Origin of the sequence: Rossellomorea vietnamensis NBRC 101237 (genome assembly GCF_001591825.1) — a bacterium.
GTDB classification, from domain to species: Bacteria; Bacillota; Bacilli; order Bacillales; family Bacillaceae_B; genus Rossellomorea; species Rossellomorea vietnamensis.
This window is the reverse complement of sequence record NZ_BCVQ01000008.1, coordinates 1-115,343: the sequence shown is the minus strand read 5'-3', so window position 1 is coordinate 115,343 and position 115,343 is coordinate 1. Positions and strand designations below refer to the sequence as shown.

The window sequence follows — 115,343 nt, the reverse complement described above, 5'->3', positions numbered from 1 at the left end:
ATTCATAGCTGCCTGTGAATTTTGTAATCCCATCATATTTAAGAAGTTCCTTCGCCATCATCGACATATCATGGGCTGAACTGTAATGATCTTTGGATGGTAAACCTGTCGGATTTTTGAAGTGAGTTTCCTTTAACCCGAGCTCTTTCACCTTTTTGTTCATTTTCTCAACGAATGCTTCTTCACTTCCTGCAATATGTTCCGCCATCGCGACTGAGGCGTCATTGGCGGACCCAATGGCAATCCCCTTCAGCATTTCTTCTACAGACATGCTTTCACCCGGCTCCAGGAAAATCTGTGATCCGCCCATCGAGGCAGCATATTCACTTGCCCGCACTTTGTCATCCCACTTGATTTGACCTTTTTCGAGGGCTTCCATGATCAGAGTCATGGTCATGATCTTGGTCATGGACGCAGGTGCCAGCTTTTCATGGCTGTTCTTCTCATAAAGCACCGCTCCAGTATCACGCTCGATCAATATAGCTGATTTCGCCACGTCGGCGAGCTCGGATTTCTTCTCCTGGGCAAACCCTGAGGAAGGAAATAGAAAAGCTGTTAAAACAAATGTCACCACTATATACGCAAAACGTTTCATCCAACTGTCCTCCAATCAAAATCTCGTTATTATTTCAATACTCATAGATCCATTTTTTCCATCCTCATCATTTTTATACAAACATTGGTAAAAAGTCATTCAAAACTTATTGCGCCGTTTTCTTCGTTCATTGAAATGAAATCAAGAATCTGTTTTCACACAAAAAAAGCCCCTGCCGAAGAGAAATAATCCCTTCGGCAAAGGCTTCGTTCAAATGGATGATCAACCCGTGATTTCAGTATGAATCAACGTGGGTGCATTCACATGTTCAGTTGTCACTTTAATGCTCTCATATAGCTTCTCTTTCACATTGTCGATGTTTTCTTCATTGCTGTAAATGGTGGCAAGGGAATCTCCCGCTTTGACCTCATCACCAATTTTCTTGCGAAGTTCAAGACCGACGGCTAAGTCGATCACAGAATCTTTCGTTGCACGGCCTGCTCCAAGCCACATGGCAGCCGTTCCGACTGCATCGGCCACGATTTCAGACACATAGCCATCCTGTTTCGCTTCAAGCTCGATTTTGTACTTTGCTTGAGGAAGTTTGGCTGGGTCATCCACCACAGATGGATCTCCACCTTGTGATTCAAGGAATACCTTGAAATTCTCAAGAGCTGAACCGTCTTCAATCGCTCTTTGTAATAATGCTCTTGCTTCTTCTAACGTTGAAGCTTTCTCCGCCAGGAATACCATGTGGCTTCCAAGAGTCAGACAAAGTTCCGTTAAGTCCTCAGGTCCTTCCCCTTTTAACGTATCGATCGCTTCCTTCACTTCCAAGGCATTCCCGATGGCATAACCAAGGGGCTGACTCATGTCGGAAATGACAGCCATCGTCTTTCGTCCGACGTTATTCCCGATGTTCACCATGGCTTTGGCAAGATCCTTAGAATCGTCCAACGTCTTCATGAAGGCACCGGCACCGGTTTTCACATCAAGGACGATGGCATCAGCACCCGCTGCAATCTTTTTACTCATGATCGAGCTTGCAATCAGTGGGATACTATTGACCGTAGCCGTCACATCACGCAGGGAATACAGCTTTTTATCGGCAGGCGTCAAGTTACCGCTTTGACCGATGACGGCAAGTTTATTCTTGTTCACAAGACGGATGAACTCCTCGTTTTCAATTTCCACATGGAATCCTTCTACGGATTCAAGCTTATCGATGGTTCCCCCGGTATGACCAAGACCCCTTCCACTCATCTTCGCTACAGGGACACCGACTGATGCCACAAGCGGTCCTAGAACAAGTGTCGTTGTATCACCGACCCCACCTGTTGAGTGCTTATCCACTTTAATTCCTTCGATGGCGGACAAATCAATCTGATCGCCTGATTCCACCATTGCCATCGTCAGGTCTGCCCGTTCTCTATCGCTCATATCCTTAAAGAAAATGGCCATCGTCAGGGCGCTTACCTGATAATCCGGGATGGTTCCGTCTGTATATCCCTCTACGATGAATTTAATTTCTTCTGTAGATAATTCTTTTCCTTCACGTTTTTTCTCTATTAAGTCAACCATTCTCATTGCCTTCACCCACTCTTCTAGTATTAATCAGCGTTTATAATGATTTCACGATCTCTTTTACATATGAAAGGAAATTGGCACGGACCATCTCCGTCGTTTCCATGACTTCATCATGGGAAAGGGGCTGATCCAGAATTCCTGCAGCCATATTTGAAATACATGAAATCCCCAGTACCTTGATTCCTGCATGACGGGCCACGATGACTTCAGGTACCGTTGACATTCCGACTGCATCTCCACCCAGGGTACGGGCAAGTCGAACTTCAGCAGGCGTTTCATAAGTAGGTCCGGTATTTCCGACATAGACCCCTTCCTGCACTTCAATGGATAATTTCCCGGCGATTTCTTTCGCTTTTTGACGCAGTTCTTTACAGTATGCTTCTGACATATCCGGGAATCTCGGCCCTAAGCGGGAATCATTCGTTCCGATGAGTGGATTGCTTCCCATATTATTGATATGATCGGAAATCAGCATTAAATCCCCCGCCTGGAAGCTTTCGTTCACGCCGCCGGCAGCATTTGTCACAATCAGCACTTCCACGCCCAACTCTTTCATGACGCGTACAGGGAAAGTCACTTTATCGAATCCATACCCTTCATAGTAGTGGAAACGCCCTTGCATAGCGACGACTTCCTGTCCGGCCAATTGACCGAATACCAGCTGTCCCGCATGACCTGCTACTGTTGAAACAGGGAAATCAGGAATCTCCTTATACGGGATCTTCACTGAGTTTTGGATTTCATCTGCCAGTACACCAAGCCCCGATCCAAGGATTAATCCGACCTTAGGCTGTCCTGTATATTGATTTTTCAAATGACTTGCTGCATTTTGGATGTTTTCGTAATTCATCTTATTACTCCTTTTCAACGTAAAGAGGAGGAAATGAGCCTTTCGTTCGGCTTCACCCCACCCCCACTCATATTTTTTATTTTAATTTCGTCAAGAAGCTTTGGCCGAACTTCGGCATGTTCACATTGAAGTTATCTGCTACTGTTGCCCCGATATCTGCGAATGTTTCAGAGATAGGAAGTTCTTTCCCTCCATCAAAACGCTTTGAATATACAAGAAGTGGGACATACTCCCTCGTATGATCTGTTCCTGGAGCAGTAGGGTCGTTCCCGTGATCAGCTGTAATGATCAGAAGATCATCTTCGGTCATTTTCTCGAATACTTCAGGGAGGCGCGCATCAAATTCTTCCAGCGCCTTTCCATATCCTTCTGGATCGCGTCGATGTCCATATAACGCGTCGAAGTCAACCAGATTCAGGAAGCTTAAGCCTGTGAAGTCTTTGTCGAATGATTCAACGAGTCCGTCCATTCCGTGCATGTTATGCTTCGTGCGAATGGATTCGGTCACCCCTTCACCATTATAAATATCTGATATTTTCCCAATGGCGATCACATCAAAGCCGGAGTCCTTCAATTCATTCATGACTGTACGGTCAAAAGGCTTTAATGCATAGTCATGGCGATTGGATGTGCGCTTAAACGCTCCCGGCTCCCCTACGAACGGACGGGCGATGACACGTCCGACGAGGTATTCCTCTTCTTTCGTGATTTCACGGGCAATTTCACAGATTTTGTACTGTTCTTCAATCGGGATGATGTCTTCATGAGCTGCGATTTGAAGAACGGGGTCTGCAGAGGTATACACAATGAGTGCCCCTGTTTCCATATGCTCTTTTCCTAATTCTTCAATGATTTCAGTGCCACTGGCAGGCTTGTTTCCAATGATCGTCCTGCCTGTTTCCGCTTCCAGTCTCTGGATGAGTTTCTCTGGAAATCCATCCGGATACGTCTTGAACGGCTTATCGATATTCAAGCCCATGATTTCCCAATGCCCCGTCATCGTGTCTTTCCCGACTGACGCTTCCTGCATTTTTGTGAAGTATGCAAGAGGTTTGCCGGCCTTCTCGATACCCTTCACTTCTTTAATATTGGAAAGGCCAAGCTTCCCGATATTCGGCATATTCAGTCCATCCATGTGTTCAGCAATGTGACCGAGCGTATCAGATCCCTTATCGTTGAACAGTTCTGCATCAGGCGCTTCGCCGATACCGACCGAATCCATTACGATCAAGTGAACCCGTTTGTATGTATAGTTGCTCATTATCGTAAACCTCCTATATAGTAATCCATTTTTTAAAAAAGCGGTTACATTTTCGACCTTCAAACGTATCATACCCTTATCTGCTTTGAAGCAATCGACAGGATTTAACGTCAGAAGTCTGACATCTATATTCTACTTTTCCCTCTCAAAAAAAACAAGGGAGATCCCTTAAAGAATCGTAATTTCTTTAAGGAATCCCCCTTCATTCTTTTAAGCTCTGGGATGGAATTGCGAATAGACATCCTTTAAGCGGGTTTTCGTCACATGTGTATAGATTTGGGTCGTGGAAATGTCTGCATGACCCAGCATTTCCTGAACCGCCCTGAGATCCGCTCCATTCTCCAACAAATGAGTGGCAAATGAGTGGCGAAGCGTATGAGGCGTCAAATCCTTCTCAATATTGGCTTTCTTCGCAAGGGCCTTTAAATTCTTCCAGAAGCCCTGCCTTGTCAGCCCTTTCCCATGGTGATTAAGAAATAAATGATCATCACGATGCTTCTTGCTCCGTAATTTCAACCGTGCATCCCCTAAATATTTCTCGAGGACATCCATGGCCGTCTGCCCGATCGGGATGATCCGCTCTTTGTTCCCTTTTCCGATGCACCGGACAAATCCCATGGTCAAATGGACGTCTTCCAATTGAAGCTGAATGAGCTCGCTTACCCGTATCCCCGTCGCATAAAGGAGTTCAAGCATCGCCTTGTCCCTCATCCCTAAGGGTGTCGATTCTTCAGGGGCTTCAAGTAAAGCCTCCACTTCAGCGATGCTCAAGATCCTTGGGAGTGTCCTTTCAGTCTTTGGTGTTTCGATGTGCACAGTCGGGTCTTGGTCCGTCGCCTTTTCCCTTAAGAGGAATTGATGAAAGGAACGAATCGACGCCACATGACGGGCAACGGTCTTTGAAGATTTCCCCTGGTTTTTTAAATGCCCGAGAAATTGAAGGATATTGACCCTTGAAACGGCGTTTAATTCCGCCACTTCTTCAACCTTCGATAAGTATAAGGCATAATTCTTTAAATCACGTTGATACGACTCGATCGTATTCTTTGCAAGCCCTTTTTCTACTATTAAAAAGTGCATGAAATCTTGAATATGGTCTTCCACACTGCATTACTCCCCGTTCATATAAAAAAATAATAATCGGTCATACCAATGGCTCTCTTCCTCTGTCACGGAAGAATAAACCTTCACCGCTGCTCCCTCTGGCTCATCATATTTGTGGTAACCTTCGTATTCTTCGCTTATCCACATGATACCATAGTAAAATAAAATCGTTGAACCCGTAAATAAAATAAATACCTTAATGGTCTGCCATACCAATTGAACCCCTTTTATCATCCTGTCGTCCTCCATATTCGCTTGCTTATTAATACAAGCTATGACGATTTTGAACCGTTTTATACCTTATGGAGTGAGATACTGTGAAAAATTCCGGGAGAGTATGAAAAAAGCCTTAAAGAGTATGTATGGGATGTTTCCGATTCTAGAAACAACACAGGGGTCTTTAAGGCTTTTCGGCATCATCTTATTCTTCTGGATCTTCTTCTTTATCCTGACATCTGGAACAAATGCCATGAAAGGTGAGGCGGTGGTCTTTTATTTTAAATTTCCAGTCTCGTTCGACAATCGTTTCCACGTCTTCTAAAAGATCATCTTGAATTTCATCGACAGCTCCACATTCAATACATACTAAATGGTGATGGAAGTGGGCTGCCCCTTCTTGCCTGAGGTCATAACGCGATACACCATCGCCAAAATTGATTTTATCTACAATTTTCAGTTCAGACAGCAATTCCAATGTACGATATACGGTCGCCAGTCCAATTTCCGGAGATTTTTCCTTAACGAGGAGGTATACATCTTCGGCGCTGAGGTGATCTTCTTCATGTTCCAATAACACACGGACCGTAGCTTCGCGCTGTGGCGTAAGCTTGTAGCTGGCAGAATGAAGCTGTTTTTTTATTCGTTCAATGCGGCTTTCCATAGTCCTCTCCTCCCTCGTCAATGTCTTTACTATTATATCAAAAAGGGAGGAATAAGCAAAATAAAATAATTATAATCAAACAAATAAAATGATTCTTATATAAGAATCATTTTATTTTATTTTCCCTATGACCGCTTCCATTAAAGTAGGTGAAAGATAGGCTTCAATACTTGCGGCAACGGTGACGATTCCGATGGCCACCACCATGAAGATGACGTATCTGGACAGGAACGGGATCATCTGGAACTGCATGGACGACGACTGCCTCATAAAGATCTTCCGGATCAACGTCAGGGAGAAGTTCGCGCTGATCGCACCTATGAAAATAAATGCCGGAATGATGATGATATTTTGTGGCAGGACGCTCACAAAAGACAATAAAAATCCGCTCCAGCCCATTTGATTGACTAGAAACCCGACAGAAAAGCCAACGACGACACCCTTCATGAATAATAGAACGAAGATGAGGGGCAGCCCGATGATCGAGATCCCGAGTAGCCACATCAACCCGAGATACTTCACATTATGGAGGAAACTCTGACGGAAGAGTTCTTCCGCTGATGTCATGCTTCCATCCTCCATCTCACTGAAAAATTTACTTAAATAGAAATAAAGGTCTTCCTTTTGGGCAAAGGATAATGAATTCACGACAATCGCACCAAAAATGATCCCCATTAAAAACAATGTAATGATAAATAAATAGATTGAGGAATGTGCTTGTACATGTTGAACGAGTGGATTTGAATTTGATATTTTTTTCCGCATCACAGTGCTCCTCCTAGATATCGATTACTAATCTATATGTAAGGCGGAAGAGGTTTATTCTACTCTATTGAACTTCCATTCGGATAAACGTATAATCATAGAAACCTGAGTGGGAGGAATATCATATGACCAAGGCAAGCTTAATCGAATTTCCCGATCGTATTGAAACTCCACGCCTTTATATTCGGCCATGCATGCCTGGTGACGGGTCAGACGTGTTTCGTGCCATTACAGATTCACGGAGTGAGTTAAAACCATGGCTCCCCTTCGCCCGGAAAGAACAGACCCTTGAAGAGGTGGAGGCAGGCGTACGGGAATCCTTTGCAGATTTTATTAAGAAGACTGATATCCGACTACATATCTATCTGAAAGAAACGGATGAATTCATCGGATCCACGGGACTTCACCGCATTGATTGGGATGTACCCAAAGTGGAAATCGGGTATTGGCTCAACTCACGGCACACAAAAAAAGGCTATATGGTGGAAGCCGTGAAGGCGTTGACCCATTTCGCCCTACACGACCTTTCCTGTCAGCGTGTGGAAATCCGCTGTGATGAGAGGAACACTTCATCACGGAGAGTGCCTGAGAAGCTGGGCTTTCTGCTTGAAGGGACCTTTCGGCATGACCATCTTGATGAAAACGGGACGGATTCACGTGATACATGTGTTTATTCTTTCGTTCCTGAGGACCTCCCCGATTAACCATTTCCACCTCAAAAAAGCTGGACCCCCTCTCAACGGGAGTCCAGCTTTCTTCACATCACCTTTTATTACCCCAACTTCTGCAGTTGGAGATATTGAACCGCATAAGCCGTTTTCGCATCATATATCCGCTGTTCTTTAATAAGTTGCAGTGCCTCTTCTACTGTCACTTCAATCAACTCGACAAATTCGTCTTCATCCGTTTCTTTCGACTCCTGGATGGGATGGATATCATGAGCGATATACAAGTGAACCAGCTCATCCGCAAATCCAGGTGAAGTGTAAAACGAGATCAGATGCTCCAGATTCTCACACCCGTATCCTGTTTCTTCTTCCAATTCACGCAGAGCCGTTTTATCCGGCTCTTCACCGGGCTCAAGCTTTCCGGCAGGTATTTCGATGATGGATTTCTCCAACGCTTTACGGTACTGCTCCACCATCACTAATTTCCCTTCCGGTGTCAATGCGATGACCGCTACAGCTCCAGGGTGCTTAATCAGTTCCCGCTTGGATGTCTTGCCGTTTGGAAGCTCGACTTCATCCACTTGAAGATCAATGATTTTCCCTTGGTAGATCGTTTCTGTTGTGATCGTCTTTTCTTCGAATTTTTTCATCGTTCAACTCTCCTTGTTCTGTCATCGACCTTGTCCTCATACATTTTACCATATCCTATTCGAGGATCGAGGTGAAAACCCTTGAAGGTGATTGCTGAAAAGGACCGGATCATCCTGGTAGGGAAAGCATGGGAAATCAAGGCTAAGTTGAAGGAATATAATCAAACCTACGTTACTGTCAAGGAATGGATCGAAGCCAATCGTTGAAGGCAGCCGTTTTCTTTGTTTATTCGTCCCCACTTTCGTTAATATAATAGAGAGTGCTAATGTTGAAAGGACGGATACAATGGATAAAAGACAAATAGGTCATTCCGATCTACATGTATCAAAAATGGGGCTCGGTTGTATGTCCCTTGGAACCGAAGAAAGTTCTGCGAAGGAAATTGTGCAGCATGCTTTAGAAAATGGTATCAATTATCTTGATACTGCTGATTTATATGACTTTGGTCAAAATGAAGAAATCGTAGGCAACGCCATTCGTGAGGTCCGGGACGATATCATCCTGGCCACAAAAGGTGGAAATCGTTGGAATGATGTTGAGGATGGCTGGCGCTGGGACCCTTCCAAATCCTATATCAAGTCTGCCGTGAAGGACAGCCTATCGCGCTTGAAAGTGGATTATATCGATCTTTACCAGCTTCACGGAGGGACGATCGAAGACGATTTTGAAGAAACGATCGAAGCGTTTGAAGAGTTGAAGAAGGAAGGGCTGATCCGCTATTACGGCATCTCTTCCATCCGGCCGAATGTCATCAAGCAATTTCTCACTTCTTCTTCCATTGATAGTGTCATGATGCAGTACAGCTTACTGGATCGCCGACCGGAAGAATGGATGGACCTGCTGGATGAAAATAAGGTGAGCATCGTGGCCCGGGGACCTTTGGCAAAAGGGCTTCTTTCCGAAAAGATGCTGTCTAAAGCTTCTGCGAAAATGAAGGAAGATGGCTATTTGGACTACTCTTATCAAGAACTTGAAGAAACACTGAAGTCCATCCATGGGAAAATGGGGGACAACCGTTCAATGAACGAACTTGCCCTTCAATATATTCTCGCTCATAAGTCGGTGGGTGCTGTCATCCCGGGCGCCAGCTCCGTTCAACAGCTTCAGGAGAATATCGACGCAGTGAATGCGGGACCTCTATCTTCCGAAGAGCTTGACATGCTAAAACAATTAACCAAATTATCACGATACGAGCAACATAGAGACTAAAAAAATAAGCGGGTCAGGGTTTATTGGTTCCCTGCCCGCTTATTTTTTTCGAGGGCACCACTCTTACTTCCCTCATCAATCCTTGTAGTTCTTCCAATTCATATTGCTTTCATTCAACAGCTCTTCGAAACTTTTATTCTTTTCACGCTGTTTTTTCTCTTCTATTTTCCGGAGGCGCTCTTCTTCCTTCTTCACAGACTCTACTTTTTCAAGCTCTGCCTTCTTCTGCTTCAGTTGTTCGAAGATGTCCCCGTTGATGGAATTTTTCAACGTCAATTCGGCTTCCTGTTTCTTTTTCTTGGACATGTTCTGATTCCCCCTATCTGTCATAGTTATAAATCTTTTTTTCTCTTTAGTCAAAAGGCAGGCTCAAAAAAAGCCGGTCAAAAGAGGTACTCTCCCCTTCTAACCGGCTCTCTCCATCAATACGCTTCCAGTACTACGTCATCCCCTACGATCAACGTTGCATCCGTGGATGATTGGATATCCTCCACAGAGAAGCCGTTCGCTACTTCGCGAAGCAGTAAGCCTTCCTCCGTTACATCCATTACGGCGCGGTCCGTTATGATGCGGTCAACGACGCCTTTTCCCGTCAGGGGCAGGGTGCATTCTTTCAGGATCTTGCTTTCCCCGGCCTTATTGACATGTTCCATGATAACGATGATGCGCTGGGCTCCGTGAACCAGGTCCATCGCTCCACCCATCCCTTTGATCATTTTCCCGGGGATCATCCAGTTGGCAAGGTCCCCGTTTTCGGCTACTTCCATTCCACCAAGGATGGCGATATTGATATGCCCTCCGCGGATCATTCCGAATGACTCCGAGCTATTAAAGTAAGAGGAGCCCGGAATCGCCGTAACGGTCTCTTTTCCCGCGTTGATGAGGTCGGCATCGACTTCATTTTCACCCGGATATGGTCCGATTCCGAGTAATCCATTTTCAGATTGAAGGACAACCTGTTTGTTTTCTGTAATGTAGTTGGCTACCAGCGTAGGCATCCCGATCCCTAAGTTGACATAGAAACCATCTTCTATTTCCTTTTCCGCTCTTCTTGCGATTCTTTCACGCATTTTGGCTCGATCCATCCCGTTCCACTCTCCCTTCTATGCTTGTCTCACTGTTCTTCTTTCAATCCGTTTTTCCTGCTCGGCCTGTATCAGGCGCTGCACGTAGATGCTCGGTGTATGCACTTCATTCGGATTGATGTCCCCGATTTCAACCAGCTCTTCCACCTCGGCAATCGTCACTTTCCCCGCCGCTGCAATCATCGGATTAAAGTTCTGCGCCGTCTTATTGTAGATCAGATTCCCCATCTTATCGGCCTTCCACGCCCGTACAAGTGAGAAGTCTGCCGTATACGCTTCTTCCAACAAGTATTCTTTCCCATTGAATGTGCGGGTTTCTTTTCCTTCCGCTACCGGTGTCCCGACTCCTGCAGGCGTGTAGAATGCAGGGATCCCTGCACCACCTGCACGGATTTTCTCCGCAAGCGTACCTTGGGGAACGAGTTCCACCTCAAGCTCTCCCGATAAGACCTGTCTTTCAAATTCTTTGTTTTCCCCGACATAGGAACCTATCATCTTATCAATCTGCTTATTTTTCAGTAATAAACCCAGGCCCCAATCGTCTACTCCACAGTTATTTGAAATGACGGTCAGGTTTTTCACTCCTTTTTCCACAAGGGCAAGGATGAGTTTTTCAGGGATCCCGCACAGGCCGAATCCTCCAACCATCAATGTTGCTCCATCGTGAATATCTGCCACCGCTTCGTCATATGAAGTGTATACTTCTTTCATTGTATTCCCTCCTCCAATCTGGATTTTCCCCATTCCTTATTTATGAAGTTCAACAACTGTCGCTACTCCCTGTCCTCCACCGATGCATAGGGTAGCGAGTCCATTTTGGACGCCTCTTTTCTTCATCTCATGAATCAGCGTCACCAGGATCCGTGTTCCGCTGGCTCCAATCGGGTGACCCAGGGCAATGGCTCCCCCGTTTACATTGAGGGCATCCTTTTTGAATCGAAGCTCTTTATCCACCGCCAATGATTGAGCGGCAAATGCTTCATTGGCTTCAATCAATTCCATATCCTCAATGGTCATCTTCGTTTTTTCCAATACTTTTTTAACGGCGGCAACCGGTCCGATTCCCATGACGCTAGGATCTACACCTGCATTGGCATTCCCTTTGATCGTCACGAGAGGGGTGATGCCGAGTTCGTCTGCTTTCTTCCTGGACATGACGACAACAGCAGCGGCCCCATCATTGATGCCCGATGCATTACCGGCTGTCACAGAGCCATCTTTTTTGAAGGCAGCCCGAAGACCCGATAATTTCTCGGCCGTTGATCCCTTGCGTGGGAACTCATCCTGCTTGAACACAACCGGATCCCCTTTTCGCTGCGGGATGGAAACCGGGACGATTTCATCATCAAATCGTCCGGATTCAATGGCTGCAGCAGCTTTTTGCTGACTCCATGCTGCGAATTCGTCCTGTTCTTCGCGTGTCAGAGAGTAACGGTCGCATAGATTCTCTGCCGTCACACCCATATGATAATCATTAAAGGCACACCATAAGCCGTCTGATATCATGCTGTCTACGACTTTCTGGTCCCCCATTTTGTATCCTTCTCTTGCTCCCTGCAGTAAATAAGGGGCCTGACTCATATTTTCCATTCCACCTGCAACGATGATATCTGCATCCCCTGCAAGGATTGCCTGCGTTGCGAGATGAACCGTTTTTAATCCTGATCCACATACTTTATTTATCGTCATGGCCGGTACCTGCTCAGGCAGTCCCGCTTTGATGGATGCTTGACGGGCCGGGTTCTGTCCCAATCCTGCCTGCAACACATTCCCCATGATCACTTCATCCACATCACTACCGCTTAAGCCAGCCTTTTCAAGGGCATCTTTAATCACAATCGCTCCAAGTTCCGGAGCGGAAATACCTTTTAATGATCCGTTAAAGCTCCCGATGGCCGTACGTACTGCACTCACAATGACAACTTCATTCGACATCGTTCTTCCTCCCTTTCTCTTCTGACTGATATGCTTGCCTATTCATAACCTATAAAACAGTTCCACTTTAACTCATTCTATGTAAGCGGTTAAATTCCTCTAAATTCGCCAAAAAATTTTTATATTGATTTATATGTCGAAATTTTCTTAAAATGAAGAGGGAGGAGTGAAATGATGAATTTACCTAAAAAAGCTACGATTATCGAAGTAGGTCCGAGAGACGGCTTACAAAATGAGAAGAATTTTGTCCCGACGGACGTTAAAAAAGAATTTATCCTGCGTTTGAAGCAATCGGGAATCAAAGAAATGGAGCTGACTTCGTTTGTGTCTCCGAAATGGGTTCCACAGATGCAGGATGCGAGTGAGATTGTCGACTCGTGCATGACACTGGACTCCCGTGATATGGTACTTGCCCCTAATAAAAAGGGGATGGCACGCGTTTATGAAACGGACTGCCGGTCTATCGCAGTATTCGTTGGCGTGAGCAATTCGTTCAATCAAAAAAACATCAATAAGACAACCGATGAAGCTCTTACAGACCTGACACCGCTTATTTCAGAGTTAAAAGAAAAGGGCTACTTCGTGAGAGCCTGCATTTCTACCGCTTTTTACTGTCCATACGAAGGTAAAATCCTACCGGAGGATACTCTTGCTCTATGTAAGAAATTTGTTTCACTGGGTGTAGATGAACTGAGCGTCGCCGATACGATCGGCCGTGCCAATCCGTCTGAAGCGTATCATCTTTTTACATTATTGAAAGAGGAATTACCTCAAACCTTACTGACAGCACATTTCCATGACACCCGCAAGATGGCGCTCGCTAATATCCTTGCGTCCCTTCAAGCGGGAATCGACCGCTTCGACACAAGTGCCGGCGGTCTCGGAGGCTGCCCTTTTGCTCCCGGTGCGACCGGGAATGTGGCAACCGAGGATGTTGTGTATATGCTCGAAGAAATGGGAATCTTCACCGGGATTGACCTGGAGAAGCTTGCACATGCCATCGAAGTCGTTAAACCTCATGTCAGCCGTCCGATTGAAAGCGGTTACTACCGCCTTCATGAATTGAATCAGTGATGCATAGGCCCTTTCTCCTTCGAGCATTCTAATAGTGATACCCTCTAAGGAGATGATTCACATGAGCCAAAAACGCGATAAAGGATTCAGTCAAAAAGGGAAACCGAATTCAGATACGGTTTCAAACACCATGGCGAAAGAAGAACTGGATAAAGCCATTCATCCAACTAAAGGACAAAACGCTAAATCATAAGTCCTCAACTACACATGGACTAAAAAAAGAGTGTCTCTTCCCGAGGCACTTTTTTTCATTCTCAAAATTCCGCTTATTTCCTTTATTTGCTACAATAAGAATAAACGATATTCCTATGAGGTGATGACATATGCGAAAAAAATGGGCCATCCTCGGCGGCACCCTGTCCTCTATCGGGCTGCTTGGGGTTTATATTACGAATCGATTTATGTATTTACCGAAAAAGGGGGACGATTTCATCAGGGCGCGTGAAACCGAATCGACCCGGCTGATTGAAGAAGAGTATGACTCCCTTCCTAAAGAAGAGGTCCTGATTCCTTCTCGGTACGGTTATGATATTAAAGCGGTATTCGTGAAGCCTCACCCTCATAATAAATTCATGATCTTTTCCCATGGAGTGACGGAAAACAAGTGGAATTCCATCAAGTACATGAATCTTTTCATCAAACAGGGGTTCAATGCCGTCATTTATGACCACAGGCGTCATGGGGAATCAGGGGGGAAGACAACGAGCTATGGATATTTTGAGAAATATGACCTGAAGGCGGTCGTGGACGAGCTGATCCGCCGGGAAGGGGACGATGTATTCTTTGGAATCCACGGAGAATCCATGGGGGCTGCGACTTTGCTTCTTTATGCCGGCAGCGTGGAAGATCGGGCTGATTTTTATATTGCCGATTGTCCCTTCTCCGACTTTGGTGAACAGCTTGCTTACCGGATGAGTGCAGAAGTGAAGATGCCTGCAAAATTCCTCCTCCCCCTCGTGGACGGTACCCTGAAACTGCGACAAGGCTATACACTAAAGGATTTATCACCAATTTCGGTTGTCCAAAACATTCAAAAACCCGTATTATTCATTCACAGCAAGAACGATGATTTCATCCTTCCTCAAATGACAAAGGATCTATTTGAGAAGAAGCAGGGTCCAAAGGAGCTTTTCCTTGATTTCAGCGGTACCCATGCCCAGTCGTATAATGATAACCCGGAAGAATACGAGGGATTGATCCAACGGTTCCTGGAGCAATTTGTTTTAAAGGGAAAGGATGTCGTCTCATGATTCCAACTGATTTCAGGTTAAAAATGCAAACGATGTATGGGGATGCGGGGGATGATTGGATTACGGATACGGAAGATCTCATGGAGTCATTAAAAGACCGATTCCAGTTAACCTACGGTGAGCCTTTTTCTCTAAGCTATAACTTCGTGATTCCGGTCCAGATCCTGCAAGAGCGAGCCGTTTTAAAGATCGGGTATCCGAACAATGATTTCTCCAATGAGTTTCATGCCCTTCAGGATTTTCAAGGAAAGGGAATGGTGAAAATGCTCGACTACAGTCAGGAGGAAGGCTGGATCCTGTTAGACCGTCTCATGCCGGGATCTTCCCTTCTCTCGATTGAAGATGAAACAGAGGTCCTTTCTGTCTTCTCCCATACCGCCAAACGACTTTGGCATAAACCTGTCAGCACCCACCCCTACCCTACGGTTGAATCCTGGTCAAAGGGAATCGGAAGGCTACGGGAACGATTTAACGGGGGAACCGGCCCCATCCCTCAGGAGCTCGTCGCTAAAGCTGAAGCCCTTTATCCGGAATTGCTGAGTTCTTCCACAGATCTCTATCTTCTTCACGGTGATCTTCATCACGGAAACATTCTCTACTCCGATTCTTCCGGCTGGACTGCCATCGATCCCAAAGGGCTGATTGGCGAGAGGGAATATGACTGCATTCAGTTCATGTTGAATGAGTGGGAGAAATGGGATGCGCCGTTAGAGCTGCTCCGATATAGGACAGAGACAATCGCTTCCCTCCTTTCCCTCTCTTATGAGCGGTTGCTTCAGTATGGATTTTGTCATTCCATTCTGTCTGCGTCCTGGTCTGTAGAAGGTGGACTTGATGGATGGAAAACCGGGGTTTCTTTGGCGGGGATGTTTGAAGAGCTCTTGGCGGAGTGATGGATAATTTTCACTAATCACCCAATAAACAGGAATTATATGTTAATATTCATTGTGATTTTGTGCGTATTATTGGTTTTAAGAACACAAAAGCTCCGGCATGCACCGGAGCTTTTGTATTCTATTCCTCAGGGTACATCAAAAAGTTCATTCTCCCATTGATGATCTGAGCGGGGCTTTTTAATTGGAATGTATTGCTTTGGGAAGAAAAATCGATTTTCAGCTCTTCATCCAGAAAGACCATCTTTGATTTTTCTACGAGAATTGAATGACTGTTCGTGTCGATCTTGATATCTTCACCTTCAACCGGGTGATGGACAAACCACAGGGTAGGAATGCCGCTCACCACACAGCCACAGCCTTCTGTATCGTATTTGAGTTTCAGGTGACCTTGTTTGTTTTCTATTTTATCCTGGATCTTTTGGGTTGCTTCGTTCGTTAGTTGGATTTTCATTCGATGACCTCCTCTGTCCTTTATCCTACCACATTTCATTTGTTCCTTTTAGAATATTGCTTTTTTACTCTTTTCATCTTACTATCGATAGTGGGGATTCTTTTGTATTTTCTAGAAAGGGTGGGTTTTCATGACAAAAGCTCAAATTAAAGTGAATGATAACGGTTCGTTTCGCGTAAGCGGCGATGTGGAACTGATTGATGCTGACGGAAATGTATTTCCAACGAAACAAGTGTTTACTCTGTGCCGCTGCGGTCTATCAACCAACATGCCGTTTTGCGACGCTTCTCACAAAGGGAAATTTGAATCATGTGTACGCGCAGAAAAGGTATTGGACGAAGAGTAAATGGAATGAAAAAGAGAGACTTCACCCGAAGTCTCTCTTTTTCATTTGGAGATCAGTCAAAAAAACGAATGTCCACCACGCTTGCCAGTGGAATATAGTGTACGTCTTCAAACTTGTCTACGACGTGCAGCTTCCCTTCCAATGGGTCGACATGATGAACGGTTCCGATCGATAATTGATGACGGTGCTTCACATAGTGGGTAATCGATACCATTTTATCAAACTCCATCGCCTCTGCGACAACTTCATTCATCCTGTCAAGCTCCTGCTCATCAAGTTCGATCCTCTTTTCGTGTGTATCTTCCTTTGCCCAATCCCTCAGGAGCTTCACGTGCTCGGGGAGCATCATGGAGGTCCACTTGATTCTACCTCGATCCCGAATCAACTCTCTCACCTCCTGTCATTCGTTATGATTTATGTCCGCCGAGCAGACGGGCACGATGCCTTGCCGTCCCGGCTTCTGTGTAGGAGACGGCGCGAAGCAGGGCCCCGGAACCATATTTATTCCGGATGTGATCCACTACATACCCGAGCTCCCGTTTTTCCCAGCGGTCAGGTTCGAACAGAGAAACCTGCAGCGCTCCATCCTCTACAATATTCGAAAGGGCGATATTGATTTTCCGTACGGTTTTCCCATTATAGTTCTCTTCGAATAGTTCCAGGCACACCCGGTACAGATCCATGGTGATATTGGTCGGTTCCTCTATCGTCCGTGACCTGTGGAATCCCCCTCCGAACTCCTCGTGGCTGTAGCCGATTCCGAAGCTCACGGTCCGCCCGGCCTTGCGATGGGTCCGGGCACGCCTGGCGACCTCTTCGCACATTTCTAAAATGACGCGTTTGATTTCCTTTCTCTCCTTATAATCCCGCAGCAGGATCTGACCCTTGCCGAAGCTGACCTGCCCATCCATGATCGGTGCCCCTATTTCGGACAGGTCCACCCCCCATGCATGGTAATAAAGCTGGTTCCCCATCACACCGAACTTCGCCTCCAGCTTCTCTAGGTCATACTTCGCCAATTGCCCGATAGAGAAGATGCCCATGCGATTGAGGGTCTTCTCCAGGCGTCCTCCAATCCCCCACATTTCACGGAGCGGAGAGAGCGGCCACAGCTTTTCCGGGACGTCTTCATAGGTCCACTCGGCAATTCCCTCTTTCTTTGCTTCAAGATCCAGGCACAGCTTGGACAAGAGCATATTGGGGCCGATTCCGATGGCACACGGAAGCTGGAATTCCCTTTCCATATCGTCTTTGATTTTGCCGGCGATGGTGGCCGCGTCCCCCCAGAGGCCCGTCGCCCCATCAATCTTAATGAAGCTTTCGTCCACACTGTACGTGTGGATGGCATCCTTCGGAACATAACGATGAAACAGGCGGGTCAGCTCCGTGGAGATCCGGACATACGTCGCCATCTTCGGCTCTACAAGCTGGATTCTCGGGTCGTTTGGAATTTCAAACATCCTCGAACCCGTTTTGATTCCAAAGTCCCTCTTCATCCTGGGTGAGGCCGCCAGTACGATGCTTCCCTGCCGACTTTTATCCCCCACTACAGCCAAGTGACATTCAAGGGGATCCAACCCCTCCATGACAGCCGAACAGCTAGCATAAAAGCTCTTCATATCGATGCACAAAATCTTGTGGTGTGGCAGCACACTGTAATCGACAGTCATATCCTCATCCTCCATCTTACCTAAAATAGAACAAACGTTCTTATATAGTATAGTTATGATTCTAACCGAATATACGTTCCCTTTCAACTTAAATTACTGGAAACGGAGAGAATAATAAGAAAAGCGGAAGGGGCTTGCCCTGGGGCGACAAGCATAAGACGAGTAACCCAGAAAGGCGTTCTTTGCCTTTTTGGGTTACTTGACTTATGACCTCGAGCCCCAAGCCCCTGGAGCTGGACAAATAGAAAAGCGGAAGGGGCTTGCCCTGGGGCGACAAGCATAAGATGATTGACACAAAGTCTGGCATACACAAGGATCAGAACAAAAAAATAAGTCCAAAATCATTTTTGTGATTTTGGACTTACCTTCTCATTCATCAACCTTTTCCAGCTTGGAATCCTGGGTATTTCGTCATGCCCCCATCGGCGATGAGCGTTGTACCCGTAACGTAGCTTGCCTGATCGGAGGCAAGAAAAACGGCGCAGGAAGCAACCTGTTCAGGTTCTCCGATGTAGCCGAGGGGAATGAGCTTCTCCACTCCTTTTTTCTTTTCCGGATCGGAAAATTTCTCGGCATTGATGGGTGTATCAATGGCCCCTGGAGCAATATTGTTCACCCGTATCCCATCTGGTGCAAACTCCAGCGCCAGGCTTTCCATCAGCAGTTTCACCCCACCTTTACTCGCTGCATAATGAGCGAAGTGAGGCCACGGGATGATTTCATGGACAGACGATACATTGATGATCGATCCCTTGATGCCATGCTCGAGCATGTATTTCGCCGCTTCACGGCAACCGAGGAATGTACCTGTCAAGTTCGTGTTGATGACCCTTTGCCAATCTTCAATCGGCAGATTTTCAGACGGAACTTCATTTTCGATTCCCGCATTGTTCACGTAGATATCCAGACGGCCATACGTGTCATGAGCAAATCGGACAAACCCCTGGACATCCTCTTCTTTTGACACATCGCCTTGAATGATGGAGGCTGTCCCACCTGCTTCTTCGATTTCCTTTACAAGTCCTTCAGGGTTTTCTTCTTCTTTGAAATAATTAATGACCACCTTACTGCCTTCAGAGGCAAAGCGTTTAGCAATCGCCTTTCCTATACCAGTAGCGGCACCCGTTATGATGACGACCTTATCCGTTAAATCTGTATACATGTCCTATTCCTCCTTAATCTTTCGTAAAGCCCAATAGAACCCCGCCGATGATGATCAGGACACACCCTGCAATGACGAGGAGGATCTGCTTTTTCGATTTCTTTTCCCCTAAGAAGAACAAACCACCGAGAGTGGAAATGACGATTCCCGTTTGGGACAGGGAGAAGCTTGTTGCCACACCGATGCGGGGCAGGGCAAGGAGCAATCCGAGATTCCCGGATGCCCACATAAGTCCGGTTAAAATATTTCGAACCGTATATTTGTTAAATGGCTTATGCCTGAATGTGATGACAACGGCTCCGATGAACATACCGATTGCCTGAGGTAAAATCGCTTGCCATCCGTCAATATCAAACCACCTTAATATGACGACATAGGCTATGTATCCACAACTGGAAAGGAGCAGCGTTAACAGACCTTTTTTCAATTGAGAGCCTTCATCCCCTTCGGACTTCTGTGTGAATGAGGTGAGGACGACACCGATGATCAGAGCCAGAACCGCCCCGCTTCCAAGGAGGATCGTTTCAGTCGTCTTCCATTCTTTAAATACCAGAACACCAAAGAGCGTCGTTCCGATCAGCTGCATTCCCGTTGAAATCGGGACGGTTTTCGAAACGCCGATGAATTTTACACTGGCCAGCTGGTTCACTTGTCCGACAGCCCAGAAGACGCCGGAAATAAACCCGATGCCCCACACAAATAACGTTAACTCAGGGGACTTGATGAAGAAGACGCCAATCGCAAACAACAGTGAACCAACCGTGATCCCAACTGTTTGACTGTAGGCATTCCCTCCAAGTTTTACACTTACAAACACAAGACTTCCCCACGCGACCGCGGGGATCAGGGCCAAAAGAATCCCTATCATACACCCACATCCTTTTTCCGACAATAATCATAGTTTTCCTCTGAAACAAAAATTCTACCCGTTTAACGCAAAATATTTCCCACTCTCTCATGCATACCCTTCTTCCCTAAGGTGTAACCTCAAAAAAAAGAAAGCGTCGAGGTGTAATCGACGCTTTCTTCTTTGTTATTTGGTAGAAGTATGTATCGGGACAATGACCCTTTCATTCTCGACATTCACCATGACATGGACATCACGGTCGAGGGAAAGGTCTTTGAATCGTAACGAATAGAGACCGGTGGGATTTTTTTCAATGGATTGGATGACCACCTGTGAGAACCGTGGATCACTCATGACTAATTTCACAACAGTCTCTTCGGTCTTACTCTCTTTATCTGTCAGAAACACCATTTGATCCGCCGAAGCCCTCCTGGGATAGGATTCCTGCATCTCCCCGTTAAAGGTCACATTCACTTTTTTGCCCATCTCTATATCTTCTTTATGAAGCTTTTTATCTTGATCTGTCAACATGACAGTTTGTTGATCGAAAGAAAACCAAACGTCATTGATCAGCACCTGATTGTTTTCCAATTGGGTGACAAAGCCTATGAAATCTGTGCTGGCCTGAGAATTGACAGATGCTGATGGCCCGCATCCGGTGAACAGTATACAGGAAAAAAGGATCATAACAGTCAAACATTTCTTCATAGACTCCCCCCTTATTATATTAGACGATTGATGGCACGGTTTGGTTTCACTATTTTTTGAAAAAAAGGTTATTTCCTACTTTTTCGACAAAAGATGGGAATAATTGATAGAACTTGCTCCCTATATTCATCCATCGGGGCAGGTTGATTTCTCTTTTATTGGTAAAGAGTGAATCCACTACTTTCCCAGCGACAAATGCAGGATCAAGCATGAACTTCTCCACATTCTTCACATACGTGCCGGTTTCATCGGCAATGGAGAAAAAGTTGGTGGCGATTGGTCCGGGGTTCACCGCCGTCACCTTCACGCCGTATCTTTTCGCTTCCATCCTGACACTGTTCGTATATCCGAGGACAGCATGCTTGGAAGCGGAATAGGCACTTGATTTCGGAGTGGCAAACTTCCCTGCCTGAGAAGCGATATTGATGATGTGGCCAAACCCCTGTTCACGCATGTAAGGAAGGACTTCCCCTGTACATGCCATCAGACCAAGAACATTCACATCCATCATCCCTTTTACATCTTGGAGGGAGGTTTCGTGTGCTTCCTGGAAGATTCCATATCCTGCGTTATTGATCAGGGCATGGATGGATCCAAAGTCCTTCCGGATGGCAGTGAAAACAAGGGGGATCTGATCATAATCCGTGACGTTTAAAGGATATACTTCCACCTTGCAGTTGAATGTTGTTGTCAGCTTTTCCTTCAATGCCTGGAGCAGGTGGCCACGGCGTGCGATCAATGCAAGATTCCCGCCATTTTCCGCAACCTTCATGGCCATTTGCTCCCCGATTCCTCCCGAGGCACCGGTAATGATAATCGTTTTTCCTTTGATTCTACTGTTCATGTCAGTCACATCTTCCTAAGCAAAATAATAATAGATTCCTTCATGCTTTTCTTTCCGTATAAATTGATTGGATTCCAAGTAATCCAATTGCCCGATGGTCTCGGACAATGTCAAACCGAGCTCCTTTCGGTACACGGAGGGAAATAACCTCCTGCATATCTCAAATACGGTCACGCGGTTTCCTTTGATCATGTCGAATACATCTCTTGCTCTTTCTTCCTGTTTCCCTAATCTCCTCGGAATCAACCCATGAACATCCCTGACGTCGTCACCATGTCCTGTGTAGGCGAGGGAAATCGGAAAATCGAAAAGTTTTTTCAGAGAAGCATTATACTGCAGCAGTGGCTTTGTACGCTCCAACTCCCCTTCAAATGGCGGTTCGATGAGGGGGTTGGGAGAAATAGTGGCGAGTATATGGTCGCCCGCTATCAGAACGCCATCACGTTCCCTGTAAAAGGATAAGTGACTCTGGGCATGACCAAGGGTTTCAATGACCGACCACCCTCCCATTCCAGGAATGCTACCCCCTTCTGCTATCGCCACGTCCAGCTTTCGATCCCCCATGAATTTCAATGGACTCTTGAACTTGGGGATAGCCGGGAGATATTCTTCAGGGAGCCCTGATTCCATGGCAAGCTCCGTGAAGAAACGGTCATACTCTTCATGAAAGTGCTCATCACGCTTGAGCCAGAATCGATTATACTTGTGACCATATACCATGACGTCGGATGAGAACCGATCGAGCAGACCTGCATGATCAGGATGATGATGCGTCAAAACGATTTGTTCGATATCCCGAGGTGTGTACCCTAAAAGGGACAATTGCTCAGTCAGCTGCATCCAGGCCGTATCTGTAAGAGGGCCAGCATCCACCAATGTCAAGGCATCCCCCTTGACTAAATAAACATTCACATCTCCCACGGCAAAAGGAGTGGAGAGTGTGATTTTTGCGATATCATTCACTAAAGTTGTCATATTTTCACCACATTCTTCATAATAAAAAGGTACAGCCAATACGGTACCTTCCCGTTCTGTCACTCATTTCCAGAAAATGAATGATCCTTCATTACCTAGTGTACATTTTTTTCATCATGATGTCATTTTTAAAAAGTGTGAATATACTAAAAATAAACCCTTGACAGATAAGCTGTATTTCTACGATAATCACCTATAATATCGATTTAATCCATTCATCACCCATTACATAATGATATAGAATAAAGCGATGAGAAAGATTAGTAATGAATAGATGACACAAGAGATCGGGGCCCACCGGCTGAAAGGCACCGTCGTCCTCTCTATTTATGAACCTGCCTTTTGAGCGTCTTAAAGCAGAACGTCGTCCAGCGTTAATGGAAATGGAGTGTGTTCATCTTCTTCTTAGAAAATGGACAAAACAAGGTGGTACCACGGAAGCGAGACCCTTTCGTCCTTTATGGATGAATGGGTCTGTTTTTTTTTTTTCAAAACAGAAGGGGGAATGAGCGAATGAAGACATTATTTATCGGAGCAGGATCGATGGCTCATGCTTTAATGAGCGGTGCATTGAAAGCGGGAGTATTGAATCGTGAAGAAGTATATGTAACCAATCGTGCCAATCAGGAGCGTTTAAATGAAATCACGCAAGAATTCTGTATCCGGAAGGTGAACCGGGCGTCACGCTATGATGTCATCATCCTCGCCATGAAACCAAAGGACTTCCATGAAGCAGCAGATTCTGTCAGACCCTACCTTTCCGGGAATACGCTGATCATCTCCGTACTGGCAGGCATCACCATGGAGCATATAAGCAGCAGGCTGGACTTTAAGGGAGCCATCGCGAGAGCCATGCCGAATACCAGTGCAGCCATGGGGAAGTCGGCAACGGCGGTGGCTTTCAATCAATATCTCTCACCCTCCCAGAAGGAATGGACGAAAACACTATTTCAGTCTGTCGGCATAGCTGCGGAGGTAGAAGAAGAGAAATTGGACCTGATCACGGCTCTTTCAGGGAGCGGCCCGGCTTATATCTATTACGTAGCCGAAATACTGAAACACGCTGCAGTAGAGTTGGGACTGGAAGATGAACTCGCTGAAAGCCTTGTCACCCAGACGATTGCCGGGGCAAGCGCCATGCTTTCAGAATCCGGATTGGAAGCCCGGGAATTAAGAAGGAATGTGACCAGTGCAGGTGGAACGACCGAAGCGGGAATCGCTGCGCTTGAAGACCACCAAGTCAGGGATGCCTTTTTCCAGTGCATTTCTTCCGCAAATAACCGCTCTCAAACACTCGGACATGAATTAAAGGAGAATTCTTTGAAAAAATAAGCCTACAGCCGATCATGATTCGCGGGAGATCCCGTTTCAGTGATACAATCAAAGCAAAAAAAGAAGGTCGACACAGATGAATCTGCTCCTCATTTTACTTTCTGCAGTCCTGGTAATCTGGTTCGTTCTCGCCATGGAGGTGTGGAAGGGGTTGGGTACACTTTGTCCCCTGGAAGGATTGCCGGGCAAGGCAATCGGCCCGCTTCTCTCCATCATCGTGCCTGCCAGGAATGAAGAAGAAACGATTACAGACAGCATTCTATCTCAACTCAAGCAGGACTATAAACGAATTGAATGGATTCTCGTCAATGACCGTTCAACGGACCGTACACCGGATAAACTTGAAGAATTGGCGGAAATGGACAGCCGGATCCGCGTCCTCCATATCGATACACTTGAAAAAGGATGGCTCGGAAAGAATCAGGCATTATATAAAGGATACCTCATCTCGGAAGGGGAACTCATCCTGTTCACGGATGCAGATGTCCTGTATAAAGACCCTTCCACCCTGTCAAGGGCTGTCGCGGTCTTTCAATCTCAGAAGCTCGATCATCTCACCCTCGCCCCCAACATTAAATCAAAGACATACTGGTTAAAAAGCTTTGTTGTGTTCTTTTTATTCGGTTTCTCTTTTTATAAACGGCCATGGAAAGCGAATGACCCTTCCTCGGGGACGGGCCTCGGAATCGGCGCATTCAATCTGATCACACGTTCTGCTTATGAGGAACTCGGTACCCATGAAAAGATCAAGCACATGCCGGATGACGATCTGCAGCTTGGGATCCATATCAAAAAAGGCGGGAAGACCCAGGCGTTCCTCACTGCCCTTCACTCGCTGGAGGTGGAGTGGTATCACTCCTTGAAAGGAGCCTTTCAGGGCCTTGAGAAGAACACATTTGCCGGGCTCCATTACTCCATCCTTCTTGTCCTATTTGCCATGACGGGTGTGTTCTGCTCCACGGTCCTTCCTTTCTTCACGATCTTTGCCGGGGACGTCCTGATCCGGACCGTAAGCATGTTGATCATTTTGTTGATTTCCATCACCTATTTCAAAGTCATAAAGGAGATGACGAATGAGTCTGCCCTTCTCATCCTCTCCCTGCCCGTCACAGCCTTGTTATTCATCTATTCCATCGCCCGGGCGACGTTCCTGACGTTTAGAAGAGGCGGGGTCGAATGGCGCGGGACGGTTTATCCATTGAAGGAGCTGAGGAAGAAAAGAAAATAGAGCACATTCCTTTTCCGTCAAAAGTGATGTTGGTATACTCATGATGAATTACTGTTTAGAAACCCGAAATAAATTCCTCATGGAAAGGTGATTGGAAATGAACGCAAAGCTATTCGAACCATATAAACTTAAAAATGTTGAATTGAAGAATCGAATCGTCATGGCACCCATGTGCATGTACTCTTCCCACCATGAAGATGGAAAAGTCGAAAACTGGCATCGCACCCACTATACGAGCCGTGCTGTAGGCGGAGTCGGACTCATCATCCTGGAAGCGACAGCGGTTACACCACAGGGAAGGATCTCCCCACAGGATTTGGGGATCTGGAATGACGAACAGATTGAAGGCTTAAAAGAGTTGGTGGATCTGATGAAAGAGCAGGGGGCAAAGACCGGTATCCAGCTTGCCCATGCCGGAAGAAAAGCGGTACTCGAAGGAGATATCCTTGCTCCATCAGCCCTTCCATTTAACGATGAAATGAAAACGCCTGTTGAAATGACAGCAGATGATGTGAAAGAAACCGTCACCGCATTCATCAAAGGGGCCGAAAGAGCGAAGAAAGCGGGCTTTGATGTGATTGAAATTCACGGAGCCCACGGATATCTCATCAACGAGTTCCTCTCTCCCCTGTCCAATAAACGAACAGATGAATACGGGGGATCGGCAGAAAACCGCTACCGTTTCCTCCGTGAAATCATTGACGGTATTCAACAAGTATGGGACGGACCACTGCTTGTGAGGGTTTCTGCCAAAGACTATAACGACGAAGGCCTGGACGTCGAGGACTACGTCGTATTTGCACAATGGATGAAAGAGCAAGGCGTCGATTTGATCGATGTCAGCTCAGGCGCACTTGTACCGGCACGGATCCCGGTATTCCCCGGCTATCAGGTGAAGCTTGCCGAGACCATCAAGAACGGAGCCGACATTGACACGGGTGCGGTTGGACTGATTACAACAGGCATCCAGGCGGAAGAAATCCTGCAAAATGAACGGGCGGACCTCGTCCTCCTTGCACGGGAATTGCTTCGGGACCCTTACTGGCCGAGAACGGCGGCCAAAGAGCTCGGTGTTGAAATCGAAGCACCTAAACAGTATGAGCGCGGCTGGAAATAAAAAATACGCAAACAAGAGGGTGGACCAGAAGTCCACCCTCTTGTTTTATTTATTCATACACCTTCTGTACTTCATATCTGAACCCTAGATAACGGTAATTCTGCTTTTGGTACATCTGTCTTGGCGTATCTTCCCCGTCCGCAACCAGGATGATAAACTTGTCAGGGAACCGTTCCATGACATACCGTTGCAGCCTGCTTCCGATCCCCTTCTTTTGAAACGATTCGTGTACCATCAAACCGTCTATTTCCGCTGAATCTTCTTCGATGATCACATCCACGGATCCGGCCGGTGTCCCTTTATAGAAAGCCAGAAGCTGCATGATACGGGGATTTTCAAAATTCCGCTTATGCATATCCACCTTTTGGTCGGCAAAATCCGGACCATAGTCCATGTCCTGCTCATACTGAAAAGAAAGATAATCCTGGAGTTCTTCCTTGCCTACTTCCTTGACTTCTATATCAGGATTCATTTCCACCGATGGGAATTGATCTGGTGCAATGGAATAAAGTTCATTGAATCCGACGTCATATCCCTCTTGTTTAAAATGGTCCCTCAGTTCTTCCGAAGGTGTGTGATCTTGAGGAAGAAGGAACTTTACATGCTTCTGGCCGTTTGCCTGATGGAATTTCCGTAAAAAACGGGCGGCTTCCATAAATTCTTCAAGTGTCGGCTGTTTCTTAAATGCAAGAAAGTTACTATCATACCGCGTCAGCATTTCCGGATAATGAATATGTAGATAAAGAGCGTTTTCGGCTATAACGTGACCAGGATTATATATATGTTCAAATGTAAATGAATTCATCTCGATTCCCCTTTTTCTGTTTAAAGCATTTCCTACTCCCAAACACGCTGTACAGAAGCGCGGTCCCCCTCCAGCCTGACAAGGTAGACGTCCGGATTGGATAGAGCGAACAGTTCATTGTATCCATAGCTTTCATCAAATAACTTGAGGAGCAGCGTCGTTAAATTACCATGACTCACACAGACAATGTGTTCCTCTTCTTTTCCCATCACTTCATCGACGAAGGACCCTGCCCGTTCCATCGCCATTTGATTGGATTCCCCGCCAGGTAATGACAGAGAGAAATCTTCAAAGCTCATCTTTAACTTTTCCATCCAATCAGGAAGATCCTGATCGCTCAACACCCTTTCTCCCAGTCTGTTGTCCTCCTGTACCCGGAGGCCTGAACGATCAGCAAAAGGCGCGATGGTGTCCAGTGCCCTTTTGAAGGGGCTTGAATAAATCGCTTGAATGGATCGGTTTTCTAAAAAGGACGCTAACTGACGTGCCTGACGTTCCCCCTCCATCGTTAACGATGCATGAAAGGGCTGTCCTTCCGCTTTTGCATGACGGACGATATAGATCTCCTTCATTTATACCCCTCCTATTTCTTTAAAGGTATGACGTACTCCATGAAATCCCTTGCCATATAGCTTTCCGGGAAGACGTCCCTTGCTTCCTTCTCCAATTCTTCCCATGATTCCTTGGCATACCGGGAAGAAATGTGGGTTAGGAAAAGGCGTCGGGCCCCGGCTAAAAGAGCGGTCTCTCCAGCCTGTTTTGTCGTGGAATGATAATACTCCCGGGCCATCTCTTCTTGATCCCGGTTAAAGGTCGCTTCATGAACAAGGACATCTGCATCCTTAGAAAGTTCCATCGCATTGGAACAAAATCTTGTATCTCCAAGAATTGTAACCACCCGTCCAGGAATCGAAGGTCCGAGAAAATCCTTTCCATCAACCTCCGTTCCGTCTTCCAGCCGAACCGTTTCACCACATTTTAATTTCTTATAAAGGGGCCCTGGTTGAACGCCCCTTTCACGTAATTGATCCACTTGAAGGACACCGGGCTTATCTTTTTCAATTACACGATAGCCGAAAGTAGGAAGAGCATGGTCGAGTCCCATTGCTTCTACACTGAACCCTTCATCTTGAAAGATGACCCCTTCCTCGATTTCCACCACTTCAAGGGGATATTGAAGGTGGGTCCTGCTGACTGAGAGGGAAACCTCGATAAACTCCTTGATCCCCTTAGGGCCGTATACCGTCAGTTTTGTTTCCCCTCCCTGGAAGGAACGGCTCCCGAGTAACCCCGGCAGCCCGTATATGTGATCACCATGCAGGTGGGTAATGAAGATCTTTTCGATTCTTCTTGGTTTCAAGCTTGTATGTAAAATTTGATGCTGGGTGGCTTCCCCACAATCAAAAAGCCAAACCGCACCGCGTTCCTCCAGTAATTTCAAAGCGATACTGGTTACATTGCGGAGCTTGGCCGGTACCCCTGCACCCGTACCCAGAAATAATAATTCCACTGTCATCACTCCTCAGATGAGCTATTCTGTCTCCATTTTAGCATAATCGCCCCTATTTTACCCTTTCCCTCAAAATGAGTTATAAGAATGAAAATTAAAGCCAACATAATGACGAAGATGTTTGCAAAAAAGATAAAACGTTTTCATGCATATACGCAGAAAAAGTCCTCAGCATATCATTTGCTAAATGAATGAGAAGTCTTTAAAATTAAGTAATTGTATAGGATATTAAATAAGAAGAAACGCATAAATAAGGGTTACAACAAGATAAAGTGAGGTCATGACATTGAATAATTCAACTACACCAACATCTCTGATTACGATTTTCGGAGCGACAGGTGATCTAGCGAAAAGAAAACTATATCCATCTCTTTATCATCTGTTCCGCAAAGGAAAAATCTCAAAGCGATTTGCCGTTGTAGGTGTGGCACGACGCGAATGGTCAAATGAAGAATTCCAGGAGCATGTAAAAACATCGGTACATAAAGCGTTAGGCAGTGATGAGAACATCGATGAGTTTGTGTCACATTTCTATTATCAGCCGAATGATGTATCCAACAGTGATTCATATAAAGCATTGAAGAACTTATCCGATGAGCTCGATGAAACATATGAATTAGAAGGCAATCGCGTTTTCTACTTAGCGATGGCTCCTGAATTCTTCGGGACGATTACGGAACAGTTGAAAAATCAAGGCTTAACCGATACAAAAGGCTTCCAGCGACTTGTGATCGAGAAACCATTCGGTCACGACCTGCCTTCAGCCGAAAAGTTGAACAGCCAGATCCGTGAATCATTCTCCGAGGATCAGATTTATCGTATCGATCACTATCTTGGTAAAGAAATGGTGCAGAACATCGAAGTCATCCGATTCTCAAACGCCATGTTCGAGCCACTCTGGAACAACCGTTATATTTCCAATATCCAGGTCACTTCATCCGAAGAGCTTGGTGTGGAAGACCGCGGCCGTTATTACGAAAAAAGCGGAGCCCTTCGCGATATGGTACAAAACCACCTGCTTCAAATGGTGGCATTACTTGCCATGGAGCCTCCGATCAAATTGACGACGGATGAAATCCGCAGTGAAAAGGTACGCGTGTTGCGTTCCCTTCGTCCGTTTGAACAGGATGAAGTCAAGGACTACTTCGTAAGGGGTCAATATGGTCCTGGAAAAGCAGGAAATGAAGCTCTTCCTGGTTACCGTGAAGCAGAAAACGTCGATGAACAGTCCAATACGGAAACCTATGTTGCCGGTAAATTGATGATTGATAACTTCCGTTGGGCAGGTGTCCCGTTCTACATCCGTACCGGAAAAAGAATGGAGACCAAATCAACGAAGATCGTCATCCAGTTCAAAGACATCCCAATGAACCTATATTACAACCCGGACAAGCCACTGGCACCAAACTTGCTTGTCATTCACATCCAGCCGGAAGAGGGAATCACCCTTCATCTGAACGTGAAAAAATCCGGACAGAATATCGAAACGACTCCAGTGAAACTGAACTTTGCCAACAATAGCGTAGATGGAATGAACACACCGGAAGCATATGAAAAGCTCTTATTCGATTGTCTTCGTGGGGATGCCACGAATTTCACACACTGGGATGAAGTGAAACTATCCTGGGCATTTGTCGACAAAATCTCTGAAGTATGGGAACATACTCGTGACGGAGAATTCCCGAACTACGAAGCAGGTTCGATGGGTCCGAAAGCAGCTGACAACCTGCTCGCAAAAGACGGCTTCTCCTGGTGGCCAATTGCCAACCTTGATGTAGACCAATGCTAAGAAAGGTGTGGAACCTATGAAAATTTATGACGTAACTGCCCCGATCTTTAACGGGATGCCCGTGTACAAGAACAAACCTGAAAAACAACCGAGTATTGAAACCAATACGAACGGACATGTGACGGAGTCAAGACTCTCAATGGATGTCCATACAGGAACTCATGTCGACGCTCCCCTTCACATGATCAACGACGGCGAGACGATTGAAACGATCGATATCGAGAAGCTCGTCCGCCCTGTCAAAGTATTTGATGTAACGGAAGTCGATGAAAAAATCAGCCTGAAGGATATTGAAGGATTAGAGATTGAAGAGAATGACTTCATCCTCTTCAAAACGAAGAATTCATGGGATACTGAATTCAACTTTGACTTCATCTATGTAGCAGAAGATGCTGCCGCATACCTGGCTGATAAAAAGATTGCAGGCGTCGGGATCGATGCACTTGGAATCGAGCGGGCCCAGGAAGGTCACCCCACTCACCGCAGCCTGATGGGAAGCGGCGTCATCATCATGGAAGGCCTTCAGTTGAAAGACATCAAAGCCGGCCAATACTTCATGGTGGCGGCCCCACTAAAAATTCAAAATACCGATGCATCACCGGCACGTGTCTTGCTGTTTGATGAAATGATCGGGTAAAAGGTAGATATAGAACTCTCCGGCTAACTGCCGGGGAGATTTTTTTTATTGTAAACAAAAAAACAGGTGCCTCATTAGAGACACCCGGCACTCCTTTAATACAACTTTTTCAGGGCTTCCTTATCAAACGGCAGCAGGTCATCCGCCTTGCCTTCTTCCACTTTCCTCACCCATTCAGGATCCTGAAGGAGTGAGCGTCCGATTGCGACCAGGTCGAAATCTCCGCGGTCCAGTCTCTCGATCAGACCATCCAGGCTAGTCGTACCTGCACCCGAGAAGCTGGTGAACTCACCGTCCAGACCAACGGATCCCACAGATATAACCGGTTTACCTGTGAGCTTCTTTGTCCAACCGGCTAGATTCAAGTCCGATCCTTCAAATTCCGGCTCCCAAAAGCGGCGTGTGGAGCAATGGAAAATATCTACTCCTGCATTCACTAGAGGCTCTAGAAAACGCTCCAGTTCATCTGGCGTATTTGCAAGCTTTGCTCCGAAATCATTCATTTTCCATTGTGAGAAACGGAAAATGATCGGGAAATGGGGTCCCACTTCGCGACGGCAGGCCTCAATCACCTCGACGGCAAACCGGGTTCTGCCGACCAGATCCCCTCCATAACGGTCAGTACGACGGTTTGTCTTCTCCCAGAAAAACTGATCGATTAAATAGCCGTGTGCCCCGTGCAGTTCTATGCCATCGAAGCCGATGCGTTTCGCATCTGCAGCAGCTTGGGCATAGGCATCCACCATCTGGACTACTTCCTCTTCCGACATAGGTTCCGTGATTTCTTCACCTGAAAGACTCAGTCCCGAAGGTCCGACAGGAAACGCTTCTTCATTTGGAAGCTCCCCCTTTTTACGGGTCATCCCCACATGCCAAAGCTGTGGAACGATCTTTCCTCCTGCTTGATGGACTTCCTTCACCACGTTTGCCCATCCATTCAGGGATTCTTCGCCATGGAACAGAGGGATGCTCGCTCCAGAAACAGAAGAAGGATGATTGATTCCGGTTCCCTCCGTGACAATCAGTCCAACACCATTTTCAGCTCTTCGGCGATAATAAGCGGCCACCTCTTCACCGGGAACTCCATTTGGTGAAAAGCCCCGTGTCATCGGTGCCATCACTGTACGGTTGGATAACTGCAGCTTCTCACTATCGAATGATTTAAATAATGATTCTGTCGATGTATTGGTTTGACTCATTGAAATGCCTCCTCTTTTCTTGATGCAGTTTCATTATTTCAAACCCGAAGTGAAAATCAAAGAAATCTGTTTGGCGAATATTCATCCCGTATGTCATTCTCTCAAAAGGGATTAAGTATTATATTGTAAATCCACTCGCCATCATGATATTAAAAGCCCCTTTCTTCATCAGAAAGGGGCTTGAATCATTCAATTATTTCATCCACTCCGTATGGAAAATACCTTCTTTGTCCACACGTTCGTAGGTATGAGCACCAAAGTAGTCCCGCTGAGCCTGGATCAAATTCGCAGGAAGCGTTTCTGTACGGTAGCTGTCATAATAAGATAGGGCTGCCGAGAAGCCGGGAACCGGTACGCCATTCTGGACGGCTACACTGATGACTTCACGGAGTGCGTATTGGTAGCTTTCGACGATCTCTTTGAAGTAAGGATCGAGTAAGAGGTTAGTGAGATTGGATTCACGGTCATATGCTTCTTTAATCTTCTGCAGGAACTGTGCACGGATGATACAGCCTCCGCGGAAGATCATGGCGATATCTCCGTATTGAAGATCCCATTTATACTCATCAGACGCAGAACGCATCTGGGCGAAGCCTTGCGCATACGAACAGATCTTACTCATGTAAAGAGCTTTCCGAATCGATTCCACCAATGCTTTCTTATCACCATCGAATGGTTTCGTGTCTGGACCTTTCAGCATCTTGCTCGCCTTTACGCGTTCATCCTTAATAGCTGAAATGAAACGGGCGAAGACAGACTCCGTGATGATCGGTAAAGATACACCGAGATCCAATGCACTTTGACTTGTCCATTTCCCCGTACCCTTTTGACCTGCTTTATCGAGGATGACATCCACCATCGGCTTGCCCGTTTCTTCATCTTTCTTCGTAAAGATATCGGCTGTGATTTCGATGAGATAGCTGTCAAGCTCACCTTCATTCCAATCCGCAAACACTTCATGAAGTTCTTCTGCACTTAAGCCAAGGACATTTTTCATGAGGAAGTAGGATTCCGCGATCAGCTGCATATCTCCGTATTCGATACCGTTGTGCACCATTTTCACATAGTGGCCAGCACCGTCGGGACCGATATACGTCGTACAAGGGTCTCCGTCAACCTTCGCTGCGATATCTTTCAGGATAGGAGCCACGAGATCATATGCTTCCTTCTGTCCTCCAGGCATGATGGAAGGACCTGTCAGGGCACCTTCCTCCCCACCGGACACACCCGTTCCGATAAAATGAATGCCAAGTTCGCTTAGTTCCTGATTGCGTCGACGGGTATCCTCGAAGAACGTATTTCCCCCATCAATCAGGATATCACCTTTTTCAAGATAGGGCTTTAATTGTTCGATGGTGGCATCTGTCGGGTTTCCCGCTTTGACCATCAAAAGAATCTTGCGTGGTTTTTCCAACGAGTTGACAAATTCCTCGATTGAATATGTAGGATTGACATTCTTGCCCTTCGATTCGTTCATCATTTCTTCCGTTTTCTCACTGGAACGATTGTACACAGAAACAGAGTATCCCCTGCTTTCAATATTCCATGCCAAGTTTTTACCCATAACGGCTAATCCGATAACACCAATTTCCTGAGCCATAACATCAACGTCCTTTCATCTATAGAATCATGATTTCATTACTTCTTCAATTTCATCAAATGAATGACCGGAGTCTATTTCAATCTAACAAGAATGGGTCACTGATGCAAATAATCCGATTGAGAAGTACGTCACTGTTATAAGGTGTCCCCATTCACAACTGTCATTCCCTTAAAAAGTCTTTGTTGAAGCTTGTGTCCTGTTTCTGGTCATATGACTTTTTCTTATTCTTGGCTTTAATCCCTTGAGAGATGGAATCTTTCCCAAACTTGTCATGAAGCTTGGATAATACGTTGTAGAGTGGCTCCTTTTCGGCGACTTTCTTATAAGAAAATAAGTCCAGCTGTTCCGTGGCTTCGCTTTTCTCCACGACATCCTGTGCCGTGACCCCCAGGAGCCTTACAGGATCCCCATCCCAATGCTTCAGGAATAAGTCTTTCGCATGGTGGAATAGGTCTTCTTTTTTATAGATGGGATTTGCAACTTTTTTGCTTCTGGTGATGGTTTTCCTGAACTTATCCCGGATCATCAGCTGGATCGTCGTTCCCAGTACATCTTTTTGTTGAAGTCGCGACGATACCTTTGCACACAGCTTTTCTACAACTAATAAAAGCTCATGTTGATTCGTGGTATCCTTTGGCAAGGTTGTGGAATTGCCTACGCTCTTATAATCATAAATCGACTCCGGGTCCACATTCCTTCTGTCGATTCCATTGGCTCGCTCTTTAAGACGGAGACCATTGATCCCGAGCAATGACTTCAACTGGATATCGTTGGCATGGGCAAGGTCGCTGCATGTAAGGATACCGATTGAATTCAGCTTCTCGGCAGTCTTCTGACCAATCCCATGCATTTCAATGACGGGGAGCGGCCACAGCTTATTCGGGATATCCCTTTTACGCAGCACGGTGATTCCCATAGGTTTCTTCATATCTGATGCCGTTTTCGCCAGGAATTTATTGGGCGCAACACCTATACTGCATGGAAGGTCTAACTGACCCTTGATCTGGGCCTGAATGTCCGAGGCAATTTGTAATGGAGTTCCTTTCTCGAAGGAATCCGTAATATCGAGATACCCTTCATCAATCGACACGGGTTCCACTAATTCTGTATATTGTCTGAGGATATCGAATATTCCTTTGGAGGCGGCACGGTAACGGTCGAAGTTGGGTGTCATGATAACCAGATCCGGACAGAGTTTTTTGGCCTCCCAAAGAGGCATCGTCGTTTTCACACCAAAGCCCCTGGCTTCGTAGCTGCATGTCACGATGATGCCCCGTCTTTCCTGGGGATTCCCGGCTATAGCCAGGGGTTTCCCCCGCAGAGTAGGATCAAAGGCCATCTCCACAGAGGCATAAAAACTGTTCATATCAACATGAAGGATCACTCGTCCGTTTTTGGGATAGTGTGAGTTCATTTCAATCGCGGCTTTCTTTGTCTAGTTTTGATGTGTTTTTTGCTCGTTTACGTAATCCTTTATTTCTTTTATACCTTCTAAGCTTTCCACTAAAACATCGGGATCAATTTGGGTCAGAAGGGAATCTTCAAGATTGATGATGCCTGAAAAATAGGTTGTTTTCGAATAAGCAAGTAAACCGACGTTTGTAATCGATTCATCCGGCACTTCGATGATTTCCTTTGCTTCCATCACGACCAGACCGACTTGCATCGTTTTCGTCTGGACGACGAGGAGAAACATTCCTCTTTCAGCAATCGCAGGGGTATGATACAGGATATTTCCTAAATCAAGGACCGGAATCAGCTCTCCCCTGACCTTTACAAGTCCCAGGACAAATGGGGGTAAGTGAGGGATCGCCCTGATCTCCTCCACCTTTTCAATGGATACTACGTTCTCAATCGGCAGAGCATATTCTTCTTTTCCGGCATGAAATACAACTACTTTCGGCAATGTATAACGTCCCCTCTCGCATATCTGATATGTATACTACTAATGTACCATATTTTACAATTGGGCGCAGATTTGAAGGAAGAAAAAAGTCCACGTGCAAAAGATAACCCTTTGCACGTGGACATTCCGCTTTTCTATTGTCCAGCTACGGGGCTTAGAGGCTCGGGTCATAAGTTAAACCGACCAAAAAGGCAAAGAACGCCTTTCCGGTCGGTTCACCTTATGCTTGTCGCCTCTGGCAAAGCCCCTCCGCTTTTCTATTCCCCAGCCACTTCTTTGATGATGGCTATGACCATTTCAGAGAGTTTGTTTAGTTCTTCTACAGGCATTCTTTCGCTTTTGGTATGGATTTCTTCGTATCCTACTGCAAGGTTTACAGTCGGTACTCCGAATCCGGCGATGACGTTGGCGTCGCTTCCGCCTCCGCTTGTGAGCAGCTCGCTCGGGCGTCCGATTTTCTTCGCCGCACGTTTTGCCACTTCCACTACTTCATCACCGTCTTTGAACTTGAAGCCTGGGTACATGACTTGAACTTCGACTTCCGCTCTCACGCCCATTTCTTCGGCAACGGAAGTGAAGGCAGCTTTCATTTTTTCTACCTGTGCTTCCATTTTTTCAGGAACCAGGGAACGGGCTTCAGCAAGGATATCGGCTTGTTCGCATACGATATTCGTTGCTTTTCCACCTTCAAAGCGGCCGATGTTCGCAGTCGTTTCTTCATCGATACGGCCAAGTGGCATTTTAGAGATGGCTTTCGCTGCAATCGTGATGGCAGAAACGCCTTTTTCAGGAGCTACGCCTGCGTGTGCCGTTTTTCCGTAAATCGTCGCCTTCACTTTAGCCTGTGTCGGTGCTGCTACGATGATGTTTCCTACTTTTCCATCACTATCAAGGGCGAAACCGTATTTCGCTTTGACAAGAGAGGAATCCAGGGCTTTTGCCCCAACGAGACCTGACTCTTCCCCTACCGTGATGATAAACTGTATGTCACCGTGAGAAATATTGTTTTCTTTAAGAACGCGCACGGATTCAAGCATAGTGGCAAGACCGGCTTTGTCATCGGCTCCGAGTATGGTTGTCCCATCGGAATAAATGTAACCATCTTCCTTAAGAGTAGGCTTTACCCCTTTGGCAGGGACCACGGTATCCATATGGGAAGTGAAATAAATGGTATCCACTCCATCTTTATTCCCTTTTAATGTACAGATCAGGTTGCCGGCACCGTGGCCCGTTTCCCCCATCGTGTCGTCTTCGAATACCTCCACTCCAAGGTCGGAGAATTTCTTTGTTAATACTTTCGCGATTTCCGCTTCTTCTTTCGTTTCAGAATCGATCTGGACCAATTCCAGGAATTCATTTAATAAACGCTCTTCATTAATCATTTAGTAGACCTCCACAAATATGTATTCACTCCTATAGTATAGCGTGAATAGCCGGGTTCAACAAATGGTACACCTTTTACAATGGGATATTCCCATGTTTTTTCTTCGGACGTTCTTCCCGTTTGTTTCTCATCATTTCCAGTCCTTGAATCAATTTGATCCGGGTTTCACGGGGATCGATAACATCATCCACCATCCCACGGGACGCGGCGACGTATGGATTCGCGAACTTTTCACGATATTCTTCAATCTTCTGTTCCCTTAGCTCTTCAGGGTTATCGCTCGATGCAATTTCCCTGGCAAAAATGATGTTCGCTGCGCCTTGTGGCCCCATGACGGCGATCTCCGCATTCGGCCAGGCAAATACGAGATCCGCACCGATCGATTTACTGTTCAGGGCCACATACGCCCCGCCATACGCTTTCCTTAGGATCACAGTCATTTTAGGGACTGTCGCTTCAGAATATGCATATAGAATCTTGGCACCATGACGGATGATCCCTCCATGCTCCTGCTTGATCCCAGGGAAGAATCCCGTAACATCCTCGAACGTAATGAGAGGAATATTGAATGAATCACAGAACCTGATGAAACGGGACGCTTTGTCGGAAGAATCGATATCAAGGCCACCCGCCATGAACTTTGGCTGATTGCATACAAGTCCGACGACTTCGCCTTTTATGCGGGCCAGCCCCACAACGATGTTTTTGGCGAATTCCTTCTGAACCTCCACAAAGCTTCCTTCATCGACGATTTCATTGATGACAGTCCGTACGTCGTATGGACGAATCGCATCAAATGGAATCAGGTCCGTTAAGTTGGCACGGTAATCATCTTCTTCATCCGCATCGAGGCGAGGGGGCTTCTCTTCATTGTTTTGAGGCAGGTATGTTAATAATCTTCGAACCTCTTGTAACACCTCTTCTTCCGTTTTCCCCCTGAAATGGGCATTTCCGCTGATGGAGTTATGAACCTTTGCCCCACCGAGATCCTCTGAGCTTATTTTTTCCCCCGTCACGGTTTCAATGACTTTAGGTCCTGTGATGAACATTTGGCTCGTCTCATCCACCATAAAGACAAAATCCGTGATGGCAGGGGAGTAAACCGCCCCACCGGCACAAGGGCCCATGATGACGGATATTTGCGGAATCACGCCTGAATAGACGGCGTTTCGATAGAAGATATGCCCATAGCCATCTAAAGAAACGACCCCTTCCTGAATCCTGGCCCCGCCTGAATCATTCAATCCGATGAACGGAGCACCATTCTTCACGGCAAGATCCATCACATGGGAGATCTTCTTCGCGTGCATTTCTCCAAGCGCACCGCCGAACACCGTGAAATCCTGGGAGAATAAGTAAATCGGTTTCCCGTTCACCTTTCCGTACCCTGTCACGACCCCGTCACCAGGTCCCTGTACCCCTTCAAGTCCAAAGTCTGTGCATCTGTGCTCGATAAACGGGTTCAACTCCACAAAGCTCCCCGGGTCAACCAGAATATCGATCCGCTCCCTTGCTGTCAGTTTTCCTTTTTCATGCTGCTTGTCTATTTTTTCATCTCCGCCGCCAAGTTCCACTTCTCTTCTGCGGTCGTACAATTCATTGATTTTTTCATAAATATCCATTGTGGTTACTCCCCTTTGATGTTGGATTTATCACAAAGCTCGTATAAAACGCCGTGGGCTGATTTCGGATGCATGAAGGCGACGGAGGCCCCGCCGGCACCAGGTTTCGGCGTTTCGTTGATCATCCGTATCCCTTTGGTCTGGAGCTCTTTGATGCGCTCCTCAATTCCTTCTACACCGAAGGCTATATGGTGAATCCCTTCACCCTTTTTTTCTATGAATGCCGCAATCGGGCTTTCTTTATGTAGTGGCTCCAGTAACTCGAGCTTAAGATTTCCGCCATCCATGAATGCTACCTTGACACCTTGATTCTCAACTTCTTCGATCTTCAATAGTGGAAGACCGAGAGTATCTTCATAAAATGCGAGAACATTGTCTATTGATGAAACTGCTATTCCGATATGATCTACCTTTTTCATCCCTATCATCCCCCTGTTGTTTGCATGCTCCACCCATATAGTATTCCATACTTGTTGTCGAATTTCCTCCTATAGAGACGAATAATTAAAGCGTTTTCTTTTATTGGGATGGTTGTCTTCTTTCATTATTCACGTTAAAATAGAGATGAAAATGATTCTACGTTTAATTGGAAGAATGGAGCGATACGATGGGTAATAAAAAAATGCAAAAGATCATTGTATTTGTGATGCTGTTTGCGATGATTGCATCCACGATCATGGCAGGACTGTCATTCTTATTATAAAAATAGTAACAAAAAGGAGCTGCTTTTCGAATCCATCGATCAGCAGCTCCTTTTTATATCGCCCCGTATTCTTTCCCCAACTGATTGAAGCTCTTCTTCGTTTTCACGACGAGTACCTTGGTGCCGACGGGTGCTTTGTCAAACAGATATTCAACATTCTTATTCTGCATCCGGATGCATCCATTGGAGATGTATCTCCCTATGCTCGATGGCCGGTTCGTCCCGTGGATACCGTATATCCGGCCATCCGTCCCTTCTGCATCGAATCCGATCCAACGTGTTCCGAGGGGGTTTCTCGGGTCCCCGCCAGGGATGTTCTTCTTACGATAGTAGGGGTCCTTGGCTTTCACCGTAACATTAAATAAACCTTCAGGGGTGAGCTCAGCCGTTTTTCCTGTGGCGACGGGAAAGGTAGCCTGTATTTTCCCGTCGTCAATATACGCCAATTGATTGTTTTCCTTGTTCACGATGATAAACGGATCTCCCGGTATCGGGTTCCTCCCGAGTGGCCATATGGGAGAAGCGAACAATATGATGGCAAGAAGTAAGCGCATCCTATCACCTTCTTCATGTTTTAGGTGTAGTTTGCTTCACTTTCCTCCTTTTTTATTCCTTTGAACGAGCTTTTCAAGAGAAGATACTGTTCCATTTCCTGAACAAATTGATAAAGCGCGGCACGTGTTTCAAACTCTTCCCTCGTTTTCGGCAGCTCCATTTGCTCGAACTCCACTTTCATATCGTACAGTTTTTTCAAGTAAAAGAGCGCCGTATTCCCTGGATGGATATGATCGCTCAGTTCTTCCAGGAAATCTGCGATGCGATGACCCTGCTCCACTGTTAATGAAATATTTGTCGCAATCGGCAGGATGCGCTGAAGGATTTCAAATTGTTTCTCCCTCATTTTGAAATATAAATAGTATAAGTTCTCATCTCTTAAAAAATGGTTTTCTACATCTTTAAAGGCGATCGTCTTCGCCTCTTTGAGAAGCTGCTCCGTTTCCGTGATCTCCCTGCCGTCCCAATCGCTATCATTTGTCTTTAAATAGTTGATCATTTCACAGAAAACCTTATAAAAATTCGCTTCGATTTTTTCCTGATACTCGATCATCTTTTTATCGACGCTCGGCATATACAGGTTCATCAAGAGGGCAATCCCGATCCCAATCACGATGATTCCAAGCTCATTTTCAAAAAGGCCAAGGGTGACATGACCGGCTGAGTATACATGCAGGATGATGACGGAGCTTGTGACGATCCCCTCTTTGATGTTCAAGGTAACGGTGATGGGAATGAACACAAGAAGCAGCAAACCGATGACCGCCGGATGATAGGCGATAAATTCGAAAAAGGCGGCAGAAAATACCATGGCAATCACACATGCCAGAAAACGGCTCCATGATGCATTCACCGATTTCTTCTTCGTATTCTGAATGCACAGGATCGTCAATATCCCGGCTGATACGAAGTTATCCAGGTGGAACCACTGGGCGATGCTGATGGCAGCCGCGGTCCCGACTCCTGTCTTAAGTGTCCGATATCCGATTCGAAACATTCATCTTACTCCTAACTACTTCATTTTTTAGCTACTCTAGAATACCATAAACAGGGTTGAACATAAAAAGAAGGATTAACGAATGATGCCGTTAATCCTTCATCTCTATAATATTTTCTCAAGGAATCCTTTTCCCCTGTCACTTTGCGGGTTCGAGAAAAAGGCCTGGGGTTCTCCCTCTTCAATGATCTTTCCATCATCCATGAAGAGGATCCTGTCCGCAACCTCTCTAGCAAAGCCCATTTCATGGGTCACGATGATCATCGTCATCCCTGTGTGAGCGAGTGATTTCATGACATCCAGAACTTCTTTCACCATTTCGGGATCCAGGGCAGACGTCGGTTCATCGAATAACATGACTTTCGGTTCCATGGCAAGCGCCCTTGCAATGGCCACACGCTGCTTCTGTCCGCCTGATAAACGGTTCGGGTATTCATTGCACTTTTCTTTCAGACCGACTTTTGTCAGGAGGTCCGTCCCTAATTTCGCAGCTTCCGTTTTGTTCATGCCCTTCACTTTCATTGGGGCGTAAATGACATTTTCCAATGCGGTCATATGGGGAAAGAGGTGAAAATGCTGAAACACCATGCCGATGTCCTGTCTTACCTTGTGGATGGCTTTCCCCTTCACATGGGCTCCTTCAAAGTAAATCGATCCCGATGTCGGTTCTTCCAGGTGATTCAAACACCGTAATAAAGTGGATTTCCCTGAACCTGATGGACCGATCAATGCGACGACTTCCCCCTTCTCAACCGAGAAGTCGATTCCCTTTAAAACCTGAAGCTTTCCAAACGACTTGGTAATCTGTTCGCCTTTAATCATTTCCACGCAGTCTCCCTTCCAGCACTTTCCCTAGTAAAGTCAGAATCATAACGAGCACATAATAGATCAGTCCTGCGAATAAAAGCGGTTCAAAGAAGGAATACAAGTCACTTCCAACCATGTATGAACGCCTCATCACATCTGCAGCACCGATCACCGTGACGATGGCGGATTCCTTGGTGAGCGTGATGAATTCATTCATCAGCGCAGGGAGGATATTCTTGATCGCCTGAGGCAGGATCACGTCTTTCATCATCAATCGGTAAGGCACTCCAAGCGCCATCGCGGCTTCCGTTTGCCCTTTGTCCACTGCATTGATTCCCGCACGGATGATTTCAGATATATAGGCAGCCGAATTAAGGGAAAAAGCGAGGATCGCTGCGTAATAAGGTTCGATCTGTGTCCCGAAAAGCTGAGGCGATCCGTAGAAGATGATCATCAACTGAAGGACAAGGGGAGTTCCCCTGAATATGGATGTATAAAGATCCGCAAGCAGAGTCAAAGGTTTGATGGAACTAATTTTACAAAGGGCAAGAAGAATACCGAATAGGAATCCGAGCACCCCTGCTAGCGCGACAATTTTAAGTGTTACCTTCAATCCTTCCAAAATAAAGGGGATCGAAGGAATCAGTTGTTCAAAATCTAGTGGCATAATGGTCCCCTCCAACGTTGTAATGTGGCATGTAATAGGAAGGGCTAACCGGATTAGAGGTTAGCCCTTCATCAATCTACTGTTCTCCGTCAAACCATTTTTCAGCGAGTTTATCCAGTTCTCCACTGTCTTTAAGCTTCTTCAATGCGTCATTGAATTCACCTGTCAGCTCGCTGTCCTTTGGAAGGGCAACCGCAGAACCTGCCTCTTCTTCATTTACATTCATCGTATTTCCTTGAAGCTCTTCATTTTTGTCCAAATATCCGTTTGCCACTGTATTTTCGATGATGATGGCGTCAAAGCGTCCATTTTGAAGATCCTGGATCAGTTCAGGAATACGATCACGGGTGTCCACTTTCAGCTTGATGGATTTTGAAAGTTCTTCTGCCGCATCTTGTTGGATCGAGCCTAATTGTACTCCCACCGTTTTCCCGTCGAGGTCCTTTTCACTCTGGATGTCGCTTTTCTTAGTCGAGATGATCATATCTTTAGCGGTGTAGTAGACATCACTGAAGTCAACATTCTTCTGTCGTTCCGGCGTTGGCGTCATGGCAGAAAGGACGAAATCCACCTGTCCGGTTTTCAGGGCGGAGATCAATCCGCTGAATTCCATATCCTTGATTTCGATTTCATAACCCATTTCATCTGCAAGCATATTGGCAAGATCGATGTCATACCCGATGATTTTGTCGCTGTTGGCCGTGTCGACATATTCAAACGGTTTATAATCGGCCGACGTCCCCATGATCAGCTTCTTGGATTCCCCCGAAGCAGGCTTGTCTTCTCCTGAGCCGCATGCGGCCAGAGTAGTAGAAAGGATTAATACGAATACGAGAGATAATAGCTTTTTCATTGTGATTCCTCCTGAGTTGTTTTGTATAAATATAATATATAATGTATATTAATTACTATATTCGTATTGTAGCAGAGTTCAATATTTATGCAATACTTTTTATAAATATTGCATAAATGATTATATTTTCTGAAAATTTATGTGTTATTAATAGCAGTTTCAGTTGGATGAACGGTAGAGGTTGGTACGTTTTATGCATAATATATGCATATATACATCATAATCTGGTTCCTGGAGTATGAATCAAATAGAAAAGAAGTGATTCAATGAGGGTTATGGAGGTCTGGACGAGCGTTCTCTGACATGAAAAGGAGGTGAATGTCATGCCTGTTGCTGTGATTGCGTCATTTCTGGAGGTGATTGCGTCATTATTGAATTCATTGCGTCGTTTTTCCATTTATTGCGTCTTTTCCAATAGGAATTGCGTCTTTTTACAAAATAAGGAATATCGTCCCAGAAATAAAAAAACGTCAAGCCTCTCACTCTCAAAGTGAGAAACTTGACGAAATTTTTTATACCTCTTCGCAATACTCATCAAAGTACGATTGAAGTTTGTTCACAACGGACATTGGATCATGTCCTTCGATCTCGTGTCTTTCAACCATCGTCAGGAGCTTTCCGTCTTTCAATAGGGCGAATGACGGTGAAGATGGCGGATAACCCGTGAAGTAGCTGCGTGCTTTCGCAGTCGCTTCTTTATCCTGACCGGCGAAAACCGTGACCAATTGATCCGGACGCTTATCGAAGTGAATGGAATGAGCGGCTGCGGGACGGGCGATCCCTCCTGCACATCCACAAACCGAGTTGACCATGACAAGTGTTGTACCTTCTTTAGAAAAAGCCTGATCCACTTCTTCTTCAGTTGTCAATTGGGTATACCCTGCTGTCTCGATTTCTTGACGGGCCTGGCGGACAACGTCGTTCATAAATAAATTGAAATCTATATCCATGCTTGAACTCTCCTTTAATCGCTGACTTAATCATATCTCACAAATTACAAAGGGATCTGATATACCCCTATCATAACAATTTCAAACCCTATCTTTCAATCAAAATTACCTATTCTCATGAAGTAAGGCTTCTTTGTATTGATTCAGCAAATCTTCCACTGCCTGGGAAGTCGTAAACTCCCCTTCTTTCACCCGACCTTCCATAGCGGGGAGGGATGACTTGATCGTTTTATGAAAGAAAAAGTCCGATAGTATCCTTTCTCTCAGCATCGTATGGAACCATTCCTGCTTTTGGACAAGCCTTCTTTCTTCGAAAACACCCTGTTCTTTTGTCTGCTCTTCGAATTGTCGGACCACATCCCATAGTTCCTTCAATCCCTCATTTTTCAATGCCGAACAGGTATAAGCCTTTGAACTCCAGCCTTTTGTGGCAGGAACAAGAAAGTGAAGGATTTGATTGAGCTCCCTCCTCGTCTTCTCGGCGAGGGGCTTATTCTCTCCATCGGCTTTATTAACGATCAGCACGTCGGCAAGCTCCATGATCCCTTTTTTCATCCCCTGAAGCTCATCTCCTGCTCCGGTGATGACGAGGAGCAGGAAGAAATCGACCATCTGTCTGACCATGACTTCACTCTGCCCGACACCCACGGTCTCTATGATGATGAGGTCATACCCTGCGGCCTCGCATAAAAGGAGGGTCTCATTGGTTTTCCTGTGCACACCGCCCAGCGTCCCTGCCGTTGGGGAGGGACGGACAAAGGCACGTGGATTCTTCGACAACTGCTCCATCCTAGTTTTATCGCCTAAAATACTGCCACCTGAAATGGAGGAACTCGGGTCTATGGCAAGGACGGCTACACGCAGACCCTCTTCACATAACATTTCCCCGAATTGTTCGATAAACGTACTTTTCCCGGCTCCCGGAACTCCCGTGATCCCGATCCGGAAACTATTACCGGTATGGGGGAGGAGTTCTTGCAGCAGCTCCTGTCCCAACGCATAATGCTCTTCTGCATTGCTCTCGATCAACGTGATGGCTTTCGCTAAGTGACTCCGGTCCCCGTTCAGGACCTCGGCCTTTAAGTCACTGATCGAAAGGGGATCCTTTTTCTTTTTCACAAACCGCTTCTTTCGTTCCGGCTGATACTCCGTCATTATTCAGCCACTTCCTCATAGCCGAGCACTTCATAAATTTCTTTGATCACTTTTTGTGCGGCTACCGGAATGATCGTTCCAGGGCCAAAGACGGCAGATGCCCCGTTGGATAGAAGGAAGTCATAGTCACCCGCTGGAATCACCCCGCCGATGACGACAAGGATGTCTTCCCTTCCCAGTTTCTTCAGTTCCGCCACTAATTGAGGCAGAAGCGTTTTATGACCTGCGGCCAATGAACTGACCCCAATGACATGTACATCATTTTCAACGGCCTGCAGAGCCGTCTCTTCAGGGGTCTGGAACAACGGTCCGATATCCACATCGAATCCAAGATCGGCAAATGCCGTACTGATCACTTTCGCCCCCCTGTCATGACCGTCCTGCCCCATCTTGGCGATGAGAATTCGAGGCCTTCTTCCTTCATTCTCCAAAAATTCTTCCGTCATCTCTTTCACGATATTGATTTCCTGTTCATTTGAAAAATTCGAGCTGTACACCCCGCTTATACTCCGGATCGTCGCTTTATGCCTGCCCGATACTTTTTCAATCGCATCGGAGATTTCCCCTAACGTGGCACGTGCCCTTGCAGCATCCACGGCTTTTTCAAGAAGGTTCCCTTCGCCTGTTTCTGCCGTTCGCGTCAAAGCTTCCAGAGTTTCAACCACTTTCTCTTCATTTCGTTCTTCCTTCAATTTTTGGATTCGTTCAATTTGCTTCTGTCTGACCACCGTATTGTCGATGTCCAGTGTTTCAATCGGATCTTCCTTATCCAGACGGTATTTATTCACTCCGATGATGGACTCGTCCCCTGAATCGATCATCGCCTGCCTTCTTGCAGCGGCTTCCTCGATGCGCATCTTCGGCAGGCCTGTTTCGATTGCTTTCGTCATGCCTCCGAGCTCTTCGATTTCTTCAATATGCTCCCATGCCTTTTCCATCAGCTGATGAGTCAGTGTCTCGACATAATGGGAACCTGCCCATGGGTCGATCACTTTCGTTATGCCCGTTTCTTCTTGAAGATACAACTGGGTGTTGCGTGCGATACGCGCCGAAAAGTCTGTCGGGAGTGCGATCGCTTCGTCAAGGGCATTGGTATGGAGCGACTGCGTGTGGCCCATTGCAGCTGCATGGGCTTCGAGTAACGTACGGATGACATTATTATAAGGATCCTGCTCCGTCAAGCTCCAACCGGATGTTTGGGAATGGGTCCTGAGCGCCATCGATTTTGGATTTTGGGGGTTAAATGTTTTCATCATTTTCGCCCAGATCCTCCTCGCCGCCCTCATCTTGGCCACTTCCATGAAGTAATTCATCCCGATCGCCCAGAAGAATGACAGCCTCGGTGCGAAGGAATCGATATCGATCCCTGCCTGGAGGCCGGTCCTGACATACTCGAGGCCGTCCGCCAGTGTATAGGCGAGCTCGATATCAGCGGGTGCACCGGCTTCTTGCATATGATAACCGGAAATACTGATACTGTTGAATTTCGGCATATGTTTGGAAGTATACTCAAAGATATCCGCAATGATGTTCATGGACGTTTCAGGAGGATAGATGTACGTATTTCTCACCATGTATTCCTTTAAGATATCGTTTTGGATCGTACCGGAAAGCTTCTCCTTCGACACACCCTGCTCTTCAGCCGTCACGATATAAAAAGCAAGGATGGGCAGGACTGCCCCGTTCATCGTCATGGAAACGGACATCTGATCAAGGGGGATCCCGTCGAACAATATCTTCATATCCAGGATGGAATCGATGGCGACGCCTGCTTTCCCTACATCCCCTACAACCCTTGGGTGATCCGAGTCATACCCGCGGTGAGTCGCCAAATCAAATGCCACCGACAAACCCTTCTGCCCCATACTTAAATTCCTTCTATAAAATGCATTGCTTTCTTCAGCGGTAGAAAACCCCGCATACTGCCTGACCGTCCAAGGACGATTCACATACATCGTCGGGTACGGCCCCCTTGTGTAAGGTGCGAGACCAGGTAAATCTTCTCCATGAGAAATATGTTCCGAGTCTATTCTAGTATATAAAGGTTTTATATCGATTTTTTCATTTGTTTCGTATGGTGTGCCGGTAAGGGGGATCTCCTCTGCTGCACCATTTGTTGAATACGGGTCGATTTGTTGCCAATCAGGCTTCGTCATTGTCTTTCCCCTCCTCCCAGATGGCTAATAGTTCATCCAGTTTTATCAGTATGTTTTGTTTGTTGTAGATGGACCCGCACAGTCCCTTCAGGATCCATTCACTTCTGTTTTCATCAGGAATCCTGCCCGCCAGGTCGATCACAATGGAAGAATCAACGTGACGGACGGCTTCCGTGATCATTGAAAGTTTATCGAGATATTCTTCGTCCTTTCCGCACACCACATAGTACGGATACCGGGTTTCTTCCACGAATTGCAGGATATCTTCCTTGGAGAAGCAATCCGTACTTTGATGCGCCTGAATACCGCCCGTCGCTAAAAATCCTTTTACAAAATCTGCACGGGGCTTATACGTTTTCAATTCGCCTAACCCGATCAGGCCCGCAGTGGGATTATTTCCGAGTTTTTGTGCCCGCTCTCTTAATCTCTCAAAAGGAAGAGAGAGACGTTCTCCCGCGGCCCGAGAAATCGGAAGGGTCTCTTCCAGATTTGCATAGATGTTCGTCCCGATCATGGAGTTCTTCCGGGTGGCTAGATCCCGGATGCGGGCGTCCCTTACTACTCTTATCTTCTCATCGATCGATCCATTCGCGAGGAGGGCAAGGATCCCCCCCTCTTTATCCACCTGCTGGAATTCCTTCCATGCATGCTTTCCTACTTCATCTGAAAGCCATTCCACATAATAAGAACCGCCGCCTGGGTCCAGGACCTTATTCAAATGAGCTTCTTCTCCCAGGATAAGTTGAGTGTTTCGGGCAATCCTTTCAGCGAGGGGAGTCACATCGCCGCTAACCTCATTGAACGGGGACACGACAAGATAATCGACCCCTGCAAGGATCGCGGAGAATGCTTCCCCACCCCCACGGAGAATGTTGACATGAACATCGAGGGCCGACTTGTTGAATCGGGACGTCTCTGCACTGATGCTGATGGATTTTACCAGTGTTTGTTCACTCATGCCGTAATTGGTCAATACGGCCTGCCACAATTTCTTGAATGCCCTGATTTTAGCAATCTCCATAAAGAAATGACTGCCTATTGAAAAATGGAAGTGCAGGGTCTCTGCAGCCTTCTCGATTTCCCATCCTCTATCCTGAACAGCCTCCAAATAAGCGACACCTTCACTCAGTGCATAAGCAAGTTCCTGTGTCCCACTGGCTCCTTTGTTATGATAGGGAGCTGAATTAACAATAAGGCTCTTAATCCCTGTAAGCTCCATACCAGAACCTTCGACTTCATTCAGCCACCTTTCCAATCTGCTTTCATCGGACCATTCTTCCTCAGAAATGGGATCGTAACCGACAACCCCTGTCATCCCATTACTCTCGGGAAGATCCTTCTTTCCATGCAGGGCCATGGACGTATCCTTATCAATCGAAAAAATAGGATAATCACACTCTCCCAGGCCGTTCATGAATGAGTCCAGGCCACGAGCCTTATCCAAGTCCCCAATGGAGAACGACAGACAGTTTTGCCCACGGGACAACGCATCCCTCACGGCTTCTGAGAGTTCTCCCCAGGATTTCCTTTTGACGGGTTGGGCGATGTACCATTTATGAGTGCGTATCAATTTGTCATCGATAGTCGGGATATAATCTTTCACCCTATCATGTTGAGGTGTGTCCTCCGCTATAAATAATGGTTTAAGATCAATATTTTCATATGTGCTTGTATGTAAGGAGCTTATTCCCTTCCCCTTTAACGCTTTTTCAGCCGCTTCCTCCCATTGTGACAGTGTATGACGACTGAATGATTGGCTTTTCATATCACTTAGCTTCATAGTTCCCCTCTTTTCGTAAACTATTTTGTAATCGTTTACATAATTTTTCACTAAGATTCTCCTGAATAAGCAAGCATCCCCTTTGAAAATTCAAAATGTTTATACTAATACTATTTTAGTATATAAAACTCCTTTCATCAATCTCTCTTGAAAATGAGTATAAAAAAGAAGAAGAGTTGGACGTCCCAACTCTTCTCCCCTTTATGCTTATTTTTTTGAATTGATATACAATTTACCTTCAGCACGCTTCGTCGTGACATTCCCATAATCATCGGAAACTTTCACTTCAATCACGGCTCCCGGCGCCTTCACATTCGAAGTAGCCGTATAGTAACCTTCATAATGACCTTCGGATGTTTCCATCATTGGAAGTTCAGTGGCGTTTGTCACTTGGGATCTGGCATTTGTCAGAGGCATTTGAATGACAAATGTCGCATCCAATCCAGGCTCACTGTCAAATTCAATCTTGACGGATTCGCCCTTCTTCAATTCTTTATCTTCTGCAGGAAGAAGATTCTCGATCTCAATGTCACCAAATTTCGCAAAGACCGTTACCTTTTGTTTCTTTTTGTTTCCTGCTTTATCTTTCGCTACTACTTGGATGGCATTCTCTCCTTCATTGAGAAGAATTCTATGACTGAACTCTCCGTCTTTGACAGATGCTTTCTCACCGTTCACCTTCACCCATGCAAGATTTTCATCCGCGATGGTTCCTTTAACCGTGATTGCTTCACGATTGGTTTTCATGCCATCCTCCGGTGAGGTGATGGCGAGTTCCGGCTTCACTTGATCAAGTGTTACCGTCACCGAATCCGATGGACCCGTCATGCCCTGTTCCGTCGCTGCCTTGGCAGTTAATACATTTTCACCTTCATGCAGTGAAACATCGGCTGAGAATGTTCCATCATCACCTGTGTCGGCTGTCGCTACTTCCTCTTCTCCATTAAAGAGATGGACGGTCGTAGTCGGGGCAGAAGTCCCTTCAACCGTTACGGAATCTTTATTGGTAAATGATCCATCCTTCGGTGAAGTGATGACCGGTGCGGTCACTTCATAATTCACAGTTGCGCGAATCATGTAGTTCCCCTCGTCTTCAGGTGCCTGTGACCAGGCTCCACCGACAAACTGCCAGCTTCTTGCGGCATATTCACCATCTTCATCTGTCCCAAGTCCAGGCGCATTCGGATTTGGTGCAGACTGGATATATACCATGTAGAAGTCTCCTTCGACCATGATGCCGTGCTCACTGAGATCTACATGCGTCCATTCTCCGTTACGCAACGCGGTACCATCGAATGGACCGGCGATTTTCTTACCAGGTGCCCCGTCAGGTCCAGTTGCATCATATACAGCAACCTGGAATTCAGTTCCTCCTGGTACTGGCCATTCAGTATCCCAGAAGCGGAATAGTCCACCCGTCACAAGTGCCGTATCATTTCCTTCTTCAAGGGACATCTTGACGGCCCAGCCGTTTCCAGCATCATAGAATGCACGAGCATTTTCTGCTGTTCCATCATCGTACCCGATTTCACCAGGATACCCGATGAATGGTTCTAAGGATACATCGGCGGTTGTGACTTCCCCGCCTTCCACAGAGACGCTCATTTCCTTACTATAGTAGTAAGGCGCAACCACTTTCAGGGTGTAATCGCCTTCGTAAACTTCTAATTCATATTCTCCACTGGCATTTGTTTCAACCGGCTCTACTACGGCATCTTCAAGCACGAAGACCGTTGCTCCTTCAACCGGTTCTCCCGTGACTTCGTTCGTGACGGTCCCTGTAACATTCCCTTGAGGGATTTCTTCAAGGGTGAAGTTGGCAGTTGATGTTTGATCGGCTTCAATCGTCACACTTTGTGTTTCAGATCTGTAACCGTACGTGGACGCCTGCAATGTGAATTCACCCGCTGCATGAGTCATTTCATATGATCCATCTGCAGGATTTGTATAAACAGAACGGCCAGTTTCCAATACACTTACCTCTGCTTGTAGCGGAAGAAGGACAGGTGCCGGACCTGATGCATCCGTCTTATCATCTTTCTTCACGTCATTTTTCAATGTGATCTTAGATGGATTTACACTTGGTTTTTTCGAGACAGAAGATGATTTTTCATCCTTCGATTTCAAACCAAGATTCATTTTCTTTGCTGGAAGATTTGATTCCGAGCTAAGCTTCACATCATCAAGGTACCAGCCTTGTTTCGTCACACTTCCATCAGAGGTAACGTTGAAGGCGATGTATACTCGTTGACCTGCATACTGACTCAGATCCACTTCTCCGTCTACCCATCCGTCGGTATTTCCATTCACGCGAAGTGCCTGTGTCCACTCTTCACCATCAGTGGATACAAACACATGACCGTAGTCATAGTTGCGCTCCAGTTCGTGCCACTGTTTGAATTGTAAGAAGCTCTCCCCTTCAGGTAAATCGATCGGAGGCATCTGAAGTGACATATTCGCGCTGTTGTCATACGTTCCGTCTAAGTTGGTGGCATATGCTTTTTCTCCTGAAGAAGCATTTCCCGGACCGCTTGCCGGTACGCCCCACTCCCAGCTGTTCCCTGGACCGTAGGATGTCCAACCAGTCGGATCTGTTTCAAAGTCCTGCTCATATCCAACAGTGATACCCGGTAATAAGTTTACAGTGTACGTATCAGATTCGACTTCATTTCCACCGAAGTCCACAGCAACCCACTTGTACGTGACCTGGTCTCCTGTGAGATCCTCACCCGGGATGACCACCTCATACGTTCCTGATGTGTAGTCGCCTGACGTTCTGCTTGCTTCAACTTCTACCCATTCACCGTCCTGATTTTGATAATTCAGAGTTACATTCGTCACGCTGACATTATCACTTGCCTCTGCTTGTAATGGCAGATTCATTTCTTTAAATGCTTCTTGTGGTGCGTCATGACTGATGACAGGAGCTTCCGTGTCATCGCCTTCTTTTGAAACCTGTCCTTTTACTTTACCGATTCCGCTCATAACGGAGGATACTGCATCAAACGCATTGACCAAGCCGTGCCCATACCCATTATTTGGAGATTCCGGGAATGTTCCGTCTGTTAACGGAACAGCGGTCGACATAAGGATTTCTTCGATTTCATCCACTGTTAAGCTTGCATCCACTTGTCGTAACAGGGCAGCGACTGCCGTTACGTGTGGACCAGCCATCGATGTTCCATTCCAGCCTCCTTCATAATTGCCACCTGGAACGGAAGAGCGGATATTTACTCCCGGTGCGGCAATCTCAGGCTTGATTTCCTCATAAGGAGAAGGTCCCTGTAATGAGAAGCTTCCCAATTGATTGTTGATATCCGTAGCACCTGTTGCAAATGACTCAGGGTAGTTAGCCGGATTGGCAATCGATCCCGGTCCTCCCGGATTGAATAGTGTTGTATTCCCCGCAGAGAATTCAGGGAATATTTCTGCCGCTCTCCACGCACTTACCATATCCCGGTACCATTCATCAAGTCCTGCTCCGCCGCCCCAAGAATTGTTGACGACATCTGGAGCCATTTCAGGATGTGGATTTCCTTCAGCATCTTTAGGTGCCAGAATCCATTCTCCCGCTTCCAGTAAGTCTACATCGGTTCCACCATCGGCGGTGAACGCTTTGACCGCGATCCACTTGGCACCCGGCGCTACACCGATTTGATTGCTGCCATCGGGCTCAGACCCGACCATAGTACCGACAGTATGTGTTCCATGGCCCTGATCGTCATATGGCGCACTTTGTCCTGCAGTTGCATCAAACCAGTTGAATTCGTTGTCCGGTGAATCCGGATTCTGAGGGTCATACCCTCTATATTTTTCTTTTAATGCCGGGTGATCCCACTGTACCCCCGTGTCAATGGAGGCGATGACGGTTCCTGCCCCATCGATCCCCATTTCCCAGACCGCCGGTGCTCCTACCCGATCGATATTCCACTCGATCGATGCCGGGGTTTTTGGGGCTTCTTTATCCAACACTGCGGATGAAGAAGCTTTTGCCTTTGCCGGCTGGATAATTTGTCTCGTTTCATTCGGCAGGATTTTCTCCACTTCAGCAAAGGTTGAAATCTTCTCCATGACTTTCTTCGTACTTGTAACGGCCATTCCGTTTACAACATAGAAGTCTTTGATTTCCTTCACTGCACCTGACTTCTTCTCTTTCGCTAAGTATTTCTTCACTTCTGCCTGAGATTCAAGGGCTTTAGCACGAAGCTCTGAGACGACCATATTCCGTTTTAACAATTTCTTATTATTAGCAGACAGTTTCTGCTTTTTCGCTGTTTCAGCCGCCTTTTTAGATACAGCTTCCGTATCTACCTGATCCTTGAATTTCACTAAGTATGTGACCTGTTCCTTTTTCTTAAATTGTTCCTGTAAGGTTGTTGTGATTTTTGATTGTGGACTTACTTTTGCCGACTCATTGGCTGATGTGGATGGCTTTTCTTTCGATAGAGCCGCTTGTGAGGTTTTTGCCGCCCCTGCATTGAATGGAAACATCAAGGGGACAAACATGACTAAGGTGAGTACAATGGATAACCATCTTGCCTTACGTTTTCTTCCTGACATCTAATTCCCTCCCAGTCTTTTTATAAATCTAACCACCCGTCACCTCCTTCGAACACCAACTTTGGAAAATAGTAGGTGTTAAACCAAAGATAACCAAGTGCGGATGTAAAATGTTGTAAGTTGCTGTCGAAATAAATCTGAAAATTCAGTAATTGATTGAAAAGTCACGAATCCCGATTTTTTCATAAGGATAAAGTCACTCTTATAATATAACTTCAAGAATATTCCAGGGTAATCTTCAAATTTAGTAGGATGAAAGTGGAGGTTATGCCTCTTTTTATAAGTAAAGGGAAGAAAAAATGAGCGAGAAGTTTCATAGGGAGAATTCCCGGAATGAGGCATCGGAATTATGACCCAGGTAGTGACCTACAATGTTTCACTAGAATATTCTTCCAGTAATATTCCGGCTGTTTTTCCCGGGATTTTCCTGTTACAAACTTTTTTTATAAGTCATTCTATCTAACTGCATAAAAAAATAAGGACCAACCACCCAGGGTCAGTCCTTATCAGTATTAATATACAGATGTATTTTCTTTCGAAGTGTTTTCTAAGATTTCTTTCACGCGCTGAAGGAATCTTCCGCATACCAAACCGTCAAGTACGCGGTGATCAAGTGACATACAGAGATTCACCATATCACGAACGGCAATCATTCCATTGTTCATGACAACAGGACGTTTCACGATCGATTCTACTTGTAGGATCGCGGCCTGTGGATAATTGATGATACCCATCGATTGTACCGAGCCAAATGACCCTGTATTATTCACCGTAAATGTTCCGCCCTGCATATCCTGGGAGGTCAACTTACCGCTGCGGACTTTTCCTGCAAGCTCGGTGATTTCTCTTGCGATCCCTTTGATTGTTTTTTCGTCAGCATTCTTGATGACAGGAACATAAAGTGCATCATCCGTAGCTACTGCAATGGAAAGATTAATGTCCTTCTTCTGAACAATCTTGTCTCCAGCCCACATGGAATTGATTTGTGGGTACTCTTTAAGAGCCTGGGCGACAGCTTTCACGAAAAATGCGAAGAATGTCAGGTTGAACCCTTCACGCTGTTTGAATTCTGTCTTAAGTGAATTTCTGTAGTCAACCAGGTTGGTTACATCCACTTCCATCATCGTCCAGGCATGAGGCGCTTCGTGTTTACTGCGGACCATGTTGGAGGCAATCGCTTTGCGTATGCCAGAAACCGGGATCTCGATATCACCAGGGACGACAGGAACATTTGCTGCAGGTGCTTGTTGTTTAGCCGGTTGTACTGGTGCGGATTCTTTTACCGGCGCTTGTTGTGGAGCCTGAGCTTCATTCTTAGGTGCAGGTGCATCTCCCGCTTTCGGAATTGAGCCTGATTCGATGATTTTCTTTAAATCTTTACGGGTGATCCGGCCGCCGTTTCCGGTGCCTTCTACTTGATTCAAATCAATATCGTGCTCTTGGGAAAGCTTTAGTACGGCTGGAGAATACCTGGCTTTATTTCCGCTATCTCTCGTTGGAGCCTTAGGCTTAGCAGGAGCCGATCCCTTCGCTTCCTCTTTTGGTTCTTCTTTCGGAGCTTCTTCAGCAGGGGCAGTGCCTCCACCTTCGATTTCGATGGAGCAAATGATTTCCCCGACTTCAAGGGTGTCCCCTTCTTCGGCAATCAATTCTTTAATGGTACCCGTGAAGGAAGATGGCACTTCTGCATTCACTTTATCTGTTTGAACTTCTGCAATTGGATCATATTTATTTACGGTATCACCGGGTGACACCAACCATTTACTAATTGTACCTTCTGTAACACTTTCCCCTAGCTGAGGCATTTTCATATTTTCAATACCCAATGAGGAACCCTCCCTACTGCTTTGGTTTAATTGGTCTGGATGAGATTAAAATTCTGCAAGTTCTCGCATTGCTTTTTCTACTTTATCAGGATTGATCATAAAGTATTTTTCCATTGTCGGTGCATACGGCATAGCAGGAACGTCTGGACCTGCAAGGCGTTTTACCGGGGCATCAAGCTCGAACAAGCAATTTTCAGCGATGATCGCAGAAACTTCACCCATGATGCTTCCTTCTTTATTGTCTTCTGTCACTAGAAGTACTTTACCTGTTTTAGACGCTGCTTCAATGATCGCTTCTTTATCTAATGGATAAATGGTACGCAAATCCAGGATATGTGCTTCAATTCCGTCCTGGGCAAGTTTTTCAGCCGCTTGAAGGGCAAAGTGAACACATAAGCCGTAAGTGATGACTGTGATGTCTTCTCCTTCACGCTTCACGTCGGCTTTTCCGATCGGTAGCGTGTAATCATCCTCAGGCACTTCACCCTTGATCAGACGATAAGCTCGTTTATGTTCAAAGAATAATACCGGATCTTCGTCACGGATGGCCGCTTTCAATAAGCCTTTCACATCATATGGAGTGGAAGGCATCACGATTTTCAACCCCGGTTGATTGGCAAAGACGGCTTCAACGGATTGCGAGTGATAAAGCGCTCCGTGCACTCCACCGCCGTAAGGTGCACGAATGACCATCGGACAGCTCCAATCATTATTTGAACGGTAGCGGATTTTTGCCGCTTCAGAGATGATCTGGTTTACAGCAGGCATGATAAAATCAGCGAACTGCATTTCTGCGATTGGTCTCATACCATACATGGCAGCTCCGATCCCAACCCCTGCAATGGCTGATTCCGCAAGTGGCGTATCAATGACACGGTCCTCACCAAATTGGTCATACAGGCCGTGAGTCGCTTTAAATACTCCACCTTTTTTCCCTACGTCTTCTCCAAGAACGAAAACTTTCTCATCACGTTCCATTTCTTCTCTTATTGCCATGGTTACGGCATCAATGTATGAAATTACTGGCATGATTGAATTCCCCCTTACTTCTCTTCTGCGTAAACGTACTTCATCGCTGATTCTGCTTCAGCATATGGAGCGTTTTCTGCATAATCCGTTGCCTCGTTTACAAGCTTCATAATACGATCATTGATTTCTTTCTCAATGTCATCATTCATGACGCCTGTTTCTTTCAGATAAGCACCAAATGTGATGATCGGATCGTTCGTTTTCGCTTTTGCCACTTCATCCGGTGAGCGGTAGCTTCTGTCATCATCATCAGAGGAATGGGGAGTCAAACGATAAGAAACCGTCTCGACAAGCGTTGGTCCTTCTCCGCGACGTCCACGATCAGCAGCTTCCTTCACAGCTTTATATACTTCAATGGGATCATTTCCATCGACTGTGATTCCAGGCATTCCGTACCCGATGGCGCGGTCTGATACTTTCTCACAGGCCAATTGCTTTTCAATCGGAACCGAGATCGCATATTTATTGTTTTCACACATGAAAATAACAGGAAGTTTATGTACACCTGCAAAGTTTGCCCCTTCATGGAAATCTCCCTGGTTGGAAGACCCTTCTCCGAACGTTACAAACGTCACAACATCTTTCTTCTCCATTTTGCCTGCAAGAGCGATACCAACGGCATGTGGCACTTGAGTCGTTACAGGAGATGAACCCGTTACGATATTATTTTTCTTCTGTCCAAAGTGACCAGGCATTTGACGACCGCCTGAGTTTGGATCTTCTGCTTTTGCAAAACCTGATAGCATCAATTCCTGGGCCGTCATTCCGAATGTCAATACAACACCCATGTCACGGTAATACGGCAATACATAATCCTTTTCACGGTCCAGGGCAAATGCAGCACCAACTTGAGCCGCTTCCTGACCCTGACATGAAATAACAAATGGGATTTTACCAGAACGGTTCAGTAACCACATGCGCTCATCGATTTTTCTGGCAAGCAGCATAGTTTCATACATTTCTAATACTTTCTCATTGGAAAGTCCTAACGCTTCATGACGATTCTCAGCCATTTTATTTACCTCCTACACAATCTAATGATTGGGAAGGCAGAGAAGATCTCTACCTTTCCTGATTTTTCTTATTATGAGTGAATTGCCTTTCCATCTACGGCAAGCGCGGCTTCACCGATTGCTTCCGACAGGGAAGGGTGAGGGTGGATGGTGTGCGCGATTTCCCACGGTGTTGCATCCAATACCTTAGCAAGTCCCGCTTCTGAAATCATGTCGGTTACATGTGGACCAATCATATGCACGCCAAGGATGTCCTCTGTGTCTTTGTCTGCAATGATCTTCACAAAACCATCCGATTCCCCGTATACAAGCGCTTTTCCGATTGCTCTGAAGCTGAATTTACCGACCTTCAGATTGTATCCCTTTTCTTTCGCTTCCTGCTCTGTGATCCCTACGCTAGCAATTTCAGGATTACTGTAGATGCATTTTGAAATCAGGGAATAGTCAATCGGATGAGGGTTCTCATTCGCCATATGTTCCACTGCCGTTATTCCTTCATGAGAGGCAACATGTGCCAATTGAAGTCCACCTATGACGTCCCCTATCGCATAAATATGGGATTCTTTCGTTTGGAAGAAATCATTCACCTCAATAAAGCCCTTTTCCACCTTAATATCTGTGTTCTCTAAGCCAATGCCTTCAACGTTTGCTTGTCTGCCTACAGATACAAGGATCTTCTCAGCTGTAAAGGATTTTTCTTCCCCTTTATGCTCCGCGTTTATTGTCACTTCTCCATCCCCTTTTTTTAAGGATTCAGGAAGCACTTTGGCACTTGTCACAATTTTAACGCCTTTTTTCTTCATGAGGCGCTGCATTTCTTTTGAGATTTCATGATCTTCCGTAGGTACGATCTTATCAGCGTATTCCACAACGGTTACATCGACATCAAAGTCGGATAGCATGGAAGCCCATTCGATACCGATGACACCGCCGCCTACGATGATGATCGATTTCGGAAGCGCTTCTAGTGAAAGCGCTTCATCAGAAGATAATACATAATCACCATCAATTTCAAGTCCAGGCAGTGAACGTGGCCTTGAGCCCGTTGCCACAATGACATTTTTCGGAATCAGCATCGCGTTATCTTCACCGTTGTTCATTTCCACGGAAATGGTTCCAGGCATGGGAGAGAAAATGGAAGGTCCGAGAATCCTGCCGAGCCCTTCGAAAACATCGATCTTACCCTGTTTCATCAGATGTTGTACACCTTTATGCAGTTGTTCGACGATTCCTTCTTTTCTTTCCTGGACCTTAGGGAAGTCAAGTTCCACTCCATTGATCTTCACACCGAAATTTTCACTGTGTTTCGCTGTCGCATATACTTCAGCACTGCGAAGAAGGGCTTTACTTGGAATACATCCCTTGTGAAGGCATGTCCCTCCAAGCTTTCCTTTTTCAACGATTGCTGTTTTTAACCCAAGTTGAGAAGCACGGATGGCAGCAACATAACCACCTGTACCTCCACCGAGAATGACTAAATCATATTCTTCTGCCAATCTTAAGTCCCCCTTCTCTCTTATACTCTTGCTTCTTTTTTTACATTTCCCGGGTATACTTTATAGTCTTCTTCATTCCGTAAGACCCTTAAAGCCCCTTCAGCAAGAGCTTGCAGTTCATTTTCTCCTGGTTGAATAACGACATCCGCTATCCAGTTGATTCGTTCACTTATCGCTTTGACAAAATCCTTGCCGTACGCAAGCCCTCCTGTTAATACGATGGCATCGACTTTACCATTCAGGACCGCGCTTGCTGATCCGATCTCTTTCGCAATTTGATACGCCATGGCATCATAGACGGCTTTGGCTTTTTCGTCGCCATTTTCTATCATTTTTTCTACCTTTACGGCATCATTTGTATCAAGATAACCGACCAGGCCTCCCTGACCGACAAGTTTCTTCATGATTTCATCACGGTAATAGTCTCCTGAGAAGCAAAGGTCAACCAGATCGCCTGCCGGAACGGTTCCTGCTCTTTCAGGGCTGAATGGTCCGTCTCCGTGGAGACCATTATTCACATCCACGACTTTCCCATTTCGGTGGGCACCTACAGTGATACCTCCACCCATATGAGTGATGATCAGATTAAGGTCTTCATATTTCTTCCCGATTTGTTTCGCCACTCTTCTTGCGACCGCTTTCTGATTCAACGCATGGAAAATACTTTTTCTTTCAATGAGTGAGAACCCTGAAACCCGGGCAAGGGGCTGCAGCTCGTCCACGACAACGGGATCGACGATATAAGATGGAATATTTAGTCCTGAGGCGATTTCAAATGCCAGGATCCCCCCAAGGTTAGACGCATGCTGACCAGAGAATCCTTCTTTCAGATCCTTCAGCATGTCATCATTCACTAAATAGGTGCCACCTTCTATCGGTCTTAGAAGTCCCCCGCGACCGCATACGGCACTCAGCTTTGAAATATTGATCCCTTCTTCATCCAATGTCTGAAGGATGGTGTTCTTCCTGAATTCATATTGATCGATAATCGTTGCAAATTCATTGATCTTTTCAGAATCATGACGGATCGTCTTTTCAAATATGGAGCGATCATCGTCAAAGACACCAATTTTGGTGGATGTCGATCCAGGATTAATGACAAGTATTCGATGTTTATTTTCCTGCACTGTTGTTACCTCCATTTGGGCAGCTGTATTGTAATGTTTGCATGAAAGAATTTCCCCCTATGATAGATAACCCCTTACTCTGTCCGATGTTCCCCCTAAAGCGGGAAGAAACGCTTCACTTTTTCACAAAGTAAAGCGCTTTTTCCTTTTATTTATCCACGTCTGCTAAGAATGTGGTGTCCATTCTGCAGGAACTGACTTCTTGAACGGTGCATTTTTTCGATGCGCTCCTCCGCCATACGGTCAGCAGCAACGTACGTTGGAACGTTATCACGCTTCGCGATTTCGATGACGCGTTCTACATTGTTGTATACCTGCTCCACTTTCTTCATGGCTCTTTCACTGTTGTAGCCGTATAATTCATCTGCTACGTTGATGACTCCACCTGCGTTGATGACATAGTCAGGTGCATAAACGATACCCATTTCATGGATAGCATCACCGTGACGAGTTTCTTTCAACTGGTTATTTGCAGCTCCCGCAATGACTTTTGCCTTAAGCTGTGGAATCGTTTCATCATTGATGATCGCACCCAGTGCACATGGTGCAAAAATGTCACAATCCACTCCGTAGATATCATTGATGTCCACTGCTTTCGCACCAAATTCATCAACGGCACGTTGAACGGCTTCTTTGTTGATATCAGTCACGATCAGATTTGCTCCTTCTTCGTGAAGGTGGCGGCACATGTTGTACGCGACATTACCGACTCCTTGGACGGCGATTGTTTTCCCTTCCAGTGAATCTGTACCGAAAGCTTCTTTTGCTGCTGCCTTGATTCCACGGTATACTCCATAAGCCGTCACAGGAGATGGGTTACCTGAAGAACCGAAAGCTGGTGAAATCCCTGTTACATAATCTGTTTCTTCGTGGATCAAGTCCATATCGGCAACTGTCGTACCAACATCTTCCGCAGTGATATAGCGTCCATTTAAACCTTGGATATAACGACCGAAGGCACGGAACATTTCTTCGTTCTTATCTTTACGGGGGTCACCGATGATAACCGTCTTCCCTCCACCAAGATTCAGACCCGCAGCTGCATTCTTATAGGTCATCCCTTTTGCAAGGCGCAGTGCATCTTCAATTGCCGCTTCTTCTGATTCATATGTCCACATACGGGTACCGCCAAGGGCAGGTCCAAGCGTGGTATCATGAATGGCGATGATTGCTTTTAATCCTGAAGCTTCATCTTGACAGAATACCAATTGTTCATAGTCGTATTGTTCCATATAGCTGAAAATTTTCATTATTATTTCCCCCTGTAGGTTTATATTTTTAGGAATTGATGATTATTTATTAGAAGCAGAGCATATAGCCAGTGCCAATGAATATAATTTACTTTCTGCACTGTCTGCTCTGGATGTTAATACGATTGGTGCTTTAGCTCCGGCTATCACAGCCCCTACTTTTGCCCTGGCAAAGTAGATCAAGGATTTGTATAGGGCATTCCCTGTTTCAATGGAGGGTACGAGCAGGATATCCGCTTGCCCCGCAACCTCACTTTCGATTCCTTTATGTTCGGCTGCATGATGGGAAACAGCATTATCGAGGGCTAACGGACCATCGACCGTACAATCCCGAATCTGCCCCCGTTGATTCATCATGGTAAGAGAAGCGGCATCGACTGTAGCCGGCATCGACGGATTCACCACTTCCACAGCGGCAATTGGCGCTACTTTCGGCATATCCACACCGATTGACCGGGCAACCCCGACGGCATTTTCGATGATTTGCGCTTTTTGCTGCAAATCTGGAGAGATATTCATTGCTGCATCCGTAATGAACGTAAGCCGATCGAAACCGGTCACCTCAAATGCTGCAACATGCGACAGGACATTGCCTGTACGAAGTCCCCATTCTTTATTCAGTACTGCCTTCAAGATGACAGCAGTAGGGACATTCCCCTTCATAAGGGTACCTGCCTCATTTTCCTTTACCGCCTTCACCGCAAGCTCAGCTGCTTTTTGAGGCGAGAAGGCATGCTTGATTTTAATACTGCTGTGAGAAATCAGCTGTGGGGCAACCTCTTCCAATATGGAGATTATTTCTTCTTTATCCCCGAACAGTAAAAAATCAGCCATCTTTTTTTCAACCGCCATGGAGACAGCCGAAAGGACTTCTTTATCTTCTGCTGCAGCAACTGCCACAGTGGAGTGTTCAATTCGGGTTGCTTTTTCCACTAAAGATTGTAGATTCATGTATGTCGTTTCAACCCCTTTTTTCTGTTATTGTGTTCCCAATTAACTACATGCAAGAAGCGTGCCAACTTTCAAATCCTGAAAACGCTTTATAAAACCGAAACTATCTATGCAATTTTCTTCACACTCTGCAAATTACTTCATGCTATTTATTTCAATGTTATATTTTTCAATTTTATAATATAAGTTTCTCACCGATACATTCAGTGTTTTAGCAGTAGCCGTCTTATTACCATTATTCTGCTCTAAAACTTTTTGAATTATATTTTTTTCATACTTTTCAACCTGGGTTGCAAGATCTTCATCGACTTGAAACGGAAGTTCGGCTGCGTTGACCATGGGCTTGGCCGTATTTTCTAATTGAGGTAAATGCTTTCCATCAATTTGAACTTCATTGTAGTTCATGAAGATGATGGCTCTTCCCAACACATTTTCAAGCTCCCTTACATTCCCGGGCCAATGATAATTCATCAGCTTATCCATGGCCGAAGCCGTCACTCCCTCGACGTTCCTTCCGTAATCCTGATTGATCTTTGTAATCAGGGTTTCCGTAATCAGTGGTATATCGGATTTACGCTGCCTTAACGGAGGAATTTGAATCGGCATCCGGTTGAGGCGATAATACAAATCTTCCCTGAAGGATCCATCGGCTATTCCCTTTTCAAGATTTACGTTCGTAGCGGCAATGACCCTGACATTGATTTGAATCGATTTCGTCCCTCCGACCCTCACAATTTCATTTTCCTGCAGGACCCTTAATAATTTCGCTTGTGTATTGGCACTCAGTTCCCCTATTTCATCAAGGAAGATACTTCCATTATTTGCTTCTTCAAACAATCCGCGTTTCCCGCCACGCTTTGCACCGGAAAAGGCGCCTTCTTCATACCCGAATAATTCGCTTTCCAACAGGTTCTCCGATAATGCGGCACAGTTGACCCTGAGGAATTTATTGAATTTACGGTCACTCGCATTATGTATGGCATGGGCAAATAATTCCTTCCCGGTCCCCGATTCTCCGCGGAGCAGGACGGTAGCAGGTGTTTTCGCGCCTAGTTTCGCTTGCTCTATGGCGATCATCATTTCCTCTGAGTCACCAATGATATCCTCGAACATATACTTCGCTTCAAGGGTTCGGATGATCCTCCTCGCCCGGTCCAATTCCTGGGTGAGAGATTGTATTTCCGACATGTCATGAATGACGCCGACACTCCCCTTAAGCTTATTGTTTACAATGATTGGGGCAACATTCACGATGACTTCTTTACGGTTGGGTCCTACCCTCATCCTCGTGCCACGGATCGCTCTCCGTGTTTGCAGCACTTTCAAATGGATACTCTCCCCTTCAGAGATATCCGCCGTCGCAGGCTTACCGATCACTTCCTCCCGGGAAAGTCCCGTGATCCTCGTGTAAGCAGGGTTGATCATAATTCCCTTACCCTCTTCATCGACAACTGAAATCGCATCATCACTGGAATGGATGATAGCTTCCAGCATCGTCTGGATCTCTTTGAGGTTGGTGATTTCCTCTGCCAGATTCACTACTTCTGTGATATCTTTAAACACTGAAAAGGCACCGATGATTTCATCTTGCTCCGTGATCATTGGGATCCGGTTGGAGATGATCTTCAATCCGTTTCCAAGGATGACTTCCTGATTGATTTCTGTCCGTCTTGTTTCAATGGTTCTGGTCAGCCTGCTCTCAGGTATCACTTCAGAAATATGAAGGCCCATCACTTCTTCCTGGTGTTTGCCGATCATTCTCTCTGCACTTTTATTAAACAGCATGACAATGCCTTGATCATCGATTCCGACCATGCCATCATCAGTTGAATTAAAGATAAGGTCCCTTTTAAAGGACTCGCTCGTCAATTGATGGATAAGATCCTCTTTTTCTTCGAGGAGCTTTGAAATAAGGAAAGCCACACTCCCAGGGATGAGAACCGTATTCTTTCCACGGTGATCCCTAATTTGTTCAAACACTTCCTGTTCACCCGTTACCTCGATGACGATGTCTACGGAGTCACTGAGGAATGGTCGCCAATCTGTACCGACAGGGATGCCAAGTTCCTTTGAGAGCTTAATGCCTGAAGCGTTTTCATTTACATCTACAACAGCGATCACTTTCATGACGGAAACCTCGTGGAGGATCTGCAGGATGGCTGTTCCACCCTTACCACCGCCGACAATTAGAACCTCTTGCAACTTTCTTCACCCCGACACCTGCAATTTTTTTCACACCCATAATGTTACACTACTTTTCGAAACTTGACAATTCTCTGCTTGGAGTTAGAATTTTAGTATGGAAACGAAAAGGAGTTATGCATCTCATGGTCCGTCTTATTGCACTGATAATCATGTTGGTCCCCGGAGCATTCGCAGCTCTCGGGATTAAGTTGATGAGAGATATGTTATTCGGGATCCTGCAGCCTCCGATCCCTTATCTTTGGCTTCAATTCATGATCGGGTTAGTCTTTTTTGTTTGCGGTCTGGGCTTCATTGCAGGTTTCGTCCTGCATCGTGACCGAAAACGCAATAAGGTTCAGTCCCGATTCAACAAGAAAGGCTAGCGCTATGTATGCGCTAGCCTTTCTTGTTTTCCCTCAGATTCCATGCTTTTTCAGGATAATCCGTTACAAATGCAGTACAGCCCAGATTCAGTAACCTTTCCATTTGATCCACCTTATTCACCGTGTAAGGTCTGACACCAATACCGTTATTCATCGCTTCGATGATCATCTCATCCCTTATCGCTTTCAAGTTGGGGTGTATCGCTTTCGCCCTTATTGACTGGGCATAAATCCAGGGCATGAATAAGCGTGATGAGTAAAGTGGCGCGATTTCAACGGCGGGCTCCAAACGGTAACAGGCCACAATCGAATAATGATTAAAAGAAGAGATGATAATCCGATCCTCGTATCCAAACTCCTTGATCAGTCCGATCACCTTCTCTTCCAGGCCTTGATAATCCATGATACTGTTTTTCAACTCGATATTACAAAGAAGGTCATTTCCCTTTAGCCACTGAAAGACCTCCCTCAATGACGGAACGCGATTTTTCTTGAATAGTTTACTTTTGAATTTGAAATTCGCCTGGAGCTTTTGAATTTCTTTTAACGTATAATCTTTGACGAACCCTTTTCCATTGGTCGTCCTGTCGACGGTTTCATCATGTATGACGACCATTTCTCCGTCTTTTGTCAGCTGAACATCCAATTCAATCCCGTCAGCCCTCACTCGCTCCGCTTCATAGAAAGCTTCCATAGTATTTTCCGGATGGGTACCCGCAGATCCACGATGAGCAAAAATCAGCGTCATGAGTTCACTTCCTTTGCTTTTCTATATGTAGATTGACTTCATTATATACTTATTTGCACCTTCCTCAAAGAATGTACCCTTTAACGCCTATCATCAAAAAAACCCTGAGGGACTCAGGGTTTTTCGCGTTTTATGGCGCCATTTAATTAGAACCAGCGGCAGCGGCATCTGCGACGGTTGTCCATTTCTCCGGCTACATCGTTATCCCTGCAACGGCGAACGGCTCTGCAGAAATCTTCTCCTCTGATATAAGCTCTGACAGGCACTCTGAAGTTGTTGTCGGAAGCTCCTGCCACATCATTGTTTCTGCAACGGTCATAGGATCCTCCTACATCGTTATTATCACGGTAGTATCCCATAATCTCACCTCCCCCTATTTCGTTTTTGCACTACACTTTATCTTATGACGCAGGGGACAGGCTGTAAGGGCGAACCACCATTTTTGAATAAAAGAGGCGATTGTAATAGGGTGTGATGTGGCTTTGGAAAGACAAAGAGCTGAAAATCTGCAAACAAAAACCCCCTGACCCGAATAATCAGAGGGATGGTCATGTAAAATTCAATTTGGAAAGTGATTGTATTATTATTCCTTACTCTTTCAAGAAGCCATATGCTCCAGGCGCAGTTTATCCGCTACCATTGCAATGAATTCACTGTTTGTTGGTTTTGCCTTAGACATGCTGACTGTGTATCCGAATAAAGAAGAAATGGAATCAATATTCCCTCTGCTCCAGGCCACTTCGATGGCATGACGGATCGCGCGTTCCACACGTGATGCGGTCGTATTGTATTTCTTAGCAATATCCGGGTAAAGGACCTTTGTGATGGACCCGAGTAACTCGATATCGTTATACACCATAGAAATGGCTTCACGTAAATATAAGTATCCTTTAATATGTGCCGGCACGCCGATTTCGTGGATGATGCTGGTGATGCTTGCATCCAAGTTCCTTGGTTTTTGTTCTGTATTCATTCTGGATGAGGAAGGTTTTTTGATGATTGAGTTTGATTTACCGCTGACTTGTCTGATATGACTCACTAGGTTTTCCATATCGAATGGCTTTAAAATAAAATAAGAAGCTCCAAGGTCGACAGCTTTCTTCGTCACATCTTCCTGACCAAAGGCCGTAAGCATGATGACGTTTGGAATTCCCTTCTTTTCACGAAGTCGTTCAAGCACCGCCAGCCCGTCCAGGTGAGGCATGATGATATCCAAAACCAGGACATCCGGATCGACTTCCTCCAATAAATCTAAACAATCTTGACCATTATGGGCAATCCCTACTACTTCCATATCATTTTGCGAAGCAATATAGTCCTCCAATAAAGACGTCAGCTCACGGTTATCATCCACAACACATACTTTTATCGATTTCACTACAGGTTTCCTCCTCAATCCTAATTAATTCATCTCTGTAATTTTATTCTAAATTACTTTTTCGACAATGCAACCTAAATTCCTTTTATTTTTGAAAAAAACTTGAAAATTATTATATTTTCTTCGATTTTCTAACGATTTCTTTATATTTCGACCCTATTCGATATTCACGATTCGTTTTGTCGAATATTCTTTATTTTATCAAGGATCAACTCTCTTTGGCAAACGGATGTAAAAAGAACTACAAAAAAAAGAACCCTTATAAGTACCTGGTTTCGGTACTTTCGTAAGGGTTTTCCACTTTCAGCTTGCCCGGTTATGATCTTTTTTATAAATATCGATTCCTGCTTCACTCAGCATCCATTCAATGTGGACCCCATATCCACTGGTTGGGTCATTGACAAACACATGGGTGACAGCCCCGATGACCTTCCCATTTTGAATGATGGGACTTCCGCTCATCCCCTGTACGATTCCACCTGTTTTCTTGAGCAACTCAGGATCCGTCACTTTCAAGACCATCCCTTTTGTTGCGGGATACTTCTGAGGGATGGTACTGACGATTTCAATATCGTACATTTCAACTTCTTTCCCATCCACAACGGTCAAAATTTGTGCCGGTCCTTCTTTCACTTGATGAGACAGAGCGATTGGCATCGGCTTATCCATCAAGTCGTTTTCAATGGACTGATTCAATTCACCAAAAATCCCAAAAGGACTGTTACGCTTAATGTTACCGATGACATTCCGGTCAGACGAAAAGCGGGCCAGTTTCTCTCCTGGTTTTCCATCCGTCCCTTTTTGAATCGAAGTGACTTCAGAATTCACGATCTCCCCGTTTTCAACAACGATCGGTTTCTTCGTATCCATATCTGAAATCACATGGCCGAGGGCTCCGTATTTCTTCGACTTTGGATCATAAAATGTCATCGTCCCGATCCCTGCCGCCGAATCACGGATATACAGGCCTAGTTTATAGTTTTTGTCCCCTTTTTCCTTCAAAGGAAGCAATTGTGTCTTCACGGTCTTTTGATCCCGCTTGATGACGACGTCAAGAGATTTCGCTTCTTCTCCTGCCTTCTGTACAAAAGGAGCAACATCGGCAAGTTCTTCAATCTTCGTTCCATTAATTTCAGTAATCATGTCGCCAACCTGAATCCCGGCTTTTTCGCCGGGTGACATCTTCCCACCATCGGTTTCCACCAGATGATGTCCAACTACTAACACCCCGACAGTATTTAATTTTACTCCGATGGATTGTCCACCGGGAATCACTTTAAAATCTTTCAGTACTTCTACATCGACCTTTTTGATGGGCAGGCCGGCAAGCTCGAAGACCACTTCGTCCTTACCTACAGAGCTTCCCTGGATGGAGAGCTGGCCTTTCCCTTCTTCCAATTGAACATGCTCATTATGCGACGAACCCAAGGTCGTGACGGATGCAGCCTTAGGGAGAGCAACTTGATCCCCTTCCATCATCCTTACAGAGTTCGGAGTATTGACAAATTGTTGAACCGGTTTGTAAAAACCAATAAGACAAAGCGAAACAAGGAGAATTCCACCTATACATTTCCTTACCCAATCTAAACTCAATATATTCACTCTCCTCGCTTCTAATCCACAAACACTTACTATTGGCTACAGTTTTAATTTTGCCTTTAAAAGCCACATTTATAACTGGTAATCATGAAAAAAAAGCTACCCGAATTGGATAGCTTTTCATGTCTCTTTAATGGAACCGGCCAGTTGCAGTAATTCCTTTGCATGCTCAAGCGTCAGATCGGTTATTTCCACTCCTGAAATCATACGTGAAATTTCCCTGATCTTCTCTTTTTCCTGAAGACGCTTCACCATGGTGCTCGTCCTGCCTCCTGACATTTTTTTCGAAATGAACAAATGACAATCGGCCATGGCTGCCACCTGAGGCAAGTGAGAGATGCACATCACTTGTGAATGGACGGCAACCTGGTAGATCTTTTCAGCAATGGCCTGGGCGACCCTGCCGCTCACACCTGTATCAACCTCATCAAAAATGATTGATGTAATCCCTTGATGCTTTGAGAAAATGGTTTTAAGGGCAAGCATGATCCGTGACAGTTCCCCACCTGATGCCACCTTCGATAACGGCTTCAACGGCTCTCCAGGATTTGTGGAAATATAAAACTCAACCGTATCCCAACCATCCTTCTTGAAATCATGAAACGAAAAGGATTCGTTTTCCCCGCTTTTCACAAACCTGACTTCGAATTTCGTCTTATCCATATACAGCTGCTTTAACTGTTCGTGGATACTGGCGGTCAATTTCTTCGCCCACATTTTCCTAGTATCCGATAGGTTTTTCGCCTCGAGGGACAGATCTTTTTCAAGTGACTGTAATTTACTTTGTAATTGTTCAACATGGGAATCCTTATTCATGATCGTTTCGATTTCTTCTTCGATCTTAGAACTATAGGCAAGAATCTCTTCTACCGATGATCCATATTTTCTCTTAAGACCATTGATTTCATTCAATCTTGCCTCAATCAGGTCCAGGCGATTCGGCTCGAATTCAAGCATATCCAATCCACCCCTGACTTGATGTGCGGCATCTTCAAGGATATAATACGCATTCGATACGGATTCAAGCGTCTTTGCATACTGAGAATCGACTTCTGCAGCGGTTTCAAGATGGCTCATAGCGAGTCCTGCCCAGTCCATCCCCTTTCTTTCGCCTTGTATGCTGTCATACGAGGTTTGAAGCGCTTCGAATAGCTTTTCAAAGTTCATCAGTTTCCGCTTCTCTTCCTGCAACTCTTCATCTTCATTAAGCTGAAGATTCGCATCTTGAATCTCTTTCAGCTGAAATTGAATCAGATCCAGGCGATGAGCCATCTCCTGTTCATTATCATTCAATCTGTTCAGCTGCTTATAGATGGATAGATACTCTTTGTATACTTGTCCATAACTGGATAATCCGGATGCTATATCCTTCCCTCCGAATTGGTCCAATAAGGAAAGATGAAGGCTTTCATTCATGAGTTCCTGATGTTCGTGCTGCCCGTGGATGTCAATAAGGGATGCCCCGACTTCCCTCATGATGGCGATCGTCACCAGCTTCCCATTAATTCTGCAAACACTTTTCCCCGTGCTCGAGATATCCCTTCTGAGGACGATCATACCTTCCTCGATCTCGATCCCGAAGTCTGCCGCTTTCTGAAAGCAGGGATGTGTTTCATTATCAAGAATAAATAACCCTTCAATTTCAGCCTTCTTCTCCCCATGCCGTACATACTCAGAGGAGCCTCTGCCGCCAACCAGTAAATGAATGGCATCGATGATGATCGACTTACCCGCACCCGTTTCACCTGATAATACAGTCAATCCTTCTTCAAACGAAAGGGAAAGGGAATCGATAATGGCGAAATTTTTGATTGATAGTTCTTGTAGCAAAACATTCACCTCAAATAAAAAGGAACTTTCCCCTCAAAATTATGAAAAAGAAAAGCTTCCTATTGGATTTTGTATGAAGGGCTGACCATTAGCCCCGTGATATTGATCGTTTACAGCATATCTAAAAATCGTTCTGAAACGACTTTCGTTTCTTCTTCCGTCCGGCAAATGATCAAACAGGTATCATCCCCGCAAATGGTCCCGAGAATCTCTTCCCAGTCCAGATTATCGATTAATGCCCCGATGGCATTAGCATTTCCGGGTAACGTTTTCATCACCAGCATATGCCCTGCCTGATCCACCTTCACGAACGCATCCGTCAGTGTACGCTTCAACTTCTGAAGTGGATTAAAGCGCTGATCTGCCGGCAAGCTGTATTTGTATCTGCCATCCATCAGCGGAACCTTCACAAGGTGGAGCTCCTTGATGTCCCTGGATACGGTTGCCTGCGTCACATTAAACCCTGCATTCTTCAGGCCTTCCACCAGCTCATCCTGCGTCTCCACATCTCTATTCGTAATGATTTCCCTGATTTTAATATGTCTTTGCCCTTTGTTCATCATAGAACATACACCTCTTACATTTGATTAAAGCCTGTATAAATATACCTCTACGCTTATGTTAGCCTATTTCGTTGGGAAGTACAATAAAAAAGAAAAGCGGAGGCGGCTTGGTCAGGCCCGACAAGCATATGGCGAGTAACCCAGAAAGGCGCTCTTTGCCTTTTTGGGTTACTCGCCATATGACCTCGAGGGACTAGCCGCCGGAGCTGGACAAAAGAAAAGCGGAGGCGGCTTGGTCTCCATGAAAAAAGCCACTCTCCTAAGAAGAGTGACCCTGTCATTACTGCTGTGTTTTTGCCTTGAATTGACTGTGCGCTTCATCGATCACGTCATCCGGTGTGGTGGTAAGGAGGGACTCCCCTTCACCCTCTTGCCCCGGCCATCTCAGATGAATGAGGAATTCTATATTCCCATCTCCGCCTGTAATGGGGGAATAAGAAAGACCTGCTATATGATAGCCTTCTTTACTAGCTAATGTCATGATTTTTTCGATGACCATTTTGTGTACGGCAGGATCCCTTACGATTCCTTTTTTCCCGACCTGATCCTTACCCGCTTCGAATTGCGGCTTGATTAAAGCGACACAATCCCCTCCAGGTACCAATAGGGTTTTCAGGACAGGCAATATCAATGAAAGGGAAATGAAGGAGACATCGATGGAAGCAAAGCTTGGCATCTCCCCTTGAAGATCCTCCGGGGTCACGTATCGGAAGTTCGTCCGTTCCATCACCACGACCCGTTCATCCTGTCTTAGCTTCCAGGCTAATTGGTTGTATCCTACATCAAGGGCATAGGACATTTTTGCGCCATTCTGGAGGGCGCAATCCGTGAAGCCGCCAGTGGAAGCACCGATATCGATCATCACTTTACCGTCCACATCCACATCGAAGACCTTTAGAGCCTTCTCAAGCTTCAAACCGCCACGGCTCACATAAGGAATCACTTTCCCTTTCATTGTAAGGGGGATATCTTCACTTACTTTTTCCCCGGGCTTATCCAATCTCACTTCATTGGAATAAACAAGACCCGCCATGACAGCCCGCTTCGCTTTTTCTCTTGTATCAATCAATCCACGTTCTACCAGAAGTACATCTACTCGTTGTTTTTTTACTTTCATCATTAAGCCCTTTTTTGTTTTTTTGGTGTGATCGTTAAAATGCGATCCACTATGTTTTCTTTTGTCATACCGATTTCATTCAATAATTCCTTCACACTGCCATGCTCGATGAAGTAATCAGGAATACCGATACGGTCGATCACGGCGTCATGGAAGCCCTGTTCCTGAGCGAATTCAAGAACACCACTTCCGAAACCGCCTTGAAGAACCGCTTCTTCGATCGTCAGCACAGGCATTTCTTCTTCCAGGATCCTTTTCAGCATGATCTCATCCATCGGTTTGATGAAACGTGCGTTTACAACCCGGACCGAAAGTCCTTGTTTTTCAAGGTCTGCTGCCGCTTCCATGGCCATCGGGATCGTCGTTCCGAAAGTCAGGATCGCTGCATCTGTTCCCTGTTTCAATATTTCCCACGTTCCAATCGGGATCGTTGTAAGTTCCCCGTCCATCGGTACTCCATACCCGTTACCGCGTGGATAACGCAGAGCGATCGGACCGTCATTATATTGAAGTGCCGTATTGACAAGGTGCTGCCCTTCATTCTCATCTTTCGGCATCATGATCACCATATTCGGTAAATGTCTTAAAAAGGCGATATCGAATACCCCTTGATGGGTTTCCCCGTCAGCTCCGACCAATCCGGCACGGTCGATCCCGATGAAGACGTTTAAGTTTTGGCGGCAAATATCGTGAACCACCTGATCGTACGCCCGTTGCAGGAAGGTAGAGTATATGGCTAAGAACGGCTTCATATCCTGCGTGGCAAGACCTGCAGCGACCGTTGTGGCATGCTGCTCGGCAATCCCAACGTCGAACATCCGATCAGGAAATTCCTCCGCAAATCCGAGAAGTTTGGAGCCGACCGGCATTGCCGGAGTAATGGCGACAATCCGTTCGTCCTCACGGGCAACCCTTCGGACCGTCTCACTCACAAGGCCACTCCATGAAGGAGGCGCATTCACGGGCTTGATCAGATCCCCGGTATCGATCTTGTAAGGTCCGGTACCGTGCCAGGTTCCTTCTTTGTCCGACTCTGCAGGTTGAAACCCTTTTCCTTTTTTGGTGATCACGTGTAAAAGGACGGGCCCTTTCGTTTTCTTGGCATATTGAATATTTTCAGCAAGATCATTATAATCATGTCCATCGATCGGTCCAAGGTATGTAAAACCAAGCTCCTCAAAGAACATTCCGGAAACGAATAAATACTTCAAGCTGTCCTTCACCCGTTCTGCTGTACTGGCTAATTTGCCGCCGACAGCAGGGATACGCTTAAGGATATATTCCATTTCATCCTTCACCCAGTTGTATTTGCCGGCTGTACGCAAACGGCCAAGTACACTGTGAAGGGCCCCAACATTCGGAGCGATGGACATTTCATTGTCGTTCAGTACAACGATCATGTCCTTCTTTTCATGACCGATGTGATTGAGTGCTTCAAGTGCCATTCCACCAGTCAAGGCACCATCACCGATCACCGGGATAATATATGAATCTTCTTTCTTGACGTCCCTCGCGATCGCCATACCCATGGCTGCCGATAATGAAGTGGAACTATGACCGGTTTCCCATACATCATGCTCACTTTCATTCCGTTTCGGGAAACCGCATAACCCCTTATATTGACGGAGGGTGTCAAACTGACAGGCCCTGCCGGTTAATATCTTATGGACATACGATTGGTGACCAACATCCCAAAGGATTTTATCTTTTGGACTAGAGAAATGCTTATGAAGGGCAACGGTTAATTCGACCACCCCTAAGTTTGGACCAATATGACCGCCGGTTTTGGAAAGATTCTTGATCAGGAATTGGCGAATCTCTTGGCTGAGCTCTTCTAGTTGTTCATTCGACATGCTCTTTAGAAAAGAAGGCTCCTTTATTGATAATAGATCCATGGGGTCCACTCACTTTCATCACTAAATATTTTGTTTCTCACGTTTAAAACCTTTTTTCTTGTTTTTATCTTTTTTGTCTTTTTTATCTTTGATCAGGACGATATGAAATCGGTCTTCAAGAAATTGTAGAACTTTACCAACTCTAAATATTATATCCTTAGAATAGGTGATAGCAAACGTTTTTCCAAGCGCTTTGCCTCCGACTGTCAAGGAAGCGATGATACTTGTCAGGGTTACGCTTACGATATACTCTTTCAAGGACCCTCCCTCGAGGTGAAAGGAAACCGCCAGTTGTACCAATACAATGGCTGATGCGGTCCCGCTTATGATCCCTGAAATATCACCGATCACATCGTTACAGAAGCTTGCGAATCGATCTGCGTTCCGTACAATCTTGATTGAATATTTCGCTCCGTATACCTTTTTGGCCGCCATGGCGTGAAAAGGGGTTTCATCAGCTGCCGTTGAAGCGATTCCCAGCATATCAAAAAAGATCCCGATGAAGACGATGATCAACACGACTACGAGCCCTGTAAACCATGCGACCCCATTTAAAACCATATTGGACGTAACTGAAAAAATAGCCGCTAACACAAATGTGATAACGGCAATGCTGACACTCCATTTTATTGAGTTTTTCATCGTTTCATTCATTATCGTTTAAACACACCGTTTCTACTGTGTAAATAGTTTGGTTATATGTAATTGGGGGGTCATATAAAGAGTAAAAATTGCAGCTTAGGTCCAGTAGGTTTTCCCAATCAGGTACCGGATGTTGCCATACCGGCGGTTTCCCATTAAACCCGACTTAGCCGCGTCACCACAAGCTAGACTGGATTACCACTTAGTCCGCACTATAATCCTCTTTATATGTCCGAATATGAACAGTCTAGGAGTTTTCCTCAACAGTCCTTAACACAATCCTTAGCCTCTTTTGCAAAGAGGATTTCATATGGGCGAAAAAGCACATATCAATGGCCAACTGATGTGTACCCTGTAACCATAATCCCCTCTCTCTTCACTCAAGGCAGGCTACGCTGCTAGTGAATCATCACATCGCAGGTTCATACTTTGTTCTTATTGCATATGCTTTAAAGCCAGCATAAGAAACAAAGCCTCCGCGGCTCGCGGGTCAACGCCCACATGCCATTGTGGATCGCCCTCAAGCCTTACTCCCAGATATGACCCAAAGCTGGGCGCCTCAAGCCAATTCCAGGAACTTCATCGATGTGCCCTTTAGTGGATTTTTAGGCCCACCTTCAGGATTGGTGGACTGACTAGAATACTGCACCACCCCAAAATTTATTCTAATCGTATTATAACATATGTTAAATCACTAGCTCAAATATAGAATGTATTAATGATTCCGGGAAACGATCAAACGGGCAATTTCTGCCAGCAGACCGGAGTCCACCGGCATAGATGTAAGGGCTGTCAGCGCCTCGTCCAGATGAAATTGAAGCTTCTCCTTCGCACCTTTCATGGATAAAAGGCTCGGATACGTACTCTTATGTTTCGATTCGTCGCTCCCCACCGGTTTACCAATCATTTCTTCAGATCCTTCAATGTCGAGGATATCATCCTGAATTTGGAACGCGAGACCAATGTGGTATGAAAACCGTTCAAGCAGCTCAAGTTCATTCTCTGACGCACCTGAAATGATCCCGCCGGCCAATACGCTGAATATGAGTAACTTCCCTGTTTTATGAACGTGAATGTTTTCAAGCTCCTGTACAGTTAACCGCTTATTCTCCCCTTCGATATCGGCAACCTGTCCGCCGACCATCCCTTCTGGACCGGCACACCGTGCGAGAAGTGCGATGAGCTTCACCTTTTGGTCAGTGGTTAAGGCTGTATCTTCTGCAATGAGCTGAAAGCTATATGTCAGCAGACCATCGCCTGCAAGAATCGCCGCTGCCTCCCCGAACATTTTATGATTGGTCGGCTTGCCTCGCCTTAAATCGTCATCATCCATGGAAGGAAGGTCGTCATGGATCAAAGAATATGTATGGATCATTTCAAGGGCGGACGCTGTATTGAGTCCCAGCCTCGTGTCTTGATTGAACGTCCGGATCACTGCCAGCAGGAGGATGGGACGTATCCTTTTTCCACCTGCCTGCAGGGAATAAGTCATGGCCTCCTTTAATACAGAAGGGATCTTTAGGCCTTCTACGGCCTCAACCATATGTTTGGTGATCAGTTCCCCATGCTCCTGTTGAAACTCTTTCAATGTAATGGGAGGATACATGTATTATTCCCCCTCATCGAGATCAAAGGATTTTTCCCCTTCATCCGTCATCATTTTCGTTAATTGATTTTCTGCTTTTTGCAACGTATCATGACAATATTTTGAAAGGTCCATCCCTTTTTGATAGAATTCCAACGCCTTCTCGAGGGGAACTTCCCCTTCTTCTAATTTCTCCACGATTTCTTCCAACTGATCCATAGCTGTTTCAAATGATAATTCTTCTTTAGATTTTGCCATTTTGCTCACGCTCCTCAACGGATTCAACTTCACAATGTATTTTTCCATCTTTGACATTAATCTCGATGCGGTCGCCTTCCTTTACCTGCCGAGATGACTTTATCAGATCTCCTTCGTCACGGTAAACGAGGCTGTATCCCCTGTCCATGATCTTCAATGGACTGAGGGCATGTAAGGTGGACAGCGCTGAAGTGAAACGATGATTCTTTTCTTTCAACACTTGTTTGAATTGCTTCTCAAGCATGGTCTGCATAGATAATACCCGTTCATGCTGCACCTTGATGATCTGGGATGGATGAACACGCTCTAGCCTTGAATGAAGAACGGATAATCGATCCCGGTCTTGTTTCACATGCATACTTATATTTCTTTGCAGCTGATCGGTCAGCCGGTCGACGGCCTCGATCTTCTGCTGATAAAGATTTCTGGGATTTCTCAAAGCATACGATTTGGTTAATCCATTTAATCGGTTTCTTTCGCTTTGCAGCTTTGTTTTAAACGATTTAATCAGCCTTAATTTCCGATTCATGATCCTTTCCAATAGATCATCAATATGAGGAACAGCTAATTCCCCGGCAGCCGTCGGCGTAGGAGCCCTGAGATCTGCCACAAAATCGGCGATCGTGAAATCCGTCTCATGCCCCACGGCAGAAATGACGGGAACCTTTGACTCGACAATCGCTTTCGCCACTACTTCCTCGTTGAAAGCCCACAACTCTTCAATCGAACCTCCACCCCGGCCGATGATCAACACGTCGATATCCCCGTGCTCATTCACCTTCCTCATGGCGCCCGCAATTGAGCCTGCCGCTTGATCGCCCTGGACCAGAGCAGGATAGACGAGTATTTCTCCAATCGGATACCTCCGCTTGATCGTCGTGATGATATCACGGATCGCAGCACCCGTCGGGGAGGTGACAACGGCGATCCGCTTCGGAAACTTAGGGATCATCCGTTTGCGCTCAGGGTCAAAAAACCCAGCCTTCTCGAGCTTCTCCTTCAGCTGTTCATACGCTAAATAAAGCTCGCCGACTCCATCGGGCTGCATTTCTTTCACATAGATCTGATATTGCCCGCCTGACTCATACACGGAAATATCTCCTCGGATCAATACATTCATTCCATTTTCCGGCCTGAATTTCATTGACTGATTGTGACTCGAAAACATCACAGACAATATCCTTGCCTTTTCATCTTTCAGTGTAAAGTACATATGTCCGCTTGAGTGCCTTTTGAAGTTGGAAATTTCGCCCCGTACAAACAAGTTGGACAGATGCGGGTCCCTGTCGAATTTACGTTTTATGTATTTTGTCAGAGCTTGTACCGTTAAATAACGCGATTGATCAAGTTCCATGCTCACTGACTCCTTTGTCCCTTGCACCGAAATACATGCAGGAATACGGAAAGGGACCAGCGATTAGCCGTCCCTTTCCTTTTATGTTACGTATATTGTACTATTTTTTAACCGTTTTGGCGATTCCGGAGAGCCCATTCGGCAGATTTCACCGTGTTGTAGAGAAGCATGGTGATGGTCATCGGGCCGACTCCACCGGGAACAGGGGTGATTTTCCCTGCTTTTTCCTTTACTTCCTCAAAGTTCACGTCTCCGCACAGCTTGCCATCTTCGTTACGGTTCATGCCTACATCGATGATGACAGCCCCGGGTTTGATGTCTTCTGCCCCGATCAGATTCGCTTTCCCTACGGCAGAAACGATAATATCCGCCTGTTGTGTGTAGGAAGACATATTCGGGGTTTTGGAATGGCAGTACGTCACGGTGGCATTCCGGTTCAGGAATAAGTGACCTGCCGGCTTTCCGACAATGTTACTTCGCCCTAATATGACGACGTGTTTTCCTTCTACCGAGATGTTTTCATATTCAAGCATTTTCATGATCCCAAGCGGCGTGCAGGAATAGAAAGTATCTTGATTCGTCACCATTTTCCCGATGGAAACCGGATGAAAGCCGTCCACATCCTTCGATGGAGAAATCGTCTCAATCACGGTAATCGGGTTGATATGTTCCGGCAGTGGTAGTTGAACGAGAATTCCATGGATATGATCCTGTTCATTCAATTCTCTGATTTTCCCAAGCAGCTCTTCTTGTGTAAGAGTGGATTCATATACATAAAGCTCTGAATGGATCCCAAGATTACTGCAAGCCTTCCTCTTCATTTTCACATACGAATGGGAGGCATGGTTATCCCCCACCAGGATGACCGCCAGGCCAGGTACGACTTCCTGCTCCTTCAGCTGTTCAATCTGACTCTTTAATTGCTGCCGATAGTGATCTGCAATGAGCTTACCATCAATTATAGAAGCTGACATTCACTCGCCCCCTTACATTGTTAAGATTGACTTACCTTTGAAAGGACACCATTGATAAATTTACTGGATTGATCATCACCAAAGATCTTTGCTATTTCAACCGCTTCATTAATGACCACATTATTCGGAACGTCTTCTACAAACAGAAGCTCGTACACGCCTAGACGCAAAATATTACGATCGACTTTTGCCAGACGGTCAAATGACCATTTCTCCAGATTTTCACGGATATGGCCATCAATCCGTTCCTGATTCTCGATGAAGCCTAGAACGATCTGCTCAAGATACGCATCCATCTTCTCCTCTTCCTCCAACACGTTCCTTAACGCAACCTCCGGCTCAATCCCACTCATATCTATTTGAAATAACGCCTGTAAAGCCTTTTCACGGGCAACTCTTCTCTTCATCTTCTATTTACTCCTTTTAATCCATCAATTTTCATACCTTTGATAATAGCACAAACCAAGGGCATTACGCACGCGTATGTAAAAAAATCAATATTCTGAAAAGAAAAGCGGAGGCGGGTTGGTCAGGCCCGACAAGCATTTCTGGGAAATCCCTGAAGGCGTTCTTTGCCTTTGGGGATTTTTCAGAAATGACCTCGAGGGACTACCCGCCGGAGCTGGACAAGTAGAAATGCGGAGCCGACTGGGTTGGCCCGAAAAATTAAAAATCCAGCCGAAACCCACACAAATCCAGCCGTTCCAGGAAAAAATCCGGCCGATTCACGGAATAATCTAGCCATTTTACATATAATCCCATATCAGTTCAGTTCCCAGATACACCTCCACCAGGCACAAAAAAAGAACGGCCCCTAAAAAGGACCGTTCTTCCCCATTACATCTCGTCTTCAATTTCAGCTTCAAACTTTTGGTTTTCAAATTGAACGCCAACGATATGAACGTTCACTTCGTCTGCTTCGAGAGCAGTCATGTTAAGCAAGGCTTGACGGATGTTATCCTGGATTTTTTGAGCGACAGTCGGGATGGCTACACCGAATTTCATGATGCAGTATACATCCACGATGATTCCTTCTTCGGCCAGTTCCACTTTGACACCCTTACCGTGGTTTTTCTTTCCAAGACGCTCAACGACACCTGTTGCGAAGTTTCCGCGCATTTGAGATACGCCTTCGACTTCTGACGCGGCGATTCCTGCGATCACTTCAATCACTTCAGGTGCGATTTCAATTTTCCCAAGACCGTCTTTACCGTGAGACATTTGTAAAAGGTTTTGATTTTCCGCCATGTATGGCACCTCCTGAATTCACACTAGGATTTCATTACTTCATATTTTTCTAAGAATTTCGTATTGAATTCCCCACCTACAAAGGTTTCATGATCTAATAGTCTGAGGTGGAACGGGATGGTTGTGTGTATACCTTCAACCACAAATTCACTTAGAGCCCGCTTCATCCTTGAAATGGCTTCTTCACGTGTCGCTCCATAGGTAATCACTTTGGCAATCATGCTATCGTAATATGGAGGGATCATATAACCAGGATATGCGGCTGAGTCGACTCTTACGCCAATGCCGCCCGGTGGAAGATACATTTCGATCCGGCCCGCTGAAGGCATGAAATTCTTTTCTGGATTCTCGGCATTGATACGGCATTCAATGGCCCAGCCAGTGAACGTCACTTCTTCCTGTGTCAGGGAAAGCTTTTGTCCCGATGCCACGAGAATCTGTTCCTTAATCAAATCGACACCTGTTACTTGTTCCGTTACAGGATGTTCCACCTGGATACGCGTATTCATTTCCATAAAGTAGAATGATTGATTCACGTAATCATATATAAATTCTACCGTGCCGGCACCTGTATAATCAACCGCTTTGGCTGCTTTTACTGCTGCTTCCCCCATTTTAACACGATTCTCTTCTGTTAAAGCAGGCGACGGTGTTTCTTCAATCAATTTTTGAAGGCGGCGCTGAATCGTACAGTCCCGTTCACCAAGGTGGATCACGTTTCCGAAGTTATCGGCGAGCACTTGAATTTCCACGTGCCTGAAGTCCTCGATGAACTTCTCGATATATACACCCGGGTTTCCGAATGCAGTCATGGCTTCCTGTTGGGTGATCGTCACCCCTTTGATAAGCTCTTCCTGACTTTTCGCGACACGGATCCCTTTACCTCCGCCACCGGCAGTGGCTTTGATGATCACGGGATAACCCATGGATTCTGCAAGCTGAACTGCATCCTCTGCATCTTTCACAATGCCTTTTGAACCAGGGACAATCGGAACGCCTGCTTCCCTCATCGTTTCACGAGCCACATCTTTCGTCCCCATCTTGGAGATGGCTTCAGGAGAAGGACCGATGAAGATGATGTTGCAATCGCGGCACAACTCTGCAAAATCTGAGTTCTCTGCTAGAAATCCGTAACCCGGGTGGATCGCATCACAATCCGTCAGTTTTGCCACGCTGATGATATTTGTGAAATTCAGGTAGCTGTCTTTCGAAGCAGTTGGTCCGATGCAATAAGCTTCATCCGCTAATTGAACATGAAGTGCCTCTTTATCTGCTTCAGAATAAACGGCTACACTTTCAATGCCTAGATCTCGGCATGCACGAATGATACGTACAGCAATTTCTCCTCGATTGGCGATTAGTACCTTTTTTATCATATCTATATTCGCTCCTTATTCAGGTTTAACCAAGAATAACGGCTGACCATATTCCACTAATTGACCGTCTTTTACTAGTATTTCTACGATTTCGCCTTTTGCTTCGGCTTCGATTTCATTAAATAGTTTCATCGCTTCCACGATGCATACCACTGAGCTTTCATCGACTTTATCCCCGACTTTTACATATGGACCTGATTCAGGTGAAGAGGATTGGTAGAAGGTCCCGACCATCGGAGACGTGATTTTATGTAAGTTAGCATCCTCTGCGCCAGCTTGTGGAGCTTCTTTTTCCGGTTGTGCAGGAGCAGCAGCTTCCTGTACAGGTGCTTGTTGAACGGCTTGTGCAGCAGGTTTTACTTCTTCGACTGCTTGTACCACCGGCTGGGCCGATACGGTCACGCCATTATTTTTCTTTAGATTGATCTTAGAACCATCATGCTCGTATGTAAACTCTTCAACACTTGATTGATCTACGAGTTTGATTATTTCGCGAATTTCTTGAATTTTCAACACTGTTGACACCCCTCTTATAGTTTAAAAAATTATGACTAGCTACTAACATCATACGATAATACCTCGTATAAATTCAATATGCGATTCCTACCATCCTTTTAAAAGCGCATACAACCCTATCTCTATTCTAGACCTTTTTCGGAAAAAAATAAAATAATAGAAAAGGATTTTTCATTTATCTGACAAAATGGTGCAATAAGCAATTTCTGGATTAAACATAAATAAGCCGCCTAAAGGGTCTGCTTTAGGCGGCAACGTGGCCTGGATCCGTTTAGTTTGCCGGCTGGAATTCCACTGCGACCGGCTTCATTTGTCCCACTTCACTCATGACCAGTCGGATGATTTCATTGGCATCGGCTTTAGTGTGCTCTTTGTCTGATTTCACCGTGATCCGGATGTTTTCTCCGTTTGCTCTGACAAGGGCATCATCGTAACCCATTGTTTTGATCATCGTTTCAAGAACCGATTCCGTCATGGCCAGTTCACGAAGGTTTTCCATCTGCTCATAGGCTGCACTCTTTTCTTCTGCTGACACATCCGCGTTTGCTACCTTAGCCTCCAGCTCTTCACGAAGCTGATCACGCTGGTCTGTTACTTCAAGACGCAATGCTTCGAACATTTCATTTCCAGCGGCGTCCGTAACGACTTCCATGCCATTTCCTGACATTGTCTCTTTATCCCCACCTTTAGCCTGTTCCTTTGCATCCTTTTCCTGATAAGCCATATCTGTCGCTTGTTGTGTTGGTGACGTAATGTAGTAAACCGAAAGGACAATCACAAGACTCAACATCGTTAATAGCCATACCGTTTGTTTTTTCAGTAACATCTATCATTTCCCCCTTATTGTTTGGGCAGGACCGATACCCGGTGACTTGGAACATCAAGAGCGCGGGTGACGGCCTCTATAATCCATTTTTTGATTTGTATGTTATCGGCTCCCTTTGCTACTACAAGGACACCGGTGACTTTAGGTTTTTTTGTTTCTTTCACAATGGGAACTTCTTTATCCCCGTTATTTACAATGACGATTTCTTCTTCCCGGGATTTATCTTCGATCGACCGCTTTCCACCTTCTTTATCCTCTTCATCGGTGGATTGAATTTTTGTCGACTCATTTTTTTCATACACTTTGGATTCTGTTGCCTCCACATTCACGACGACATATACATCGCTAACACCGACAATTTGATCAAGGGCTTCTTTCAACTGATTTTCGTATCGATCTTCGTAATCCCTCATGGACCCATCCGATTCCTTTTGACCTGATCCGAATGTCGCCACTTCTTCAGGGGTACCTCCATCCACCTGCTTCGCAACCTCCACCCCTTGATCACCGCTCCACAGGTCGCTGATCAGCATGAAGGCCACTCCTATGAGAAGCACAACGAGAAAATAATGCAGCCTTTTACCTTTTTTCCCCCTTGGTGGAGAGTTCGCGTCTTCTTTTGACAACCATTCCTTCAGCAAATTCAGCGGACCTTTATTAAAGTTCATTACCTTCCCCAGTCCCCCCTTCAACTGTAATGATTATTTTGTCTTGTGTTAGATTCCATTGTTCGGCTAGTAAGGTGGCCAGTTGGGACGTATCTTCGTCGGATGTTTTCTTTCTCGTTTCAGATCCCGTATCGATCTCCACGTTCTGGACTGCTTCAATCGTGCTGTCTTTTTCACTTTCCTTTTCTTTCACAATCACTTTCACTCCTGTAATACTGTCGGGAAGATTTTCTACGTCATCAGCTTGTATGGTCACCTTCTCAATGACTTTGCCTTGCTCATCCATCATCTCCTTTTCTGCTTCTTGTTTCATTTGGACAGCCATCTGTTCTAAAATATATGCACGTTGTGAGGCTTGTATTTCTTTTTTCTTCATTTCTATTTCATTTTCCATCGATTTATTCTGAGAAGGACCATTTAAATCAATGGAATTCATCACCTCATCAAAATCCGTGGACATCAATTTAAAGAGTGGTGTAAGGATGATGGTGATCAATAATAAGCCGGTCACGATTTTGGCATATTTCTGCATGTTCGAGCTTGGAAGAAGCATGTCAATGACGGTGGCTAAGAGAACAAAGATGATGATATTTGTAATCCAATCGGTTAGAAATGACATGGCGGGACCCCCTTATCGCATCATCATCGTAATATTTCCCGCTGCAATGATGACGGTAAGACTTAAGAAAAACATAAAGGACACGATCGCCAGGGCCGCAAAGACATAAATCACACTCTTTGCGATTGTATCCAGGCATTCGATTACCGGCCCTCCCCCGAGAGGTTGAAGGAGAGCGGCCGCCAGTTTGTATATGAAGGCAATCATCAAGATCTTGATGGCCGGAAAGGCTGCAATGATCAGTACAATGGCGACACCCGCTATCCCCACCGTATTTTTCAGGAGGACAGATGCGCTGATCACGGTATCCGCTGCGTCCGTGAACATCCTGCCGATGACCGGGACAAAGTTGCCTGTCACAAATTTCGCTGTACGGATCGTTATGCCGTCCGTCACGGCTGCGGTGGCACCCTGTACGGATATCACCCCGAGAAAGACCGTCATGAACGCCCCTAACAGGCCGATGCTCCAAGTTCTCAATAATTGAGCGAGCTGAGTCACTTTATAATGACTGGAAAGAGTGCTCACAATGCTCAGAAGGGCGGATAAGAACAGGAGGGGCAGTACGACATTCTGAATGAGCAGACCGCTTGTATTCATCAGGAAGATGATGACCGGATGAAAGAAAGCTGCCGAAACCACGCCTCCTGAAGCGGCAATCAGGGCAAGGAGCAGCGGGATGAGCGCGATGATGAAATGGACCATGGTGGAGATCGCATCCCGGGTGTAGTCGATGGCCACGTGAAAACTATTCAGGGCGATGATGATCAGCACCATGAAAATGATGCTGTATGCCACCTTGCTGACGCTTCCCCCTTCGAAAGCATTCTGCAGGGACTGGAGAAACATGCTGAAGATCGTGAGCATGATCAGGGTCCCCAATAACTTTCCATTCATCACAAGCTCCTGAAAGGCAAATTTGAAGATACCGCTGAACCATGCCTTGAAGGAGAACTCTTTCTCGCCTTTCATGAAATCGATCAAACTGCCTTTTTGACTTTCGGGAAGATAGCCGCCGTATTGATCCACGATACTATTCCAGTATCCTGTCAATTCTTCAACCCCTAACCGGTCCAGCTGCGCATCGATCAATTCCTGCTGGATGTTTGTATCGGGAGGAGTCTGTTCATCCCCTTCTTCTGCTTGTCCACTTGAGGCTGTGATGAAAAAGATAACGAGTGCTGTGACGAGTATCCGGTATAATTGCAACATTCATTCCACCTCTTAACGTTTCGCTTATCCAGTCGGGATCATATTGATGATCGTTTCGATGATGACTGTCAGAATGGGAACAGCCATTGCCAATATTAAGATCTTTCCGGCAAGCTCCACTTTCGCTGCCAGGGCCCCCTGCCCGGCATCTTTCGTAATGTGTGAAGCGAATTCCGCTATGTAAGCGATGCCGATGATTTTCAGAATGGTTTCCACATACACCATGTTCACGTTTGCGTTTGCAGCAAGCTTTTCAATCATATGAATGATGGAATAAATTTGATCAATAAGAAATAAAAAAATCGTACAACCTGTGAACACAATGAGCAGGAAAGCAAAATTTGGTTTTTGTTCTTTCACAATCAAAGCGAGAAAAGTAGCAACCAGTGCAATACCTACAATCTGGATGATTTCAATCGCGGACGCCCCCTTATCCTTGATATAAGAAGACCGATTTTATCTTCTGGAACAAATCATCGACAATCGAAGCCACCATGAACAAGATGTAGATGAACCCGAATAATGTCACCCACTGGGCATATTCCTTCTTTCCTACCTGATCTAAAATCGTATGCAAAAAGGCGACGACAATCCCCACTCCGGCAATCTTGAAAATAATATCCACGTCAATTCCCATATTTATTTCCCTCCTGGTTTCTAAGCCTCATCCCGTATGCCGTCCGCAAGTCAGAGTAGTAGGATGATCAACAAAAGTCCTGATAGAAAACCTAAACTTTTTGTCATCTTTTCATATTTCTTCTGCTTTTCAACGGCTTCCGTTTCTTCCCTATCCAGATGTTTGAGAGCAAGCTGGATATGTTTTTGCTGAGTCATCATGTCGTGTCTGCCAAGGTTTTCTCCGAATTGCTTCAGGATTTCATACTCACCCGCTTTAAAGGCCGTTAACTTCCAGACATCGTTCAGGCTTTCTTCCCATGCTTTCTTCACTGAGATCTCCTGCTCTGTCAATTTCTTCGAGAACGATTCAAAAAACCAGGAAACAGGCTTTTGCAGTTGTTTGGAAATCTTTCTGGTCGCTTCGTGCAAAGGGGTATGACTATAGGTGATTTCAGCTTCCAATGACTGAAGGGCCAGCTTCAATAGCCGAAGCTGCCTTGGCCTTTCCGTCAAATATTTCGAAGCTTCGAACCCTGCCCAGGAAGTGGAAAGGAGAATAAATACAGCGCCAACAAGTTTTATCATTTACGTCACACTCACTTTTTTCAGAAGAGATTGTCCGTGTTCGTCCCACACCTCATGGACCTTACCCGGTTCATCCCCCCTCCTCAGTTCCACGAATCGTTCAATCGTCTGTAGATTCACAATATCCTTGATCACAGGTCTCTTCCTTACTTCGCTTAAAGAAGACCCATGCGTCGTCATGACAAGGGTAATACCGGCATTTACGGCTTCCTGAATCGCCTGACCGTCTTCCACCCGTCCGATTTCATCCACGATCAGGACATCCGGACTCATGGAACGGATCAGCATCATCATTCCTTCAGCTTTTGGACAGGCATCCAGCACGTCCACCCTCGGACCGAACATCAGCTGAGGGATGCCGTTCACGCAGCCGGCAATTTCTGATCGTTCATCAACGATTCCCACCTTGAATGGCGGGATATTTCTTTCAGGGACCCCCGTCGAAATCATCCTGGCCAGATCCCGTAACAGGGTCGTTTTGCCGGTCTGAGGGGAACCAATGAGCATCGTATGTTTCCAGCCGTCACTGTACACATATGGAAGGATGGACCGAGCTATGCCAAGCTTTTCCCTGGCAATCCGGATATTAAAAGAAGAGAGATTCCGAATCCCCTTCACAACTCCGCCCTCTAGTATCACCTTCCCGGCGAGCCCCACCCGATGCCCGCCTTCAATCGTGATATAGCCACGCTTCAATTCTTCTTCCAATGTATAAAATGAATGGCGGGATAATTTGTTAATGAGCTGTTCACTATCTTCTTCTGTGACCGTATAGGAAAGAAAGTATGGCTTCCCCCGTGCCGTTACCTCTAATACACGGTTGGTACGAACCCTGATTTCTTCTATCCGGTCAATCAGATCTTGTGGAAGGGACAGGACTTTATCAGATATAGTGCTGGGTAGAAAGGCTAGAACTTCTTGCATATGGAGACCTCCTAATCTTGTTCCACTTCGGGTGGAAGGATCTGGACCCTTCGTACATGCTTCCCGATAATACAATGTATTCTAGCGAATGGAGATTATGACAATAGAGTTGGGAGATTCGAGGTGGTCATTGGGAGTGGAACGGAAAAAGACAAAAAAAGCCTGAACGGGATTCATCCCGTTCAGGCTTTTGATATTTATTCTTTATCCCCGTGATACGTAAGATCCGTCCGTTGTGTTAATGATCAGTGTGTCCCCTTCGTTCACGAAGAATGGAACGTTTACCACTAAACCTGTTTCAACAGTAGCTGGCTTGGATCCACCGGAAGCCGTGTCACCTTTGATTCCCGGTTCTGTTTCCGTCACTTTTAATTCAACAGAGTTTGGAAGCTCGACACCAAGCGTTTCGGCTCCATACATCATAATGGATACTTCCATGTTTTCTTTTAAATATTTCAATTCATATTCGATGGAAGAAGCAGGAAGCTCGATTTGATCGTAGCTTTCGTTGTCCATGAATACATGCATGTCCCCATTGGCATACAGGTACTGCATTTTACGGTTGTCGATCTGTGCTTTTCCAACTTTTTCACCGGCACGGAACGTTTTTTCCTGGATGGCACCTGTGCGCAGGTTACGAAGTTTAGAGCGGACGAACGCGGCCCCCTTACCTGGTTTAACGTGTTGGAAATCGATTACCCGCCAAATTCCGTTGTCGACTTCAACGGTTAAACCTGTGCGAAAATCATTTACTGAAATCATGTTTATTCCTCCTATTGATTAGTAGGCCTTTTTCAGGACTAAAATGGTAGAATGATTAGATCTTTTGTTGAGTGTGTCAGTGTTTCATTTGAATCTTCCGTTATGAGTGTATCGTCCTCGATGCGTACGCCGCCAACACCCGGTACATAGATACCTGGTTCAACGGTTACAATCATCCCAGGCTCGAGAACCACATCAGAGCGCGTAGAAAGTCCTGGTCCTTCGTGTACTTCAAGACCGATCCCATGCCCTAATGTGTGTCCGAAATACTCACCATAACCCTTTTCTGTTATGTAATCGCGTGCGATCGCATCCGCTTCCTTACCTGTCATGCCCGGCTTGATCCGGTCCATGGCAAGAAGCTGTGATTGAAGGACGACATCATAGATCTCTTTCAATTTCTCACTTGGTTCTCCTACCGATAAAGTACGTGTCATATCGGAGCAGTATCCTTTATAGTATGCACCATAATCCAATGTTACAAAATCACCTTTTTCAATGACTTTATCACTGGCCACCCCGTGAGGCAGTGCAGAACGATAACCTGAGGCAACGATGGTATCAAAAGAGGATGAAGTGGCTCCTGCTTTTCTCATGAAGAATTCTAATTCATTTGAAACCTCTAACTCTGTCACACCCGGTTTGATGAAATCTAATATATGCTTAAATGCTGCATCGGCGATATCCGCCGCATCCTTAATTATATTAAGCTCTTCAGGTGTCTTAATCAAGCGTAACTTTTCCACTAAACCGGATACCGGCACCATTTCCGCTTCCACTGTATCCCGGTAGCTTTCGAAAGCACTGTAGGTCATATCGTTCTTTTCGAAACCAAGTTTCGTAATACCCAGGTTCTTCACCTGCTTTGCCACTTCTTCATGAATCGGACCGGTATGCTGCACGATTTCATAATCAGCCGCCTGTTCCGTTGCTTGTTCTATGTATCTGAAATCGGTGATGAATAAGGCCTTCTCCTTTGAAATCAATACCACTCCCGAAGAACCCGTAAAGTTCGTCATATAGCGTCGGTTATACATACTCGTCAATAAAATACCGTCAAGTTCATTCTCTGAAAAGGTTTCACGTAATCGTTCAATTTTCATCGTGTTCCACTCCCTTAATGTTCATTATAATGGCTTTGAGGGCCAACTCGTACCCAAACAGTCCGAATCCGACGATCTGACCAATCGTCTCAGCTGCCACCACAGACTGATGCCTAAACTCTTCCCGTGCATGAATATTTGATATATGCACTTCCACAACCGGAACGGATACCGACGCCACAGCATCTCTCAACGCATAGCTGTAATGCGTGAACGCACCGGGGTTCAATATGATCCCCCCATATCCTTCATCTTCACAGGTGTGGATGATGTCAATCAATTCCCCTTCATGATTCGATTGAGCGGCAAGCAATTCATAACCGTCATCTTCTGCCTTGCTTTTCAAGGTTGATTCCAGTTGAGCCAGTGTGACATGACCGTAAATAGCGGGCTCCCGTTTCCCTAATCGGTTTAAATTGGGCCCATTTAACAGTAAGATTTTCACCATATGTAAACTCCTAAAAAAATAGAATGTTCATCATGAACATTCTAACATAAACCTTTTACCTATACCTACTTAATTGTCTGATAAATTAATGAGAAACTTCCCCTGATTTTTCCTTTTCATCCTGATGCCTTAATTCATTTTCTTCGTATGAAATCGAGTAACCTATAAATACACCGTAAAGAATATACAAACAGAACGTTGTGATCAATGTGTGATAATCAATGGCTGTAAAGGATTTTATGCTTGGGAAAAGTGGATTCAGTACCAGAAAAAAAGCCAGGTACAGAGCGATGCCGTACGCTGCACCAACCCACATGGACTTGAATTTTCTCAACAGGCCATAATAAATGAGGGCCACGCCGATCGATATGACACCATAAGCCACGATGGATAGAACGATACCGATCCATTTGTCCACCCAGTTCCCGACTGCCCAAGGTTCGAATATGATATTGGGTTCAATCTTCGTAAAGGAGAAGAAGTAGCAAATGTATGCAATCCCGCTCCATAACATCCCGGCTGTAAAGCCCGTCACGACGACCATTGCCGTGAAGGAAAGCGGTTTTTCACTTTGATTCTGCTCCAACCGTGGATTTTCTTTACTCTCTTCCGTCCCATTCTGGACCTTCTCATGTTGCCCTTTCTGTTCTGCCATCTGTAACACCTCCATTCGTAGTATGTCCCATAGAATGAAACATTTGCATGGAATGTTTATTTTTCTCTCCTCCAATCTGGACCAGATCGTAGATAAATAACATTCGGGAAACGCTCCCTCTAGTGCTTTTCTTCAATATTTAGTAAAATAGATAATATCTTTTAAAGTTTCAGAAAAAAGAAGTGGGTTCGTCCCATTCATACCCTGATAAAAAATCAATTTATACGGTTAAAGAAGGCCGAAATGGTCTAGAATAATAGTATAGATAATATCTAAGATGGATAGTGATGTAAGGAGGTGGCTTTGTTGAACGCTCGTAATATCTTTGTTTTCACACTCATTTTGTTGGCTATAATCGGGCTCGGAACTTCCCTGTTCGGAAATCCTTTAGGTCTTGCAAGGCAATTGCTGATTACAGCAGCCGTCATCGGGATCATCTATTTTATTTACAAAAGATGGTTCAGTGGAAGACGGACTGGAAATAGCAATGAACAGAGAGCGTTTGTTAAAGCAGCCAAGCAATCGAAGAAGCGGCATAAGAAGAAGTCTACAAGTAAACCTCAAGTATCCAATGTTTCAAAAAAACGTTCGATACGAAAAAAATCCAATGCCAAACTAACCGTAATTGAAGGAAAAAAGAATAAAAAAAACAATCGAGCTTCGTTTTAGGAGCTCGATTGTTTTTTTAATGTGGCCATGTCTGCAAAAAGGCTGCGGCCTTCGTTTTCCCGTATTGCACGAGTTCAATCTTCCGCTCGGGAGTGAGTTCGAATTCGGTGGTGAGTACCCCTTCAGTCGGTATAAAAATAATGTTCTTTTCAAGCTTTCTGGAAATATATCTTGAATCATGGGCGTCTTTCATGGTCGTAAAGAGGGCTCCATATAAATCAATGGCATTTTTGATCGGTTTTTTCGGCTTACCCATCAAGTCGTGACTAAGCTTCACTCCGAGTACCGGCCTTACCTTCTTCACATTTTCCCTGTCAAAGAGCCACATGGGGAAATTACTGAGCACCCCCCCGTCCACCATGAAACTGGTCCCTTCGAGTGAACGCAGTTTCACAGGTTCAAAGAAATAAGGAAGGCTCGCACTCATCCGTATTGCCCTGGCTACGGGAAAGGTTTCTTTTGGTATGCCGTATTTCTCAAGGTCATCAGGAAGGACAAGCAGTCTTCCGTTTGATAAATCCGATGCAATAACACGGAGGGACCGGGGGGGCAGATCGGCAAACGTATAGATCCCCCTCGCTTTCAACTTTTCCTCCACCCAGCTTTCAAGTGCCGCTCCTTTATATAATCCTAAACGATAATAAACCCGAAACCACTTAAGGATCGGAAGGGAAATGACTGCGTTTGAATCCAACAGGTCTTTCAAATCAAGGTCGCCCATGATTTTTAGTAATTCACGACTTGAGTATCCTGCAGCGATAAATGCAGCAATCACCGCCCCTGCACTGGTTCCTGCCAGCCTCTTGAATGTGTATCCTTCCTCTTCAATCGCCTGGTACGCTCCAATCATGGCGAGCCCCTTTATCCCTCCACCGGAAAATACGCCATCGATGTCCAAAGGCTCCACTCCTTTTAGTGTATTACTACATCTTTAATTCACCTGGAAGGATTTTAGACTAAAAAAAACAGGAGGGGAACCAGTCCCCTCCTGCTCATTTCAATGATTATAGTCCACACTTCAGCTGAGCGCCGCAGTTTGTACAAGTATTGCAGCCACCCATATCTTTTACCGTACCTTTACGGCAGACCGGGCATGTATTCCCCACTTCAGAACCGATGGTTACGTCCGTGGAACGCACGTCCTGGATTGTATCCAGTAATACGATCGGCTTTTTAGCGGTCGGAATGTCATGTTGTTCCTGTTCATTTTCATCATCAAAGCTGTTTTCTTCCGCTTTAAGGGTAAGCACCTGAGAATCACGGCTTCCGTCCACATACACGGTACCGCCCTTTGCTCCACCTTTATACAGTCGTTCATATACTTTTTCTACCTGTTCTACCGTATAACCACGAGGAGCATTCACGGTTTTCGATATGGAGCTGTCGATCCAATTTTGGATGACGCATTGAACGTCGGCATGTGCTTGTGGAGCCAGGCTCATGGAAGAGATAAACCATTCCGGAAGATTGTCTGCATCCGCATCCGGATTTCTCTTCAAGTAATCCTCTACAATATCCGCCTTTACTTCAATGAATTTACCGAGACGTCCACTTCTGTAATAGGTGAAGGAGAAGTATGGCTCAAGACCCGTCGACACTCCGACCATCGTACCGGTTGAACCTGTTGGGGCTACCGTCAGCAGATGGGAATTCCGGATTCCGTACTCTTCAATGTCATGACGTACGTCTTCAGGCATTTTCTTCATAAAGCCTGTTTCCACGAATGCCTTACGCAGGGCCTTCGTTTCTTCATCGGTGCTTCCAGTCAGGAATGGGAAGCTTCCTTTTTCCTTCGATAATTCAACGGAAGCACGATAAGCAGTTGTCGCGATGACTTCAAAGACTTCATCCACAAGCCTGTTGCCTTCTTCTGAACCGTATTCTTTTTCACAGTAGATCAATAAGTCGGCAAGACCCATTACGCCAAGGCCTACGCGTCGCTCTCCGAGAGCCTGCTTCTTATTTTCATCCAGGAAGTATGGAGTCGCGTCGATGACATTGTCCTGCATGCGGACGCCTACTTCTACCGTCCGTTTCAATTTTTCAAAATCAACGGTTTTCGTTTCTTTGTCAGCGAATTGGGCAAGGTTGACAGCTGCCAGGTTACATACGGAATACGGTGCAAGGGGCTGCTCACCACAAGGGTTTGTAGCGACTACCTTTTGCCCATATGCTTTCGCATTCGTCATATCATTGGCGTTATCGATAAAGAAGATTCCAGGTTCAGCTGAGTAGGTTGCACACACATTGATCAGGTTCCACAGTTCTTTCGCCTTGATCTTGCGGTATGTGCGAACTTTGTATCCAAGCTTTTCCCATTCACGCACATCGCCTACATTGTGCCATTCTTCATTATAATAGTTCATTTGTTCTTCGTTATAGCTTTCCACATCAGGGAAGCGAAGCTCATATTCACGATCGTTCTCCACGGCTTCCATAAAGTCGCTTGTCAGGCAGACAGAGATATTCGCCCCTGTGAGGAATTCTGAATTGTGGACGCTGTAAGTGCCCCCTGTGCGCAGTTTTTCTTCTGCATTTTTAAGGATCTTCGCATCGAATCCACCATAGCCGGGGATCTGTCTGTAGTTCAGGATCCCTTGATACATCGCTTCCTCTTGTTCAGTCAGCGGGGTGAACTTCAACTTATCCTGAGCCGCCTTTTTGATGGTTTCATCTTCCGTATTTTCAAGAAGATAACGCAGGATACGCGGGTTTTGCATTTTAGAAATAATAAATTCAATAATATCGGGATGCCAATCTGAAAGCATGATCATTTGTGCCCCGCGTCTTGATCCGCCCTGCTCAACCAAGTGAGTCAGTTTCGCGATGTCATCCAGCCAGGAAACGGAACCTGATGATTTACCGTTGACACCTTTCGCCAGAGTATTACGTGGACGAAGGGTCGATCCGTTCGTTCCGACTCCACCGCCGCGGCTCATGATCTCCATCACCTGCTTGCGGTGTTCTGAGATACCTTCCCGGGAATCCTGTACGAATGGCATCACATAACAGTTGAAGTAGGTTACATCAGTGCCTGCACCTGCTCCGTAAAGGACGCGTCCGGCAGGAACAAAATGCAGGTTCACTAGCTCATGATAGAATTTTTCAAACCAAACCTGTCTTTTTTCAGGAGTTTCTTCCACCTCTGCCAAGCCTGTTGCGTTACGCTTCGCAATTTGTTCATAGTAGACTTCAAGTGGTTTCTCAATGACATCCAATGTCCTCGAGACAATCCCCGTTTCCATCTCCTCCGGTTTATCGATGGCACTTCTGTACTCTTCTTCGATCCAGACAGATGCTTTTTTCGTTTCCCAATCGATGCTTGAAATGTAGCCCAATCCCCTTGCAGGGAACTTGGGATCTTCCTTGATGGTCAGGACCACGAAGTCTCCTTCGCTAAGTGTGATCTTTTCCGTATCCTTGAACGAATAACGATCGATCATGACCAGACGGGATACACCTTTGTGTGTAGTAGTCATATCCGGTGTGATGGGATGTACTTGAGGAAACAATCCAATATCCTTATTTAATCTCTCGGTGTTTAATTTCATCGCTTTTTTCGACGCAACAGTCATAAAGACAACTCCTTCTATCTCAAATGTTTCAGTTTCTGTTTTCTTCGCTGATGTCTTATATCAATTATTAAGATATCATAGCCATTCTGGAAAAGCAATAAATAAACACAACATATTGTGTAGGAAAAATTATTCGACACACCATATATTGTGTTTCAGGTCAATAGGTCATTTGTTTGTCAAACGGTTAATATGCCAATAAAAATAGAAAACATGAGAAAAGAATAGAAAAACATCTATTAATCCCGCTATTTCTATTAATTTTGAACTTGATATAATATAAAGCACCATAATCGTTGGTAAAATAGGAAAAAAGCGACAAGCATCGCTTTTTTTCAACAAAAAAATTTTTAACGTTTAAAATTCCACTCATCAGATTCGTATCGTGATTCGGCAAGATCCACAACATATTGTGTCTCCTCTTCAGAGAGCTCATAAGGCTCGAGATGGATATTCAATCCTTCTTCAAAACCTTTTTTGAATGCTTCCTTCGCCATTTCCATCGTGACCGGTACAGAACTGATTTCATTCATTGCAACAGCCTTGCTTTTAAATGCCCGCTGCATACGCTCTTTTACCCTGTCGGAGGGGTATTTGAACAGGCTGAACAACTTATCCTCATCAAGGTCCAATAGAATCGAGCCGTGCTGAAGGATGACACCTTTTTGTCTTGTCTGTGCACTTCCTGCCACTTTTCGTCCTTCCACGACAAGCTCATACCAGCTCGGTGCATCAAAGCATACCGCCGATCGCGGATTCTTTAATCCTTCCCGCTCTTCTGCCGTCCTTGGTACAGCAAAGTAGGCTTCGAGACCAAGCCCTTGAAATCCCTTCAGAATTCCTTCCGAGATGACACGGTACGCTTCTGTGACGGTCCTTGGCATTTCCGGGTGCTCTTCTGAAACGATGACACTGTACGTCAATTCATGTTCATGAAGAACCCCTCTGCCTCCCGTCGGCCGTCTTACAAAGCCAAGTCCGTGTTCTTTGACAGCGTCAAGATTGATTTCCTTTTCTACTTTTTGAAAATAGCCGACAGAAAGTGTCGCTGGATCCCACCCGTAAAACCGGATCGTAGGAGGGATCTTCCCTTCACTGTGCCAATCGAGCAAGGCCTCATCAAGGGCCATATTATAAGAGGGAGAACAATTCCCGGAGTCAATGAATCTCCACGTTTCCTTTTTCATGCAGCATACCTCATTTGCGTCTTCTATTTAATAGCGTTATGTAAAAATTCATCTTCATTCAAGTCCGTTACTAGTCTATCAAATCCAATCGAAAAAACAAAGAAAAACAGATTGGAAAGTCTTTGCTGTAAAATAATAAATTTGTTTTGATTCTTACGCACTTCATGAATATAATAGAAGATAGCGCATTTGTAGAAAGGAGCATGAATGATGGAAGGATTATATATTCTTTTAGTCGTACTTGGTGGAATCATCATCTATTCACTTTTTACGTTCTTCTATCAAAAGAGAATCGTGAATACACTGAATGAGGAAGAATTTCGAGCAGGATATCGTAAAGCTCAATTGATAGATGTTCGTGAAGCGAATGAATTTGAAAACGGTCACGTCCTCGGTGCACGCAATATTCCTTTGTCACAGATCAAAATGAGACAAAAGGAAATCCGCTCAGATCAACCCGTATACCTTTATTGCCAAAGCGGGCTCCGCAGTGGAAGAGCAGCTCAAATGCTGCACAAAAAAGGGTACCGCAACCTTCACCAGTTACAAGGTGGATTCAAAAAGTGGACAGGGAAAGTAAAGCATAAAAAATAATGCAGAGAGATCGCCCAGGGGCGATCTTTTTTTGATTGGATGGGATCGGGGTTCGTGTCTGATCCGGTTCATATGTGGGAGCGAGATCTTTCCGCGAATGGAACTAAATGGTATCTGGGTGGATTTCTCCTGAAAACGGCTTGATTTTTCGATCTTTCGGCCGAATTATCGATCAAAGCGGCTGGTTTCCTGTTCATTTCGGCTGGATTTTTACTCAAATCGGCCGGATTCCCCATCACAAAACACTATCTATCGAAGGTCCGTCCCTCAAATAAAAGCCCTGCAGAGATTTACCTGCAGGGCTTTCGGTGTTTATGGTATGTTTAGCTCTCTTTTGTATAACGGAGTACCGGTTTTCTTGCCGCCAGTGTTTCATCCATACGCTTCACGATGGTTGTGTGAGGGGCTTCCTGGACGATTTCCGGTGTTTCTTCTGCTTCTTTGGCAATTTGGATCATGGCATCAATGAAGGAATCAAGGGTTTCTTTGGATTCTGTTTCCGTCGGTTCGATCATCATGCACTCTTCCACGTTTAACGGGAAGTAAATGGTTGGTGGATGATATCCGAAGTCCAGTAGTCGCTTCGCAATATCCAAGGTACGGACGCCGAGCTTCTTCTGACGTTTACCACTGATGACAAACTCATGCTTACAATGACGATCGTAAGGAAGGTCAAAGTGAGGTGCCAGTCGACGCATCATGTAGTTGGCATTCAGGACCGCATTTTCCGTTACGGCTCTCAGTCCGTCCGGCCCCATCGTCCTGATATACGTATACGCACGGACGTTGATTCCAAAGTTTCCATAGTAAGGTTTTACCCGTCCGATGGATTCAGGTCTGTTGTAATCGAATTTGAATGTGTCACCATTTTTCACCAGTACCGGTTTAGGAAGGTATTTAATCAAGTCTTCCTTCACTCCGACAGGACCGCTTCCCGGACCACCGCCACCGTGAGGGCCAGTGAATGTTTTGTGGAGATTTAAATGTACGACGTCAAACCCCATATCCCCCGGTCTTGCTTTTGAAAGGACGGCATTTAGATTGGCACCATCATAATACAGCTTTCCGCCAGCTTCATGAATGATGGAAGCCATTTCCATGATATTCTCTTCGAATAATCCAAGGGTGTTCGGGTTTGTCAACATCAGGGCAGCCGTGTCATCCCCGACGACGCGCTTAAGATCGTCTAAATCGACGAGTCCATTATCGTTTGACTTCACCGTAACCGTTTCAAAGCCGGCAACCGTTGCACTGGCCGGGTTAGTTCCATGAGCTGAATCGGGTACGATGACCTTCGTACGGTGTGTATCACCATTTGCTTCATGATAAGCACGGATCATCATAAGCCCGGTCCATTCGCCATGGGCCCCTGCAGCAGGTTGAAGGGTGACTTCATCCATACCGGTGATTTCTTTCAAATGCTCCTGCAGGTCATACATCAGTTCAAGGGCACCTTGAACGCTTTCCGGTTCCTGCAGCGGGTTGATATGGGCGAATCCGTTCAAGCGTGCAACGTTTTCGTTCACTTTCGGATTGTACTTCATCGTACAGGATCCAAGTGGATAGAAACCGGAGTCCACACCGTGATTACGCTTGGACAGTGCCGTATAGTGGCGCATGATATCAAGTTCCGAAACCTCCGGGAGTTCCGGTGCTTCTGTGCGGATGTAATCTGATGGAATGAGCTCGGATAAATCTACCTGAGGTACATCCATTTCAGGTAAGCTGTAACCAATTCGGCCTTCTTTAGATAATTCAAAAATAAGAGGTTGATCTTGCTTATTCATGACAATCCCCCAATTCTGCTGCGAATGCGTCGATTTCATCTTTGCTGCGAAGTTCCGTGACAGCCACCAGCATATGCTGCGTTAAGCTGTCATCCATAAGTCCCAGGTCATATCCACCAATCATGTCTTTTTGGAGTAGCTTTTGATTGATTTCTTTGACAGGCCTATTTACCTTTATGACAAACTCATTGAATGATGGTCCTTCAAACGCGACGAGGAACCCTTTCGCTTTCAAGGCTTCTTTGGCGTAATGAGCTTTTTGGATATTTTGAATGGCCATTTCTTTGACACCCTGTTTTCCGAGTGCCGTCATCGCGACGGATGCAGCGAGTGCATTCAATGCCTGATTGGAGCAGATATTCGATGTCGCTTTGTCGCGACGGATATGTTGTTCACGGGCTTGGAGGGTCAAAACGAAACCGCGGATGCCGTCTTCATCAACGGTTTGACCGACCAGGCGTCCAGGTACCTTGCGCATAAGCTTCTTATTCACGGCGAAGTATCCGCAGTGAGGTCCACCAAAGGCGCTCGGGATACCGAATGGCTGTGCATCCCCAATGACAATGTCCGCCCCTAATTTCCCCGGAGGTGTAAGTGCCCCGAGTGCGAGGGGATTTGAGGACACGACGAACATCGCTTTTTCCTCATGTGCCACTTCTTCGATCGCTTTCAGCTCTTCCACACGTCCAAAGAAGTTAGGATATTGAACGATGACCGCTGCAATCTCATCACTCATTAATTTCTTAAGTTCTTCCACATCGGTTACACCATCCGTGTGCGGAATCTCCACCACTTCGATATACTGACCTTTTGCATATGAGCGCAAAACATCACGTGATTCGGGATGGACTGTGCTAGACACCAGGACCTTCTTCCGGCGGGTCTGGCCAGCACTCAGCATTGCTGCCTCTGCAAGGGCCGTCCCCCCATCATACATAGAGGAGTTGGCTACATCCATTCCTGTCAGTTCACAAATCATCGTCTGGAATTCAAAGATGGCTTGAAGCTCCCCTTGGGAAATTTCAGGCTGATACGGCGTATACGCTGTATAAAACTCTGATCGCGATAATACGTGATCTACGATGATGGGCATGTAGTGATCATAGACCCCTGCCCCGAGGAACGATGTATGACTTTTCAGGTCAGCATTCTTCGCTGCCATTTTAGTCAGTTCCTTTACCAATTCCGTTTCGGACTTCGCTTCTTTGATGTTGTAATCCCCTTTGAAACGAACCTGTTCAGGAATATCTTCAAATAGATCGTTAACGCTGTCTACTCCTATTTGTTCTAACATTTCCCTTTGATCCTGCTCTGTCATCGGTAAATAACGATGCTTCATGACCGTCATTCCTCCCCTATTTCTTTGGTCTTTTATAAAAAGGTGTTGATGCCACTTTCGCTTTAAGCTTTTTCCCTCTGATTTCAACCAATACTTCTGTATCCAGTGAAGTGAATTCTTTATTAAGCAATGCCAATCCTATATTTTTCTTTAATGTAGGTGATTGCGTCCCTGTTGTCACTTCCCCTATTTCTTCTTCACCTGAAAATACTTTGTAGCCATGACGTGGAATGCCGCGGTCGATCATTTCAATCCCTACGATCTTTCTTGGGGCACCTTCGTCTTTCTGTTGTTTCAGTACTTCCTGACCGATGAATGGCACCTCTTTATTTACTTTTACAGCGAAGCCAATTCCAGCTTCAATCGGTGTGATGGATTGAGAAAGTTCTTGGCCATAAAGTGCAAGATTCGCTTCAAAACGCAAGGTATCACGTGCACCAAGTCCACACGGCAGTACGCCATGCTCTTTACCGGCAACTAAGATTGTCTTCCAGATTGAAGCAGCATCACCTGCAGCACAATAGATTTCAAAACCATCTTCACCTGTATAACCGGTACGGGAAACGAGTGCAGGTTTACCATCTATGTTCACTTCCGTCTGAAATTTAAAAAATCCGATATCACTCAATGTTTGTTCATTTGTAATTTTTTGTAGAACTTCTTCCGCAAGAGGGCCTTGAAGTGCCAATTGCGCCATATGTTCAGAGATATTGTTAATCTCAACTTCTTCTGTCTGGTGTTCTTTCAGCCATTTGAAATCTTTATCTATATTTGCTGCATTCACAACAAGCAAATAATCATTGTCTTTCATCTTATAAACAAGTAAATCATCGACCGTCCCACCGTTTTCGTAGCACATAGCCGTATACTGAGCGCCTCCGTCTTTCACTTTGGAAACATCATTTGTCATCATTTTTTGTAAGTAGTCAAGGGCCCCTTCACCCTTCACTTCAATTTCTCCCATATGAGAAACGTCGAATAGTCCTGCCCGGGATCGTACCGCTTCATGTTCTTCCTTAATACTTGAGAATTGCACTGGTAAAGCCCAGCCACCGAAGTCGATGGTCTTTCCTCCATACTCTTTGTACACTTCGTATAAAGGTGTTTGTTTTAACTCTGACATGACTTTTCCCCCTTTATCTTCCTTACATGCATAATCCTTAACCACGTTTTATCCCATGAAAAAAGGACAGAAAAACCCCTTTTCATAAAGAAGGTTTCTCTGTCCTTGCACCTGAAAGTTTACCGAAGAACGGCTTTCCCCTTTGGTGGTTTCCTGAGTCGGAAACACTCTCCAGAGTTGCGTCCAACAAGAGTCTTTTTGCCTGAGAGATTCACACTTAAACGTGCTTGCTCCTTCGGCGCTGTCTGCACAGTCTCTCCCCTTGTCATCATTCGCCAATATTCCTTGAAACAATTGGTCATACTAGAAATATACAGAAGAAATGTTGTAAATGTGAATGTTCGGATTTTCGAGTTTTTCTAACAATTGAAAATCTATTTTCATCCTACCATTAAATACGAGTTTTGAGCAATCATTTTTATAAGAATTAAGGAGATGTTTTTCAGATGAATGTTGAAGTTATATTTGATGAAGAGTGGGGAGAAGGTCTCGAGAATTTAATCGAAAACGATGGACCATGGGGGAACTGGGAACTTTATAAGCTCGCCATCGAATTCGAGCACCATCTTGCAATTCCGAACTTTGAAGGCCTGCAGGCTCCAAAACATTTGGCAAACGTCACTCCGCTCCCTCATCAGCTGGAAGCAGCGAAACAGGTTGTGGAAACGATGAATGGAAAAGCCATCCTTGCAGATGAAGTCGGACTCGGGAAGACGATCGAGGCAGGATTGATATTAAAAGAGTACATGATTCGGGGTTTAGTAAAAAAAGTATTGATCCTTGTTCCTGCTTCCCTCGTTTCTCAGTGGGCGTATGAATTGAACAGCAAATTCTTCATTCCTGCCGTGCCCCAGAGAAAGAGCTATGTGTGGGATCAATGTGACATCGTGGTCTCTTCCATGGACACTGCTAAAAGAAGTCCTCACAGGGAAAAGGTGTATGAACAGGATTATGACCTGGTGATCATTGACGAAGCTCACAAACTGAAAAATCATAAAACAAAAAACTATGAATTTGTGCAGAATCTAAAGAAAAAATTCTGCCTGCTTTTGACTGCCACACCTATCCAAAATCGCGTAGAGGAAATCTTTCATCTCGTTTCCCTATTAAAGCCGGGGCATCTCGGCAATGAATCAGGATTTACGGACAGATATAAAAAAGGAGATCGTTCGCTTCAGGAGGATGAACATTTAAAGAGCCTCATTAACAAAGTGATGATCCGTAACCGCCGTGGGGATACAGGTATCGAATGGACAAAGCGCCATGTAAAGACGGTGTTGATCGATTTCAATGAAGCTGAAAGGGATCTGTATAACAGTATCGATCTGCTCAGGGGGAGATATGATGACTGGGCCAATTCAAGTTCCTTCTCCCTTTTGACTTTACAAAGAGAAGCATGCAGCTCACGCGAAGCTGTTTTTTACACCCTGAAGAATATGCTTGAAAAGAAGGAATCACCTACCCCGGGCTTCCAACAGATGATTGGGACACTGATGAAAAAAGTAGAAAATGTCACGATGAACTCCAAGGCTCAGAAAGCATTGGAAATCGTACAATCCATTAATGATAAAGTGATTATTTTCACTGAGTACCGGGCGACACAGCTTTATCTTCAGTGGTTTTTGAAGCAGCACGGGATCAGCTCGGTCCCATTCCGTGGTGGATTTAAACGTGGTAAAAAAGACTGGATGCGTGAACTATTCCAGAAACATGCCCAGGTGCTGATCGCCACCGAAGCCGGCGGGGAGGGAATCAACCTTCAATTCTGTCATCACGTGATCAATTTCGACCTTCCCTGGAATCCCATGAGGCTTGAGCAACGAATAGGCCGTGTGCACCGCCTCGGGCAGACGGAAGATGTTCATATTTATAACTTTGCAACTAAGAATACTGTTGAAGAACATATCCTGAAGCTTCTGTATGAAAAGATCAATCTTTTTGAGCGGGTAATTGGTCAATTGGACGAAATCCTGACCCGCCTTGATTTCAGGGATTTTGAAGAGCATGTGACAGACATCCTCTCTTCCTCCCGTACAGAAGGGGAAATGAAGATCAAAATGGAAAATTTGACAAGTATGATTCAATTCGCCGAACAATTAAAGGAGGAGAAATCAAATGCAGCAGCACGAAATTCATCGATTTCTTGAGAGATACTTCGTCGCCAACGGCTGTGATATGGTTGCGAACGGCAATGGATATATGACCGTACAGCTGACCATCGACTTGGATAAAGAGCTAATGAACCGCCCGTTCTATTGGCATTATCTCGAAAAGACAGGCGGGACACCAAATCCTATGACATTATCTCTCGTCACAAATCCCGACCAGGCACCGGAAGATATGAAAGGAGAACCGATTCACTTTGGTTCACCGCGTCTGCATCAGATCTTTCATTCGACGCGAAATTTGGCAGGGTATATCCGACTGTATGAAAACAGGTACACCCCAAGTGGACAGCAAACCCCGCTCCACCCATGGCTGGGCCTGAACATTAAAATATCCTATCAATCCAATCGAAAGAAAGACAGCATAAAGAGCATCGGATTAAACCTGATCAACGGCGTCATAGAAGAGGACTTTCACTCTATATTGTTATCCAAAAACCTGACGCCGAAGATTCCGGACTTCTCATTCACGTTGACACCGATCATCAAACCGAAAAGCGGAGTCAACCGGATTCAGGCTTATCTTTATGAAGAAATCAAAAGGGAGCCCGTCGAATGGGCGGAACAAGCAAGGAAAACCTGGGATGAGGACCTTCAACTTCTGAACCATTTCTATGGAGATCAGGAAGAAAAGCCAGAATCTTATTTTCTTGAACAGCAGGCGTTAAAAGAGCAGTATGAACCGAAGATCACCATCGAAGTCATAAACGGCGGGATTTTTTATCTGCAACAGTCGAAATGAGGATTCAGGGGGAGACAAGCTTTGTTTCTCCCCCTTTTGGCTATTAAAAAAAGGACTACCATAAAGGTAATCCTTATCCACTATTTGTTTTTCTTGAACATGATCATGAAAGCATATGGGATGATGCCGAACCACCTGAAGAGAAATGGTTCCCGCTCATTCTTTCTCTGCTTTTTTAATGTCTTACGTTCATGGGGTGATTTTTCATAATGCTGGACAAATGTTTGTGTTATGAACTTAACATAATCATTTACTGACATAAAAGCACCACCTTCCGCTTTTATCAGTATTCCCATTAGAACGGAAATTATACAAGCCTATCTCTCGATGTAGGGCAATATCCTTTGAACCACTTCATCGACTGATTGATGATCTGTATGAATGGTTACAGAGCTCCCATCTTCATACAGAGGAAGACGACGCTCGAAAAGGTCTAATAATTTGCCCTTCGAATTATTTTGTACCAGAGGACGATCCTCATCGCCTTCAAGCCTTTCCCATAGTGAATCAAAAGAGCATGTTAAATGGAAAACAGAATCGTTCTGCCTTAGAAATTCCCGGTTCTCCTTTCTTTCCACCACTCCCCCTCCAGTAGTGATAATGGCTTCTTCACTTTTCAATTCATTGAGCACTTTTGTTTCCAGATCCCTGAAATACGGTTCACCATGCTGAAGAAAGATATCTTTGATTGCCTTTTTTTCTATCCTTTCGATGTATTGATCCATATCGATCACCGGAAGATTCAAAACGTCTCCAAGACGTTTTCCAATCGTCGTCTTTCCTACCCCCATAAAGCCAATAAAGAAAATCGGTTTCATATTCTACTCCCAACGCGTGATTTGTTTTGTTTCCCTATTATACACAACCGTCGAAGGAAGAAAAACCTTATTATCCCGTGAGAATGTCAATTCCAACTGGACTTCTTGCGGGTTTAGCATCTGACTGGTGGTCATGACCTCACCAAATTTGGTTTTTACATTCCCTGAAGGATGAGGTCCATTCTCGATTTCAAATAAGATCGCGCGGGAGACACTGACATTTCTTTCCTGAATACTCTTCATGTTAGAGAGATACTGATACTTACTTATAAACAAGTCTTTTGATGCAAAGGCTAAAACCAGTACAATCATCAATAGAAGCAGCGTATATGGAAGAATAAACCCGTTATTGTTAAGGTGAGAATCCCCCCTCCGCTGCTGAAAAGGAAAAGAAGTTCCCTTCCACTTTTTCCCCGCCTTCAAATTCCAGATCCAAATGCACCCCCTGATCGATGACATTAAACGTAAACCCATCCACTGACTGGAGGACGATTTCATGACCCCTATTATTCACCCTCCTTCTAATGGACTGATTATATTTTTCATACAGTATCGTTTCCCCGTCCATGACGAAGGAGAGTTGATTGGACATTACATTTACATCCTTTGCCTTCCTTAATTCATTTCTTACACTTTCATGAAATAAATTCCATTCATAATATCGGGGAGGAACCAAATCATGCTCGATCGTCGAAAAACCTTTCATCATCAGGGGAATACTGAGGGAAATCATACAAAACAAACCAAAGCTTAACAGAGTCTCAATCAATGTGAACCCCTTCTCATCCATCCGCCCCGACGCACACTTCACGGATGGTCCCTGCGTCTTCATCATAGCGTACACATGCTTCACCACTCCCCCCGTTTTCCCAAATGAGCTCATACCCGACCCCCTTATAGATTCTTGAATGATCGACAAACTCATGTGTAACGATTGCCTCCTCCACCCCTTCCCGAAGGAATTTCAATGCTTCCACTTCACGTTGGAGCTTTTGAAGCCCGGACGCATAATGAATGAGGAAGGGGATGAACAAGCCGCACATCATGAGGATACAACTAAACGCTACCAGTGTTTCTGGTAATGAAAAACCCTTAGTATTCCTGTACATAAAATCTCCCTTGACCAATTTGGAACATCAGATACATATTGACATCTCCCATTTTAAAATTCACCCTGCCAAATTGATTTGTGTTCCCATCAGGATAAAAGGTGATTTCCTCCAAGCTGTTCGTTAAGGCTATCTGTATACCGGCAGGAAGTTTTCTCGACACAATCGTTTGACTTGCTCCTGTTTTGGCAACGTATTTATTTGTATAAGGATAAAAGATAAGCAATGTCGGGACTTGATGATTGATACTGTAGCTCTGGATCTGGTAGAGGTCTGATTCAAGCTGAGAAATGAACAGTTCCTTTTCAGTATGGTCTTTCAACGGAGCGATGGAGAAACCAACCCATGATAATAAAATGGTAAAGATCAATAAGACGATGAGCATTTCAACGAGGGTATATCCCGCTTCAGCTTTTATCCCGTCATTAATCAGCAGCTGTCACCACCTTCCCTTCAGCATCGATGGAGATGGCCCTTCCGTCGGGACAGGCTTTATAGTCATCGTTCAGATAACCATCTGCAACAAGGGTATCAATGGTCACTGGATCTGTATTCCCATCCATCTTATACGCTTCAATCTGCCCTTCCACCATATGAACGAACGCTTCACAGCCTTTAGAATTGATGGAGTTACTCTGATTGGTCACATTCGGGATCGTGATAAAAAGCAAGACGGAAATGACGAGCAAAACGATCATCATTTCGATTAATGTGAATCCTTTTTCATTTTTGAGCATACTTTTCCTCCTGGGTATAGATTTCATTTTAGATTCCCTGCATCATCTGGAAGAGAGGCATCATGATAGAGAAATAAATCGCCATGATAAATAGACCGACAAAAGTGAAGATTGCGGGCTGGATATACTTGAGCCAGGCATGTGTTTTATCCTCTAATTCCTGAAAGCATATATCACTGTAAATACGAAGTTCCTCTGATAATCGTCCGTTCTTCTGCCCGTGCTGAACAACGAAGGACAGCTCTTCCTGGAAAAAAGGGATAGTGGAAAAACATTCATGAAACGGTCTACCTGCTTTGAGCTGTTTGATGCAATGGCTTGAAATGTATTGTAAGGTGGGACGGAATGATTGTCTTTCGATGATGAGGAGGGATTCCGTGATGGATACTCCGCTTGAGAGCAGGAAGCTTAATTCCCTTGAAAAAAAGTGGGAATGACCGAGCTTCATGTAAGTGGAGATTAGTGGTATTCGACATAAGACAACCGAGAGCTTCACAGGGGAAATTCTCTTTTTAAAAAGGAAAAAGACGATTGTAAGGAGCAGGAGAAACAGTAATCCTGCACAGAAAATCATGGGGAAGTTCTCAATGAAATGTAAAAGATAGGTAAGCTTGGCTGATGGTTCATAGCCCATCGAGGAATAAAGGGACTGAAATCTTGGAAATAATACCTTTCGAAGTAAGACCATCATGATGATGGATATAAAAATTAACATGAGCGGGTATTGAAAGATCTTTTGCAATTGCTCCTGATTTTTTCTTCTTTTAATAAGATAGCTTCCTGCCTCAGACAGGGTATGTCCCATTTGGCCATGATGCTCGGCGAAAAAAATCTGTGCGCTGACATGAGCGGGGATGTTGAGTTGTTTATTCATCACGGTGGAGATGGACTCTCCTTTTTGGAGGGAGCCGATCAATCTCTTTTTTAATTTGATGGTTTTCTTTTCTTTAGGAAGCAAGAGAAAGTCGATGGCTTCTGTAAAGGAATAGCCTTTTTGAAGGAGGTCACCAAGCCTCTTCAGGAATTTACCCTGATCATCGCTTTTCTTCGTGAACCCATTTCCTATATTCATGTTCTGAAACAAATCCAAGTGCCACCCCCTTACATATTAAAGCCTGCAATGTGCGATACTGATGTTCCGCACTCTCGCCCTTAGCCTCCTTCAATACTTCCTTCAAAGAGCTGCCCGTAATGATTTCATAGACAGATGCCCTGTTACGGTTTTTCCCCCTAAGACATTGACCGCCACATTCTGCTTTGCAGATAGGACAGAGGAGCTTCAGCAATCTCTGAGCAGATACAGCAAGCAGCGTCTGTTCGATATCGTGCCACTCGATCCCCAGTTCCATCAAGCGATATATCGCCCCTTTTGCGTCCCTTGTATGTAATGTGGAAATAACCAAATGACCTGTAAGGGAGGCCCGTATCGCAATCTCTGCCGTCTCCCGGTCCCGGATTTCCCCCACCATGATGATGTCGGGATCATGCCGCAAAATGGCTTTTAATCCCGTTGAATACGTAATCCCTGCTTTTTCATTCACCTGGATCTGCACCATTTCATCATGCTGCTTCTCGACTGGATCCTCAAGGGTGATCACATTCCGGTTCAGGACGACGGAACAATGGTGGACGAGGGAATACAAAGTCGTCGTTTTACCACTTCCGGTCGGTCCTGTAAACAGGATGAGTCCATGGGAATGCATAAGAAGTGCAAGAAGTTTTTTAGCTGATGACGGGTATAGTGACATTTTTTCAATAGGAATCTGGTATTTTTGTGGGAGTATCCGAATGACGAGACTTTCTTTCAAGTGGGTAGTTGGCAGAGTGGAAATCCTGAGAGATAGGGGGGTATTTCTTACGGTAAGGCTGAAGGAGCCGCTTTGGGGCTTACGCTTTTCTCCGATATCCATGGAGGCCATGAACTTCAGATGGGCAATCAAGCGATCTGCCTGATCCGGGTCTATGGTCTGGAATGGAACCAGTACCCCGAGCTTTCTGAATTGAATCAAGTAATCTTTGGTTCTGGGAATCAAATGAACATCTGTGGCATCATTGCTGAACGCTTCTCCGATCATCACTTCCGATAACGATTCGACTGAGTGAAATATGGATTGGCACCACCTTTCTGTTTTCTTAAAGTAAATATACGACATTAATTGGCAAAATCCTTCTTTTTTTGAAAGTTTTTTTCACTTTAAGTCTCTTCCAATTCACACTTCAATCGCCCACCCATATATTAAATAAGATAATCAGCCATTCGAAAGTGGTGACCCTCCCATGACGAAATATATGGATTATTCTTCACCAGAAGCTCAATTCTCTTTTGATGTGAATGAAAGTCCCCTGTTCAAAAAAGATAATCAAAACCTAATCAATGTTTTAGGAGTAAATCAGCTTAATACATTGGACAATACTTCTCTTCTTGATATCTATTTAAGTAAACATAACTTTGTAGAACCTCATTACCACCAAAATGCTGCGGAACTGGTCTATTGTATTTCCGGCGGAGCCATCGTCTCCATACTTAAGCCATTTACGAAAGAAATATTAAATTACCGGATTTCGCCGGGACAAGTGGCGAACGTACCTCAAGGATGGTGGCATTATGAAGAAGCAAGGAAGGACAATACCCACCTACTCGCTATATTTAATTCTCCCGTTCCAGAAGTTGTCCTTGGCTCCGATATTCTAAAACTCACTCCCTCAAGCGTCATGGCTAAAAATTATTGCATGAATGAAAATGCATGGATCAATACAACAGAGAAAGTAAAGCCAGGCACGTATATCGGCCCGGGCTGCCTAGAACCAGAGAGACATTCACCAGTACGGCAAACACATTACAATTATCCTCCATACTTTTATCAATATCAGCCAACCCCATATTACAACAGACAATGCATTCCGAAAACATTTTAAAAACTTTTTAGCGATACATGAATAGTTCCTCAAAATACATCCATACTATATTTTGTAAAGACGATTCAATGGGCTATAGCCAAGCGGTAAGGCATCGCACTTTGACTGCGACATGCGTTGGTTCGAATCCAGCTAGCCCAGTACGAAAAGCAGAGGCGGCTTGGTCAGCCCCGACAAATGAATAAACCATTGAAAAAGGCAGGCACTCGAAATTCAAGTGCCTGCCTTTTTCAATTCAACATCTAGCTGCTTTTCTTCAATGATCTGTTTTTGTTCGCCAAACTCTGAAGTCCTTCTGGGTTATAGCCGACGACCAGTTTTTTTCCGTCTGTCAAAAGGGGCCTGCGAAGAAGTTTGGGTTCATCGATGATTAGTTTGATCACTTCCGATAACGGAAGATCATTCACGTCTTTTCCCAAGTCTTTGAACGTTTGGCTTCTCGTGGCAAGTATCTCATCAAGACCATCTGTCGTTAAGGAAAGTAGATCCATTAGCTCTTTATGTGTAGGAGTGTCTCTGAATAGGTGCCTCTCATCAAAATCGACGGAATGTGCGGTTAACCACTTTTTGGCTTTGCGGCAAGAGGTACAGCTTGGATAAGTAAAAAATGTCAGGTTGTTCACTTTATTGACCTCCTTAAATTTGAACTTCTTATTCGTTAAACATATTGTATATTAATTGTATAACTTTTGTACAGTAATATCACTTGGAAATTTGTGATTATTTTTTTACATAAAATGGTTCGGGGTGAAATACCAAGAAAAGAATAGAGTTAATGAAAGTTTCATGTTTAGTTAACAAGCATTCGTCACAAACTAACTTCAAACACATATTTACTTTTATGGTAGTATTCATTTATAATATTGAGTGATGGACTTAGGGTGCAAAGGAGGGTTACATATGGATCGTATGTTTAGAGTTCTTGGGTTTTGGACTGGTATTTTTGCCGTTATGTTCTATCTTGGTGATATGACCACGACATCATTAATCTTTTTAGGCCAAACCGGATTCTTCATTATGCTTAGCTATTTAAAACTGTCCGAACGCATGTATATTTATGTTTTCGGTGCCTACTTAACAGTGTTCTTTGCAGGTTTTACTTATTGGACGACCTTTATGATGACTCCTGGTGCAGGAGGACACTAAAAAAAATCCCTTCAGCTTTTAGCTGAAGGGATTTTTTTATTTAAAAGCCATTTAAAAAGGGATTTGAATCCATTTCCGCTTCAATCGACGTTTCAGGACCGTGACCCGGTAGAACCGTGGTATCCTCAGGCAGGGTCAATAGCTTATCGTGAATACTTGCTAATAGTTCTTTCTGATTTCCCCCCGGCAAATCAGATCGTCCGATACTTCCCATGAATAAAGTATCTCCTGCTAATACGATTCCACATTCTTGTACATAATAAGAAATACTACCCGGTGAATGACCAGGTGTTTCGAATAATTGCAGCTGAAAATCACCAATTTTCAAGTTCTTTTCATTTGTCAGTATGTAGTCCGCCGGCTTCAATCTGATGAGTTCGCCCATCATGAACAGCTGCGATCCATTCAATGCAGGATCCAATAACCACTGAGCCTCTTTTTCATGTACATATACAGGGATGCTGAAATGGTCCCTCATTTGATCGACTGCTCCGATGTGATCAAAATGAGCATGAGTGAGAAGGATGGCTAAAGGAGACAATGATTGATTTTCCAACCATTGAATCAGTTTCTCCCCTTCTCCACCGGGGTCAATCACCAGACATTCATTGTTAGTGTTCCAAAGGATGTAACAGTTGGTTTGCAAAGGGCCTAAGGGCATTTGTTTCCATTGCAACGTTTCCACCTCCATTTGTGATACTATTATTGTATCAGAACTTCCATTATCATAAAAATGGGGTCGACATAGAAGTGTCAAACTTTTTGACCTCGACAAACGGGAGAAAAACCTATAAAATGTTAATGGGTGCATTTATGTACATAATGTTACAATAGAGTCAGAAAAACGCACTTTAATGAAAGGGGTCATATAAATGGGTCTTGTAATTATCACTTCACTGGTTACATTATTAGCTTTATTCGCAGTAGTAAGCACATTTAAAAACAAGAATGCAATGGGAATCCTTTTCTCACTAGCGACATTAGGTGTCTTTGGATGGTTTACAATTATGACTGTCCTTCACTCTGGATACCCAGGTGGCCATTAATTAAAAATGTTTCACATTGAAAAGCCTTCCACTTCATGATGGAAGGCTTTTTAATTTCCCCACTTCTCCTATAGGCACCCAAAAGTACCCTATGGACCTTTTAGTTGTGTACGTTATAATGATAGTGAAATATATCTACAAGGAAATGGGATATTCCCTGGCCCTGTTGCTGATTCTATATAGTATTCGACCATAGATGGGGAGGTCATGATATGAAAAAATACAACATACCCGTTGAAGCTTCCTTGGAAGTGATTGGTGGCAAGTGGAAGGTCGTCATCCTCTGTCATTTGATTAAAAGCAAGCGGAGAACCAGTGAATTAAAACGCTTGATGCCTGGAATAACACAGAAAATGCTGACCCAGCAATTGAGGGAACTTGAAGCTGATGGAGTCATAAACCGGATCATTTATAATCAGGTACCTCCAAAGGTGGAGTACGAACTGACAGAATACGGATGGTCCCTAAAAGAACCACTGGATATGTTATGTGCATGGGGTGAACAGCATATCGAAAAAACCTATCCCGACAAAAGTGAAGTCCTTTTGGAAAGTGAAGAAGTTTGATCGGTTCCAATAAAAAGAGTGGGCTTAGACGCCCACTCTTTTTGTTTTGGTTATTTTTCTAATTTTCGCTGCACGGAAGAAAGCTTTCCTTCCATGGTCGTTTGCTTATCCCTGCGGTCATCAATTCTGATATTGGTTGCCACACGCTGAATCCCTTGCTGGAATGGGGATTCATGAATGTCTTGTATCACTTGGAAAAGAACGGGAAGTTCCCCTTCTATAATCGTATTCATGGGAGTAAGCTGAAAACGGATCTTCCCTTCCTCTTCATACCCCTTAAGGATACTTTGCAGATCCGCTACATATGAACTCACGCTGGGTGATTCCGTTCCGATTGGAATAACTGTTACATCGACTATTGCCATTATATATCTGCTCCTTCTTCTTTAAGTAGTTGAACGATACTGGAGTTCTTAAAATTGATCACTTTTTCAAGTTGATTACCATATAAACACGACTCTCCATCAGGAGAACACTTGATGGGTTCTAAAGGAAGATCATCAAACAGGACCTCTTCCTTTCCGGAATCCGTGTCCCACTCTTTTAAAGAGAAAGTCCCAGAGTACGTATCAAAGGAACCCGGTTCATTGGCAATGAACGTAATCAACCGCCCCGTCCCTTCTATCATATCATAATAAGGGATTAACCAATCAGAGTAACGGCTTAAGAGGTCAACTGTAAATTCCGACTGAACCTCTCCGTTGGGATGAATGAACTGATACGTAAACGGCCCTTTTTCTTCCCTTGAAAAGACCGATAACAGAGAACTTTTGAATTGATTGAAATGGATACTATCCTCCACGATCATTTCCTTTTCACCATCGAGGATATTTTGTGCTACCAGTGGAGCCGATACGCTCACTTCATCCTTGCTCCAGTCCTGATAAAGGACGGAGGATGCCGATTGCCACTGAACAAACGGCTGCTCTACATCAATGGGGTCCATGGTCCCGTCCCCGATCTTTATTTCAAAGACTTGAAAGCTCCAATCTTCATTGAAAGTGGTCATGACCAATGTATCATCATTGAATGGACTCCAGCTGTGGGTCAAGTCATAGGAAGGAACATCCTTTTGAAATTGTACTTCTCCTGATCTATCGATAATCGTCAGCTGGGCTTTATAGGATGCCGGAGAGGAATGAATGAGTATTTTTTTCTTATCCGGTGAGATGCTTGCGCTCACATAGGAGGGTTGTACATCATAAATTTTTTGATTGCTTCCGTCGTACACATTGTAGATATAGAAGGTCGTCACACCATCCTCTTCCCGTACAGAAAGGATTTCTGAACTGGACAGCCAGCCGACATTTTCTATAAATCCATCTGCAGGAAGGATATGGACCATCACGTCTTTCTGATCGTCCTTTTCTTTCTCTGAGGGGGAAGATTGTGTTTCTTCCGGCTGACATGCCGTTAACCATAGAATGCACATCATGAAAATTATCAACACACTACCTTTTTTCATTTTCATCCTCTTCCCCCTTCTCCTGTATTCCATATTCATTAGTACGTTTATAATGCGAAAATGTTTCAATAAGATTAAAAAAACATGACAAAAATTCAAAAAAAGTGATGACCAGATGTTCATACATACATCTTTTGGGTCACCACGAGAGGTTACTATTCATAGGATGATGATTAATTTTACTCCTGATTTTCATTTTCCACAATAGATATTTATGGAACTAATATAAAGATTTTTCGAGTGTTTTCTTCATTCATACCACCGATAGATAGAGACAAGTAAAATACCGGACACGTCCTGGTAGATTTCATCGAATTGTGACAGGGGCAAGGGGTTAATGCCTCTTCCTAATTCAAGGGTGAATCCGGATTTTTGGAATTCTTTCACAAACCAATCCTTGTATCCTGCATAACTATCAATGTAACGGACCGATTTATATCCGCTTACTCTGGTGAAATCCTTTGCAAGTTTGGCTGCTTCTGGAGGCTCCAATCCATCATACCCCCAGTAAAACTCTTTCCCCTGGGTGTGCAGAGCAAGAAGGCGATCGAACTTCCCTTGCCGTGCAAGCTTAGCCATTGCGATGGCTTCGGGCTCTGAGAGGGGCTTATATCCTGGGAAATCTCTTGGAGCCGGTTCTTTCTCCTCTTTCCTTTCCTGCTCAACTTCCCATTTGGCAGGAAACTGATTGTTCAGGTCCACGCCTCTAATGTTGGCTTTCCAGCCTGTAAAGTCAGTACTCCCTCGATTTAGAGCGATCATTTCATTTCTTTTATCGCTAGGGGGACCGTTCAGAACAAGGTCCACTCCATCCGGATTGACCATAGGAACGAGTGACAACGCCACATCCCCATATATAGGAAGGGTTTGTACCCCCCTCATTAGCTGACTGTTGGTCAAGGAAAGTAAGTACTCATTGATAAACGTCATAAGGACAGATGTAGTGATCCACTCATTCGCATGGAAGGAAGCATTCATTTGAACTTTTTTCTTTCCGGTTCCTATCCTTATTTCGATGAGATCTTTTCCACCTACGCTTTCGCCAACAGATCGTAACTTTATAAAGGGATAGATCTCCTTTAAACGTTGTACATCTCCTTCAAATCGTTGTGATCCGTAGGCCTGTTTACCATTGACAACAGGTGAAACCACCCTTGATGGAAGACTGATAGTCGCTCCTATTTGTAATCCATCGGGATTGACACCTTCGTTCAATAGAAGTAACGCGTCGACAGCGATGTTACGGTTTTGCGCCAGGGACCAGAGAGAGTCACCTTGAATAATAGAATGACTTTCTTTCCTGAATCCTGGAAGTTGTATCTCTGTACCGATTTTCAATCTATTCGGATCAACGGAAGGATTTGAATCGATGATTAACTGGATCGGGATATAAAACAGTTGGCTGTAGTACCAAAGGGTATCGCCACTGCGCACTTTTACTTTCATGATGCAACCTCCCCATCATATGTCCTTACTTACATGTATGAATGGTTCAAAGATTCATGACAAAAAAAAAGCCTGCGAAAATT

The 115,343-nt window shown here is 45.1% G+C and carries 120 protein-coding genes, 1 tRNA gene and 2 riboswitches (1 of these 123 running past the window's edge); of the genes, 24 read left to right on the top strand and 97 right to left on the bottom strand.

From position 1 onward, the window contains the following. From BVI01S_RS06790 to spoIIM, 8 genes are all read right to left on the bottom strand, one after another. On the bottom strand, positions 1–595 hold the 5' portion of the coding sequence (locus BVI01S_RS06790) for a D-alanyl-D-alanine carboxypeptidase family protein (protein WP_061809709.1). It extends 572 nt beyond the left edge of the window; only the first 595 of its 1,167 coding nucleotides appear in the window; it begins with the start codon at positions 593–595; the stop codon falls past the left edge of the window. A gap of 222 nt (positions 596–817) precedes the next feature. Further along, a complete protein-coding gene (locus BVI01S_RS06785; protein ID WP_034758199.1) occupies positions 818–2,122 on the bottom strand; it encodes a pyrimidine-nucleoside phosphorylase in 1,305 nt (434 codons plus the stop codon). A 34-nt stretch (positions 2,123–2,156) separates the two neighbouring features. Continuing rightward, a complete protein-coding gene (locus BVI01S_RS06780; RefSeq protein ID WP_061809708.1) occupies positions 2,157–2,972 on the bottom strand; it encodes a purine-nucleoside phosphorylase in 816 nt (271 codons plus the stop codon). Positions 2,973–3,048: 76 nt separating this feature from the next. Further along, positions 3,049–4,233, bottom strand: a complete 1,185-nt coding sequence (gene deoB, locus BVI01S_RS06775; protein ID WP_061809707.1) for a phosphopentomutase — start codon at positions 4,231–4,233, stop codon at positions 3,049–3,051. 210 nt (positions 4,234–4,443) lie between these two features. Continuing rightward, the gene (gene xerD, locus BVI01S_RS06770) at positions 4,444–5,337 is read right to left on the bottom strand and encodes a site-specific tyrosine recombinase XerD (protein ID WP_034758192.1); all 894 of its coding nucleotides are present in this window, start codon (positions 5,335–5,337) and stop codon (positions 4,444–4,446) included. Between the two features lie 6 nt (positions 5,338–5,343). Further along, positions 5,344–5,571: a YqzK family protein gene (locus tag BVI01S_RS06765; RefSeq protein WP_034758190.1), complete on the bottom strand. Its 228-nt coding sequence runs from the start codon at positions 5,569–5,571 to the stop codon at positions 5,344–5,346. A gap of 187 nt (positions 5,572–5,758) precedes the next feature. Further along, entirely contained in the window at positions 5,759–6,217 is a 459-nt protein-coding gene (fur, locus tag BVI01S_RS06760) for a ferric iron uptake transcriptional regulator (protein ID WP_034758188.1), read from the bottom strand. Positions 6,218–6,328: 111 nt separating this feature from the next. Then, a complete protein-coding gene (spoIIM, locus tag BVI01S_RS06755; protein ID WP_034758186.1) occupies positions 6,329–6,982 on the bottom strand; it encodes a stage II sporulation protein M in 654 nt (217 codons plus the stop codon). A gap of 125 nt (positions 6,983–7,107) precedes the next feature. On the opposite strand from spoIIM, the gene BVI01S_RS06750 reads away from it, so the two are divergent. Then, positions 7,108–7,686, top strand: coding sequence for a GNAT family N-acetyltransferase (locus BVI01S_RS06750; protein WP_061809706.1), 579 nt, complete (start codon positions 7,108–7,110; stop codon positions 7,684–7,686). Positions 7,687–7,754: 68 nt separating this feature from the next. Here the strand turns inward: BVI01S_RS06750 and BVI01S_RS06745 are convergent, their stop codons facing one another. Beyond that, positions 7,755–8,300 (bottom strand): NUDIX hydrolase, encoded by a 546-nt coding sequence (locus tag BVI01S_RS06745; RefSeq protein ID WP_061809705.1) that lies wholly within the window; start codon positions 8,298–8,300, stop codon positions 7,755–7,757. Positions 8,301–8,381: 81 nt separating this feature from the next. Here BVI01S_RS06745 and mciZ point away from each other — a divergent pair, with 81 nt between their 5' ends. Together mciZ and BVI01S_RS06735 are read left to right on the top strand one after the other, a co-directional pair. Continuing rightward, the gene (mciZ, locus tag BVI01S_RS06740; protein ID WP_034758179.1) at positions 8,382–8,507 is read left to right on the top strand and encodes a Z-ring formation inhibitor MciZ; all 126 of its coding nucleotides are present in this window, start codon (positions 8,382–8,384) and stop codon (positions 8,505–8,507) included. A gap of 79 nt (positions 8,508–8,586) precedes the next feature. Beyond that, positions 8,587–9,510 (top strand): aldo/keto reductase, encoded by a 924-nt coding sequence (locus BVI01S_RS06735; protein ID WP_061809704.1) that lies wholly within the window; start codon positions 8,587–8,589, stop codon positions 9,508–9,510. Positions 9,511–9,585: 75 nt separating this feature from the next. On the opposite strand, the gene BVI01S_RS06730 is transcribed toward BVI01S_RS06735, so the two are convergent. From BVI01S_RS06730 to BVI01S_RS06715, 4 genes are all read right to left on the bottom strand, one after another. After that, positions 9,586–9,816, bottom strand: a complete 231-nt coding sequence (locus BVI01S_RS06730) for a YqkE family protein (RefSeq protein ID WP_094075198.1) — start codon at positions 9,814–9,816, stop codon at positions 9,586–9,588. Positions 9,817–9,932: 116 nt separating this feature from the next. Continuing rightward, entirely contained in the window at positions 9,933–10,595 is a 663-nt protein-coding gene (locus tag BVI01S_RS06725; protein WP_034758172.1) for a CoA transferase subunit B, read from the bottom strand. 18 nt (positions 10,596–10,613) lie between these two features. Next, positions 10,614–11,306, bottom strand: a complete 693-nt coding sequence (locus tag BVI01S_RS06720) for a CoA transferase subunit A (protein WP_034758170.1) — start codon at positions 11,304–11,306, stop codon at positions 10,614–10,616. A 36-nt stretch (positions 11,307–11,342) separates the two neighbouring features. Beyond that, a complete protein-coding gene (locus BVI01S_RS06715) occupies positions 11,343–12,530 on the bottom strand; it encodes an acetyl-CoA C-acetyltransferase (protein WP_061809703.1) in 1,188 nt (395 codons plus the stop codon). Positions 12,531–12,704: 174 nt separating this feature from the next. Between BVI01S_RS06715 and BVI01S_RS06710 the strand changes: the two genes are divergently transcribed. The 4 genes from BVI01S_RS06710 to BVI01S_RS06700 all read left to right on the top strand — a co-directional run bounded on the left by BVI01S_RS06710 (position 12,705) and on the right by BVI01S_RS06700 (position 15,747). Continuing rightward, a complete protein-coding gene (locus BVI01S_RS06710; RefSeq protein WP_061809718.1) occupies positions 12,705–13,604 on the top strand; it encodes a hydroxymethylglutaryl-CoA lyase in 900 nt (299 codons plus the stop codon). 61 nt (positions 13,605–13,665) lie between these two features. Continuing rightward, positions 13,666–13,797, top strand: coding sequence for a hypothetical protein (locus BVI01S_RS23110; RefSeq protein WP_269139898.1), 132 nt, complete (start codon positions 13,666–13,668; stop codon positions 13,795–13,797). A 130-nt stretch (positions 13,798–13,927) separates the two neighbouring features. Next, complete coding sequence (locus BVI01S_RS06705) at positions 13,928–14,854, top strand: alpha/beta hydrolase (protein ID WP_061809702.1); 927 nt, start codon at positions 13,928–13,930, stop codon at positions 14,852–14,854. Then, positions 14,851–15,747 (top strand): aminoglycoside phosphotransferase family protein, encoded by an 897-nt coding sequence (locus BVI01S_RS06700; RefSeq protein WP_061809701.1) that lies wholly within the window; start codon positions 14,851–14,853, stop codon positions 15,745–15,747. Before BVI01S_RS06705 ends, BVI01S_RS06700 begins: the two co-directional genes overlap by 4 nt. A 121-nt stretch (positions 15,748–15,868) precedes the next feature. Here BVI01S_RS06700 and BVI01S_RS06695 read toward each other — a convergent pair whose 3' ends face one another. Beyond that, complete coding sequence (locus tag BVI01S_RS06695; RefSeq protein WP_034758157.1) at positions 15,869–16,201, bottom strand: iron-sulfur cluster biosynthesis family protein; 333 nt, start codon at positions 16,199–16,201, stop codon at positions 15,869–15,871. A gap of 130 nt (positions 16,202–16,331) precedes the next feature. On the opposite strand from BVI01S_RS06695, the gene BVI01S_RS06690 reads away from it, so the two are divergent. Further along, positions 16,332–16,547 carry a CDGSH iron-sulfur domain-containing protein gene (locus BVI01S_RS06690; RefSeq protein WP_034758155.1) on the top strand — a complete coding sequence of 72 codons (216 nt, stop codon included), beginning with the start codon at positions 16,332–16,334 and terminating at the stop codon, positions 16,545–16,547. A gap of 52 nt (positions 16,548–16,599) precedes the next feature. Here the strand turns inward: BVI01S_RS06690 and BVI01S_RS06685 are convergent, their stop codons facing one another. The 7 genes from BVI01S_RS06685 to BVI01S_RS06655 form a co-directional block, all read right to left on the bottom strand. Continuing rightward, a complete protein-coding gene (locus BVI01S_RS06685) occupies positions 16,600–16,932 on the bottom strand; it encodes a YolD-like family protein (RefSeq protein ID WP_034758153.1) in 333 nt (110 codons plus the stop codon). Between the two features lie 22 nt (positions 16,933–16,954). Further along, on the bottom strand, positions 16,955–18,217 hold the full coding sequence (locus BVI01S_RS06680) for a Y-family DNA polymerase (protein WP_034758151.1): 1,263 nt from the start codon (positions 18,215–18,217) through the stop codon (positions 16,955–16,957). Positions 18,218–18,593: 376 nt separating this feature from the next. Then, a complete protein-coding gene (locus BVI01S_RS06675; RefSeq protein WP_061809700.1) occupies positions 18,594–19,379 on the bottom strand; it encodes a glucose-1-dehydrogenase in 786 nt (261 codons plus the stop codon). A gap of 13 nt (positions 19,380–19,392) precedes the next feature. Further along, complete coding sequence (locus BVI01S_RS06670) at positions 19,393–20,244, bottom strand: GRP family sugar transporter (protein ID WP_034760584.1); 852 nt, start codon at positions 20,242–20,244, stop codon at positions 19,393–19,395. Between the two features lie 168 nt (positions 20,245–20,412). Further along, positions 20,413–20,934 carry a DUF3221 domain-containing protein gene (locus tag BVI01S_RS06665; RefSeq protein WP_034758147.1) on the bottom strand — a complete coding sequence of 174 codons (522 nt, stop codon included), beginning with the start codon at positions 20,932–20,934 and terminating at the stop codon, positions 20,413–20,415. Between the two features lie 49 nt (positions 20,935–20,983). Continuing rightward, on the bottom strand, positions 20,984–21,778 hold the full coding sequence (locus BVI01S_RS06660) for an SDR family NAD(P)-dependent oxidoreductase (RefSeq protein ID WP_061809699.1): 795 nt from the start codon (positions 21,776–21,778) through the stop codon (positions 20,984–20,986). 15 nt (positions 21,779–21,793) lie between these two features. Beyond that, positions 21,794–22,753: an MBL fold metallo-hydrolase gene (locus BVI01S_RS06655; RefSeq protein WP_061809717.1), complete on the bottom strand. Its 960-nt coding sequence runs from the start codon at positions 22,751–22,753 to the stop codon at positions 21,794–21,796. A 513-nt stretch (positions 22,754–23,266) separates the two neighbouring features. On the opposite strand from BVI01S_RS06655, the gene proC reads away from it, so the two are divergent. From proC to namA, 3 genes are all read left to right on the top strand, one after another. Then, positions 23,267–24,085, top strand: coding sequence for a pyrroline-5-carboxylate reductase (gene proC / locus BVI01S_RS06650; RefSeq protein WP_034758143.1), 819 nt, complete (start codon positions 23,267–23,269; stop codon positions 24,083–24,085). A gap of 76 nt (positions 24,086–24,161) precedes the next feature. Further along, on the top strand, positions 24,162–25,313 hold the full coding sequence (locus tag BVI01S_RS06645) for a glycosyltransferase (RefSeq protein WP_244886890.1): 1,152 nt from the start codon (positions 24,162–24,164) through the stop codon (positions 25,311–25,313). A 97-nt stretch (positions 25,314–25,410) separates the two neighbouring features. Further along, positions 25,411–26,430, top strand: a complete 1,020-nt coding sequence (gene namA, locus BVI01S_RS06640; RefSeq protein WP_034758139.1) for an NADPH dehydrogenase NamA — start codon at positions 25,411–25,413, stop codon at positions 26,428–26,430. 49 nt (positions 26,431–26,479) lie between these two features. Here namA and BVI01S_RS06635 read toward each other — a convergent pair whose 3' ends face one another. From BVI01S_RS06635 to rnz, 3 genes are read right to left on the bottom strand one after another with little or no spacing between them, the layout of a single operon-like run. Further along, positions 26,480–27,235 (bottom strand): GNAT family N-acetyltransferase, encoded by a 756-nt coding sequence (locus BVI01S_RS06635; RefSeq protein ID WP_061809715.1) that lies wholly within the window; start codon positions 27,233–27,235, stop codon positions 26,480–26,482. A 32-nt stretch (positions 27,236–27,267) separates the two neighbouring features. Beyond that, positions 27,268–27,807, bottom strand: a complete 540-nt coding sequence (locus tag BVI01S_RS06630) for a histidine phosphatase family protein (protein ID WP_061809698.1) — start codon at positions 27,805–27,807, stop codon at positions 27,268–27,270. 11 nt (positions 27,808–27,818) lie between these two features. After that, positions 27,819–28,745: a ribonuclease Z gene (gene rnz / locus BVI01S_RS06625; RefSeq protein ID WP_061809697.1), complete on the bottom strand. Its 927-nt coding sequence runs from the start codon at positions 28,743–28,745 to the stop codon at positions 27,819–27,821. A gap of 286 nt (positions 28,746–29,031) precedes the next feature. Between rnz and zwf the strand changes: the two genes are divergently transcribed. Together zwf and BVI01S_RS06615 are read left to right on the top strand one after the other, a co-directional pair. Further along, positions 29,032–30,534 (top strand): glucose-6-phosphate dehydrogenase, encoded by a 1,503-nt coding sequence (gene zwf / locus BVI01S_RS06620; RefSeq protein WP_397545316.1) that lies wholly within the window; start codon positions 29,032–29,034, stop codon positions 30,532–30,534. A 16-nt stretch (positions 30,535–30,550) separates the two neighbouring features. Next, positions 30,551–31,171 carry a cyclase family protein gene (locus tag BVI01S_RS06615; protein WP_034758131.1) on the top strand — a complete coding sequence of 207 codons (621 nt, stop codon included), beginning with the start codon at positions 30,551–30,553 and terminating at the stop codon, positions 31,169–31,171. A gap of 95 nt (positions 31,172–31,266) precedes the next feature. Here the strand turns inward: BVI01S_RS06615 and BVI01S_RS06610 are convergent, their stop codons facing one another. The 7 genes from BVI01S_RS06610 to mce all read right to left on the bottom strand — a co-directional run bounded on the left by BVI01S_RS06610 (position 31,267) and on the right by mce (position 39,304). Beyond that, positions 31,267–32,370 (bottom strand): NADH:flavin oxidoreductase, encoded by a 1,104-nt coding sequence (locus BVI01S_RS06610; RefSeq protein ID WP_061809696.1) that lies wholly within the window; start codon positions 32,368–32,370, stop codon positions 31,267–31,269. Positions 32,371–32,563: 193 nt separating this feature from the next. Further along, positions 32,564–33,970, bottom strand: coding sequence for an NADP-dependent phosphogluconate dehydrogenase (gnd, locus tag BVI01S_RS06605; RefSeq protein WP_061809695.1), 1,407 nt, complete (start codon positions 33,968–33,970; stop codon positions 32,564–32,566). Between the two features lie 163 nt (positions 33,971–34,133). After that, positions 34,134–35,387, bottom strand: a complete 1,254-nt coding sequence (locus BVI01S_RS06600) for a DNA polymerase IV (RefSeq protein ID WP_061809694.1) — start codon at positions 35,385–35,387, stop codon at positions 34,134–34,136. A 21-nt stretch (positions 35,388–35,408) separates the two neighbouring features. After that, positions 35,409–35,879, bottom strand: coding sequence for a chemotaxis protein CheW (locus BVI01S_RS06595; protein WP_034758120.1), 471 nt, complete (start codon positions 35,877–35,879; stop codon positions 35,409–35,411). 257 nt (positions 35,880–36,136) lie between these two features. Then, positions 36,137–37,261 (bottom strand): tripeptidase T, encoded by a 1,125-nt coding sequence (locus tag BVI01S_RS06590; protein WP_061809693.1) that lies wholly within the window; start codon positions 37,259–37,261, stop codon positions 36,137–36,139. 76 nt (positions 37,262–37,337) lie between these two features. After that, on the bottom strand, positions 37,338–38,885 hold the full coding sequence (locus tag BVI01S_RS06585) for an acyl-CoA carboxylase subunit beta (protein ID WP_034758114.1): 1,548 nt from the start codon (positions 38,883–38,885) through the stop codon (positions 37,338–37,340). A 5-nt stretch (positions 38,886–38,890) separates the two neighbouring features. Further along, positions 38,891–39,304, bottom strand: coding sequence for a methylmalonyl-CoA epimerase (mce, locus tag BVI01S_RS06580; protein WP_034758111.1), 414 nt, complete (start codon positions 39,302–39,304; stop codon positions 38,891–38,893). 188 nt (positions 39,305–39,492) lie between these two features. Here mce and prli42 point away from each other — a divergent pair, with 188 nt between their 5' ends. Beyond that, positions 39,493–39,588, top strand: coding sequence for a stressosome-associated protein Prli42 (gene prli42, locus BVI01S_RS22505; protein ID WP_156029987.1), 96 nt, complete (start codon positions 39,493–39,495; stop codon positions 39,586–39,588). A gap of 53 nt (positions 39,589–39,641) precedes the next feature. Here the strand turns inward: prli42 and BVI01S_RS06575 are convergent, their stop codons facing one another. The 18 genes from BVI01S_RS06575 to BVI01S_RS06490 all read right to left on the bottom strand — a co-directional run bounded on the left by BVI01S_RS06575 (position 39,642) and on the right by BVI01S_RS06490 (position 64,962). After that, complete coding sequence (locus tag BVI01S_RS06575) at positions 39,642–40,142, bottom strand: L,D-transpeptidase (RefSeq protein ID WP_061809692.1); 501 nt, start codon at positions 40,140–40,142, stop codon at positions 39,642–39,644. A gap of 20 nt (positions 40,143–40,162) precedes the next feature. Beyond that, positions 40,163–41,140: an aromatic acid exporter family protein gene (locus BVI01S_RS06570; protein WP_061809691.1), complete on the bottom strand. Its 978-nt coding sequence runs from the start codon at positions 41,138–41,140 to the stop codon at positions 40,163–40,165. 105 nt (positions 41,141–41,245) lie between these two features. Beyond that, complete coding sequence (locus tag BVI01S_RS06565; RefSeq protein ID WP_034758100.1) at positions 41,246–41,962, bottom strand: amino acid ABC transporter ATP-binding protein; 717 nt, start codon at positions 41,960–41,962, stop codon at positions 41,246–41,248. After that, positions 41,955–42,614: an amino acid ABC transporter permease gene (locus tag BVI01S_RS06560; protein WP_034758098.1), complete on the bottom strand. Its 660-nt coding sequence runs from the start codon at positions 42,612–42,614 to the stop codon at positions 41,955–41,957. Before BVI01S_RS06560 ends, BVI01S_RS06565 begins: the two co-directional genes overlap by 8 nt. 76 nt (positions 42,615–42,690) lie before the next feature. Further along, positions 42,691–43,467 carry a transporter substrate-binding domain-containing protein gene (locus tag BVI01S_RS06555; protein ID WP_061809690.1) on the bottom strand — a complete coding sequence of 259 codons (777 nt, stop codon included), beginning with the start codon at positions 43,465–43,467 and terminating at the stop codon, positions 42,691–42,693. 512 nt (positions 43,468–43,979) lie between these two features. Next, a complete protein-coding gene (locus BVI01S_RS06550) occupies positions 43,980–44,417 on the bottom strand; it encodes a BrxA/BrxB family bacilliredoxin (RefSeq protein WP_034758093.1) in 438 nt (145 codons plus the stop codon). A 105-nt stretch (positions 44,418–44,522) separates the two neighbouring features. After that, positions 44,523–45,572 carry a methylmalonyl Co-A mutase-associated GTPase MeaB gene (meaB, locus tag BVI01S_RS06545; RefSeq protein WP_061809689.1) on the bottom strand — a complete coding sequence of 350 codons (1,050 nt, stop codon included), beginning with the start codon at positions 45,570–45,572 and terminating at the stop codon, positions 44,523–44,525. Next, positions 45,572–47,728, bottom strand: a complete 2,157-nt coding sequence (gene scpA / locus BVI01S_RS06540) for a methylmalonyl-CoA mutase (RefSeq protein WP_082804683.1) — start codon at positions 47,726–47,728, stop codon at positions 45,572–45,574. The genes meaB and scpA overlap by 1 nt, the downstream gene beginning before the upstream one ends. Further along, the gene (locus tag BVI01S_RS06535; RefSeq protein WP_061809688.1) at positions 47,715–49,508 is read right to left on the bottom strand and encodes a methylmalonyl-CoA mutase family protein; all 1,794 of its coding nucleotides are present in this window, start codon (positions 49,506–49,508) and stop codon (positions 47,715–47,717) included. The genes scpA and BVI01S_RS06535 overlap by 14 nt, the downstream gene beginning before the upstream one ends. Before the next feature lie 207 nt (positions 49,509–49,715). Beyond that, positions 49,716–54,068, bottom strand: coding sequence for a S8 family serine peptidase (locus BVI01S_RS06530; protein ID WP_061809687.1), 4,353 nt, complete (start codon positions 54,066–54,068; stop codon positions 49,716–49,718). 512 nt (positions 54,069–54,580) lie between these two features. Continuing rightward, positions 54,581–55,894 carry a dihydrolipoamide acetyltransferase family protein gene (locus BVI01S_RS06525; protein WP_034758081.1) on the bottom strand — a complete coding sequence of 438 codons (1,314 nt, stop codon included), beginning with the start codon at positions 55,892–55,894 and terminating at the stop codon, positions 54,581–54,583. A gap of 45 nt (positions 55,895–55,939) precedes the next feature. Further along, positions 55,940–56,923, bottom strand: coding sequence for an alpha-ketoacid dehydrogenase subunit beta (locus BVI01S_RS06520; RefSeq protein ID WP_034758078.1), 984 nt, complete (start codon positions 56,921–56,923; stop codon positions 55,940–55,942). A 14-nt stretch (positions 56,924–56,937) separates the two neighbouring features. Further along, positions 56,938–57,936: a thiamine pyrophosphate-dependent dehydrogenase E1 component subunit alpha gene (locus tag BVI01S_RS06515; protein WP_034758074.1), complete on the bottom strand. Its 999-nt coding sequence runs from the start codon at positions 57,934–57,936 to the stop codon at positions 56,938–56,940. 71 nt (positions 57,937–58,007) lie between these two features. Then, positions 58,008–59,432, bottom strand: coding sequence for a dihydrolipoyl dehydrogenase (gene lpdA / locus BVI01S_RS06510; protein WP_034758071.1), 1,425 nt, complete (start codon positions 59,430–59,432; stop codon positions 58,008–58,010). Between the two features lie 20 nt (positions 59,433–59,452). Beyond that, the gene (gene buk, locus BVI01S_RS06505) at positions 59,453–60,574 is read right to left on the bottom strand and encodes a butyrate kinase (protein ID WP_263497491.1); all 1,122 of its coding nucleotides are present in this window, start codon (positions 60,572–60,574) and stop codon (positions 59,453–59,455) included. A gap of 137 nt (positions 60,575–60,711) precedes the next feature. Further along, a complete protein-coding gene (gene bcd, locus BVI01S_RS06500; RefSeq protein ID WP_034758065.1) occupies positions 60,712–61,809 on the bottom strand; it encodes a branched-chain amino acid dehydrogenase in 1,098 nt (365 codons plus the stop codon). Positions 61,810–61,851: 42 nt separating this feature from the next. Continuing rightward, on the bottom strand, positions 61,852–62,760 hold the full coding sequence (yqiS, locus tag BVI01S_RS06495; protein ID WP_034758062.1) for a phosphate butyryltransferase: 909 nt from the start codon (positions 62,758–62,760) through the stop codon (positions 61,852–61,854). A 135-nt stretch (positions 62,761–62,895) separates the two neighbouring features. Next, positions 62,896–64,962 carry a sigma 54-interacting transcriptional regulator gene (locus BVI01S_RS06490; protein ID WP_061809686.1) on the bottom strand — a complete coding sequence of 689 codons (2,067 nt, stop codon included), beginning with the start codon at positions 64,960–64,962 and terminating at the stop codon, positions 62,896–62,898. A 125-nt stretch (positions 64,963–65,087) separates the two neighbouring features. On the opposite strand from BVI01S_RS06490, the gene BVI01S_RS06485 reads away from it, so the two are divergent. Then, complete coding sequence (locus BVI01S_RS06485; RefSeq protein WP_034758056.1) at positions 65,088–65,327, top strand: DUF2627 domain-containing protein; 240 nt, start codon at positions 65,088–65,090, stop codon at positions 65,325–65,327. 13 nt (positions 65,328–65,340) lie between these two features. Here BVI01S_RS06485 and BVI01S_RS06480 read toward each other — a convergent pair whose 3' ends face one another. The 29 genes from BVI01S_RS06480 to BVI01S_RS06340 form a co-directional block, all read right to left on the bottom strand. Continuing rightward, on the bottom strand, positions 65,341–66,075 hold the full coding sequence (locus BVI01S_RS06480) for a glycerophosphodiester phosphodiesterase (RefSeq protein ID WP_034758053.1): 735 nt from the start codon (positions 66,073–66,075) through the stop codon (positions 65,341–65,343). A gap of 146 nt (positions 66,076–66,221) precedes the next feature. Further along, positions 66,222–66,434: a hypothetical protein gene (locus tag BVI01S_RS22140; protein WP_079531702.1), complete on the bottom strand. Its 213-nt coding sequence runs from the start codon at positions 66,432–66,434 to the stop codon at positions 66,222–66,224. Between the two features lie 239 nt (positions 66,435–66,673). Next, positions 66,674–67,453, bottom strand: coding sequence for a sporulation transcription factor Spo0A (gene spo0A / locus BVI01S_RS06475; RefSeq protein ID WP_034758050.1), 780 nt, complete (start codon positions 67,451–67,453; stop codon positions 66,674–66,676). Between the two features lie 303 nt (positions 67,454–67,756). Next, on the bottom strand, positions 67,757–69,046 hold the full coding sequence (gene spoIVB / locus BVI01S_RS06470; protein WP_061809685.1) for a SpoIVB peptidase: 1,290 nt from the start codon (positions 69,044–69,046) through the stop codon (positions 67,757–67,759). A gap of 126 nt (positions 69,047–69,172) precedes the next feature. Next, a complete protein-coding gene (gene recN, locus BVI01S_RS06465) occupies positions 69,173–70,882 on the bottom strand; it encodes a DNA repair protein RecN (RefSeq protein WP_061809684.1) in 1,710 nt (569 codons plus the stop codon). Between the two features lie 110 nt (positions 70,883–70,992). Continuing rightward, positions 70,993–71,442 (bottom strand): transcriptional regulator AhrC/ArgR, encoded by a 450-nt coding sequence (ahrC, locus tag BVI01S_RS06460; protein WP_034760580.1) that lies wholly within the window; start codon positions 71,440–71,442, stop codon positions 70,993–70,995. 283 nt (positions 71,443–71,725) lie between these two features. After that, positions 71,726–72,562 (bottom strand): TlyA family RNA methyltransferase, encoded by an 837-nt coding sequence (locus BVI01S_RS06455; protein WP_061809683.1) that lies wholly within the window; start codon positions 72,560–72,562, stop codon positions 71,726–71,728. Between the two features lie 2 nt (positions 72,563–72,564). Continuing rightward, positions 72,565–74,457, bottom strand: a complete 1,893-nt coding sequence (gene dxs, locus BVI01S_RS06450) for a 1-deoxy-D-xylulose-5-phosphate synthase (protein WP_034758039.1) — start codon at positions 74,455–74,457, stop codon at positions 72,565–72,567. Positions 74,458–74,478: 21 nt separating this feature from the next. Then, positions 74,479–75,111 (bottom strand): hypothetical protein, encoded by a 633-nt coding sequence (locus BVI01S_RS06445; RefSeq protein WP_061809682.1) that lies wholly within the window; start codon positions 75,109–75,111, stop codon positions 74,479–74,481. Positions 75,112–75,814: 703 nt separating this feature from the next. Next, positions 75,815–76,705, bottom strand: coding sequence for a polyprenyl synthetase family protein (locus BVI01S_RS06440; RefSeq protein ID WP_061809681.1), 891 nt, complete (start codon positions 76,703–76,705; stop codon positions 75,815–75,817). Between the two features lie 3 nt (positions 76,706–76,708). Then, on the bottom strand, positions 76,709–76,942 hold the full coding sequence (gene xseB / locus BVI01S_RS06435; protein WP_061809680.1) for an exodeoxyribonuclease VII small subunit: 234 nt from the start codon (positions 76,940–76,942) through the stop codon (positions 76,709–76,711). Next, complete coding sequence (gene xseA / locus BVI01S_RS06430) at positions 76,929–78,296, bottom strand: exodeoxyribonuclease VII large subunit (protein WP_061809679.1); 1,368 nt, start codon at positions 78,294–78,296, stop codon at positions 76,929–76,931. The genes xseB and xseA overlap by 14 nt, the downstream gene beginning before the upstream one ends. Positions 78,297–78,403: 107 nt before the next feature. Beyond that, complete coding sequence (gene folD / locus BVI01S_RS06425; protein WP_061809678.1) at positions 78,404–79,270, bottom strand: bifunctional methylenetetrahydrofolate dehydrogenase/methenyltetrahydrofolate cyclohydrolase FolD; 867 nt, start codon at positions 79,268–79,270, stop codon at positions 78,404–78,406. Between the two features lie 20 nt (positions 79,271–79,290). Beyond that, positions 79,291–79,677, bottom strand: a complete 387-nt coding sequence (gene nusB, locus BVI01S_RS06420) for a transcription antitermination factor NusB (protein ID WP_034758029.1) — start codon at positions 79,675–79,677, stop codon at positions 79,291–79,293. 430 nt (positions 79,678–80,107) lie between these two features. After that, positions 80,108–80,518, bottom strand: a complete 411-nt coding sequence (locus tag BVI01S_RS06410; RefSeq protein ID WP_034758025.1) for an Asp23/Gls24 family envelope stress response protein — start codon at positions 80,516–80,518, stop codon at positions 80,108–80,110. Between the two features lie 23 nt (positions 80,519–80,541). Then, positions 80,542–81,894 (bottom strand): acetyl-CoA carboxylase biotin carboxylase subunit, encoded by a 1,353-nt coding sequence (gene accC / locus BVI01S_RS06405; protein WP_034758023.1) that lies wholly within the window; start codon positions 81,892–81,894, stop codon positions 80,542–80,544. Positions 81,895–81,909: 15 nt separating this feature from the next. Next, positions 81,910–82,410, bottom strand: a complete 501-nt coding sequence (accB, locus tag BVI01S_RS06400; RefSeq protein ID WP_061809676.1) for an acetyl-CoA carboxylase biotin carboxyl carrier protein — start codon at positions 82,408–82,410, stop codon at positions 81,910–81,912. A 271-nt stretch (positions 82,411–82,681) separates the two neighbouring features. Continuing rightward, on the bottom strand, positions 82,682–83,236 hold the full coding sequence (locus BVI01S_RS06395) for a SpoIIIAH-like family protein (RefSeq protein ID WP_034758017.1): 555 nt from the start codon (positions 83,234–83,236) through the stop codon (positions 82,682–82,684). Between the two features lie 14 nt (positions 83,237–83,250). Then, the gene (gene spoIIIAG, locus BVI01S_RS06390; RefSeq protein WP_061809675.1) at positions 83,251–83,904 is read right to left on the bottom strand and encodes a stage III sporulation protein AG; all 654 of its coding nucleotides are present in this window, start codon (positions 83,902–83,904) and stop codon (positions 83,251–83,253) included. Next, complete coding sequence (spoIIIAF, locus tag BVI01S_RS06385) at positions 83,894–84,523, bottom strand: stage III sporulation protein AF (protein WP_061809674.1); 630 nt, start codon at positions 84,521–84,523, stop codon at positions 83,894–83,896. Before spoIIIAF ends, spoIIIAG begins: the two co-directional genes overlap by 11 nt. A 12-nt stretch (positions 84,524–84,535) precedes the next feature. Further along, positions 84,536–85,735 (bottom strand): stage III sporulation protein AE, encoded by a 1,200-nt coding sequence (gene spoIIIAE / locus BVI01S_RS06380; RefSeq protein WP_034758010.1) that lies wholly within the window; start codon positions 85,733–85,735, stop codon positions 84,536–84,538. A 24-nt stretch (positions 85,736–85,759) separates the two neighbouring features. Then, positions 85,760–86,152, bottom strand: a complete 393-nt coding sequence (spoIIIAD, locus tag BVI01S_RS06375; protein WP_094075148.1) for a stage III sporulation protein AD — start codon at positions 86,150–86,152, stop codon at positions 85,760–85,762. A gap of 13 nt (positions 86,153–86,165) precedes the next feature. Further along, on the bottom strand, positions 86,166–86,372 hold the full coding sequence (gene spoIIIAC, locus BVI01S_RS06370) for a stage III sporulation protein AC (RefSeq protein WP_034758004.1): 207 nt from the start codon (positions 86,370–86,372) through the stop codon (positions 86,166–86,168). Between the two features lie 50 nt (positions 86,373–86,422). Then, a complete protein-coding gene (gene spoIIIAB / locus BVI01S_RS06365; protein ID WP_061809673.1) occupies positions 86,423–86,938 on the bottom strand; it encodes a stage III sporulation protein SpoIIIAB in 516 nt (171 codons plus the stop codon). Next, a complete protein-coding gene (spoIIIAA, locus tag BVI01S_RS06360; RefSeq protein WP_061809672.1) occupies positions 86,939–87,862 on the bottom strand; it encodes a stage III sporulation protein AA in 924 nt (307 codons plus the stop codon). Positions 87,863–88,066: 204 nt separating this feature from the next. Beyond that, positions 88,067–88,624 carry an elongation factor P gene (gene efp, locus BVI01S_RS06355; protein ID WP_060672204.1) on the bottom strand — a complete coding sequence of 186 codons (558 nt, stop codon included), beginning with the start codon at positions 88,622–88,624 and terminating at the stop codon, positions 88,067–88,069. Positions 88,625–88,662: 38 nt separating this feature from the next. Continuing rightward, positions 88,663–89,727, bottom strand: coding sequence for a M24 family metallopeptidase (locus BVI01S_RS06350; protein ID WP_061809671.1), 1,065 nt, complete (start codon positions 89,725–89,727; stop codon positions 88,663–88,665). Further along, positions 89,717–90,175 (bottom strand): type II 3-dehydroquinate dehydratase, encoded by a 459-nt coding sequence (aroQ, locus tag BVI01S_RS06345; RefSeq protein WP_061809670.1) that lies wholly within the window; start codon positions 90,173–90,175, stop codon positions 89,717–89,719. Before aroQ ends, BVI01S_RS06350 begins: the two co-directional genes overlap by 11 nt. A gap of 85 nt (positions 90,176–90,260) precedes the next feature. Further along, positions 90,261–90,830 (bottom strand): YqhR family membrane protein, encoded by a 570-nt coding sequence (locus tag BVI01S_RS06340; RefSeq protein ID WP_061809669.1) that lies wholly within the window; start codon positions 90,828–90,830, stop codon positions 90,261–90,263. A 306-nt stretch (positions 90,831–91,136) separates the two neighbouring features. Here BVI01S_RS06340 and BVI01S_RS06335 point away from each other — a divergent pair, with 306 nt between their 5' ends. Further along, positions 91,137–91,499, top strand: coding sequence for an SA1362 family protein (locus BVI01S_RS06335; protein WP_051758230.1), 363 nt, complete (start codon positions 91,137–91,139; stop codon positions 91,497–91,499). A gap of 16 nt (positions 91,500–91,515) precedes the next feature. Here the strand turns inward: BVI01S_RS06335 and BVI01S_RS06330 are convergent, their stop codons facing one another. The 3 genes from BVI01S_RS06330 to lipM form a co-directional block, all read right to left on the bottom strand. Next, on the bottom strand, positions 91,516–92,397 hold the full coding sequence (locus BVI01S_RS06330) for a patatin-like phospholipase family protein (protein ID WP_061809668.1): 882 nt from the start codon (positions 92,395–92,397) through the stop codon (positions 91,516–91,518). A 106-nt stretch (positions 92,398–92,503) separates the two neighbouring features. After that, the gene (locus BVI01S_RS06325; RefSeq protein ID WP_061809667.1) at positions 92,504–95,074 is read right to left on the bottom strand and encodes a vitamin B12-dependent ribonucleotide reductase; all 2,571 of its coding nucleotides are present in this window, start codon (positions 95,072–95,074) and stop codon (positions 92,504–92,506) included. A 350-nt stretch (positions 95,075–95,424) separates the two neighbouring features. Then, positions 95,425–96,261: a lipoate--protein ligase family protein gene (lipM, locus tag BVI01S_RS06320; protein WP_061809666.1), complete on the bottom strand. Its 837-nt coding sequence runs from the start codon at positions 96,259–96,261 to the stop codon at positions 95,425–95,427. 210 nt (positions 96,262–96,471) lie between these two features. On the opposite strand from lipM, the gene BVI01S_RS06315 reads away from it, so the two are divergent. After that, complete coding sequence (locus tag BVI01S_RS06315; RefSeq protein WP_034757979.1) at positions 96,472–96,855, top strand: rhodanese-like domain-containing protein; 384 nt, start codon at positions 96,472–96,474, stop codon at positions 96,853–96,855. Between the two features lie 323 nt (positions 96,856–97,178). On the opposite strand, the gene gcvPB is transcribed toward BVI01S_RS06315, so the two are convergent. The 3 genes from gcvPB to gcvT are packed head-to-tail and all read right to left on the bottom strand — an operon-like array spanning position 97,179 to position 101,104. Next, positions 97,179–98,642: an aminomethyl-transferring glycine dehydrogenase subunit GcvPB gene (gene gcvPB, locus BVI01S_RS06310; protein WP_061809665.1), complete on the bottom strand. Its 1,464-nt coding sequence runs from the start codon at positions 98,640–98,642 to the stop codon at positions 97,179–97,181. Then, complete coding sequence (gene gcvPA, locus BVI01S_RS06305) at positions 98,635–99,981, bottom strand: aminomethyl-transferring glycine dehydrogenase subunit GcvPA (protein ID WP_061809664.1); 1,347 nt, start codon at positions 99,979–99,981, stop codon at positions 98,635–98,637. The genes gcvPB and gcvPA overlap by 8 nt, the downstream gene beginning before the upstream one ends. A gap of 16 nt (positions 99,982–99,997) precedes the next feature. Beyond that, entirely contained in the window at positions 99,998–101,104 is a 1,107-nt protein-coding gene (gcvT, locus tag BVI01S_RS06300; RefSeq protein ID WP_061809663.1) for a glycine cleavage system aminomethyltransferase GcvT, read from the bottom strand. 97 nt (positions 101,105–101,201) lie between these two features. Then, positions 101,202–101,281: riboswitch (glycine riboswitch) on the bottom strand. A gap of 3 nt (positions 101,282–101,284) precedes the next feature. Beyond that, a riboswitch (glycine riboswitch) is annotated at positions 101,285–101,376 on the bottom strand. A gap of 174 nt (positions 101,377–101,550) precedes the next feature. Here gcvT and BVI01S_RS06295 point away from each other — a divergent pair. Beyond that, positions 101,551–103,251, top strand: a complete 1,701-nt coding sequence (locus BVI01S_RS06295) for a DEAD/DEAH box helicase (protein WP_034757961.1) — start codon at positions 101,551–101,553, stop codon at positions 103,249–103,251. Continuing rightward, positions 103,220–104,011 (top strand): YqhG family protein, encoded by a 792-nt coding sequence (locus BVI01S_RS06290; RefSeq protein WP_061809662.1) that lies wholly within the window; start codon positions 103,220–103,222, stop codon positions 104,009–104,011. Before BVI01S_RS06295 ends, BVI01S_RS06290 begins: the two co-directional genes overlap by 32 nt. Positions 104,012–104,091: 80 nt before the next feature. Here BVI01S_RS06290 and BVI01S_RS06285 read toward each other — a convergent pair whose 3' ends face one another. From BVI01S_RS06285 to comGA, 8 genes are all read right to left on the bottom strand, one after another. Then, positions 104,092–104,271 (bottom strand): YqzE family protein, encoded by a 180-nt coding sequence (locus tag BVI01S_RS06285; RefSeq protein ID WP_034757956.1) that lies wholly within the window; start codon positions 104,269–104,271, stop codon positions 104,092–104,094. 57 nt (positions 104,272–104,328) lie between these two features. Further along, positions 104,329–104,829, bottom strand: a complete 501-nt coding sequence (locus tag BVI01S_RS06280; protein WP_061809661.1) for a shikimate kinase — start codon at positions 104,827–104,829, stop codon at positions 104,329–104,331. Between the two features lie 352 nt (positions 104,830–105,181). Next, complete coding sequence (comGF, locus tag BVI01S_RS06270; RefSeq protein WP_167562101.1) at positions 105,182–105,712, bottom strand: competence type IV pilus minor pilin ComGF; 531 nt, start codon at positions 105,710–105,712, stop codon at positions 105,182–105,184. Further along, positions 105,612–105,938 (bottom strand): type II secretion system protein, encoded by a 327-nt coding sequence (locus tag BVI01S_RS22720; RefSeq protein ID WP_061809658.1) that lies wholly within the window; start codon positions 105,936–105,938, stop codon positions 105,612–105,614. Before BVI01S_RS22720 ends, comGF begins: the two co-directional genes overlap by 101 nt. After that, complete coding sequence (comGD, locus tag BVI01S_RS06260) at positions 105,922–106,356, bottom strand: competence type IV pilus minor pilin ComGD (protein ID WP_034757947.1); 435 nt, start codon at positions 106,354–106,356, stop codon at positions 105,922–105,924. The genes BVI01S_RS22720 and comGD overlap by 17 nt, the downstream gene beginning before the upstream one ends. 7 nt (positions 106,357–106,363) lie before the next feature. Next, positions 106,364–106,693 (bottom strand): competence type IV pilus major pilin ComGC, encoded by a 330-nt coding sequence (comGC, locus tag BVI01S_RS06255; RefSeq protein ID WP_244886892.1) that lies wholly within the window; start codon positions 106,691–106,693, stop codon positions 106,364–106,366. A 10-nt stretch (positions 106,694–106,703) separates the two neighbouring features. Beyond that, positions 106,704–107,765, bottom strand: coding sequence for a competence type IV pilus assembly protein ComGB (comGB, locus tag BVI01S_RS06250; protein ID WP_061809656.1), 1,062 nt, complete (start codon positions 107,763–107,765; stop codon positions 106,704–106,706). Beyond that, on the bottom strand, positions 107,710–108,828 hold the full coding sequence (gene comGA / locus BVI01S_RS06245) for a competence type IV pilus ATPase ComGA (protein WP_061809655.1): 1,119 nt from the start codon (positions 108,826–108,828) through the stop codon (positions 107,710–107,712). The genes comGB and comGA overlap by 56 nt, the downstream gene beginning before the upstream one ends. Before the next feature lie 124 nt (positions 108,829–108,952). Here comGA and BVI01S_RS06240 point away from each other — a divergent pair, with 124 nt between their 5' ends. Beyond that, positions 108,953–109,591: a cupin domain-containing protein gene (locus BVI01S_RS06240; RefSeq protein ID WP_061809654.1), complete on the top strand. Its 639-nt coding sequence runs from the start codon at positions 108,953–108,955 to the stop codon at positions 109,589–109,591. Positions 109,592–109,660: 69 nt separating this feature from the next. Further along, positions 109,661–109,732: transfer RNA gene (locus BVI01S_RS06235), tRNA-Gln, on the top strand. A 101-nt stretch (positions 109,733–109,833) separates the two neighbouring features. On the opposite strand, the gene mgsR is transcribed toward BVI01S_RS06235, so the two are convergent. Beyond that, positions 109,834–110,214 carry a transcriptional regulator MgsR gene (gene mgsR, locus BVI01S_RS06230; RefSeq protein ID WP_034757676.1) on the bottom strand — a complete coding sequence of 127 codons (381 nt, stop codon included), beginning with the start codon at positions 110,212–110,214 and terminating at the stop codon, positions 109,834–109,836. 277 nt (positions 110,215–110,491) lie between these two features. Here mgsR and BVI01S_RS06225 point away from each other — a divergent pair, with 277 nt between their 5' ends. Next, positions 110,492–110,737 carry a DUF2626 domain-containing protein gene (locus BVI01S_RS06225; protein WP_034757675.1) on the top strand — a complete coding sequence of 82 codons (246 nt, stop codon included), beginning with the start codon at positions 110,492–110,494 and terminating at the stop codon, positions 110,735–110,737. 40 nt (positions 110,738–110,777) lie between these two features. On the opposite strand, the gene BVI01S_RS06220 is transcribed toward BVI01S_RS06225, so the two are convergent. Further along, on the bottom strand, positions 110,778–111,413 hold the full coding sequence (locus tag BVI01S_RS06220) for an MBL fold metallo-hydrolase (RefSeq protein WP_034757673.1): 636 nt from the start codon (positions 111,411–111,413) through the stop codon (positions 110,778–110,780). 196 nt (positions 111,414–111,609) lie between these two features. Between BVI01S_RS06220 and BVI01S_RS22135 the strand changes: the two genes are divergently transcribed. Further along, positions 111,610–111,783, top strand: a complete 174-nt coding sequence (locus tag BVI01S_RS22135; protein ID WP_034757672.1) for a DUF2759 domain-containing protein — start codon at positions 111,610–111,612, stop codon at positions 111,781–111,783. Between the two features lie 212 nt (positions 111,784–111,995). Next, positions 111,996–112,349, top strand: a complete 354-nt coding sequence (locus BVI01S_RS06215) for a winged helix-turn-helix transcriptional regulator (RefSeq protein WP_034757670.1) — start codon at positions 111,996–111,998, stop codon at positions 112,347–112,349. 50 nt (positions 112,350–112,399) lie between these two features. Here BVI01S_RS06215 and BVI01S_RS06210 read toward each other — a convergent pair whose 3' ends face one another. The 3 genes from BVI01S_RS06210 to BVI01S_RS06200 form a co-directional block, all read right to left on the bottom strand. After that, positions 112,400–112,714 carry an MTH1187 family thiamine-binding protein gene (locus BVI01S_RS06210; RefSeq protein WP_034757662.1) on the bottom strand — a complete coding sequence of 105 codons (315 nt, stop codon included), beginning with the start codon at positions 112,712–112,714 and terminating at the stop codon, positions 112,400–112,402. Next, positions 112,714–113,820, bottom strand: coding sequence for a YqgU-like beta propeller domain-containing protein (locus BVI01S_RS06205; RefSeq protein ID WP_061809653.1), 1,107 nt, complete (start codon positions 113,818–113,820; stop codon positions 112,714–112,716). The genes BVI01S_RS06210 and BVI01S_RS06205 overlap by 1 nt, the downstream gene beginning before the upstream one ends. A gap of 243 nt (positions 113,821–114,063) precedes the next feature. Continuing rightward, positions 114,064–115,260 carry a M14 family metallopeptidase gene (locus BVI01S_RS06200; protein WP_061809652.1) on the bottom strand — a complete coding sequence of 399 codons (1,197 nt, stop codon included), beginning with the start codon at positions 115,258–115,260 and terminating at the stop codon, positions 114,064–114,066. Between the last annotated feature and the right edge of the window lie 83 nt (positions 115,261–115,343).

Bases quoted from the DNA above. Each gene is read 5' to 3' on its own strand.
- BVI01S_RS06785 (WP_034758199.1), bottom strand. From the start codon at position 2,122: ATGAGAATGGTTGACTTAATAGAGAAAAAACGTGAAGGAAAAGAATTA.
- BVI01S_RS06780 (WP_061809708.1), bottom strand. From the start codon at position 2,972: ATGAATTACGAAAACATCCAAAATGCAGCAAGTCATTTGAAAAATCAA.
- deoB (WP_061809707.1), bottom strand. From the start codon at position 4,233: ATGAGCAACTATACATACAAACGGGTTCACTTGATCGTAATGGATTCG.
- BVI01S_RS06765 (WP_034758190.1), bottom strand. From the start codon at position 5,571: ATGATAAAAGGGGTTCAATTGGTATGGCAGACCATTAAGGTATTTATT.
- fur (WP_034758188.1), bottom strand. From the start codon at position 6,217: ATGGAAAGCCGCATTGAACGAATAAAAAAACAGCTTCATTCTGCCAGC.
- spoIIM (WP_034758186.1), bottom strand. From the start codon at position 6,982: ATGCGGAAAAAAATATCAAATTCAAATCCACTCGTTCAACATGTACAA.
- BVI01S_RS06750 (WP_061809706.1), top strand. From the start codon at position 7,108: ATGACCAAGGCAAGCTTAATCGAATTTCCCGATCGTATTGAAACTCCA.
- BVI01S_RS06745 (WP_061809705.1), bottom strand. From the start codon at position 8,300: ATGAAAAAATTCGAAGAAAAGACGATCACAACAGAAACGATCTACCAA.
- BVI01S_RS06735 (WP_061809704.1), top strand. From the start codon at position 8,587: ATGGATAAAAGACAAATAGGTCATTCCGATCTACATGTATCAAAAATG.
- BVI01S_RS06730 (WP_094075198.1), bottom strand. From the start codon at position 9,816: ATGTCCAAGAAAAAGAAACAGGAAGCCGAATTGACGTTGAAAAATTCC.
- BVI01S_RS06725 (WP_034758172.1), bottom strand. From the start codon at position 10,595: ATGGATCGAGCCAAAATGCGTGAAAGAATCGCAAGAAGAGCGGAAAAG.
- BVI01S_RS06720 (WP_034758170.1), bottom strand. From the start codon at position 11,306: ATGAAAGAAGTATACACTTCATATGACGAAGCGGTGGCAGATATTCAC.
- BVI01S_RS06715 (WP_061809703.1), bottom strand. From the start codon at position 12,530: ATGTCGAATGAAGTTGTCATTGTGAGTGCAGTACGTACGGCCATCGGG.
- BVI01S_RS06710 (WP_061809718.1), top strand. From the start codon at position 12,705: ATGAATTTACCTAAAAAAGCTACGATTATCGAAGTAGGTCCGAGAGAC.
- BVI01S_RS23110 (WP_269139898.1), top strand. From the start codon at position 13,666: ATGAGCCAAAAACGCGATAAAGGATTCAGTCAAAAAGGGAAACCGAAT.
- BVI01S_RS06705 (WP_061809702.1), top strand. From the start codon at position 13,928: ATGCGAAAAAAATGGGCCATCCTCGGCGGCACCCTGTCCTCTATCGGG.
- BVI01S_RS06700 (WP_061809701.1), top strand. From the start codon at position 14,851: ATGATTCCAACTGATTTCAGGTTAAAAATGCAAACGATGTATGGGGAT.
- BVI01S_RS06695 (WP_034758157.1), bottom strand. From the start codon at position 16,201: ATGAAAATCCAACTAACGAACGAAGCAACCCAAAAGATCCAGGATAAA.
- BVI01S_RS06690 (WP_034758155.1), top strand. From the start codon at position 16,332: ATGACAAAAGCTCAAATTAAAGTGAATGATAACGGTTCGTTTCGCGTA.
- BVI01S_RS06680 (WP_034758151.1), bottom strand. From the start codon at position 18,217: ATGACTGTCGATTACAGTGTGCTGCCACACCACAAGATTTTGTGCATC.
- BVI01S_RS06675 (WP_061809700.1), bottom strand. From the start codon at position 19,379: ATGTATACAGATTTAACGGATAAGGTCGTCATCATAACGGGTGCCGCT.
- BVI01S_RS06665 (WP_034758147.1), bottom strand. From the start codon at position 20,934: ATGAAGAAATGTTTGACTGTTATGATCCTTTTTTCCTGTATACTGTTC.
- BVI01S_RS06660 (WP_061809699.1), bottom strand. From the start codon at position 21,778: ATGAACAGTAGAATCAAAGGAAAAACGATTATCATTACCGGTGCCTCG.
- BVI01S_RS06655 (WP_061809717.1), bottom strand. From the start codon at position 22,753: ATGACAACTTTAGTGAATGATATCGCAAAAATCACACTCTCCACTCCT.
- proC (WP_034758143.1), top strand. From the start codon at position 23,267: ATGAAGACATTATTTATCGGAGCAGGATCGATGGCTCATGCTTTAATG.
- BVI01S_RS06645 (WP_244886890.1), top strand. From the start codon at position 24,162: ATGAATCTGCTCCTCATTTTACTTTCTGCAGTCCTGGTAATCTGGTTC.
- namA (WP_034758139.1), top strand. From the start codon at position 25,411: ATGAACGCAAAGCTATTCGAACCATATAAACTTAAAAATGTTGAATTG.
- BVI01S_RS06635 (WP_061809715.1), bottom strand. From the start codon at position 27,235: ATGAATTCATTTACATTTGAACATATATATAATCCTGGTCACGTTATA.
- BVI01S_RS06630 (WP_061809698.1), bottom strand. From the start codon at position 27,807: ATGAAGGAGATCTATATCGTCCGTCATGCAAAAGCGGAAGGACAGCCC.
- BVI01S_RS06615 (WP_034758131.1), top strand. From the start codon at position 30,551: ATGAAAATTTATGACGTAACTGCCCCGATCTTTAACGGGATGCCCGTG.
- BVI01S_RS06610 (WP_061809696.1), bottom strand. From the start codon at position 32,370: ATGAGTCAAACCAATACATCGACAGAATCATTATTTAAATCATTCGAT.
- gnd (WP_061809695.1), bottom strand. From the start codon at position 33,970: ATGGCTCAGGAAATTGGTGTTATCGGATTAGCCGTTATGGGTAAAAAC.
- BVI01S_RS06600 (WP_061809694.1), bottom strand. From the start codon at position 35,387: ATGAACTCACACTATCCCAAAAACGGACGAGTGATCCTTCATGTTGAT.
- BVI01S_RS06590 (WP_061809693.1), bottom strand. From the start codon at position 37,261: ATGATTAATGAAGAGCGTTTATTAAATGAATTCCTGGAATTGGTCCAG.
- BVI01S_RS06585 (WP_034758114.1), bottom strand. From the start codon at position 38,885: ATGGATATTTATGAAAAAATCAATGAATTGTACGACCGCAGAAGAGAA.
- mce (WP_034758111.1), bottom strand. From the start codon at position 39,304: ATGAAAAAGGTAGATCATATCGGAATAGCAGTTTCATCAATAGACAAT.
- prli42 (WP_156029987.1), top strand. From the start codon at position 39,493: ATGGGTAATAAAAAAATGCAAAAGATCATTGTATTTGTGATGCTGTTT.
- BVI01S_RS06575 (WP_061809692.1), bottom strand. From the start codon at position 40,142: ATGCGCTTACTTCTTGCCATCATATTGTTCGCTTCTCCCATATGGCCA.
- BVI01S_RS06570 (WP_061809691.1), bottom strand. From the start codon at position 41,140: ATGTTTCGAATCGGATATCGGACACTTAAGACAGGAGTCGGGACCGCG.
- BVI01S_RS06565 (WP_034758100.1), bottom strand. From the start codon at position 41,962: ATGATTAAAGGCGAACAGATTACCAAGTCGTTTGGAAAGCTTCAGGTT.
- BVI01S_RS06560 (WP_034758098.1), bottom strand. From the start codon at position 42,614: ATGCCACTAGATTTTGAACAACTGATTCCTTCGATCCCCTTTATTTTG.
- BVI01S_RS06555 (WP_061809690.1), bottom strand. From the start codon at position 43,467: ATGAAAAAGCTATTATCTCTCGTATTCGTATTAATCCTTTCTACTACT.
- BVI01S_RS06550 (WP_034758093.1), bottom strand. From the start codon at position 44,417: ATGGATATAGATTTCAATTTATTTATGAACGACGTTGTCCGCCAGGCC.
- meaB (WP_061809689.1), bottom strand. From the start codon at position 45,572: ATGACGGAGTATCAGCCGGAACGAAAGAAGCGGTTTGTGAAAAAGAAA.
- scpA (WP_082804683.1), bottom strand. From the start codon at position 47,728: ATGACGAAGCCTGATTGGCAACAAATCGACCCGTATTCAACAAATGGT.
- BVI01S_RS06535 (WP_061809688.1), bottom strand. From the start codon at position 49,508: ATGAAGCTAAGTGATATGAAAAGCCAATCATTCAGTCGTCATACACTG.
- BVI01S_RS06530 (WP_061809687.1), bottom strand. From the start codon at position 54,068: ATGTCAGGAAGAAAACGTAAGGCAAGATGGTTATCCATTGTACTCACC.
- BVI01S_RS06520 (WP_034758078.1), bottom strand. From the start codon at position 56,923: ATGCCAGTAATTTCATACATTGATGCCGTAACCATGGCAATAAGAGAA.
- BVI01S_RS06515 (WP_034758074.1), bottom strand. From the start codon at position 57,936: ATGGCTGAGAATCGTCATGAAGCGTTAGGACTTTCCAATGAGAAAGTA.
- buk (WP_263497491.1), bottom strand. From the start codon at position 60,574: ATGGAGGTAACAACAGTGCAGGAAAATAAACATCGAATACTTGTCATT.
- bcd (WP_034758065.1), bottom strand. From the start codon at position 61,809: ATGAAAATTTTCAGCTATATGGAACAATACGACTATGAACAATTGGTA.
- yqiS (WP_034758062.1), bottom strand. From the start codon at position 62,760: ATGAATCTACAATCTTTAGTGGAAAAAGCAACCCGAATTGAACACTCC.
- BVI01S_RS06485 (WP_034758056.1), top strand. From the start codon at position 65,088: ATGGTCCGTCTTATTGCACTGATAATCATGTTGGTCCCCGGAGCATTC.
- BVI01S_RS06480 (WP_034758053.1), bottom strand. From the start codon at position 66,075: ATGACGCTGATTTTTGCTCATCGTGGATCTGCGGGTACCCATCCGGAA.
- BVI01S_RS22140 (WP_079531702.1), bottom strand. From the start codon at position 66,434: ATGGGATACTACCGTGATAATAACGATGTAGGAGGATCCTATGACCGT.
- ahrC (WP_034760580.1), bottom strand. From the start codon at position 71,442: ATGAACAAAGGGCAAAGACATATTAAAATCAGGGAAATCATTACGAAT.
- BVI01S_RS06455 (WP_061809683.1), bottom strand. From the start codon at position 72,562: ATGAAAGTAAAAAAACAACGAGTAGATGTACTTCTGGTAGAACGTGGA.
- dxs (WP_034758039.1), bottom strand. From the start codon at position 74,457: ATGGATCTATTATCAATAAAGGAGCCTTCTTTTCTAAAGAGCATGTCG.
- BVI01S_RS06445 (WP_061809682.1), bottom strand. From the start codon at position 75,111: ATGAATGAAACGATGAAAAACTCAATAAAATGGAGTGTCAGCATTGCC.
- BVI01S_RS06440 (WP_061809681.1), bottom strand. From the start codon at position 76,705: ATGTATCCTCCCATTACATTGAAAGAGTTTCAACAGGAGCATGGGGAA.
- xseB (WP_061809680.1), bottom strand. From the start codon at position 76,942: ATGGCAAAATCTAAAGAAGAATTATCATTTGAAACAGCTATGGATCAG.
- xseA (WP_061809679.1), bottom strand. From the start codon at position 78,296: ATGGAACTTGATCAATCGCGTTATTTAACGGTACAAGCTCTGACAAAA.
- folD (WP_061809678.1), bottom strand. From the start codon at position 79,270: ATGTCAGCTTCTATAATTGATGGTAAGCTCATTGCAGATCACTATCGG.
- nusB (WP_034758029.1), bottom strand. From the start codon at position 79,677: ATGAAGAGAAGAGTTGCCCGTGAAAAGGCTTTACAGGCGTTATTTCAA.
- BVI01S_RS06410 (WP_034758025.1), bottom strand. From the start codon at position 80,518: ATGGCGGAAAATCAAAACCTTTTACAAATGTCTCACGGTAAAGACGGT.
- accC (WP_034758023.1), bottom strand. From the start codon at position 81,894: ATGATAAAAAAGGTACTAATCGCCAATCGAGGAGAAATTGCTGTACGT.
- BVI01S_RS06395 (WP_034758017.1), bottom strand. From the start codon at position 83,236: ATGTTACTGAAAAAACAAACGGTATGGCTATTAACGATGTTGAGTCTT.
- spoIIIAG (WP_061809675.1), bottom strand. From the start codon at position 83,904: ATGAACTTTAATAAAGGTCCGCTGAATTTGCTGAAGGAATGGTTGTCA.
- spoIIIAF (WP_061809674.1), bottom strand. From the start codon at position 84,523: ATGTCATTTCTAACCGATTGGATTACAAATATCATCATCTTTGTTCTC.
- spoIIIAE (WP_034758010.1), bottom strand. From the start codon at position 85,735: ATGTTGCAATTATACCGGATACTCGTCACAGCACTCGTTATCTTTTTC.
- spoIIIAC (WP_034758004.1), bottom strand. From the start codon at position 86,372: ATGGGAATTGACGTGGATATTATTTTCAAGATTGCCGGAGTGGGGATT.
- spoIIIAB (WP_061809673.1), bottom strand. From the start codon at position 86,938: ATGATAAAACTTGTTGGCGCTGTATTTATTCTCCTTTCCACTTCCTGG.
- spoIIIAA (WP_061809672.1), bottom strand. From the start codon at position 87,862: ATGCAAGAAGTTCTAGCCTTTCTACCCAGCACTATATCTGATAAAGTC.
- efp (WP_060672204.1), bottom strand. From the start codon at position 88,624: ATGATTTCAGTAAATGATTTTCGCACAGGTTTAACCGTTGAAGTCGAC.
- BVI01S_RS06350 (WP_061809671.1), bottom strand. From the start codon at position 89,727: ATGAAAATTGAACGATTACGTGAAACCTTTTCAGAGAATGAACTTGAC.
- aroQ (WP_061809670.1), bottom strand. From the start codon at position 90,175: ATGGTGAAAATCTTACTGTTAAATGGGCCCAATTTAAACCGATTAGGG.
- BVI01S_RS06340 (WP_061809669.1), bottom strand. From the start codon at position 90,830: ATGGCAGAACAGAAAGGGCAACATGAGAAGGTCCAGAATGGGACGGAA.
- BVI01S_RS06325 (WP_061809667.1), bottom strand. From the start codon at position 95,074: ATGACTGTTGCGTCGAAAAAAGCGATGAAATTAAACACCGAGAGATTA.
- lipM (WP_061809666.1), bottom strand. From the start codon at position 96,261: ATGAAAAAGGAAACGTGGAGATTCATTGACTCCGGGAATTGTTCTCCC.
- BVI01S_RS06315 (WP_034757979.1), top strand. From the start codon at position 96,472: ATGGAAGGATTATATATTCTTTTAGTCGTACTTGGTGGAATCATCATC.
- gcvPB (WP_061809665.1), bottom strand. From the start codon at position 98,642: ATGAATAAGCAAGATCAACCTCTTATTTTTGAATTATCTAAAGAAGGC.
- gcvPA (WP_061809664.1), bottom strand. From the start codon at position 99,981: ATGAAGCATCGTTATTTACCGATGACAGAGCAGGATCAAAGGGAAATG.
- gcvT (WP_061809663.1), bottom strand. From the start codon at position 101,104: ATGTCAGAGTTAAAACAAACACCTTTATACGAAGTGTACAAAGAGTAT.
- BVI01S_RS06295 (WP_034757961.1), top strand. From the start codon at position 101,551: ATGAATGTTGAAGTTATATTTGATGAAGAGTGGGGAGAAGGTCTCGAG.
- BVI01S_RS06290 (WP_061809662.1), top strand. From the start codon at position 103,220: ATGCAGCAGCACGAAATTCATCGATTTCTTGAGAGATACTTCGTCGCC.
- BVI01S_RS06285 (WP_034757956.1), bottom strand. From the start codon at position 104,271: ATGTCAGTAAATGATTATGTTAAGTTCATAACACAAACATTTGTCCAG.
- BVI01S_RS06280 (WP_061809661.1), bottom strand. From the start codon at position 104,829: ATGAAACCGATTTTCTTTATTGGCTTTATGGGGGTAGGAAAGACGACG.
- comGF (WP_167562101.1), bottom strand. From the start codon at position 105,712: ATGAGCTCATTTGGGAAAACGGGGGGAGTGGTGAAGCATGTGTACGCT.
- BVI01S_RS22720 (WP_061809658.1), bottom strand. From the start codon at position 105,938: ATGTACAGGAATACTAAGGGTTTTTCATTACCAGAAACACTGGTAGCG.
- comGA (WP_061809655.1), bottom strand. From the start codon at position 108,828: ATGTCGTATATTTACTTTAAGAAAACAGAAAGGTGGTGCCAATCCATA.
- BVI01S_RS06240 (WP_061809654.1), top strand. From the start codon at position 108,953: ATGACGAAATATATGGATTATTCTTCACCAGAAGCTCAATTCTCTTTT.
- BVI01S_RS06225 (WP_034757675.1), top strand. From the start codon at position 110,492: ATGGATCGTATGTTTAGAGTTCTTGGGTTTTGGACTGGTATTTTTGCC.
- BVI01S_RS22135 (WP_034757672.1), top strand. From the start codon at position 111,610: ATGGGTCTTGTAATTATCACTTCACTGGTTACATTATTAGCTTTATTC.
- BVI01S_RS06215 (WP_034757670.1), top strand. From the start codon at position 111,996: ATGAAAAAATACAACATACCCGTTGAAGCTTCCTTGGAAGTGATTGGT.
- BVI01S_RS06210 (WP_034757662.1), bottom strand. From the start codon at position 112,714: ATGGCAATAGTCGATGTAACAGTTATTCCAATCGGAACGGAATCACCC.
- BVI01S_RS06205 (WP_061809653.1), bottom strand. From the start codon at position 113,820: ATGAAAATGAAAAAAGGTAGTGTGTTGATAATTTTCATGATGTGCATT.
- BVI01S_RS06200 (WP_061809652.1), bottom strand. From the start codon at position 115,260: ATGAAAGTAAAAGTGCGCAGTGGCGATACCCTTTGGTACTACAGCCAA.